This window comes from Sphingobium sp. CR2-8, assembly GCF_035818615.1.
In the GTDB taxonomy this organism is placed as follows: Bacteria; Pseudomonadota; Alphaproteobacteria; order Sphingomonadales; family Sphingomonadaceae; genus Sphingobium.
The window spans coordinates 156,979-272,321 of record NZ_JAYKZY010000001.1 but is presented as its reverse complement, the minus strand read 5'-3'; the positions used below and the strand labels follow the sequence as shown (position 1 = coordinate 272,321).

The 115,343-nt window shown below is 60.4% G+C and carries 103 protein-coding genes, 6 pseudogenes and 2 riboswitches (2 of these 111 only partly in view); of the genes and pseudogenes, 40 read left to right on the top strand and 69 right to left on the bottom strand.

The window, feature by feature from the left end; translation table 11 throughout:
- The 4 genes from U5A82_RS01325 to U5A82_RS01310 all read left to right on the top strand — a co-directional run.
- On the top strand, window positions 1-49 hold the end of the coding sequence (locus U5A82_RS01325) for a TonB-dependent receptor (protein ID WP_326288050.1). Its footprint begins 2,852 nt before the window's first position; the window shows 49 of its 2,901 coding nt (coding positions 2,853-2,901); its start codon lies off the left edge, out of view; it ends in the stop codon at window positions 47-49.
- Window positions 50-104: 55 nt separating this feature from the next.
- Window positions 105-3,536, top strand: a complete 3,432-nt coding sequence (locus U5A82_RS01320; RefSeq protein WP_326288048.1) for a glycosyl hydrolase — start codon at window positions 105-107, stop codon at window positions 3,534-3,536.
- A gap of 52 nt (window positions 3,537-3,588) precedes the next feature.
- Window positions 3,589-5,286, top strand: coding sequence for a sulfatase family protein (locus U5A82_RS01315; RefSeq protein ID WP_326288046.1), 1,698 nt, complete (start codon window positions 3,589-3,591; stop codon window positions 5,284-5,286).
- 250 nt (window positions 5,287-5,536) lie between these two features.
- Window positions 5,537-6,751 carry a chloride channel protein gene (locus U5A82_RS01310; RefSeq protein ID WP_326288044.1) on the top strand — a complete coding sequence of 405 codons (1,215 nt, stop codon included), beginning with the start codon at window positions 5,537-5,539 and terminating at the stop codon, window positions 6,749-6,751.
- A gap of 332 nt (window positions 6,752-7,083) precedes the next feature.
- Here U5A82_RS01310 and tnpC (U5A82_RS01305) read toward each other — a convergent pair whose 3' ends face one another.
- The 6 genes from tnpC (U5A82_RS01305) to tnpA (U5A82_RS01280) form a co-directional block, all read right to left on the bottom strand.
- Window positions 7,084-8,754, bottom strand: a complete 1,671-nt coding sequence (gene tnpC, locus U5A82_RS01305; RefSeq protein ID WP_326288042.1) for an IS66 family transposase — start codon at window positions 8,752-8,754, stop codon at window positions 7,084-7,086.
- A gap of 119 nt (window positions 8,755-8,873) precedes the next feature.
- Complete coding sequence (gene tnpB, locus U5A82_RS01300) at window positions 8,874-9,221, bottom strand: IS66 family insertion sequence element accessory protein TnpB (protein ID WP_043149800.1); 348 nt, start codon at window positions 9,219-9,221, stop codon at window positions 8,874-8,876.
- Window positions 9,218-9,577: an IS66-like element accessory protein TnpA gene (gene tnpA, locus U5A82_RS01295; protein WP_326288038.1), complete on the bottom strand. Its 360-nt coding sequence runs from the start codon at window positions 9,575-9,577 to the stop codon at window positions 9,218-9,220. Before tnpA (U5A82_RS01295) ends, tnpB (U5A82_RS01300) begins: the two co-directional genes overlap by 4 nt.
- A gap of 48 nt (window positions 9,578-9,625) precedes the next feature.
- Window positions 9,626-11,287, bottom strand: a complete 1,662-nt coding sequence (tnpC, locus tag U5A82_RS01290) for an IS66 family transposase (RefSeq protein WP_326288040.1) — start codon at window positions 11,285-11,287, stop codon at window positions 9,626-9,628.
- Between the two features lie 119 nt (window positions 11,288-11,406).
- Window positions 11,407-11,754 (bottom strand): IS66 family insertion sequence element accessory protein TnpB, encoded by a 348-nt coding sequence (tnpB, locus tag U5A82_RS01285; RefSeq protein WP_043149800.1) that lies wholly within the window; start codon window positions 11,752-11,754, stop codon window positions 11,407-11,409.
- On the bottom strand, window positions 11,751-12,110 hold the full coding sequence (tnpA, locus tag U5A82_RS01280; protein WP_326288038.1) for an IS66-like element accessory protein TnpA: 360 nt from the start codon (window positions 12,108-12,110) through the stop codon (window positions 11,751-11,753). Before tnpA (U5A82_RS01280) ends, tnpB (U5A82_RS01285) begins: the two co-directional genes overlap by 4 nt.
- 390 nt (window positions 12,111-12,500) lie before the next feature.
- Between tnpA (U5A82_RS01280) and U5A82_RS01275 the strand changes: the two genes are divergently transcribed.
- From U5A82_RS01275 to U5A82_RS01240, 8 genes and pseudogenes are all read left to right on the top strand, one after another.
- Entirely contained in the window at window positions 12,501-13,523 is a 1,023-nt protein-coding gene (locus U5A82_RS01275) for a Gfo/Idh/MocA family protein (RefSeq protein WP_326288037.1), read from the top strand.
- Between the two features lie 24 nt (window positions 13,524-13,547).
- The gene (locus tag U5A82_RS01270; RefSeq protein WP_326288036.1) at window positions 13,548-14,669 is read left to right on the top strand and encodes a DegT/DnrJ/EryC1/StrS family aminotransferase; all 1,122 of its coding nucleotides are present in this window, start codon (window positions 13,548-13,550) and stop codon (window positions 14,667-14,669) included.
- On the top strand, window positions 14,662-16,323 hold the full coding sequence (locus U5A82_RS01265; protein ID WP_326288035.1) for a glycosyltransferase: 1,662 nt from the start codon (window positions 14,662-14,664) through the stop codon (window positions 16,321-16,323). Before U5A82_RS01270 ends, U5A82_RS01265 begins: the two co-directional genes overlap by 8 nt.
- Window positions 16,313-17,311 carry a GNAT family N-acetyltransferase gene (locus U5A82_RS01260; RefSeq protein WP_326288033.1) on the top strand — a complete coding sequence of 333 codons (999 nt, stop codon included), beginning with the start codon at window positions 16,313-16,315 and terminating at the stop codon, window positions 17,309-17,311. Before U5A82_RS01265 ends, U5A82_RS01260 begins: the two co-directional genes overlap by 11 nt.
- On the top strand, window positions 17,308-18,669 hold the full coding sequence (locus tag U5A82_RS01255) for an NAD(P)-binding protein (protein ID WP_326288032.1): 1,362 nt from the start codon (window positions 17,308-17,310) through the stop codon (window positions 18,667-18,669). The genes U5A82_RS01260 and U5A82_RS01255 overlap by 4 nt, the downstream gene beginning before the upstream one ends.
- Window positions 18,662-19,462, top strand: a complete 801-nt coding sequence (locus U5A82_RS01250) for a class I SAM-dependent methyltransferase (RefSeq protein ID WP_326288030.1) — start codon at window positions 18,662-18,664, stop codon at window positions 19,460-19,462. Before U5A82_RS01255 ends, U5A82_RS01250 begins: the two co-directional genes overlap by 8 nt.
- A gap of 63 nt (window positions 19,463-19,525) precedes the next feature.
- Window positions 19,526-21,763: an O-linked N-acetylglucosamine transferase, SPINDLY family protein gene (locus U5A82_RS01245; protein WP_326288029.1), complete on the top strand. Its 2,238-nt coding sequence runs from the start codon at window positions 19,526-19,528 to the stop codon at window positions 21,761-21,763.
- 124 nt (window positions 21,764-21,887) lie between these two features.
- A pseudogene (locus U5A82_RS01240) lies at window positions 21,888-22,104 on the top strand (helix-turn-helix domain-containing protein); the annotation flags it as partial.
- A gap of 48 nt (window positions 22,105-22,152) precedes the next feature.
- Here U5A82_RS01240 and U5A82_RS01235 read toward each other — a convergent pair.
- Window positions 22,153-22,290: pseudogene (locus U5A82_RS01235) on the bottom strand (Arm DNA-binding domain-containing protein); the annotation flags it as partial.
- A gap of 531 nt (window positions 22,291-22,821) precedes the next feature.
- On the opposite strand from U5A82_RS01235, the gene U5A82_RS01230 reads away from it, so the two are divergent.
- Complete coding sequence (locus U5A82_RS01230) at window positions 22,822-24,021, top strand: IS256 family transposase (protein ID WP_326288027.1); 1,200 nt, start codon at window positions 22,822-22,824, stop codon at window positions 24,019-24,021.
- A gap of 563 nt (window positions 24,022-24,584) precedes the next feature.
- On the opposite strand, the pseudogene U5A82_RS01225 reads toward U5A82_RS01230, so the two are convergent.
- Window positions 24,585-25,110, bottom strand: a pseudogene (locus U5A82_RS01225) (IS256 family transposase); the annotation flags it as partial.
- 148 nt (window positions 25,111-25,258) lie between these two features.
- Window positions 25,259-26,482, bottom strand: coding sequence for a cytochrome P450 (locus U5A82_RS01220; protein ID WP_326288025.1), 1,224 nt, complete (start codon window positions 26,480-26,482; stop codon window positions 25,259-25,261).
- A 226-nt stretch (window positions 26,483-26,708) separates the two neighbouring features.
- Between U5A82_RS01220 and U5A82_RS01215 the strand changes: the two genes are divergently transcribed.
- Complete coding sequence (locus U5A82_RS01215; protein WP_326288024.1) at window positions 26,709-27,314, top strand: TetR/AcrR family transcriptional regulator; 606 nt, start codon at window positions 26,709-26,711, stop codon at window positions 27,312-27,314.
- Window positions 27,315-27,328: 14 nt separating this feature from the next.
- Here U5A82_RS01215 and U5A82_RS01210 read toward each other — a convergent pair whose 3' ends face one another.
- Window positions 27,329-27,910 carry a TetR/AcrR family transcriptional regulator gene (locus U5A82_RS01210; protein WP_326288022.1) on the bottom strand — a complete coding sequence of 194 codons (582 nt, stop codon included), beginning with the start codon at window positions 27,908-27,910 and terminating at the stop codon, window positions 27,329-27,331.
- A gap of 124 nt (window positions 27,911-28,034) precedes the next feature.
- Between U5A82_RS01210 and U5A82_RS01205 the strand changes: the two genes are divergently transcribed.
- Window positions 28,035-29,360: an NtaA/DmoA family FMN-dependent monooxygenase gene (locus U5A82_RS01205; RefSeq protein ID WP_326288020.1), complete on the top strand. Its 1,326-nt coding sequence runs from the start codon at window positions 28,035-28,037 to the stop codon at window positions 29,358-29,360.
- A 481-nt stretch (window positions 29,361-29,841) separates the two neighbouring features.
- Here U5A82_RS01205 and U5A82_RS01195 read toward each other — a convergent pair whose 3' ends face one another.
- Entirely contained in the window at window positions 29,842-30,267 is a 426-nt protein-coding gene (locus tag U5A82_RS01195; RefSeq protein ID WP_326288019.1) for an SRPBCC family protein, read from the bottom strand.
- A complete protein-coding gene (locus tag U5A82_RS01190) occupies window positions 30,264-31,175 on the bottom strand; it encodes a TIGR03619 family F420-dependent LLM class oxidoreductase (RefSeq protein ID WP_326288017.1) in 912 nt (303 codons plus the stop codon). The genes U5A82_RS01195 and U5A82_RS01190 overlap by 4 nt, the downstream gene beginning before the upstream one ends.
- A gap of 353 nt (window positions 31,176-31,528) precedes the next feature.
- Between U5A82_RS01190 and U5A82_RS01185 the strand changes: the two genes are divergently transcribed.
- Window positions 31,529-33,907: a TonB-dependent receptor gene (locus U5A82_RS01185; RefSeq protein ID WP_326288016.1), complete on the top strand. Its 2,379-nt coding sequence runs from the start codon at window positions 31,529-31,531 to the stop codon at window positions 33,905-33,907.
- A 198-nt stretch (window positions 33,908-34,105) separates the two neighbouring features.
- Here the strand turns inward: U5A82_RS01185 and U5A82_RS21655 are convergent, their stop codons facing one another.
- From U5A82_RS21655 to U5A82_RS01160, 5 genes are all read right to left on the bottom strand, one after another.
- Window positions 34,106-34,318, bottom strand: coding sequence for a hypothetical protein (locus U5A82_RS21655; protein WP_442802128.1), 213 nt, complete (start codon window positions 34,316-34,318; stop codon window positions 34,106-34,108).
- A gap of 317 nt (window positions 34,319-34,635) precedes the next feature.
- Window positions 34,636-34,986 carry a Rieske (2Fe-2S) protein gene (locus U5A82_RS01175; protein ID WP_326288014.1) on the bottom strand — a complete coding sequence of 117 codons (351 nt, stop codon included), beginning with the start codon at window positions 34,984-34,986 and terminating at the stop codon, window positions 34,636-34,638.
- Window positions 34,983-35,366 carry a cobalamin B12-binding domain-containing protein gene (locus tag U5A82_RS01170; protein WP_326288013.1) on the bottom strand — a complete coding sequence of 128 codons (384 nt, stop codon included), beginning with the start codon at window positions 35,364-35,366 and terminating at the stop codon, window positions 34,983-34,985. Before U5A82_RS01170 ends, U5A82_RS01175 begins: the two co-directional genes overlap by 4 nt.
- A 23-nt stretch (window positions 35,367-35,389) precedes the next feature.
- Window positions 35,390-37,036 (bottom strand): methylmalonyl-CoA mutase family protein, encoded by a 1,647-nt coding sequence (locus U5A82_RS01165; RefSeq protein ID WP_326288012.1) that lies wholly within the window; start codon window positions 37,034-37,036, stop codon window positions 35,390-35,392.
- A gap of 9 nt (window positions 37,037-37,045) precedes the next feature.
- Complete coding sequence (locus U5A82_RS01160; protein ID WP_326288010.1) at window positions 37,046-38,446, bottom strand: aromatic ring-hydroxylating oxygenase subunit alpha; 1,401 nt, start codon at window positions 38,444-38,446, stop codon at window positions 37,046-37,048.
- A gap of 605 nt (window positions 38,447-39,051) precedes the next feature.
- On the opposite strand from U5A82_RS01160, the gene U5A82_RS01155 reads away from it, so the two are divergent.
- On the top strand, window positions 39,052-39,942 hold the full coding sequence (locus tag U5A82_RS01155) for an SDR family NAD(P)-dependent oxidoreductase (protein WP_326288008.1): 891 nt from the start codon (window positions 39,052-39,054) through the stop codon (window positions 39,940-39,942).
- 96 nt (window positions 39,943-40,038) lie between these two features.
- On the opposite strand, the gene U5A82_RS01150 is transcribed toward U5A82_RS01155, so the two are convergent.
- Together U5A82_RS01150 and U5A82_RS01145 are read right to left on the bottom strand one after the other, a co-directional pair.
- Complete coding sequence (locus U5A82_RS01150) at window positions 40,039-40,527, bottom strand: cupin domain-containing protein (protein ID WP_326288006.1); 489 nt, start codon at window positions 40,525-40,527, stop codon at window positions 40,039-40,041.
- A 15-nt stretch (window positions 40,528-40,542) separates the two neighbouring features.
- A complete protein-coding gene (locus U5A82_RS01145; RefSeq protein WP_326288004.1) occupies window positions 40,543-42,753 on the bottom strand; it encodes a TonB-dependent receptor in 2,211 nt (736 codons plus the stop codon).
- A gap of 167 nt (window positions 42,754-42,920) precedes the next feature.
- Here U5A82_RS01145 and U5A82_RS01140 point away from each other — a divergent pair, with 167 nt between their 5' ends.
- Window positions 42,921-43,934 (top strand): helix-turn-helix domain-containing protein, encoded by a 1,014-nt coding sequence (locus U5A82_RS01140; RefSeq protein WP_326288003.1) that lies wholly within the window; start codon window positions 42,921-42,923, stop codon window positions 43,932-43,934.
- 50 nt (window positions 43,935-43,984) lie between these two features.
- Here the strand turns inward: U5A82_RS01140 and cofC are convergent, their stop codons facing one another.
- The 16 genes from cofC to U5A82_RS01060 form a co-directional block, all read right to left on the bottom strand.
- Window positions 43,985-44,572: a 2-phospho-L-lactate guanylyltransferase gene (cofC, locus tag U5A82_RS01135; RefSeq protein ID WP_326288002.1), complete on the bottom strand. Its 588-nt coding sequence runs from the start codon at window positions 44,570-44,572 to the stop codon at window positions 43,985-43,987.
- Window positions 44,569-45,501: a 2-phospho-L-lactate transferase gene (gene cofD / locus U5A82_RS01130; RefSeq protein ID WP_326288001.1), complete on the bottom strand. Its 933-nt coding sequence runs from the start codon at window positions 45,499-45,501 to the stop codon at window positions 44,569-44,571. The genes cofC and cofD overlap by 4 nt, the downstream gene beginning before the upstream one ends.
- Window positions 45,498-46,256 (bottom strand): coenzyme F420-0:L-glutamate ligase, encoded by a 759-nt coding sequence (cofE, locus tag U5A82_RS01125; RefSeq protein WP_326287999.1) that lies wholly within the window; start codon window positions 46,254-46,256, stop codon window positions 45,498-45,500. The genes cofD and cofE overlap by 4 nt, the downstream gene beginning before the upstream one ends.
- Before the next feature lie 42 nt (window positions 46,257-46,298).
- A complete protein-coding gene (npdG, locus tag U5A82_RS01120) occupies window positions 46,299-46,940 on the bottom strand; it encodes an NADPH-dependent F420 reductase (RefSeq protein ID WP_442802127.1) in 642 nt (213 codons plus the stop codon).
- A 24-nt stretch (window positions 46,941-46,964) separates the two neighbouring features.
- On the bottom strand, window positions 46,965-49,286 hold the full coding sequence (gene cofH, locus U5A82_RS01115) for a 5-amino-6-(D-ribitylamino)uracil--L-tyrosine 4-hydroxyphenyl transferase CofH (protein ID WP_326287996.1): 2,322 nt from the start codon (window positions 49,284-49,286) through the stop codon (window positions 46,965-46,967).
- 25 nt (window positions 49,287-49,311) lie between these two features.
- Window positions 49,312-51,552 (bottom strand): acyl-CoA dehydrogenase family protein, encoded by a 2,241-nt coding sequence (locus tag U5A82_RS01110; protein WP_326287995.1) that lies wholly within the window; start codon window positions 51,550-51,552, stop codon window positions 49,312-49,314.
- Between the two features lie 47 nt (window positions 51,553-51,599).
- On the bottom strand, window positions 51,600-52,352 hold the full coding sequence (locus U5A82_RS01105) for a 2-oxo acid dehydrogenase subunit E2 (protein WP_326287993.1): 753 nt from the start codon (window positions 52,350-52,352) through the stop codon (window positions 51,600-51,602).
- A gap of 2 nt (window positions 52,353-52,354) precedes the next feature.
- Window positions 52,355-52,585 (bottom strand): biotin/lipoyl-containing protein, encoded by a 231-nt coding sequence (locus U5A82_RS01100; protein WP_326287991.1) that lies wholly within the window; start codon window positions 52,583-52,585, stop codon window positions 52,355-52,357.
- Window positions 52,586-53,578, bottom strand: a complete 993-nt coding sequence (locus U5A82_RS01095; protein ID WP_326287989.1) for an alpha-ketoacid dehydrogenase subunit beta — start codon at window positions 53,576-53,578, stop codon at window positions 52,586-52,588.
- An 11-nt stretch (window positions 53,579-53,589) separates the two neighbouring features.
- Window positions 53,590-54,573, bottom strand: a complete 984-nt coding sequence (locus tag U5A82_RS01090; RefSeq protein ID WP_326287987.1) for a thiamine pyrophosphate-dependent dehydrogenase E1 component subunit alpha — start codon at window positions 54,571-54,573, stop codon at window positions 53,590-53,592.
- A 14-nt stretch (window positions 54,574-54,587) separates the two neighbouring features.
- Window positions 54,588-55,703, bottom strand: a complete 1,116-nt coding sequence (locus tag U5A82_RS01085) for an acyl-CoA dehydrogenase family protein (RefSeq protein WP_326288766.1) — start codon at window positions 55,701-55,703, stop codon at window positions 54,588-54,590.
- A 32-nt stretch (window positions 55,704-55,735) separates the two neighbouring features.
- Window positions 55,736-56,932 carry an acetyl-CoA acetyltransferase gene (locus tag U5A82_RS01080; protein WP_326287985.1) on the bottom strand — a complete coding sequence of 399 codons (1,197 nt, stop codon included), beginning with the start codon at window positions 56,930-56,932 and terminating at the stop codon, window positions 55,736-55,738.
- 2 nt (window positions 56,933-56,934) lie between these two features.
- On the bottom strand, window positions 56,935-58,389 hold the full coding sequence (locus tag U5A82_RS01075) for a 3-oxoacyl-[acyl-carrier-protein] synthase III C-terminal domain-containing protein (protein ID WP_326287984.1): 1,455 nt from the start codon (window positions 58,387-58,389) through the stop codon (window positions 56,935-56,937).
- Between the two features lie 59 nt (window positions 58,390-58,448).
- On the bottom strand, window positions 58,449-59,261 hold the full coding sequence (locus U5A82_RS01070) for an enoyl-CoA hydratase/isomerase family protein (RefSeq protein ID WP_326287982.1): 813 nt from the start codon (window positions 59,259-59,261) through the stop codon (window positions 58,449-58,451).
- Window positions 59,262-59,265: 4 nt separating this feature from the next.
- Complete coding sequence (locus U5A82_RS01065; protein ID WP_326287980.1) at window positions 59,266-60,186, bottom strand: SDR family NAD(P)-dependent oxidoreductase; 921 nt, start codon at window positions 60,184-60,186, stop codon at window positions 59,266-59,268.
- A gap of 72 nt (window positions 60,187-60,258) precedes the next feature.
- On the bottom strand, window positions 60,259-61,113 hold the full coding sequence (locus U5A82_RS01060; protein WP_326287978.1) for a MaoC family dehydratase: 855 nt from the start codon (window positions 61,111-61,113) through the stop codon (window positions 60,259-60,261).
- 205 nt (window positions 61,114-61,318) lie between these two features.
- Here U5A82_RS01060 and U5A82_RS01055 point away from each other — a divergent pair, with 205 nt between their 5' ends.
- The 3 genes from U5A82_RS01055 to U5A82_RS01045 all read left to right on the top strand — a co-directional run bounded on the left by U5A82_RS01055 (window position 61,319) and on the right by U5A82_RS01045 (window position 63,104).
- Window positions 61,319-61,948: a PaaI family thioesterase gene (locus U5A82_RS01055; protein WP_326287976.1), complete on the top strand. Its 630-nt coding sequence runs from the start codon at window positions 61,319-61,321 to the stop codon at window positions 61,946-61,948.
- 132 nt (window positions 61,949-62,080) lie between these two features.
- Window positions 62,081-62,353 (top strand): hypothetical protein, encoded by a 273-nt coding sequence (locus tag U5A82_RS01050; RefSeq protein WP_326288812.1) that lies wholly within the window; start codon window positions 62,081-62,083, stop codon window positions 62,351-62,353.
- Entirely contained in the window at window positions 62,262-63,104 is an 843-nt protein-coding gene (locus U5A82_RS01045; RefSeq protein ID WP_326288764.1) for an NADPH-dependent F420 reductase, read from the top strand. The genes U5A82_RS01050 and U5A82_RS01045 overlap by 92 nt, the downstream gene beginning before the upstream one ends.
- A gap of 230 nt (window positions 63,105-63,334) precedes the next feature.
- On the opposite strand, the gene U5A82_RS01040 is transcribed toward U5A82_RS01045, so the two are convergent.
- Both U5A82_RS01040 and U5A82_RS01035 read right to left on the bottom strand, forming a co-directional pair.
- Window positions 63,335-64,123 carry an SDR family oxidoreductase gene (locus U5A82_RS01040; protein ID WP_326287974.1) on the bottom strand — a complete coding sequence of 263 codons (789 nt, stop codon included), beginning with the start codon at window positions 64,121-64,123 and terminating at the stop codon, window positions 63,335-63,337.
- Window positions 64,124-64,307: 184 nt separating this feature from the next.
- Window positions 64,308-65,075, bottom strand: a complete 768-nt coding sequence (locus U5A82_RS01035; RefSeq protein ID WP_326287972.1) for an SDR family NAD(P)-dependent oxidoreductase — start codon at window positions 65,073-65,075, stop codon at window positions 64,308-64,310.
- 94 nt (window positions 65,076-65,169) lie between these two features.
- On the opposite strand from U5A82_RS01035, the gene U5A82_RS01030 reads away from it, so the two are divergent.
- On the top strand, window positions 65,170-65,970 hold the full coding sequence (locus U5A82_RS01030) for an enoyl-CoA hydratase/isomerase family protein (protein ID WP_326287970.1): 801 nt from the start codon (window positions 65,170-65,172) through the stop codon (window positions 65,968-65,970).
- 15 nt (window positions 65,971-65,985) lie between these two features.
- Here the strand turns inward: U5A82_RS01030 and U5A82_RS01025 are convergent, their stop codons facing one another.
- Entirely contained in the window at window positions 65,986-67,224 is a 1,239-nt protein-coding gene (locus tag U5A82_RS01025; RefSeq protein ID WP_326287969.1) for an acetyl-CoA hydrolase/transferase C-terminal domain-containing protein, read from the bottom strand.
- 115 nt (window positions 67,225-67,339) lie between these two features.
- Between U5A82_RS01025 and U5A82_RS01020 the strand changes: the two genes are divergently transcribed.
- Genes U5A82_RS01020 through U5A82_RS01010 form a run of 3 tightly spaced genes read left to right on the top strand, consistent with a single transcriptional unit; the run spans window position 67,340 to window position 69,833 of the window.
- The gene (locus U5A82_RS01020) at window positions 67,340-67,792 is read left to right on the top strand and encodes a MaoC family dehydratase (RefSeq protein ID WP_326287967.1); all 453 of its coding nucleotides are present in this window, start codon (window positions 67,340-67,342) and stop codon (window positions 67,790-67,792) included.
- Window positions 67,789-68,655: an HpcH/HpaI aldolase/citrate lyase family protein gene (locus tag U5A82_RS01015; RefSeq protein ID WP_326287965.1), complete on the top strand. Its 867-nt coding sequence runs from the start codon at window positions 67,789-67,791 to the stop codon at window positions 68,653-68,655. Before U5A82_RS01020 ends, U5A82_RS01015 begins: the two co-directional genes overlap by 4 nt.
- Window positions 68,655-69,833, top strand: coding sequence for an acyl-CoA dehydrogenase family protein (locus U5A82_RS01010; RefSeq protein ID WP_326287963.1), 1,179 nt, complete (start codon window positions 68,655-68,657; stop codon window positions 69,831-69,833). The genes U5A82_RS01015 and U5A82_RS01010 overlap by 1 nt, the downstream gene beginning before the upstream one ends.
- Window positions 69,834-69,909: 76 nt before the next feature.
- Here U5A82_RS01010 and U5A82_RS01005 read toward each other — a convergent pair whose 3' ends face one another.
- Complete coding sequence (locus tag U5A82_RS01005; RefSeq protein WP_326287962.1) at window positions 69,910-70,332, bottom strand: nuclear transport factor 2 family protein; 423 nt, start codon at window positions 70,330-70,332, stop codon at window positions 69,910-69,912.
- A gap of 260 nt (window positions 70,333-70,592) precedes the next feature.
- Between U5A82_RS01005 and U5A82_RS01000 the strand changes: the two genes are divergently transcribed.
- The 4 genes and pseudogenes from U5A82_RS01000 to U5A82_RS21645 all read left to right on the top strand — a co-directional run bounded on the left by U5A82_RS01000 (window position 70,593) and on the right by U5A82_RS21645 (window position 73,239).
- A complete protein-coding gene (locus U5A82_RS01000; protein ID WP_326287961.1) occupies window positions 70,593-71,120 on the top strand; it encodes an SRPBCC family protein in 528 nt (175 codons plus the stop codon).
- Window positions 71,121-71,278: 158 nt separating this feature from the next.
- Window positions 71,279-71,797 (top strand): SRPBCC family protein, encoded by a 519-nt coding sequence (locus U5A82_RS00995; protein ID WP_326287960.1) that lies wholly within the window; start codon window positions 71,279-71,281, stop codon window positions 71,795-71,797.
- 18 nt (window positions 71,798-71,815) lie between these two features.
- Window positions 71,816-72,643, top strand: a pseudogene (locus U5A82_RS21650) (FAD-dependent oxidoreductase); the annotation flags it as partial.
- A 134-nt stretch (window positions 72,644-72,777) separates the two neighbouring features.
- Window positions 72,778-73,239, top strand: a complete 462-nt coding sequence (locus U5A82_RS21645; RefSeq protein ID WP_442802143.1) for an FAD-binding protein — start codon at window positions 72,778-72,780, stop codon at window positions 73,237-73,239.
- A 70-nt stretch (window positions 73,240-73,309) separates the two neighbouring features.
- Here U5A82_RS21645 and U5A82_RS00985 read toward each other — a convergent pair whose 3' ends face one another.
- Window positions 73,310-74,059: an NADPH-dependent F420 reductase gene (locus U5A82_RS00985; RefSeq protein ID WP_326287957.1), complete on the bottom strand. Its 750-nt coding sequence runs from the start codon at window positions 74,057-74,059 to the stop codon at window positions 73,310-73,312.
- 43 nt (window positions 74,060-74,102) lie between these two features.
- Window positions 74,103-74,543: a MarR family winged helix-turn-helix transcriptional regulator gene (locus U5A82_RS00980; protein ID WP_326287955.1), complete on the bottom strand. Its 441-nt coding sequence runs from the start codon at window positions 74,541-74,543 to the stop codon at window positions 74,103-74,105.
- A 140-nt stretch (window positions 74,544-74,683) separates the two neighbouring features.
- On the opposite strand from U5A82_RS00980, the gene U5A82_RS00975 reads away from it, so the two are divergent.
- Together U5A82_RS00975 and U5A82_RS00970 are read left to right on the top strand one after the other, a co-directional pair.
- The gene (locus tag U5A82_RS00975; RefSeq protein ID WP_326287953.1) at window positions 74,684-75,592 is read left to right on the top strand and encodes an LLM class flavin-dependent oxidoreductase; all 909 of its coding nucleotides are present in this window, start codon (window positions 74,684-74,686) and stop codon (window positions 75,590-75,592) included.
- A gap of 178 nt (window positions 75,593-75,770) precedes the next feature.
- Entirely contained in the window at window positions 75,771-76,172 is a 402-nt protein-coding gene (locus U5A82_RS00970) for a putative quinol monooxygenase (protein WP_326287952.1), read from the top strand.
- A gap of 74 nt (window positions 76,173-76,246) precedes the next feature.
- Here the strand turns inward: U5A82_RS00970 and U5A82_RS00965 are convergent, their stop codons facing one another.
- Both U5A82_RS00965 and U5A82_RS00960 read right to left on the bottom strand, forming a co-directional pair.
- Window positions 76,247-77,848 (bottom strand): class I adenylate-forming enzyme family protein, encoded by a 1,602-nt coding sequence (locus U5A82_RS00965; RefSeq protein ID WP_326287950.1) that lies wholly within the window; start codon window positions 77,846-77,848, stop codon window positions 76,247-76,249.
- Between the two features lie 374 nt (window positions 77,849-78,222).
- On the bottom strand, window positions 78,223-78,981 hold the full coding sequence (locus tag U5A82_RS00960) for an SDR family NAD(P)-dependent oxidoreductase (RefSeq protein ID WP_326287948.1): 759 nt from the start codon (window positions 78,979-78,981) through the stop codon (window positions 78,223-78,225).
- 219 nt (window positions 78,982-79,200) lie between these two features.
- On the opposite strand from U5A82_RS00960, the gene U5A82_RS00955 reads away from it, so the two are divergent.
- The 5 genes and pseudogenes from U5A82_RS00955 to U5A82_RS00935 all read left to right on the top strand — a co-directional run bounded on the left by U5A82_RS00955 (window position 79,201) and on the right by U5A82_RS00935 (window position 86,618).
- Window positions 79,201-80,361, top strand: a complete 1,161-nt coding sequence (locus tag U5A82_RS00955; RefSeq protein WP_442802126.1) for an acetyl-CoA C-acetyltransferase — start codon at window positions 79,201-79,203, stop codon at window positions 80,359-80,361.
- Window positions 80,362-80,602: 241 nt separating this feature from the next.
- Window positions 80,603-81,268 (top strand): TetR/AcrR family transcriptional regulator, encoded by a 666-nt coding sequence (locus tag U5A82_RS00950; RefSeq protein WP_326287944.1) that lies wholly within the window; start codon window positions 80,603-80,605, stop codon window positions 81,266-81,268.
- Between the two features lie 758 nt (window positions 81,269-82,026).
- Window positions 82,027-83,601: a Re/Si-specific NAD(P)(+) transhydrogenase subunit alpha gene (locus U5A82_RS00945; RefSeq protein WP_326287942.1), complete on the top strand. Its 1,575-nt coding sequence runs from the start codon at window positions 82,027-82,029 to the stop codon at window positions 83,599-83,601.
- A 13-nt stretch (window positions 83,602-83,614) separates the two neighbouring features.
- Window positions 83,615-85,066 carry an NAD(P)(+) transhydrogenase (Re/Si-specific) subunit beta gene (locus tag U5A82_RS00940; RefSeq protein ID WP_326287941.1) on the top strand — a complete coding sequence of 484 codons (1,452 nt, stop codon included), beginning with the start codon at window positions 83,615-83,617 and terminating at the stop codon, window positions 85,064-85,066.
- Between the two features lie 327 nt (window positions 85,067-85,393).
- A pseudogene (locus U5A82_RS00935) lies at window positions 85,394-86,618 on the top strand (IS256 family transposase).
- A gap of 275 nt (window positions 86,619-86,893) precedes the next feature.
- Here the strand turns inward: U5A82_RS00935 and U5A82_RS00930 are convergent.
- The 10 genes and pseudogenes from U5A82_RS00930 to cbiE form a co-directional block, all read right to left on the bottom strand.
- The gene (locus U5A82_RS00930; RefSeq protein ID WP_326287939.1) at window positions 86,894-88,330 is read right to left on the bottom strand and encodes an IS1182 family transposase; all 1,437 of its coding nucleotides are present in this window, start codon (window positions 88,328-88,330) and stop codon (window positions 86,894-86,896) included.
- A gap of 439 nt (window positions 88,331-88,769) precedes the next feature.
- Window positions 88,770-89,417 (bottom strand): 5,6-dimethylbenzimidazole synthase, encoded by a 648-nt coding sequence (bluB, locus tag U5A82_RS00925; RefSeq protein WP_326288763.1) that lies wholly within the window; start codon window positions 89,415-89,417, stop codon window positions 88,770-88,772.
- Window positions 89,414-89,862: pseudogene (gene cobO, locus U5A82_RS00920) on the bottom strand (cob(I)yrinic acid a,c-diamide adenosyltransferase); the annotation flags it as partial. The gene bluB and the pseudogene cobO, both read right to left, overlap by 4 nt.
- Window positions 89,839-90,033: a cob(I)yrinic acid a,c-diamide adenosyltransferase gene (locus tag U5A82_RS00915; protein WP_326287937.1), complete on the bottom strand. Its 195-nt coding sequence runs from the start codon at window positions 90,031-90,033 to the stop codon at window positions 89,839-89,841. The pseudogene cobO and the gene U5A82_RS00915, both read right to left, overlap by 24 nt.
- A complete protein-coding gene (cobF, locus tag U5A82_RS00910; RefSeq protein WP_326287936.1) occupies window positions 90,023-90,787 on the bottom strand; it encodes a precorrin-6A synthase (deacetylating) in 765 nt (254 codons plus the stop codon). The genes U5A82_RS00915 and cobF overlap by 11 nt, the downstream gene beginning before the upstream one ends.
- Complete coding sequence (cobA, locus tag U5A82_RS00905) at window positions 90,784-91,506, bottom strand: uroporphyrinogen-III C-methyltransferase (RefSeq protein WP_326287935.1); 723 nt, start codon at window positions 91,504-91,506, stop codon at window positions 90,784-90,786. Before cobA ends, cobF begins: the two co-directional genes overlap by 4 nt.
- Window positions 91,503-92,864, bottom strand: a complete 1,362-nt coding sequence (locus U5A82_RS00900) for a cobyrinic acid a,c-diamide synthase CobB (protein WP_326287934.1) — start codon at window positions 92,862-92,864, stop codon at window positions 91,503-91,505. Before U5A82_RS00900 ends, cobA begins: the two co-directional genes overlap by 4 nt.
- Window positions 92,861-93,646 (bottom strand): precorrin-4 C(11)-methyltransferase, encoded by a 786-nt coding sequence (gene cobM, locus U5A82_RS00895; RefSeq protein ID WP_326287932.1) that lies wholly within the window; start codon window positions 93,644-93,646, stop codon window positions 92,861-92,863. Before cobM ends, U5A82_RS00900 begins: the two co-directional genes overlap by 4 nt.
- The gene (locus tag U5A82_RS00890) at window positions 93,643-94,023 is read right to left on the bottom strand and encodes a cobalamin biosynthesis protein (RefSeq protein WP_326287931.1); all 381 of its coding nucleotides are present in this window, start codon (window positions 94,021-94,023) and stop codon (window positions 93,643-93,645) included. Before U5A82_RS00890 ends, cobM begins: the two co-directional genes overlap by 4 nt.
- Window positions 94,020-95,228: a precorrin-6y C5,15-methyltransferase (decarboxylating) subunit CbiE gene (cbiE, locus tag U5A82_RS00885; protein ID WP_326287930.1), complete on the bottom strand. Its 1,209-nt coding sequence runs from the start codon at window positions 95,226-95,228 to the stop codon at window positions 94,020-94,022. Before cbiE ends, U5A82_RS00890 begins: the two co-directional genes overlap by 4 nt.
- Here cbiE and U5A82_RS00880 point away from each other — a divergent pair.
- Window positions 95,227-95,988: a cobalt-precorrin-6A reductase gene (locus U5A82_RS00880; protein WP_326287929.1), complete on the top strand. Its 762-nt coding sequence runs from the start codon at window positions 95,227-95,229 to the stop codon at window positions 95,986-95,988. The genes cbiE and U5A82_RS00880 overlap by 2 nt on opposite strands.
- Here U5A82_RS00880 and cobJ read toward each other — a convergent pair.
- The 11 genes from cobJ to U5A82_RS00825 form a co-directional block, all read right to left on the bottom strand.
- Window positions 95,955-96,713 carry a precorrin-3B C(17)-methyltransferase gene (cobJ, locus tag U5A82_RS00875; RefSeq protein WP_326287928.1) on the bottom strand — a complete coding sequence of 253 codons (759 nt, stop codon included), beginning with the start codon at window positions 96,711-96,713 and terminating at the stop codon, window positions 95,955-95,957. The two genes, U5A82_RS00880 and cobJ, sit on opposite strands and share 34 nt — an antisense overlap.
- On the bottom strand, window positions 96,710-97,438 hold the full coding sequence (cobI, locus tag U5A82_RS00870) for a precorrin-2 C(20)-methyltransferase (protein ID WP_326287926.1): 729 nt from the start codon (window positions 97,436-97,438) through the stop codon (window positions 96,710-96,712). Before cobI ends, cobJ begins: the two co-directional genes overlap by 4 nt.
- The gene (locus U5A82_RS00865) at window positions 97,435-98,064 is read right to left on the bottom strand and encodes a precorrin-8X methylmutase (RefSeq protein WP_326287924.1); all 630 of its coding nucleotides are present in this window, start codon (window positions 98,062-98,064) and stop codon (window positions 97,435-97,437) included. Before U5A82_RS00865 ends, cobI begins: the two co-directional genes overlap by 4 nt.
- Window positions 98,064-99,194: a cobalamin biosynthesis protein CobG gene (locus U5A82_RS00860; RefSeq protein ID WP_326287922.1), complete on the bottom strand. Its 1,131-nt coding sequence runs from the start codon at window positions 99,192-99,194 to the stop codon at window positions 98,064-98,066. The genes U5A82_RS00865 and U5A82_RS00860 overlap by 1 nt, the downstream gene beginning before the upstream one ends.
- The gene (gene cobN / locus U5A82_RS00855) at window positions 99,191-102,475 is read right to left on the bottom strand and encodes a cobaltochelatase subunit CobN (RefSeq protein WP_326287920.1); all 3,285 of its coding nucleotides are present in this window, start codon (window positions 102,473-102,475) and stop codon (window positions 99,191-99,193) included. Before cobN ends, U5A82_RS00860 begins: the two co-directional genes overlap by 4 nt.
- Before the next feature lie 9 nt (window positions 102,476-102,484).
- On the bottom strand, window positions 102,485-103,522 hold the full coding sequence (gene cobW, locus U5A82_RS00850; protein WP_326287918.1) for a cobalamin biosynthesis protein CobW: 1,038 nt from the start codon (window positions 103,520-103,522) through the stop codon (window positions 102,485-102,487).
- Window positions 103,523-103,704: 182 nt separating this feature from the next.
- A riboswitch (cobalamin riboswitch) is annotated at window positions 103,705-103,928 on the bottom strand.
- A gap of 129 nt (window positions 103,929-104,057) precedes the next feature.
- Complete coding sequence (locus U5A82_RS00845; RefSeq protein ID WP_326287916.1) at window positions 104,058-104,426, bottom strand: hypothetical protein; 369 nt, start codon at window positions 104,424-104,426, stop codon at window positions 104,058-104,060.
- Between the two features lie 43 nt (window positions 104,427-104,469).
- Window positions 104,470-105,516, bottom strand: a complete 1,047-nt coding sequence (locus U5A82_RS00840; RefSeq protein ID WP_326287914.1) for a HoxN/HupN/NixA family nickel/cobalt transporter — start codon at window positions 105,514-105,516, stop codon at window positions 104,470-104,472.
- The gene (locus U5A82_RS00835) at window positions 105,513-107,060 is read right to left on the bottom strand and encodes a peptidase (protein WP_326287912.1); all 1,548 of its coding nucleotides are present in this window, start codon (window positions 107,058-107,060) and stop codon (window positions 105,513-105,515) included. Before U5A82_RS00835 ends, U5A82_RS00840 begins: the two co-directional genes overlap by 4 nt.
- Window positions 107,061-107,062: 2 nt before the next feature.
- Complete coding sequence (locus U5A82_RS00830) at window positions 107,063-109,204, bottom strand: TonB-dependent receptor (protein ID WP_326287910.1); 2,142 nt, start codon at window positions 109,202-109,204, stop codon at window positions 107,063-107,065.
- 172 nt (window positions 109,205-109,376) lie between these two features.
- Window positions 109,377-109,611: riboswitch (cobalamin riboswitch) on the bottom strand.
- Window positions 109,612-110,015: 404 nt separating this feature from the next.
- Window positions 110,016-110,513: a hypothetical protein gene (locus tag U5A82_RS00825; RefSeq protein WP_326287908.1), complete on the bottom strand. Its 498-nt coding sequence runs from the start codon at window positions 110,511-110,513 to the stop codon at window positions 110,016-110,018.
- Between the two features lie 62 nt (window positions 110,514-110,575).
- Here U5A82_RS00825 and U5A82_RS00820 point away from each other — a divergent pair, with 62 nt between their 5' ends.
- Both U5A82_RS00820 and U5A82_RS00815 read left to right on the top strand, forming a co-directional pair.
- Window positions 110,576-110,755: a hypothetical protein gene (locus U5A82_RS00820; protein ID WP_326287906.1), complete on the top strand. Its 180-nt coding sequence runs from the start codon at window positions 110,576-110,578 to the stop codon at window positions 110,753-110,755.
- A complete protein-coding gene (locus U5A82_RS00815) occupies window positions 110,752-110,982 on the top strand; it encodes a hypothetical protein (protein ID WP_326287904.1) in 231 nt (76 codons plus the stop codon). The genes U5A82_RS00820 and U5A82_RS00815 overlap by 4 nt, the downstream gene beginning before the upstream one ends.
- Here U5A82_RS00815 and U5A82_RS00810 read toward each other — a convergent pair.
- The gene (locus tag U5A82_RS00810; RefSeq protein WP_326288762.1) at window positions 110,961-111,722 is read right to left on the bottom strand and encodes an imm11 family protein; all 762 of its coding nucleotides are present in this window, start codon (window positions 111,720-111,722) and stop codon (window positions 110,961-110,963) included. The two genes, U5A82_RS00815 and U5A82_RS00810, sit on opposite strands and share 22 nt — an antisense overlap.
- A gap of 168 nt (window positions 111,723-111,890) precedes the next feature.
- The gene (locus U5A82_RS00805; protein ID WP_326287899.1) at window positions 111,891-112,454 is read right to left on the bottom strand and encodes a TetR/AcrR family transcriptional regulator; all 564 of its coding nucleotides are present in this window, start codon (window positions 112,452-112,454) and stop codon (window positions 111,891-111,893) included.
- A gap of 106 nt (window positions 112,455-112,560) precedes the next feature.
- Between U5A82_RS00805 and U5A82_RS00800 the strand changes: the two genes are divergently transcribed.
- On the top strand, window positions 112,561-113,253 hold the full coding sequence (locus U5A82_RS00800; protein WP_326287900.1) for a glutathione S-transferase family protein: 693 nt from the start codon (window positions 112,561-112,563) through the stop codon (window positions 113,251-113,253).
- Window positions 113,254-113,430: 177 nt separating this feature from the next.
- Here the strand turns inward: U5A82_RS00800 and U5A82_RS00795 are convergent, their stop codons facing one another.
- From U5A82_RS00795 to U5A82_RS00785, 3 genes are all read right to left on the bottom strand, one after another.
- The gene (locus U5A82_RS00795; RefSeq protein ID WP_326287903.1) at window positions 113,431-114,147 is read right to left on the bottom strand and encodes a GNAT family N-acetyltransferase; all 717 of its coding nucleotides are present in this window, start codon (window positions 114,145-114,147) and stop codon (window positions 113,431-113,433) included.
- Between the two features lie 141 nt (window positions 114,148-114,288).
- Entirely contained in the window at window positions 114,289-115,011 is a 723-nt protein-coding gene (locus U5A82_RS00790) for a hypothetical protein (RefSeq protein ID WP_326287902.1), read from the bottom strand.
- 18 nt (window positions 115,012-115,029) lie between these two features.
- On the bottom strand, window positions 115,030-115,343 hold the 3' portion of the coding sequence (locus tag U5A82_RS00785) for a glutathione S-transferase family protein (protein ID WP_326287900.1). 379 nt of this gene lie beyond the right edge of the window; only the last 314 of its 693 coding nucleotides appear in the window; its start codon lies off the right edge, out of view — the gene reads right to left on this strand; it ends in the stop codon at window positions 115,030-115,032.

Sequence of the window (115,343 nt, the reverse complement as noted above, 5' to 3'; positions counted from 1 at the left end):
GCTGAACCAGCCTCGCGCTTTTTTCGTCACCCTCGGCGCGAAATTCTGAGCCAGCCTGCCAGACAGGTGACGGCGCTTCGGCTCTGTCACCTGTCGATGGAGATATGATGGATCATTTCTCGACCTTGCATCGCAGGACGCTGCTCAAAGCGACTGCTGGTTTGGGCGCTGCGTTCGCCATGCCTGGCGGTACGCTCGCGGCGCCAGCCGAGGGTGAAGGGATCGAAGCTGGAGCAGGCCCTTGGGTCTATTGGTATTGGCTGGATGCCAACATTACACGCGAAGGCATCATAGCAGATCTCGATGCCATGTATGGCGCGGGCATTGCAGGTGCGATCATCTTCAACATCGGCGGGGTCAGTGAAGCGACGCTGATCGCGCCGCCGGTAGAATCACACAGTCCACAATGGTGGGAGATGGTGCGCCTTGCCACGATGCATGCGCGCGATCGCGGCATAACCATTGGGATGAACATGTGCGATGGATGGGGCACAGCGGGCGGAGCGTGGGTCACACCGGAAAAATCAGCGCAGCAAATCGTGTGGACGGTCAGCCACCTGTCGCACGACGCTGGCGCGACCTCGCTACCTCAGCCATTAGCCCGTGAGAACTACTATCGAGACGTCGCGAGCTTCGCCTTTCCCGTACCGGACGCCTGGCATGACGGCGGTTCCCGTTGCACCGGCGTATTGACAAGTTGGGCCATAGACCAGCCCGATCGCCTTCGTAACACCGGTCAGCCGGATAATGTCATCGACACGCAAGAGGCCGGCTGGATACAATATTCGTTCGATCGTCCTTTCGCGCTCGCTAGCGTTACAATCCGGAGCCAGTCGGTCGCAATCCTGCCCTTTCTCTCGCTGGGCTATAGTACGGCTGCAAACAGCTTGATCGTCCAGGCAAGCGATGATGGTCAATCATTCCATACGGTGCATCGCCTGCGCGCACCGCAACTGGGCTGGCAGGCGAACCTCGTCGAGCTGGACCATGCCATACCGCCCGTTCGCGCACGCTATTTCCGGTTCGTGCATGATCCGCAGAGCGTGCCTGTTTCCAGCGGCCATGATGGCCGTATGGCGGCAAGCCAAACTCTGCAACTGGCGTCGTTGACCCTTTCCGCACAGCCGGTGGTCGATTGCCGTCAAGTGCGATCGGGCGAGGCATGGGGATTTGCCGATCCCATAACGGAAGCGATGCTGCCAAGCCGTCATTGCGTGGCAATTAGCGACATCATTGACATTTCCGATCAAGTCTCGCCTTCCGGTGCTTGCCGCTGGCGCCCGTCTGATAAGAGGCGCTGGATGGTCGTGCGTGTGGGCGCGACGACAAATGGCAAGACCACATCACCCTCTGGACGCATGGGCGGGCTGGAATGTGACAAGTTCGATCCGCAAGCCGTGGCAATGCAGTTCGACCGCTGGTTTGGCGAAGCAATCCGCCGTGTCGGGCCTTCGCTGTCGCCGCAAATCCTCAAAACATTGCACATGGATAGTTGGGAGGGGCGCGGGCAGAATTGGTCTCCGCGCCTGTTAGAGGCTTTTAAGGAAAGACGAGGCTATGATGTAGGCCCGTTGCTGCTTGTTCTGGTCGGCATCCCCGTAAACGATGCCTTGACCGTCGATGGCTTCCTCACGGACTGGCGCAGGACGATCGGTGAACTCTTGCCCGAAAGCTTCTTCGGCACCATTGCGCGCCTGGCGCATCAGCATGATTGTCTGTTTTCCTCGGAACCTGCCAATGCCAGCTTTCCCAGCGATGGCTTGGCGATCTTCCGCGATGTCGACCTGCCATGCGGGGAGTTCTGGCATGCGCGCCATAATAGCGACAAGCCAAGCGACGTCATGGAAGCCGCTTCCGCCGCACAGGTGTATGGCAAGCAGATTGTCGGCGCGGAAGCATGGACCGGTGGGCTCGACTGGAGCGAGCATCCTTTCTCCTTCAAGCGGCAAGGCGACGAGAATTTCTGCCTTGGCGTCAATCGCATGATCCTGCACGTCTGGGCGCATCAGGCATTTCCAGATCGCAAGCCCGGCATAACCTTGTTCGGCCTTGGCGCTTTCTTCAGCCCCTCGCAGACCTGGTGGCCGATGGCGGGCGCATGGATCGGCTATCTGTCGCGTTGCCAGCATTGGCTGCAACAGGGGCGCATGGTCGCCGACCTTTGTTACTTCATGGGTGAAGACATTCCGGCGCGTGCTTATGTGAAGGACAATTTGGAACCAGCGCCGCCGCCCGGTCATGCCTTCACTTCCCTTAACGCGGACGCGCTCTGGACCCTGGCTTCGGTCAAGGACGGGCGGATCATACTGCCCAGCGGCGCTTCCTATGCGATGCTGGTAATACCGCCGGATTTGACCATCAGCCATCGCACTGCGGTGAAGCTGAACCAGCTGGTTGCGGAGGGCGCAACGCTGTTTGGCCCCAAACCGCGGCCACTTTCGAGCTTGCAGGAGCGGACGAAGCTGGAGGAAACGCTTAGGATCATCGACATCTTGTGGCCTGCCTCCAACGCCTCTTCGAGCCAGGTCAAGGTCCATCAAACCGGCGATCTCGCACATATTCTGGGCGACCTGGGTCTAGCACCAGCGATCGAGGGCGTTGTGCCTGAGCTTAGGTGGACGCACAGAATTACCCCTGAGCGTGACGTGTTTTTCCTGTCGAACCAAAGCGACAATAGTTTGGACCTCGATCTGCATTTGCGGACGACCGGAAGACAAATACGCATGATTGATCCGGTCGATGGCAGGGAGCATCTATTGCCCTCGCGACAGGCTCGTTTGGATGGAACGGCGGTACGCCTTTCTCTCGGCCCCGTGGCATCGGTTATCCTCATGGCCGATCATCGCGACACCAGCCCTCTCGTTGCCTCCACGGCGGCAGACATTTCGGCACTTGTGATCAGCCCAGATCGTCAGGGGGCGTTCGTCGATGTGACGGCGTCCGGACATTGGACGCTTTCCACGGGCGGCGGGCGCAGCCATTCCGTGCGCGTTGATGCCTTGCCTCCCCACCATATTCTTGGCGGTCCGTGGGACATCCGCTTCGACAACCAGCCGCGTTCGCACATGAAGCAGGTGACCGCTCTGCGATCCTGGACGCAGGAGACAGATGACGCGATCCGATTTCATTCGGGCACGGCCAGCTATGTGACGTGTTTCAAGCATCGATCATTGAAGGGATTGCGCTGGCTGCTGTCGATTGAGCAATGCGCCAACATCGCTGAGGTCACGGTGAACGGCCGGACGATGGGGACGATGTGGATCCCCGGTCGTCCGCTAGACATCAGCGAGGCGTTGGTCGACGGTCGCAATCGGCTTTCGATTAAAGTCGCCAATAGTTGGCGCAATCGCTTGATCGGCGACCGAAGGGCATCGCAGCCGCAAACCTGGATATTGCAGAACCGGCTCGGGCGTTCAGCGCCCCAATCTTTTACCGGGGACGAGCCGCTGTTACCCGCCGGGTTGATGGGAGAAATCAAGTTGATCCCGGTCGCACGACGAAAACTGGAGGACGCGAACCTCGCTCGACTTCCATGATCGACAGTTTCCCGACTTTGACGACTAGAAGGTATAGCCGATGTCGATGCGCATGACTCGAAAGCATTTTCTGCTCGGCATGACCGGCATGGCGGCAACACTGTCCGGTCAGGCGGCCGTTGCCCGACCGAAAACAGGCAAGCGGCCCAATATCCTGTTCGTGCTGGCGGACGAATGGCGAGCGCAGGCTTTCAACCATCGCGGCGACGTCAATGCCCGCACGCCGGCGTTGGATCGCTTCTGGCAAGAGGCAGTGAGCTTCGATCAGGCGGTAGCGGGCACGCCTGTCTGTTGCCCCGCTCGCGCATCACTGATGACGGGGGACCATGCACTCACGCATGGAGTCTATATCAACGATGTGCCGTTAGTGCCCCGTCATATCACCCTGGGCGAGGCGTTTGCCCAAGCTGGTTATCAAACTGGCTATATTGGCAAGTGGCATCTGCATGGCAGCCCGGAAGGACGTTATGAACGGCGCCTCGAACCCATCCCACCGGATAAGCGCTTCGGTTTCCAATATTGGAAGGCCGCCGAATGCACCCACGACTATAATCATTCAATCTATTATGCGGGCGACGACATCCGTCCGCGCTACTGGCAGGGCTATGATGCGATAGCGCAGACGGACGACGCACTGAATTTTATCGAAGCGCATCATGGCAAGGACGATCCCTATTTCCTTATGTTGTCGTGGGGGCCACCCCATTTTCCCTATTCCGCGCCCGAAGCCTATGACCGCCTCTATCGGGACAAGGATCTGGTCCTTCGCCCCAATGTGCCAGAAGCGGACCGGGCAAAGGCGATCGAGGAACTGCGTGGCTATTACGCCGCTATTGCGGCGTTGGACGACTGTTTCGCGCGGTTGATGCTATCCCTCGACCGTTTGGGCGCTGAGGACACGATCGTCATATTCGCGTCGGACCATGGCGAAATGGCATGGTCACAAGGGCTTGATTATAAGATCTATCCTTGGGAAGAATCCGTACGTGTTCCTTTCATGCTGCGCTATCCGCGCAAATTGGGCACCGGTTCCAAGCATATTGATGTGCCGCTTAATTCACCCGATGTGATGCCCACCTTGCTTGGCCTTGCGGGCGTGCCCGTGCCTGAAGGTTTACAGGGGCATGATTTTTCGCCGTCCCTGCTGGGACATACGGACAAGGCCGCGCCGACCAGTGCCTTTTTGAGCATGCCCGTCCCGATCACGACCGCGCGCACCCATGGGATCGACGCCTATCGAGGGGTGAGGACGGCGCGCCATACCTTTGTGCGATCGTTGCACGGACCTTGGCTGCTCTATGATAATCGCGACGATCCCTATCAGATGCGCAATCGCGTCGATGATCCCGCGATGGCCGCCACACGCAACGCTCTGGAGCGCGATCTGGACAGTTGGCTGACCCGGCTTGGCGATGATTTCCTGCCGCCGAGCGCCTATCTCCAACGCGATGGACTGAGCCATTTTTTCGAAACGCTCATGCCGGTCGGACGTCAGGCCAGCGCGTGGGGCGATTGGGCATCGACCCTTCCCGTGCCGGCGCGTCAAGGTCGTTCCATCGACACTGCCTTGAGGGATCTCCTATCCAATCCGGTGACGGCGGGTATCGTGGCGCGCGTGGCGCCTGGCCTGGTGAACGTAAGTGGTCGGCGAGGAGATATGTCGCCGAGGGCTCTGTCCGTCCTGGCCCCCAATGTGACTTCCCGAGAACAACTTCGGGCGCTGGAGAACGAGTTCGCGCAGCTACGTTAGACTGAGCTTTGGTAACTGGCGGAGTATCTGCCGCGCATCGGTACAGCTATGAAGCGCTCCGGCTTTTCAGGAGGCAGTTTTCATTGGGTGGACATGATGCGATGAAACACCCATGGGATTTTTTGACGCCCATTTATCGCACCAAAGCTGAGTTGTTATTCTTGTGAAGTCGCTGTCCATCTTGCTGCCCCGCCGCTTACGCGTACTCCTTCGTCGTCATGGCCCGGAGGCCTTGATATGGCGGCGGCGCGTGGCCTTCCTGGGTGGCGCAGTGCTGGTTGGACTGGTTGCCTTGCTGTTTGCGGATATCGCGGACAGGGCCAACACGCTTTTTCACGCTGTTTATAATCGATACCGGTGGCTACCGCTCATCGTAACGCCCCTCGGCTTTGCAGGCATTGTTTGGCTGACGAACCGCTTTGCGCCTCTCGCAAGAGGGTCAGGCATTCCACAGGTGATGGCGGCCACGAAAAATCCTGAAGCCGCCTTATCGACGTTCGTTTCAGCGCGTGCTGCTATCGCCAAATTCTTCCTGACAACGACCGCCCTACTGGTTGGCGCGTCGGTGGGACGCGAGGGGCCGACCGTTCAGATCGCTGCAGCGATCATGGGCCGGATGCACCGATTGATGCGCATTCCCATTCGGTCCTCGGTCTATATTGCAGGCGGCGCTGCCGGTGTCGCCGCGGCGTTCAACACGCCTCTTGCTGGCGTCGCCTTTGCTATCGAGGAACTGGCTGCAGCGTATGAGCAGCGCATGACGCTGCTGGTGATGGCTGCAGTCCTGATCGCGGGCATGGTAAGTTTGGGACTTGCCGGCGACTATATCTACTTCGGGGCGATGCGTCAGACGCTTGGCGTATCCCAAGCCATCATAGCCGCGCCGATCGCAGGCGTGGCAGGCGGTGTTGCCGGAGGTCTCTTTTCGCGGCTGATGCTTGCCGCCGGAACGACGTCGATCGCCCCTATGGCTTGGTTACGCGCGCACCCGGTGCTGTTTGCGCTTCTGTGCGGTCTTGTAGTTGCGGTTGTCGGCACCCTGACCGGATTGACTTGGGGGACAGGGTACGAAACTGCGCGAAGCATCGTCGAGGGCGATGCGGCTCCAGCCTGGTTCGGTGCTGCTAAATTTATGACTACGCTCGCCACTGCCGTTTCAGGACTGCCTGGAGGTATCTTCGCGCCCTCGCTGTCGATAGGCGCAGGCATTGGCGACTTGTTGCGCTCCATATTTCCGACCTACCCGCCGGGCACAATCGTTTTGCTGGGCATGGTGGCTTACTTTACAGGTGTCGTCAGAGCGCCGTTAACTGCAGTCATCATCATTTCAGAGACAACCGCAAGCCGAGGGCTTATGATGCCTCTCCTCGGTTCTGCACTTATTGCCGACTTTGCTGCCCAATCCGTTTGCAAGGACAAGCTCTATCACGGGCTTTCTCGCAGATTCCTGCGATCGGCAGAATAGGTTTCACGCAATTGTTGGCGCAGAAGATATCCTTCACCCCGAGCCGTATCTCGGCCCCGATCGATAAGTTCCTCTTTCATAATGTCTATCCTGTCCGCATTCATGGGAAGCGCTCAGCTATCTGATGCTTGAATGCTCGCTGTCAGCTTTCGCAGCGCGTGGTTGGCTTGAATGCAGCCCTGCTCAGGACCGTACGCATCCGATAGCCGCCGCGAGTTGTCGCGGTACCGTGGTTCAGGCGGCGATTTCTTCGGCGGCCTGCTGCTGAGCAGCTTTCCAATGCCAAGGGGTACGCATCCGATAGCCGCCGCGAGTTGTCGCGGTACCGTGGTTCAGGCGGCGATTTCTTCGGCGGCCTGCTGCTGAGCAGCTTTCCAATGCCAAGGGAGGAGTTCGTGAAGGCGGTTCTGTGGGATGTCGGCGATCCGGGCGAGGACGTCGGTGAACCAGGCGAGCGGATCAACGTCGTTGAGCCGAGCCGTGCCGAACAGGCTGAACATCATCGCGGCGCGCTGGCCGCCGCGATCTGAGCCCACAAACAACCAGGCTTTTCTTCCCCGAGCAACGCTGCGCAGTTGGCGTTCCGCGGCGTTGTTCGAGAGGCAGATCCGGCCATCGGCGAGGAATGTGGTGAAGCCCGCCCAGTCGTTCTGAAGGTAGGCGATGGCCTTGGCCACGACATCGTGACGAGAGAGCTTGCTGCGCGTCTCGTGCATCCATGCCTCCAGTTCGGCAACGATCGGAGCGGACAGCTCCTGGCGAACGGCCAGGCGCTCGGCGGAAGGCTTGCCGTTGATGTCGCGCTCGATGGCAAAGAGCCGATCAATGATCTCGAGCGCCTCGGTCGCCAGCGGCGAGATGAGCGGCGCGGTGCCCTTTTTCTTGTTGCGCTTGAGCTGCTGCCGGATGTCGACGAGCTTGAAGAATTCCCGGCGTGCATGAACCCAGCAATTTGCGCGCGTCATGGGCTTATCGGCCCAGCCTTCCTCGAACAGGGCATTGAAGCCGGCATACCTGTCGACCTGGAGAATACCGGTATAGCCGGCCAGGTGGGCGCGCGGATGCTCGCCCCTGCGATCGCTGGAGTAGTAGCACAGCGCCACTGGCGGCGCCGGGCCGCCGAACGGGCGATCGTCGCGCACATAGTCCCATATCCGCGCCACGCTGGTTTTCAGTTTGGCCAGAAGTGGAACGGTGGTGTCGTCGGCATGCAGGCGGTCAGCGGCGAGCCCATGAGCCTCCAGCAGCAGGAACAGGGGTTTCACCGCCACGCAGATCGCGCCGATCTGATCCGCGAGCGTCGAGAGGCTCAAGGGGATGCCTTCGGCCTCGAGCCGATCACGCTGGCTATTGAGGGGCTGGTGCAGACCGTACTTCTGGAAGGCCAGGTTTGCCAGGAAGTGCGGCCCGAACATCCCGCGCGGCGTCACGTGGAAGGGTGCCGGTGGGTGGCTGATCTTCTCGCACTTACGGCATGAGACCTTTTCCCGGACCGTCTGGATCACCTTGTGGCGGGCGGGAACTCTCTCGAGCGTTTCGGTGATCGCCGGGGGCAGATGGCTCAGATCGTCCGAGCCGCAGCACGGGCAAAGTTCTGGCGCCGGGATAACGACCTTCTCGCGCGGCACGTCGGCCGGGAAGTCGCGGCGGGTGGAACGCTTGCGGGTGAACGCTGCCACCGTGCTGGTCTTGTCGGCTGCAATTTGGCCAAGCAGTTCGGCCTCGCTGGCATTGGCCTCGAGTTCCTCGAAGGTGAGTTCGAGCTGACCCAGCAGACGCCGGCTGCGCTCGGAACTCGCGCCGTATTTGTCGCGGCGCATCGTCTCGTTCATCAGTTCGAGGTGGGCGTTGCGGGCCAGCAGATCAGCGTTGATCGCCCAAACTTTCGCGACCTCGGCCTCGGCTACGAACAGCTTTACCTGGGCCTGCTCGGCCCGCTCCCGAACGACGGCAACCTCAGCGCGAAGCTGGACGAGCTCGTCGGATGGGTCGCTTTCGGCCATGCTCTTTTATAGCACGAACTTGCCGAAAACCCCAGGATTTAAGCCAGTTTTCCAGCACATTTTGCCCGCCAAAGTACCCGGACAGGTGCGCTTTTTCTCACCTTGATTGACGCCGGGGATCAGCCAACCTGTGTCGGGCGCCAGGTCTCCTGAGGGTTACGCCAGTCTATGCCCTCGAGCAGGCAAGCCATCGCTGAAGCCGAGATCGCGACCGTCCCGTCCTTTGCGGCGGGCCACACAAAACGCCCTTTTTCCAGACGTTTTGCGTATAAGGACATCCCGAGGCCGTCATGCCACAGAATTTTGCAAAGCGACCCGCTCCGGCCCCGGAAGACATAAAGGTCACCAGCATGGACGTCCTTGTTCAGCGACTGCTGAACCTGCAAGGCCAGCGACCTCATTCCCCGGCGCATGTCTGTATGCCCTAGCGCGAGCCAGACCTTACCGCCGCTCGGGACCGGGATCATCGGATCAGCGCCTTCAGAACAGCAGCAGCCACATCCGGCGGCGCCGAGGCGAAGATGTTCACGCGTCGCCCGCCAGGCAAATCCACCACAACAGCTGGCGCAGATGACAACTGGTTGCCGTCTGCCTCGTCAAGCACGACAGCTTCGACGAAGCCGACCTCCGCCGGCGACGCAGCGGCCTGCACTTCAGCTTTGCGGCGCCAAGTGTAAACCAACGCCGTCGACACATCATACTGCCGGGCTATCCGTGCCACGCAGGCACCCGGTGAGAATGCCTCGGACAGAATCTTCGCCCGCTCGTCCTCACGCCAGCGTCGCCGACGCTCAGGCCCGCCGAAAACCGTGATCTGACCCACAAAACCGCTCCTACGACCGCTCTCAAGAGCGAACTTAAGAGCGGTCCATCACGCCCGGGGGAAGGCGACTCTCAACGGAGGCGTACGCCAAGGGAGGAGTTCGTGAAGGCGGTTCTGTGGGATGTCGGCGATCCGGGCGAGGACGTCGGTGAACCAGGCGAGCGGATCAACGTCGTTGAGCCGAGCCGTGCCGAACAGGCTGAACATCATCGCGGCGCGCTGGCCGCCGCGATCTGAGCCCACAAACAACCAGGCTTTTCTTCCCCGAGCAACGCTGCGCAGTTGGCGTTCCGCGGCGTTGTTCGAGAGGCAGATCCGGCCATCGGCGAGGAATGTGGTGAAGCCCGCCCAGTCGTTCTGAAGGTAGGCGATGGCCTTGGCCACGACATCGTGACGAGAGAGCTTGCTGCGCGTCTCGTGCATCCATGCCTCCAGTTCGGCAACGATCGGAGCGGACAGCTCCTGGCGAACGGCCAGGCGCTCGGCGGAAGGCTTGCCGTTGATGTCGCGCTCGATGGCAAAGAGCCGATCAATGATCTCGAGCGCCTCGGTCGCCAGCGGCGAGATGAGCGGCGCGGTGCCCTTTTTCTTGTTGCGCTTGAGCTGCTGCCGGATGTCGACGAGCTTGAAGAATTCCCGGCGTGCATGAACCCAGCAATTTGCGCGCGTCATGGGCTTATCGGCCCAGCCTTCCTCGAACAGGGCATTGAAGCCGGCATACCTGTCGACCTGGAGAATACCGGTATAGCCGGCCAGGTGGGCGCGCGGATGCTCGCCCCTGCGATCGCTGGAGTAGTAGCACAGCGCCACTGGCGGCGCCGGGCCGCCGAACGGGCGATCGTCGCGCACATAGTCCCATATCCGCGCCACGCTGGTTTTCAGTTTGGCCAGAAGTGGAACGGTGGTGTCGTCGGCATGCAGGCGGTCAGCGGCGAGCCCATGAGCCTCCAGCAGCAGGAACAGGGGTTTCACCGCCACGCAGATCGCGCCGATCTGATCCGCGAGCGTCGAGAGGCTCAAGGGGATGCCTTCGGCCTCGAGCCGATCACGCTGGCTATTGAGGGGCTGGTGCAGACCGTACTTCTGGAAGGCCAGGTTTGCCAGGAAGTGCGGCCCGAACATCCCGCGCGGCGTCACGTGGAAGGGTGCCGGTGGGTGGCTGATCTTCTCGCACTTACGGCATGAGACCTTTTCCCGGACCGTCTGGATCACCTTGTGGCGGGCGGGAACTCTCTCGAGCGTTTCGGTGATCGCCGGGGGCAGATGGCTCAGATCGTCCGAGCCGCAGCACGGGCAAAGTTCTGGCGCCGGGATAACGACCTTCTCGCGCGGCACGTCGGCCGGGAAGTCGCGGCGGGTGGAACGCTTGCGGGTGAACGCTGCCACCGTGCTGGTCTTGTCGGCTGCAATTTGGCCAAGCAGTTCGGCCTCGCTGGCATTGGCCTCGAGTTCCTCGAAGGTGAGTTCGAGCTGACCCAGCAGACGCCGGCTGCGCTCGGAACTCGCGCCGTATTTGTCGCGGCGCATCGTCTCGTTCATCAGTTCGAGGTGGGCGTTGCGGGCCAGCAGATCAGCGTTGATCGCCCAAACTTTCGCGACCTCGGCCTCGGCTACGAACAGCTTTACCTGGGCCTGCTCGGCCCGCTCCCGAACGACGGCAACCTCAGCGCGAAGCTGGACGAGCTCGTCGGATGGGTCGCTTTCGGCCATGCTCTTTTATAGCACGAACTTGCCGAAAACCCCAGGATTTAAGCCAGTTTTCCAGCACATTTTGCCCGCCAAAGTACCCGGACAGGTGCGCTTTTTCTCACCTTGATTGACGCCGGGGATCAGCCAACCTGTGTCGGGCGCCAGGTCTCCTGAGGGTTACGCCAGTCTATGCCCTCGAGCAGGCAAGCCATCGCTGAAGCCGAGATCGCGACCGTCCCGTCCTTTGCGGCGGGCCACACAAAACGCCCTTTTTCCAGACGTTTTGCGTATAAGGACATCCCGAGGCCGTCATGCCACAGAATTTTGCAAAGCGACCCGCTCCGGCCCCGGAAGACATAAAGGTCACCAGCATGGACGTCCTTGTTCAGCGACTGCTGAACCTGCAAGGCCAGCGACCTCATTCCCCGGCGCATGTCTGTATGCCCTAGCGCGAGCCAGACCTTACCGCCGCTCGGGACCGGGATCATCGGATCAGCGCCTTCAGAACAGCAGCAGCCACATCCGGCGGCGCCGAGGCGAAGATGTTCACGCGTCGCCCGCCAGGCAAATCCACCACAACAGCTGGCGCAGATGACAACTGGTTGCCGTCTGCCTCGTCAAGCACGACAGCTTCGACGAAGCCGACCTCCGCCGGCGACGCAGCGGCCTGCACTTCAGCTTTGCGGCGCCAAGTGTAAACCAACGCCGTCGACACATCATACTGCCGGGCTATCCGTGCCACGCAGGCACCCGGTGAGAATGCCTCGGACAGAATCTTCGCCCGCTCGTCCTCACGCCAGCGTCGCCGACGCTCAGGCCCGCCGAAAACCGTGATCTGACCCACAAAACCGCTCCTACGACCGCTCTCAAGAGCGAACTTAAGAGCGGTCCATCACGCCCGGGGGAAGGCGACTCTCAACGGAGGCGTACTCAGGACCGGAGCTTGGCGCTTGAGCACGTGGCGCAAGCACCCGGCTATTCCGATTCGCCGACGCTCAATCGTGCCTTCAAGACCTGGACCGGATTGCCACCATGTCGCTTTGTCAGCGGCATTTATCGGTAGGGCCATGTCAACACACACGGGTTACGCCTTTGAGGCCGATGTCCGCCGTTCCGGCGTTTCCTTGCCTCAGTCGTTCCCCAATAAACCATTTATTAACCATGGACGTCGACATTGCGCTATTGGGGTCGACAGGCTGTGGCGATCGCAGGGGTGAAGGAATCTATGCTCAACGTGGCTTTGTTCGGAATGGGATATTGGGGTCGGAACATATTCCGCGTCCTGTCGAACAATCCGCATCTGGCACTCAAAGCCGTGGTCGACTTGCGGCCGGGGCTGCGCGATGAACTGGCGCTGTCGCATCCGAAACTGGCGGTGCATAATGATCCGGCGGCAGTGATGGCCGATCCCGCGATCGATGTCATAGTGATCGCGACACCAGTCGCGTCGCACTATAGCATAGCGCGCTCGGCGCTGGACGCGGGCAAACATGTGATGATGGAAAAACCGATGTGCGGGTCGGTAGATGAGGCCGCCGACCTGATCGCCCGCGCGGAGAAGCGCGGACTGACGCTTATGGTCGATCATACCTTCCTGTTCCATCCCGCCGTGATGCAATTGGGGCAGCTGGTCCATGGCGGCGCACTGGGCCGCATCTCCTATTTCGACAGTCAGCGTGTCAATCTCGGCCTGTTTCAGCCGGATGTGAACGTCGTGTGGGATCTCGCCCCCCATGACCTGTCGATCATCACCTATCTATTTGGCTGCGAGCCGATCGATGTCGAGGCATCGGGCTATCGGCATTTCGGACATGGATCGGCGGACATCGCCTATCTGACGCTGCATTATCCCGGCAATCTCATCGCCCATTTGAACTTGAGCTGGATGTCGCCGGTGAAGGTCCGGCGCATCGCCATCGGTGGCAGTGAGCAAATGGTGGTGTGGGACGACCTTAATCGCGACGAGCCGATCAAGATCTACGACAGCGGCATCGCCTTCCAGCCGCAGCATGAGCGCGGCGATCTGCTGCCCAGCTATCGCATCGGCTCCGTCACCTCGCCCCGCGTCGCCGGACCGGAACCGCTGGTCGCGGTGGTCGAGCATTTCCGCCGCGTCATCCTGGGCCAGGAGCGGTGCCGGACCGACGGGCATTTCGGCCTGTCGATCGTGAAGACATTGGAGATGGCGCAGGCCCGGCTCGACGCCAGCCTGCGACGAGTGGATGCCATCGTCGCGCCGGTCAAGAAGATCGCCTGATCCGGCGTTCGGGAGTTGGACATCATGCCATCAGCCACGGTGCCTTTCATGGACCTGTCCCCCCAATGGGACCGCATCCGCGACGCCGTGATGCCGGACATGGAGCGCCTTTTCGCCGCTAGCGCCTTTTGCCTGGGTGACTGGGTTTCGGATTTCGAAGCGAGGATCGGCGACTATCTGGGCGCTGCCCATGCCGTCGCCGTCAGCAGCGGCAGCGCGGCGCTGCACCTGGCGGTGGTCGCCGGTGGGATCGGCAGGGGCGACAAGGTTTTGGTTCCTTCCAACACCTTCGTCGGCACCGTCTGGGGCCTGATCTATGCGGGCGCGGTGCCGATTTTCTGTGATGTCGAGTCCGCAACCGGGACCATCGACATGGCCGACACGGCGCTGCGGATGGAAGAGGGCGTGCGGGCGATCATCCCCGTGCATCTCTATGGCCAGCCCGCCGACATGGACGCGGTCGCATCCTTCGCGCGCGAGCATGACCTGATGGTGATCGAAGATGCTGCGCAGGCGATTGGCGCGCGCCATGGCGGCCGAGCCGTTGGCACAATTGGTCGCATGGGATGCTTCAGTTTCTATCCGGGCAAGAATCTGGGCGGCGCGGGCGAAGGCGGCTTGATCATCACTGACGATGCGGAGGATGCGGCCTTACTCCGCGCCTTGCGCGATCATGGCCAAAGCCAGCGCTATGTTCACGATCGGGTCGGCTTCAACTATCGCATGGATGGCATCCAGGGGCTGGTGCTGGGGCACAAGCTGCCGCTACTGGATGAATGGACCGATCAGCGGCGGATGCTGGCGGCGCGCTATCAGCTCGCTTTCGCGGGCCTCCCGCTCAATCTGCCCACCGTCGTCCATTACGACCATGTCTTCCATCTCTATGTCGTGCGAAGCGAAACAAGCGAGGCGCTGCGCGCGCATCTGGCGGACAACGGCATCGCTACCGGGCGGCATTATCCCATTCCCCTGCACCGTCAGCCTTGTTTCGCCGATCTGCCCACGCCCATACGCGGCTTCCCGGTGACCGAAGATTTCGCGGCCAATGGCATCAGCCTGCCGCTCTTTGCCGGGATGACCATCGATCAACAGGACCGCGTGATCAACGCGGTCACCGCGTTTTTTCAGAAGGATCCCTATGGCTGACCCTCGCCCTCGCCGCCGTGCCTTGTGCGTGCGCCCGCAGGTGAACGCCGATGCCGCGCCCTTCCTGCGCGCCATTTCCGACGAATGGGTCCATGCGCTTGCTCTGCATTGCGACGTCAGTACGATCGAAGGGGATTTCGATTTCGAAGAAGTCTGCGGCCGGGTTCGGCCCGATTTCGTCATCTACGACGCCGTGCACTGGGTCCGACCCATCCGTACGCGCGTAAAGAATGCCCTTGCCTATCCGCACATCCCGCGCGCCTTCTTCTTCAATTGCGATCCCCATGATCCGGCGCGGCCGCATATCCTGCGGGCGCTGGCCGACTATGGCGCGGACACGGTATTCTGCGGGATCGAACATTTGCAGCAGATGCCGGAACTCGCCCGCTATGATTGCTTCGTCATCCCGCTGTTTATCGACGACACCGTCTTCCGCGACCATCAACTGGAAAAAACGATTCCGGTCAGCATATTCGGCGGTCATCTTTACCCGTCCTTCTATCCCTGGCGGGCGAAGATCACCGAGGAAATGCCGCATCACATTCCGACGCTGATCTACCCGCATCCGGGCTATGCTGCGGGCACCGTCAACCCGTTCGAGGCGCGGGATGAGAAATATGCGCGACTGCTGTCCGCGTCGCACTATGCCATCGCCGACACCACCCGGCTGGACTATGTCGTGCGCAAGCATCTGGAGATACCGGCGGCCGGCGCAGTGCTGGTCGCGCCCGATTCCGAGACGGTGAAGGCCCTCGGTTTCGTGGATATGGAAAATTGCCTGCTGGGGGAGGGGCCGGACCTGTACCAGCGGATGAAGGACGTATCGGCCGACCCCGCGCATTATGAGCGCATCCGCAAGGCTGGGCACGATCTGGTTCACGGGCGCTATACGCGGGCGCACTGGACGCATATCCTCGATTGGTTCGAATGCCGCGCGACCTGCGCCGCCGATGAGGTGCCGCAGCAGACCGAGCGGTTCGGCCGCTTCCGCAAGGTGTCTGCGGCGGGCTGCGGGTCGTCCATCGCGGACCTGACGATCCCGCACACGCCGATGTCGGCGATATTGGAAGACGCGACGGTCGCCATCCTGACCGACGGGGACCGGTCCGGCGCGCAGCGGCGGTTGGCGCAGTCGCTTGAATGGATCGGCCATATCGCCGAGCCGCGCTTCCTGAGCGGCGTGATTGCGATGCTGGACGGCGACCTGGATGAAGCGGCGCGCCTCATAAGCTGGCGCGCGGGCGTAGAGGTCGGCGGCACGCCAGCCGCACCCCTCTACAGCTTCGGGTTGATGGACCCGTGTGAGCTGGCCTGGATGCTGCTGATCTGCGGTATCCGCAACGATCAGCCGATGTGCGCGGCGTTGCTGGAACTGGTGCCGGAAACACCCCATGTCGCCGTTCGGCGCGCGCTCTGGCTGCTGTCGGGATCCCCGCATGACGTGCATTTCGGGGAAGAAGGGCTGATGGAGGCGCGGTCAGGCGACTGGCCGTCGATCCACTGGCTGGGACAGGAAAGCTTTCCCGACTGGCTGCGCCTGACTGCGCGCATGCTTCACGCGAACGGACAGGAAGGTCCGGCTGGCCATCTATCGGCTATTGCGGGCGCGTTCGACGAGGAGCAGCCGGACGAGGCCATGGGTCATGTCGCATAGCATCGCACTCCACGACGCGCGGCATGATGCGCTGTGGGATGATCTGATCGGACGGAGCAACGGCGGAACGGTGATGCATAGCCGCCGGTTCCTGGCCTATCACGGCGACCGTTTTCAGGATGAAAGCCTGTGCGTCTGGCGAGAAGCCGACGTTCGGCTGCAAGCCGTGCTACCCCTCGCCCGCTCGCCCGTCGAGGCGGACGTGGCCGTGTCGCATCCTGGCAGTACATTCGGCGGGCTGATTGAGGACCGGATCGATCCCGCCACTCGCGCCGGCCTGCTTTCAGATATTGCGCGGCTGCTCCTTGACCGGGGCTATCGCCGGATGATCTACAAAAGCGTGCCGGCGATCTTCGGCGGCCAGTTTGACGAGAGCGACCTTCGCCTCTTGATGCGCGTCGGCACGGTGCGGCGCAGCGACCTTTGGAACTTCGTGCGGCTGGAGCAGGATCATCGCATGTCGCCCAAGCGGCGGGCGTCCATCACGGCGGCGGCGCGCAAGGGCGTGGCCGTGCGGCAAACAGAAAGCGAGGCGGACTGGATCGCTTTCCATAACCTGTTGTCGGCCAATCTGGCGTCACGGCATGATGCCGTGCCCGTGCACAGCCTGGCCGACATGCTGTCGCTGCGCGATCGGATCGTGGGGGAAAATGCGCTGTGGCTGGCTATCGGGCCAGACGGGGACATGATCGCCGGAACATGGTACATCGCCTATAATCATCGCGCCGTGCACACCCAATATATCGCGTCCAACGAACGGGGCCGGGCCATGGGCGCGGTGGATTATCTGCTGAGCGCCGTGATGGAGCAGGCGAAGGCCGACGGATGCAGAGTATTTTCGTTCGGTATCAACAGTTTGTCGGATGGTTATGGGGTCAATACTGGCTTGCTGAAACAGAAATTGCGGTTCGGCGCGGGCGTCTGCGTGCACTGGCATTTTGACGTGGATCTCGCCCTGCTCGCACGCGTGGACGCGGGTTTCGCATGACGGCGCTCGCCATCATCGGCGGCGGTATCGCGGGCCTTGTCGGCGCGGCGCTGGCCCATGCGCGCGGGCGGGATGTGGCCGTGATCGAAGCGAGCAAGGGCGTCGGCGGCCTGTGGCACTCGACCAAGGTAGAGTTGGGTGGCTACTCCTTTATACTGGACGCGGGCTTGCGGTTGCCGGTGGCGACCGGCGATGCGCGGCTGGACGGGTTGCTCTTCCATCGTCCGGACTTTGCCTTCGACTGGTCCCATTTGGATGGTTGGCCCCGTGAAGGGGCCATCACCGCTGGTCGCTTCAATCCGGAAAATTCCTGCCTGGACGCCACTATGCTGGGCGAGGCGCTACACGGCGTGATTGCAGAGATGCGCGGGGCGAGGCAAGGGGACGAGGCTCCTGCATCCGCGCTGGATTATGCTGTTGGCCACTATGGTCCGACCTTGGCTCATGGCCTGATCCAGGACGCCGTGCACGGTCTGTTTGGCAGGGCATTGGCTGAATTAGACGCAAAGGCGGTGCAGTGGTTCGTGCCGCGACGGATCATCCTGGGCGACAGTGCGGCGACTGCCGCACTGCTGGAGGATCCCGCCCTGTCCGGCCGGGTCGCCCATGCGCGTCATGCCGACCTGCCTGCAGGGGCCAACCGCCCCTTCCTGCGACCAAGCGCAGGCGGCATATCGACATGGATCGATGCCCTGCATGCCAGCCTGGCACACGCGGGTGTGCGCTTCATTCTGGAAGATGGACTGGACCGGATCGTTGCCGACCATGGCCGAGTCCGCGCGATCATCCTGCGGTCCGGCGAGCGACTGGACATCGACCAACTGCTCTGCACGACGGCCCCCTCGCGCATCGCGGAGGCGGTGGGACTGGCGGTGCCCCCTTCGCCGCTATTTCGCCAGTTGCGCATATCGCATGTCCTGATCGACGGTGCGCCCGGCCATCAGGCAAGCTATTGCCTGAACTTCAACCGCGACGCCCGTTTCTTCCGCGCGATCTTCCACCGCCATCCGGGCGAACTGCCTTTAGGCCTGCACGTCGTCAGCTTCGAACATCTGGTCGCAGATGGCGATCGGCGCGATCTGGCGGCGGCGGAGGCCGTCGCCGAATGCGCAAGCGCAGGGGCCTTGCCAGTGGACGCGCGGATCATCGATGAGAGCAGCACCGACTATCGAAACAGCGTGCCGGTCGCGACCCTTGGCGACAGTCGCGCGGCTGCGAAACTCCGCGAGACGCTGTGCTCCTTTACCAACCTGCATTTTGCCGGACGCTCTGCGGGCGGGGCGCCGTTCCTGGACCAGATCATCCGCGAAATCGACCGGACCCTCGACGCCATGGCGGGAGCCTATACCCATGACTGACGCCGCTACCACCGCCGCCAAGCTGATGGGCGCGGACGATTATGCCGAAACCTATCTTATCGACATGGATTTCGAGCGGCACCTGATCACTGCGCGACAGGACCGGTGCCTTGAATTCCTGGCCGCATGCCAGCCCGCAACGCTGCTGGAAGTGGGATGCGGCCCCGACCTGCTGATCGATCGCCTGGATCTTGCGGCTTCGTCCATCGTGCAGTGGATGGTCGTTGAGCCGTCCTTCTATGCCGACAAAATCGCGGAAAGGATGGCCGATTGTCCGAACTTAAGGCTGACCCGCGGTTATCTGGAGGATCGGGTGGACGCGCTGCGTGCGGTCGCGCCGGATCGTTATGATGCGGTCCTTCTGTCCGGCCTATTGCATGAGACGGCCAATCCGCAGGCGATGCTGAGCGCCGCCCATGCGCTGCTCGCACCGGAGGGGCATCTGTTCGTCAGCGTCCCCAATGCTCTGTCCTTCCATCGCCTGCTGGGAGTCGAGATGGGCCTGCTGCGTAGCCCCGCAGGCCTGTCCGACCGCAACGTCAAACTCGGCCAACCCCTGGTCTTCGACCGGCTGATACTGGAGGACATGGTCGAGAAGGCAGGCTTCGAGGATCTGCATTTTTCGGGCTATATGTTCAAGCCCTTTGCGAACGACCAGATGGCGCAGGTGATCAATATGATCGGCGACGATATGGTCGGCGGGCTGAACCGACTGGGCGCCGCTTTCCCCGAGCATGCCGCCGAGATCGCGGTCGTCGCGCGAAAGCGGCCGACCGCGCCAAGACAATCTTAACCATCTTTTATCGGTCGGCCCCTTAGTCTGATGTCGAGCGATGCATCAGGGATTGATCGAGCGATGGGATTAGAGGCGGCCTTTTCCAGGGCAAGGAACGCGGAAAAGCGCGGCGATATCGAGGAGGCGCGGCGCCTGCTGTCGGAGGTGCTGGCGAAATTTCCCGGCAACCGTCGCGCGGCCGACGGTCTGGCGCGATTGGAAACCGGGGCGGGAGCGGACGACGCCAGCGCGCTGCAGACCGGCGTCGCCGCTGCAGGCGCGGCCTATGCCCAGGGCGATTTCATGCAGGCGGTCCGGCTGACCGAAGCGTTGCTGCAACGCTTCCCCCATGTCGCGGCGCTGCACGGTATCGCCGGGTCGGCCTGGCTCGCTCTCGACGATCCCCAGCGCGCTGAACAAGCGTTCCGCACGGCGCTGTCGGCCCATGCCGCCGATGCCATCAACCAGAGCAACCTCGGCATCGCACTGCGGCGGCAGGGCAAGCTGGCGGAAGCCGAACGCTGTTATCGCGAGGCGATCAGGCTCCGGCCCGGTTATGCCGAAGCGCACTACAACCTCGCAAATCTGCTCAACGATCAGGGGCGGGAGGATGACGCCGTCACGCATCTGGAAAAGGCGCTCGCAGCCAAGCCCGACTATGCCAGCGCTCTCTACAATCTTGGCAACATCCATCGCGAGCGACGCAACCATGCCGCTGCGATCGATTGCTACCGCCGCGCGCTGGCGATCCGGCCGGGCCATGGCGATGCCTGGAATAACTTGGGATCGGTGGAACTGGACCGAGGTGACAGGGATGCCGCGATCGCTGCTTTCCGCTCGGCTGCGATGGCGGACGCCCAGGATAGCAAAGCGCTGATCAATCTGGGCAGCGCACTGTCGATCGTCGGCGCGCTCGACGAGGCGCATGCAGCCTTCGGACGCGCGCTGGAAATCCGGCCTGGCGACACCTTTCTTCAGGCCCAGCAACTCTACCTCGAAGCGCATCTTGTCGACTGGTCCCGGCGTGACGCGTTCGCTGCTTTGGCGGTGCCCCAGGCGCCCGGTTGCGAGCCGATCCCGCCCTTTATCGCCTTGACGTTCGAGGATGATCCCGCCAAGCATCTGGCGCGCGCTCAGGTGGCCGTGGAAGCGGCGGCGTACCCGCACGGTAGCGCTATTGCCGCGCCAATGCGCACCGACGGCAAGATCCGCATCGGCTATTTTTCGGCCGACTTTCACGATCATGCCACGATGCACCTGCTCGGCGGCCTGCTTCGCGCCCACGATCGTGAGCGTTTCGAAATCCGCGCCTACAGCTTCGGAGAGGACGACGGCGCAGGCGCGCGTCGAAAGATCATGGCGCATCTCGACGGCTTCTTCGACATCCGGTCGATGACCGATGCGGAGGCGGTCGATCTGGTCCGGACCCACCAATTGGACATCGCCATCGACCTCAAGGGCCATACGCGCTATGCGCGGCCCGCACTATTTGCCGCACGCATGGCGCCGGTACAGATCGGCTATCTCGGTTACCCCGGCTCGATCGGCGGCAATTTCCTGGACTATATCATCGCCGACGCGGTCGTGATCCCCCCGGGCGACGAACGCCACTATAGCGAGCAAGTCATTCGGCTGCCGGGCAGCTACCAGCCCAACGACGATCAGCGCGCGATCGGCGCCTGTTCGGACGATCGCACTGCGATGGGCCTTCCGGCGGAAGGCTTCGTTTTCTGTTCCTTCAACCAGAACTGGAAGATCGGGCCCGACGAATATGAAATATGGATGCGCTTGCTCGCGCAGGTCGAGGGCAGCGTGCTCTGGCTGATCCGATCCAACCCGTGGGTCGAGACCCGGTTGCGGCAGGAAGCGGCGGCGCGTGGCGTTGATCCGGCCCGGCTGGTCTTCGCCGAAAAGCTGCCTCATACCGACCATCTGGCCCGCCACTACCATGCCGACCTTTTCCTCGACAGCTTCGCCGTGAACGCACATACAACTGCCAGCGACGCGTTATGGGCAGGCCTGCCGGTATTGACGGTGGCGGGGCGGCAGTTCGCCGCACGGGTCGGCGCCAGCCTCTTGACAGCGATCGGCCTTCCCGAGTTGATCGCACTGGACAAGGCAGACTATGAGCGCATCGCGATCGCGCTGGCGCACGACCAGGCAAAGCTGGCGACGATCAAGGCGCGCCTCGCGGCCAACCGCCTGACGGCGTCGTTGTTCGATACGGTCGGCTATGCCCGCAAGATCGAAATGGCCTATCTCGCCGCCCATCGCCGATCGCTGAAAGGTCTGTCACCGGCATCGATCACAATCGGATAGCCTTGAGGCAAACCTCAGTGCTTACCACATGGCTTATACCCGCCTTCAGTGATGCTGACTTACGAGGGGGATTCCCAAGGCGCTGAATTTCTGAATCTATGGCTTCCTGTTGGAGGTCATGGCCATGGGTGCAGCGATTGGTTTGCGGGACGACTTTGACGCGTTGAGCCTGAGGCGACTGGCGCGTGCGACAAGGAGCGCGAAGCAGGGGCCGACGGCTGCTGGCATTGGCGGAAATTTATGATGGCGCAAGCCGCAGCGATGCTGCGCGCATCGGCGGAGTGACGTTGCAGATCGTGCGCGACTGGGTGGTACGGTTCAATGCCCAAGGTCCGGACGGATGCGAGAGTAACGTCAGGGTAGCGTCCGAACGAAAGCAGTTTCTCCTTGCCGTCGAACCGATGTTTTATGCGCCAAAGGCGCGAACCTGTTGGGCGGACAAGCAGATAAAGACATTGGTCATCTGCCAACTTATAATCCTTCGAACGCTTCGTGGCGTAACGAACCTCGAGTTCCTTGAGCGCCATGGGGGTATCTCCGACTGAGCGCCGACCATTACCCCAGAAAATACCCCCAAATGCAAATCGACGTCCTGGCATTTGCCGCGATCCGATGATCCGCGTTGCTATCTCAGGAAACGGCGCAAATCCGCTAGAAAAGGCATAAAAAACCGCTCCGGGATGATCCGAAACGGTTTGATACTGATCTGTTTGGTTGCGGGAGAGCGCTTCGGCCTCAAACTACATTTTTTCAGGAGTTAATGAGGCGGCCGCGATGGCTTCAAATCCAAACGAGAAACCGTTCGTGGAAGAGGCATATTATGGCCTCTCTCGCTGTATCATTTCAGTCAAACGCAAAGCCCGAGGGCGCCCTAGAAAAGGAGTCTGATGGTTTTTTGGGTCGTGCCCCTGGTGGTGGTGTAGGTTTTGAGGGTTAGCGAAGCTGACCGGACGCGCGCTCATCGATAAAGCGCTGTAGCGGCCGGTCAGTTTCGCGGGTGGTCACCGGCGAACTTCGGATAAGTTGGAGTTGCGAAGCTCAACTTACGGAGACCACCGATGACCTCTGACAAGATGGACCTGCACGCCCTGGTTGGGAAGACAGCCGACGGCGATTTTCTACGCGACATGATCGGCTTTGCCGCGCAGCGGCTGATGGAACTGGAGGTGGGCAGTGTGACCGGCGCTGCCTATGGTGAGAAAGATCCTGAGCGCTTGGCACAGCGCAACGGCTATCGGGATCGGGACTGGGAGACGCGAGCAGGCACGGTCGAGCTGCGGATCCCCAAGCTGCGCAAGGGAACATATTTTCCCGGGTTCCTGGAGCCCCGTCGCTTGGCGGAGAAAGCGCTGACGGCCGTCATTCAGGAAGCCTATATGCAAGGCATTTCAACCCGCTCGGTCGATGATTTGGTGAAGGCCATGGGGATGAGCGGTATCTCAAAGAGCCAGGTTAGCCGGCTGTGCGTGGAGATCGATGAACGCGTGAAGGCTTTTCTCGATCGTCCGATTGAAGGCGACTGGCCCTACCTGTGGATGGACGCGACCTATATCAAAGTGCGGCGGGCCGGTCGCATTGTCTCGGTCGCCGTCATCATCGCCGTCGGCGTCAACAGCGATGGCCGGCGCGAAGTGCTCGGCATGGCGATCGGTCATTCCGAAGCTGAGGTCTTCTGGACCGATTTTCTACGCAGCCTTGCCCGTCGCGGTCTGCGCGGCGTGAAGCTGGTGATCTCCGATTCCCATGAAGGCATAAAAGCTTCCGTCGCCAAAGTGTTCAGCGCCACCTGGCAGCGATGCCGGGTTCATTTCATGCGCAATGCGCTGGCCCATGCCGGCAAGAGCGGGCGCCGGGTCGTGTCGGCATTCATCGCCACCGCTTTCGCCCAGGAAACTCCAGAGGCCGCAAAGGCCCAATGGCGTAGCGTCGCCGATCAATTGCGCCCTACCGTGCCAAAACTCGCTGCCTTGATGGACAGCGCCGAGGAGGATGTGCTGGCCTACATGACCTTCCCAGCCCAACATCGCACAAAGTTGCACAGCAACAATCCGATCGAGCGGCTAAATGGCGAGATCAAGCGGCGCACCGATGTTGTCGGTATCTTCCCCAACGAAGAGGCAATCACCCGCCTTGTTGGTGCTATCCTCTTGGAACAGAATGATGAATGGGCCGTGCAGCGATGCCGTTACATGACGCTTGAGAGCGTCTCAGGTTTAAGCGATAATCCCATCATCACGTTGCCTGCCATGGCAGCTTGATCAGCCCGGCTTAGCCGGAGGTCGCTGTGACTACCGCAGGCGAACCTACACCACGCCTTGGGGCACGATCGTTTTTTGAATGTAGGGCTAAAGCCGCAACCTAGCTGGTTCGGATCCCCCCGCAGCCCCTAAAAGCTATTACTAAGTGCCTGATTTACGAGAGATTCTCAGTTTGCTTTTTGTCTCTACCCCAAAATCTACCCCACTAGCAGGCGCGCGGGGATGATCTGGAATCTTTCTCCTTAAAATTCAACATTTTAAAACTGAAACCTCACTTACCTCCTCCCCTTTTCGTATCAATACGGCTGGGTTGCCAGTTACGTAGGCATTTCAGAGGTCTGTTCTAACTATGTTCGCAGGCACATTTCAACACCTTACTGTGGATCGGCGTCGAAGCTGATCCCCGGCTAAAGTCGGCACAACTATTTGAAAACGTTCTGAAAGGTGGGAGGCTGATGGGGTCCCAATGAGCGCCTATCGGGACCCCGCCTCTCGTTATTTTTCGTTGCAATACAGTGGTATGAATGAAATTGGACCAGGTCCTGCTTCGGCACCGATCCACAGTCAACGACGGCGAGCATGATGTCCTCGACGCCGCTATTGCGCAGCTCGTTCATGACGCGGAGTCAGAACCTCACGCCTTTATTCTGCTCCAGCCATAGCTCCAGGACTACCTTGGTGCCGTTAGTCATAACGCCAGGGCGAGATGGATCGCCTTCTTGCGGACCATGCCTTCGTCGCGGATCCTGACCCGGATCGCATCAAAGAAAACCAGCGGATCAGCTGGGTCGAGCAGCCGTTGCTGCCAGGCTGCGGCTTCTTTCAGCACCGCATCAGTTATCGTGCTGATCATGTCGGGCGAGGCATCAATGACATATAGATTGCGCAGATGGCCCGTGATCTCTCGCGTGTCATGCCGCCGCGCGCATACATCGAGATGATCTTGTCATTGAAGCCTGGTAAGCGACGCTGATACTTAGCAATCAGCTGCGGATCGAAACTGTCGGCCCGATCACGTGGCACCTCGATCTCGATCCGCCCACTGTCGGTCGTCACCGTCTTGCGACCATAGCCATTGCGGTTGTTACCGATCGAGAATCTCGTTCGGTATCGAGGGTTTTTCCGTCGTGGCATAATGGGTCTCCTTGTTGCCCATTATGCCTCGCCGCACACGAAAATCCTGAAAGTCCCCGGCTCCTCGCTTTATAGCTTCGCAACAAACCGTCACTCTGCGCCGTTAGCGTCGATCGAACGACATCCAGAGTTCCTGCAATCCATAAGGGGTATATCCTTCCAGTGGTCGGCAACTGGCGTCGCCACGGCTGAACCGGAAATTAGTGAGCCGTTGCGTCAATGCCTGGAACGCCAGACGCAGCTCTCCCCTCGCAAGCTGGTTGCCGATGCACAGGTGGATGCCCGCGCCAAACGCCAAATGGCTATTGGCATTTTTCCGCTCCAGATCCACGTCGCTCGGGCAGCCGAACTGGGCAGGATCGCGGTTGGCCGCCCCAAAACGCATCTCCACGATGGAACCCGCAGGGATCGTCATGTCGCCAAACACGACATCCGCCAGCGCGGTACGCCACAGGCATTGCAGAGGCGTTGCGGTCCGTAGCGTCTCTTCGACAAGCGCCTTGGCAAGTGAAAAGTCGGCGTGGATCGATGCTGCAAGTTCAGGGCGCTCGATCATCAGCCGCATGCCCGACGCCAATGTCGTGGTGGTCGTCTCGTTCCCGGCGACCAGAATCTGGAAAACGATGCTGTGCAATTCACGATCGTTCAGCCGTCGGCCGTCTGTTTCCAGATTCACCAGCCGACTGATCAGCATGTCGTCTGGCTTGGTGCGGACGCGCTCTATCTCGATCGCCATATATTGCTGTAGTTCGATCAGAACTTGCGCAAGCTCGAGCTGACGTTCGGGTGTCAGCGGACCCGTCGTTTCCACCGCGACGTTCGACCAATGTTTGAACATGACGCGATCCTCGCGTCGAACGCCCAACTGATCGGCGATGACGAACATCGGCAAGGGAATGGCGAACGCTTCCAGAAAGTCGATTTCCTCCCGGTCGCTGAGGCTATCGAGCAATTCATCGATCATCTCGATGATGACGGGCTCCAGCCCCTTCACCTTGGCAGGGGTAAAAACCTTATCGACCAGAGTGCGGTAGGTGCGATGTTCCGGCTGGTCGTTGGAAACCAAAGTATCCATTGGGAGCCATCCGTGTTTTTCGAACAGCGCATTGGCTTCCGGCGTCCAGCGGTCGCCCAGAAAGGGGGTCTTGTTGCTCAGGACTGACGGACTCAGCAACGCCTTGCGGACATCATCATAGCGCGTGAGGACATAGTGCCCCGTTTGCGGATCGTGAAAGACCGGCTGTTCGTCGCGCAGCCTATCGTAAAACGGAAATGGACATTTTTGAATGTCCGGGTCCGCAAAGCTCGGCAGCGACGTCGATGTCATGGTCTTTCCCTCTCCTGGCCACTGGCTCTTCAGGCCTTTTCGCCGCTAATCCGCGGACGCCCATGCTATCATACTGCCTTCCTGCGCCGCGCAAGTCAATAAATAGTGTGAGCGATCACTCTATTTTTAATAGAGTTCATTGATGACTGAAATTCGGTAAGCCCTCCTATTTTCTCCTCATGTCAGAAGGCAGCGCATCAAGGTGGCTATCGCAGGATCAGAAGCAGTGACGCTGCGACGGGCAGAACGGCACAAGCGTCGTCGGACGCAAATTCTGGATGCTGCTCGCGCCTGCGTGCGCCTCGACGGATTTCACGCAGCAAGCATGAGCCGGATATGCGCCGAAGCATCGATGAGTGTCGGCCACGTCTATAAATATTTCGAGACGAAAGAGGCCATCATGATCGCGCTGGTCGAGCGCGATTTTGAAGAATTCATGGAGCATGTCACACGGTTGCGCGGTCAAGATACCTTGGACGCAGATCAGGTCATCAATGAATTTCTCAACGATATTCTGTGGCTGCTGGATTATGATCGTGCGGCGCTCAGCCTGGAAATTCTGGCAGAAGCTGCGCGCAACCCGAAATTCGCAGCGCTCGTCGCTCGCGTAGACCGCCAGTTTCGCGAGGAGGCCCGCAAATTTGTGGCGCCACTGCTGGAAGGACTCGCCGAGGACGAGATCGATGTTCGGACCGAGATGCTCCTGGTGATTACGCGCGCCTTTGCAATCCATGTTGGCACGCATCCCACCAGAGATCCGAAATTCGTCTCAGGATGTGAACTGGTGCTGCGGAGCATCCTGTTACCGCCGGCACCGGCTACGCCTGTTTAGATGGACTTTTCCGCCTAACCGGGCTGACGCCATCCGGTCTTCAGCATTTCACGCAGGATATGGCGCGTGTTTGCGTCCGCCGCGCTTGTGCCGCCAGCCCATGCAACCGCCAGCGCGCCGAGGAAAATGTCGCGTCCGGTCAATCCTGGACGGACAGTGCCACCTGTCTGTGCGGCGCTCAATATCCTGTTGGTCGTGTCGATCACGTTGCTGCAAGTCGGACTGAGCGGCGAATTCGTACGCGACCAGCCTTGGCGCAGCGGCTCGGACAGGCCGTCATACACCAGCATCCAGTCTCCCAGAGCGTCCATCCACCGCTCCAATATCCGGTCCGGGCGAGTCTCCTGGGCCTCGATCATGGTACGCTGGCGTTCCAGATCGTCATGATGTGCGTCGAGCAAAGCCGCGAGCAAGGCGTCCTTGTTCGGGAAATGGCGGTAAAGCGTTCCGGGACCGACGCCCGCCTGGGTGGCAATAGCGTCCATCGACACATCGACGCCGGCGCTCGTAAAGGCCGCACGCGCTACGTCCAGAATGTGCGACCTGTTATGTTGTGCATCCTTGCGAATGCGACGAGCAGTGGAAGTGCGAGGCATGACGATCCTGTGCCCTTGAATAACGGAGATCATCTCCATATCTGATCCTTAACGGAGACTATCTCCATATATCTATGCCTTGCACCGCTGAACGGCAAGGGCGCGCATAGTGGCAACGAGGACCATGATGACGAGACAGATGATTATCGGCATGCATTTCGGGAACGGATATGGCTCCCAACCCGGCGCATGGCGCATGCCGGGCGTCGATCCCACCAGCTATACCAGTTTCGACAATCAGGTCCGCTACGCACAAGCCGCCGAGCGTGGCAAGTTCCAATTCCTGTTCGTGCCCGATTTCCCGGCGTTGAAGGGCGATATAGAAACCGAAGCACCGCAGATCACCATCGACCCGATGATGACGCTCGCGGCTGTCGCCTGCGGAACCGAAAGGATCGGAATGGTCGCTACCGGCTCCACCACCTTCAACGAACCCTATAATCTGGCTCGCCAGTTCAAAGCGCTCGACCTGATGAGCCACGGCCGGGCGGGATGGAATGCAGTGCCGACCAGCGATCCCGCCATCGCGGCAAATTACGGACGGAACGTGCCGCCGCGCGACGAGAAATATCAACGGCTTCATGAATCTGTCCAGATCGTTCAGGCGCTGTGGGGCAGTTGGGAAAAGGACGCCTGGTTGCATGACGCTGCGTCGGGACGGTTTGCAGACCCGGCAAAGATTCGGCCGATCAATTTGCGGGGACGATATGTCGGCGCCAGCGGCCCGCTGCCGCTGCCCCCGTCCGAGCAGGGCCAGCCGGTGATCTTTCAGGCAGGCGGTGGGGATCAGGGGCTGGAGGTGGCCAGCCGCTACGCCAGCGGGGTGATCGGCGCGACTTACACGATCGATGAGGCACGCGCCCAACGCACCGCTCTCCGCAACGCTGCCGAACGTGTCGGCCGCGACCCGGATGAGGTCAAATTCTTCCCCGGCCTGATGACCACGATCGCGCCCGACAGACGTGCCGGGCTGGATCGGCGGATCGCGGTCAGTGGACATACATTCCCTCAGCGGGTCGGATATCTGGGGCAGATGCTGGGCTTGCGGCTCGACGGGCACCAACTGGACGAACCGCTGTCGCAGGCACAACTCGCTGCAGGCCGGGCATCGCCTTACGATCCCCGCTCCGACCATGCGCTGAAGATAGCGCGCGAAGGATGGAGCCTGCGCGATGTTCTGGCGCATGGCGTGATCGACTATCATCCCGTGATCGCTGGTCCCGCGCAGGAGGCTGCCGATCATATGCAAGCATGGTTTGAGGCGGAGGCGGCCGATGGCTTCTGGCTATCGCCTGACGTCTACGAAGATGGGATCGATGCATTCGTCGACGGCGTGGTACCCATCCTTCAGGAACGCGGCCTGTTCCATCTCGACTATGAAGGCACGACCCTGCGTCACCATCTGGGCGCGCCAGATCAATATGGCCTTGATCCGCGTATCGCAGGCTGAACTCAACTCTCGTGAACACGCTGCTGGAGGCTGCACCAGCGAACCTTTCGACTTATTCACGCCTTGATGATCCGCGTGGCTGGCAGCATCGGTCGACCGATGCTGTTGATCATGCAAACGGCAGCCTACGTAATAGCGCGACAATGTCATGGTCGAGCATCTATCGCGTTAGGTGAAGTGCGAGGAAGTCTACCTTCACGCCTACGAGTTGGTCAGCGAAGCACACAGTTCGATTGGCCGATATCTAGGCTTCTGCAATGCCCGGAGACCTCGTTCGAGCCTTGGCGGGCGTACGCCTGACAAACCTACTTTGACAACCTGTCGCTAGCCGTGCCAGCGTGAATTGGCTGTGACTTGAGGGGCAGTTTGAACAATCAGCCCGCAGACGCCCCACTTATCAAACGTCAAAGGCTGTTCAGACGAACCGGGTCACTTCTATGCGCACCCCAGGCCGGATCGCGCGTGCCAGTTCCATCGCGCTCTAAGCGACCGAAGACTTGAGGGCGTCCCGCAAATGCTCGATACGAGTCGGGTAATATTGCGTGAGATAGGCATCGATCTGGGCAGCGTCCGGTCGCCCCTGATCTACGCCCGAGGTCCAGTTGATCGCCGTCTGGCCATCACCGCGCTCCGACAGGGAGATCGCCCCGCTAAGGCCAATGGAGGACGGCTTGTCGCTATCGACAATGGCGTAGTGCAGGATATGGTGATCATGATCCAGACGGACGAGCCTTTCGGCGGCCCAGGAATTGGCGAAATACACGGTACGAACTGCCCCTTCGCCTTCGCCAATGGTTTCGCAGCGCTCGACCAGAGGATGCCATCGCGCGAGATTTCCAAAATCTGAAATCAAAGCCCAAATGTCGGCCACGGGGGCATCGATTACGGCATCGATCGAAATCGTCATGAAATTGCTCCTTCATAAAGCAGATGTGCGAGCGCATCGGCGATTTTCGCAATCGCCGCCTTTACTGCGTCCGGGCGTCGGCAATTCAACGCAAAGATCATATCGGTCGCGCCAGCGGATCGGTAGATGTCAACCACCTGCCGCAAGGTGTCGACGCGATCCACATCGATCGCCGCTTTCAATTCGCCTTCGGTCATTCCCTCTCCTTCGAAGGTGATGTTAATTCGCATACTGGCGGCTATTTCCTGAGGATCGCGGCCGATGGCGATCGCCTGGGCGACAATCTCTCCTTTCATCGACTGAAATTCGTCGGGCGTCACAGCAACCGCCTGCCATCCGCGTCCGACCCGAGCCGTCCGGCGCAAGGCGGCCGCACTGATGCCACCGATCCATATCGGGATCATGGCTCCAAACGGTTTGGGCGACGTATGAACATCCTCGAACATCCAATTCCGTCCTGCATGTGTCGCCGACCCGGTCGACCAAAGGGCCTGGATGATGTCGATGGCCTCGTCCGTCAGCGCCCCTCGCTCCTTCCACGCAATTCCGACCGCAGCGAATTCTTCGGGTACATTGCCGATACCAGCGCCCAGAATGGCGCGCCCTTTTGAAAGATGATCCAAGGTCGCGAAATATTTGGCGACAAAGAAGGGGCTATGAAAAGGCAGGACCAGAACCGATGTGCCAAGCTGGACCCGGGTTGTTCTGACCGCCAGGGCTGACAGGATCGACAAGGCGCTGTAATAGGGCGCATCACCAATACGATCACGCACATAGCTGACATTAGTCAGGTGTTCCGACGTCCAAAGCGCATGAAATCCGCGCGTATCGGCAAGGATGCCAATCTCGATCAATTCGCCGACATCGGCGATACCCCAATTATTGGGGAGGGACAGGCCTATCCTCAAAATCCGACGTCCACGATTCCGACTGTCCCGATCCGCCAACGGATCGCAGCACTCGTGTAATCATGGTTGTACGCCAGGGTGCAAGTTGCAGACGGGCAATACAGCATCCTCACCATCCTCATTCTAGTTCTTTCATACTATCTCCAACCGTTTCGACGTCAAGCGTGCCTTTCGGAGGGCGCGCGCGGCGTTGGCGACCTTGCAGACCCGCACGTCCTGTTGACATAAATAGTATTTGAGTACTATATATTGGAAATAAGATTCTAAGTTCTAATGGGAGAGAGATCGTGTCGGCATTTTGCAAACCTAGGGCAGCCCTTTGCTCGGCGAGCTTGGGCGCGTTAATCATAGGAATGTACACCAGCCCTGCGCTGGCTCAGATCGAGGGTTCAACAGCTCCCGCCCAGGAATCAGCACAATCGGATGCGCGCTCGATGGGCGGTCTTCAGGACATTGTCGTCACTGCACGCAAGAAAACGGAATCCTTGATCGACGTCCCCGTAGCGGTGTCTGCGCTGGGTGCAGCGGACATTGCAAAATATAACACTACGAACTTCACACGGCTCGCAGAAATGGTGCCGCAGGTGACGATCCAGTCCACTGGCGGCGGCGGGTCGGGCGCCGTTCTGACCATCCGCGGCATCGGTTCGTCATCACAGGATACAGGTCTTGCCTCGACCGTCAGCGTGAATATTGACGGTACGCAGATAAGCCGCGGCCGCATCATTACGGCTGGCTTCTTCGATCTGGAGCAAGTCGAGGTGCTGAAGGGGCCACAGGCGCTGTTCTTCGGCAAGAACAGCCCGGCCGGCGTGATTTCGGTCTCCAGTGCAGGCGCAACGAAGGAACTGAAGGGCTTTGTGAGAGCCGGCTACGAATTCAAGGCAAATCAGCGCTATGTGGAAGGTGCTATTTCCGGGCCGATTTCCGATACGCTGGGCTTCAGGGTTGCCGGTCGCGCCAGCAAGATGGATGGCTGGATGAGAGTAGGCGGGCAGGTCTTCACCCTTCCGACCGATCCGCTCTTCCCCCACGCGCCGGTTCCCTATTCGCGCTCCCCTGGGCAACGCGAATATCTGGGACGCGTGACGCTAGACTGGGCGCCAACGGACGAATTTCGCGCCGTGCTCAAGGTTTTTGCGACGGATTCCAAGGATCGCACCGGGACGAATTCTACGACCGAGATCAAATGCGCCAATCCGCTGGGCAAACCTGTAGCGTTTGATTTCGCTACGGGTTCTCCCCTGATCGACGCGTCCGGCGACTGCAAGGTGGACGGTCGACGTCAGACAGCTTCGTTCAATCCACAGCGCGCCGCAGCCTTCCCTAATGCGCGTGATGGCAATCCCTATAATGATTTCTGGGCCGTACTGGCGTCGCTCAACGCAAGCTATGAGGGCGACAGCTTCAGCATCACGTCAGTCACCAGCTTCTATAAGTTCAAGAACAAGTTCTTCGACAATGTGCAGTTCGGGTCGCAGGGCAACTTCTGGGCGTATAATGCCTCTGCCAGCCGCGACTTCGCTCAGGAGCTGCGCATTCAAACAAGCTTCGACGGGCCGATAAACCTCATGGCAGGCGGCTTTTTCGAAAGCGAAAGCTTTCCGTTCAACCAGAATGTCAGCCTTGTTTCGCTTGGCCTTGATCCAGCAACCGGACGGTTTGATAATTTTAGCGGCGGTTGGGACAGCAGTTCCAAAACCTATTCCGGCTTTGGTCAGGTTACGTTCGACATCCTGGACAATCTACAACTGGCAGGCGGCGCGCGGTACACCTATCAATCGTACAAGACCATCGGCGGCAACGACTATGTTCAGGCCGCGTTTGGGGCCTTCGGCTTCTCTCGCGCGCAAGGCGACCTGATAGCCGGCAAGTCCAGCGACGATAACATCTCGCCAGAGGCGACGCTGACATGGCATCCCAACGGCAATACGACGCTTTATGCGGCCTATAAGACTGGCTTCAAGTCCGGCGGCTATGCGCAGGCCAACTTGGTCGTGCCGTCCTTTACTGAGAACACCATTCGCTTTGCGCCGGAAAAGGTGAAGGGGTTCGAGATTGGGGCCAAAGGCGAATTCTTCAATCGCAAGCTGCGGCTGACGGCGGCGGCCTATCGCTACACATTCGACAATCTTCAGGTTCAGACGTTCGATGCACCCACGGTGTCGAACCAGATCCGCAATGCCGCATCGGCACGGACGACCGGCGTCGAACTCGAGGCGATCTATCAGGTCGATGCAGATTTGCAGCTCCACGGATCGGCCGCCTATAATGAGGCGAAGTTTCAGAGTTTCCCCGATGCGCCATGTTATGCTGGTCAGACTGTGGCACAAGGTTGTGTGCCGGTGGGCACGGCATCTACCCAAAGTCTGACCGATCGCCGCCTGGCGCGCGCGCCGAAGGTCAATCTGAGCGGCGGGTTCACCTATGATACAGGCCTGACCAACACGGTGAGGATCGGTTTTACAGGTGATGTTCGCTATACAAGCAACTATAACGCAAGCGAAACACTCAACCCCGTTGGTCGGCAGAATGGCTTTGCCCTGTTGAACACCAGCGTTCGTTTGCATGATGCGGATGATAAGTGGGAATTGGCGTTGATTGCCCAGAATCTTACGAACAACTATTATATCAGCAACGCGATCGATCAACCGCTGGCGCCTCCCGGCCAGATCGTTGGCGCTGTGGCGCGGCCTCGCGAAGTCACCCTGCAGGGAACGTTCAGATTCTAAGAAATTGAAGGGATCTGGCGCTGATTGCGCCAGATCCCTTCAGCTTGAGCTTCATATCTGTGATGAGTTGAGTGTCGCTCCTATCATCCGGCGGGATATTCCGATGGGATAACGCTTTTTGAAAGGCGGAACTGGAGCTCGGAATGGCGGTGAGGCGTTTTTGGCAAGAGCGGGAGCAAGCTCTGTCGTGGTCCACGGCTAGACTCGTTGGTCAATAAAGACGAGCGCCGTCACCAACTTTTCGAACGGCGCGAAGGCAGATGCGTTGCCGCACAGGCCTTTTATGCGCCTGCCCTCGGTCGTGCGGGCAAATTCATCGTCATAAAAAGCCGTCGACCAAATAGCGCCCATATCTCGCCAGTGGAGGGAGACGGCGACATGCCATCGTCCTTGCGTCGTATCGCAGTTCACTTCGATATAGGGGTTGCCCAGCAGGCGTTAGGAATAATAATGGAGCGTGCCGTCGTCGAACCGCTCATTTGATCGCAGACGATCCTATTAACGGAGGCGCACCCGTCGCAACGATGTGAAAACGTCGTCGGTGAAAAGCGCGTTGATCTCACCGCCTGTATGGGGCTTTTCCGGCTGCTGTTGGCCAGTTCTGTGTAACGCGTCTTTCAGGCGCTTTATGTCTTTCATGTCTTCAAGGCGGCTCAGCCTCGCGGCACTTGCGACCCATACTTCGATCTCCTTTTGGTTTCCGTGCTTTAGCCATTCCTTCGGTGAATTCAGATGTCCTGAGCAATGAACGGGCCTAGGTTTCTGGTCGCGCCGGGCTGAACTTCAATGCGTCCTTGGCGCACCCGCGTGGAAAAACACCGCAGCGGATCGACGGCCGGTCCGGTAACGACTTTGCCAGAGCATATATCGAAACGCGCGCCATGCTTCCGGCAGACGATTGTCGTGCCGATCTGTCGCCCCCCCTCCAGAGGAAAGTCAAGATGGGTGCAGCGATTCTCCAACGCGTAAGCGTCCGCGTTGATGCGGAATACCAGTATAGAGGTGCCGTCGATCAGAAAGGCGCGATGTTTGCCGTTGGGAATGTCATCAACCGCGCAGACATCGACATAATCCTTCATAGACTTGACACACCTGCATTCTGTACAAAAAGAATGATGTCCTGCGTCTTAGACCCTGCGCCAAACACGCCCGCCACACCCATCTCCTTGAGTTCTTCGACGTCATCCGGATGGATGATTCCGCCCAGAATTACGGGGACGTGCCCTACCCCTTTCGCCTTCATCGCCTCGATCAACTGACGCGTATATTCGACATAGGCCGCAGACGAAAAACTGATGCCCACGACATCGGACTTCCGCTCCGCAACGGCCGCCGCCATTCCCTCCACGCTATTATGCTCGCCGATATAATCGACCTCTATGCCGCCTGCTTCGTTCAGCAGGCGCGCCAGTGTGCGTATGCCCTTGGAATGGACATCCGTGCCCAACATCCCAAGCATGCAGCGGACTGTGTTCGGCTTGTTCATGTGTAACTCAACGGTGCTTGAAGGTGACCATAAGGGTCGAAAGGATGACCATAGGCCACGCGAACGGTTCCCCATATCTCACCAATGCTGGCGTCGGCAATGAACGCGTCGATCATGGCCTGCATCGGATTATTGCCGTCGCGAACGACAGTGTGCACTTTGTTCAACGCAGTAGACCATAGGCCCTGATCGCGCTGCTGCTTGAGTTCTGAAAAACGACGGATGTGGGCATAGGTATTCGTGCGGTCGAACTTGAACCGCGTGGGTGACGGCTCGTCTTCCGGCACAAACCGGTTGACGCCAACCATGATACGCTCGCCGCTGTCCATTTCACGCTGCAATTCGAAATTGAAATCGTCCATCATCTGCTCGATCTGGCCGCTGGCGATCGCTTCGATAAGGCCGACTTTTTCGATCCGCGTCAGCATGGCAATCGCCTCCGCCTCTACTTGATCGGTGAGCGCTTCGACATAATAGCTGCCGCCAAACGGGTCGGCCACGCGGGCCGCGCCGACTTCGTTGGCCAGAATTTGCTGCTGTCGCGTGGCAAGTTCCCTTGCCTCGTGCGTTGGCACGCATACCGGTTCGTCGAATGTGCAGGCCTCGAGCGATTGAACCCCGCCGCACAACGCCGCCAGCCCTTGAATAGCGGTACGGGTAAGGTTGTTCAACGGCTGCTTGTAGACCAGTGATTTGCCCGACGTGTGGCAGGCGATGCGAAGCCGCTGGGCGCGCACATCCTGCGATCCGAAACGTTCTTTCATTGTCCGCGCCCAATAGCGGCGCAGCGCACGAAACTTCGCAACCTCCTCAAAAAAGTCGATGTCGGATGTCGAGACCCACGCCAGGCTGGGCGCAACCTGATCCACGGTCAGGCCGCGCTCGATCAGATCTTCCATCGTCTTGTTGATCATGGCCATGCCCAGCGCTATTTCTCCCGCCGGTGAAAGACCGCGCTCGCGTAGATCATAGGCCTGCGGCATGCCCAGCGCCCATTTCGGGCTGTTACGAACGCTGAACTCAATCTCATCCACAGCGATGCGATGCCCGAATTCGGCGGGCACGAGATGCTTACCCCAACCGCACAGCGTTTGCTGCAACATATCCGGCATATTGGAGCCTTGCAGGGTGGAGAGCGGCTGCCCGCGCTTTGCATGGACTGATGCGATGAGCGGATAAGCCATTGCACCCCAGTGCCAGGCGGTATCCACTTTTGCGAGATCGACGCCGTCCAGAAGCCTTTCGGCATCGCGCAACGTTGGGAGCGAACAGCCCTCCAGCCCCACTTCCGGCGCGAAAGCAGGGTGATCTGCATCCACGCTCTGGGTCGTCAGCGGATCTGGCACGATACTGACGCCGGTTCCGCCCGACGCCAGCACCATTTCGAGGCCCTGCCTGGTGTCTTCCGGCGAACCGTAACCGACGATATTGCGCAACGTCCACATGCGGCTGCGGTACATTTGCGGATATGCGCCCCGGGTGAAGGGGAAGCTGCCGGGATCACCCAGATTCTTCGTATAGGCCTCATCCCGTTCTTTGGGGAAATAGGCAGGTTCGGTTTCCAGCCCGCTCCAGGTCTTGGTCCGGGACAGCTTGATCTCGACGTTTTCGACGCTCTCGAAGAGGTTTGCGTTTTCGCTCATCTGGCGCGCTCAGCCTCTGCCAATCAGACGATCGAGCTCTGCCAGATAATGCCGTATGCGATTTTCCGATTCCGACAGGACATAGCCGTCGAATGCCACCGACTCGATGCCTTTCTGCACCTCCGGAACGCGCACGGCGTCTTGCGCGAGGACGGAGCCAAATTCCTCTGGCGTTTGGGGTACGATCTTTTCAGGTCGGATCGACCCGTCCCAGCCGGGCGGCGACACGGCTTCCGGGCCAAACTGTCCCGGGTCCATGACCATATCCTGCGAGCCGCCCACCGGCAGGCAGAGAGAAATAGCGCGATAGTAGCTTTTGCGCGGTTCGGTTTCGTGCGGACGGAAAATCTGGATCAGTAAGGCGTCGCTGAACACGTTGATCGTCACGTTGGGGAATATGAAATAATTCCAGTCATCGTTGATCTGATCATCGGTCAGATCATCGAAATGATCGTGGCCGTGCCGCTTAGCCCACGTACGTCGTGTCTGGGCAAAAGCCTTGTTATATTCATGGCCTTCCAAATGTGTGAAATCATCGGGATTGCCGCCGTAGAACTGAAGGAAAGCCTTCATGCCTTCAGGGACAGTCGCCCGATCCTCGAACCGCACCGGCACACTGCCGATCGGGATGACCATACGGCTGTTTCCGTTGCCATAGAGATCATACTGGCATCCCAGCGTCTCCGTAAAGCTCGCCAGTTGCGGGTGCACGTCGTCCGCGTGGTAGAATTCAATGAACGCGTCGAGCGCGACCTTCCAGTTCGCATTCCAGCAGGTTTCTATATCGCGAATGACCTTGTATTTATCGAACGGATAAGGCGCGAGGTGGCGCGGGATGACGTCCAACTGCTCCAGGAGCGGCTTGGCATTCGGATCCATGTTGATAAAGACCAGACTGTTCCAGACGCTGCAGCGAACCGCCTTGAGGCCTGGCCGATGGGCGATCGCTTCCTTTCGGAAGATCATCTCATCGCGAATTTCGACATTCTTGCCGTCCAGGCCGAATTTCCAACCGTGAAAATCGCAGGTGAAGATGCATGCCCCCTCGTTCGCATCGCTTCCAACGCTGCCGAAGTCGTCATGAACGATGCGGTTGCCACGGTGCGGGCAGACATTGAAATAGGCCGAGATGCCGTCATCGCCTTCCGCATTCCGAACAATGATGAAGGACTCGTTGCCATAATCGGCCTTGAACCAGTCTCCTACCTCTGCGATATCATGGCTGATGCCGACGAAGAGCCAACTCTTCGTCCACATCCTGTCCCATTCAAGGTCTGCTTCATCTTTACTGTAGAAGCGCTTGGGATCGACGCGGGCGGTGCCATGATCGATATAGGGAGCCTTCTCGCCGGGACTGCCAGGCTCGGCGTCAGGGTAGGTGACGAAACCCCTCTGGAAGTCGTAATCCATGGCATCCTCATCATTTATAAAAACAGTATGTAGGACCTAATACGTCCTTCGCTGCAACGCAATCCGTTTTCATGGCTTGCAGCTTCATCATCAATGCCCTGACCGACCTTCACCCAGCCCGATTTGCGAGACTGCCGATCTTCCAGGTGCCACTTTGCCTCCATCTTCAAGCCATGCCTAACATAAAATGATTGCTCGGCGGGTGGGCCATCCGAGCCGCGCGCGCAGCCAGCCTGCCTCGCTCCTCCATTTATACCAGCGCCATATTCTGCGCAGCCTGTTATTGCCACCGAGCACTCTGAGCCGACGACTTATCATAATGTACGACGCACCGCCTGCCCGTGCTTCCTCGGCAGATTTTTTGAGCACAAGAGCCGGGCAGCACGCCTGCTTTCTCCAAAAAAAATGCGGCCTGCTGGCGTCAATGCCCTTTCACTTCACACAATGAAAGATGTAGTATATAGTATCTACAGATCTATCAGATGTGCTATGGTCAGCCTGTTCAGGCGACGGAAGTTGCGGCGCGTGTTTTCGATGTCACGAGGCGACAGCGATCGCAACAAATCTAATGCCCCGCTGCCCGGGCTTCAGGAAGAGGAAAAACAATGTCAGAAAAATCGTTGCAGACAGGCACCATTCTCGTTCTGGGCGCGTCGGGCGGCGTTGGCCAGTGCCTGACACGACAATTGCTGGACGCTGGCTATACCGTGCTGGGTTCAGCCCTAGACGACACCGACCTTGAAGCGATGAGGAGTAAAGACTTTGGTGCGGCAGATTTGTTCGTGGCCGATTTTTCTTCCGCGGATGTCGGCATATCTCAACTCAAAGACGCACTTCGCCGCAGCGACCGACCGCTCACGGCGGTCATAAGCTGCGTAGGCGTGAATCCGTCCGGGCCATTGGAGACAACGCCGATCGAGATGTTTCGCCGCACGGTCGAGATCAACACCGTCTCCAATCTCGCAGTCTATCAGGCCACTCTCGGGCAGATCAGGGAAAGCAAAGGGCGCTTTATCTTTGTAGGCTCGATGTCGGGCAAGGTCGCGTTCCCGTTGCTTGGCTATTACACGGCCTCAAAATATGCTCTGGAAGGGCTGGCCGACACCATGCGGCTTGAGGCGGGCCAATGGGGCATCCCCGTTTCGCTGATCCAACCCGGTGCGATCGCAACGGGCATGGTGCATGGCTTTGCAGCCCAGCTCGATCGTGGATTTGACCAGCTCGATGATCAGGGCAAACGCAACTACGGTCACTATTACGCCCAGCAGAAGGCGTTTTCGCAGAATGCCCATGCCCTTGCAATCGCGCCGGATGCGGTGGCAGAAACCATCATCCAGGCGTTGGAAGCAGATGTTCCGGCTGCCCGCTATCCTGTGGGTAACGCAGTCGATCTACTGGAACGTCGGCGGGTGTCGACGGATATGGAGATAGATACGCTGTTCAATCAGTTGCTTCCGGGGAGCCGCGTCATGTCGCAATCGACTGACCCAGCCTGAACATGGTCGATTTGCCGACCCGCCGGAACGCTGTGCCACGCGTCCCGGCGGGTTTAATTGACGGGATAGTCCGTGCGGCGCGACCGGACAGCGGGTTCAATTCAACAATGACGCGAAGTCCAGTTCGGCATAGGCTTTTGGCGTTATGCGTTCACATGCCTTGAAAAGCCGCGTTCGGAGCAATGTGGTGCTGCCGTCGGGATGATGATCCTCCAGCAGCTTGTCATTACCCCTGCCGCCGATCAGCGTGGTCAAAAGAATGGCTCCCCTTTCCCGTGTCACGGGTTGGTGAACCTCGACCGTGGTTTCGAACGCGATGTCGCCCTTCTGAAAGCTCAGATCGTCATAGAACCATTCCCCTTCCAGCGTGTAGGCGGTAGCGGTGCAATGATGGGCATGGACCGGCGTCACGGTATGGGGCGGCATTTTGAAGTTCAGGATGACGATATTATTGTCTTCGTCCACTTGCAGCACACGGAACTGCGTGTTCGGAATCAGCGCATAGGGAAGCCATGGGATGTCGTCGGTGGCTATCCGCTGCACAGGCTCTTCGTCTGCGTGGGCTAAAGTCGTGGAAGCGTTCATGATCTTGCTCCTTTTTTAGAAACGATAGGCCAGGGAGCCGCCGAAAGTCCGTGGCGATCCCGCTGATCCTGCGACGCCAAAGGCGGATGTCGGCAGGTCGAGATAATAGCGCGCGCGCGTCAGATTGTTGACGAAGAGGCGCGCCTCCAGCCCCGCCTGCTCATTTTCGAATGCCAAGCCCAGAGTGACGAAATGATAGGCCTTCTGGTGGCTGAGGCCCAGCGGACCACCTGCGCCCGGCAGCAGATCATAAGCACTTGTATAGCGGTCGTTGACGGTAAAATTGCCCGCCCATTCATCGGTGATCGGGAATTGATAGTTCGCCCCCATCGAGAAGGACAACTCTGGCGCGCGCGGTATGCGGGTGCCGGACAGATCGGCCACCCCGCTGACCAGCCCCGGACGACCGCTGGGCGCGGGGCAACCGGAATAGGTGGGCGATGGCGCAGATGCGGGGCAATAGATGACGGCCCCGGTATAATTGCGGAAGCGCGCCCGTTCGATCAGTCCGCCGGCATGCACGGACAGTCTCTGAGTCAACCGCAAGGATGTATTGAGTTCTAGCCCGTAGATGCGTGCGCTGGCGGCATTCTGCGCCCCGATCCCGCCGGTCGAGGCATTCACATAGCTGACCTGAATATCCTTATAGTCATAATAGAAGCCCGCGACCGACATATTGAGCCGCCCCTGGAGACCATTGGCCTTGAGGCCAAGTTCATAGCTGGTGAGCGATTCCGGGCGCAACGCATCGAGCGGCGTGAAGGCGGGACTGTTATAGCCGCCACTCTTGGCGCCCTTGCCATAGCTCGCATAGACCGTACTCGTGGCAGTTTCGCGCGAGATGACGATGCGGGGCGTGAAATTGCGAAACGTAATCTGCTGATCTACCCGTGGCACCGCGCCAAAAGCGATCACGCTGCCAGGATTGTTGATGGCCCGCAATTTCTTGGTGTCGATATTGTAGCGGCCGCCCACCGTCAGCTTGAGCGATTCCGACAGTTTGATATAGGCTTCGGCATAAGGAGAGATGGACACCAGTTTCACGCGACTCGTGCCGCCTGCATCCTGCAACGGTCCAAAGGCATCGCCAAATACCCGGATCAGCAGGCTGTCCTTGTCAAGCTCTCCGCTAAGGCCCGCGATGAAGTTGAACGGGCTGTCGAAATGTGTTCGCACATAGGCATCCTGCGTCAGGGTGGTGCCATATTCCTCAGCCCGGCTATTATAGAGGTCGGCCCGTGCGAAGTCCTGATCCACGAAGATCGCGTAGTTGAAGTGCCTGATCCCCGTCACGCTGATGACATCGAAACCATCACCTTCATATTTGAGGCTCAGGGTGCCGGCGATATAGTTGATGTCCGTCTTGCGCGTTTTCGTCTGATCCACCTTGTAGAAATCTGTCGGCGGAGTCGTACCATAGATGGCGCACGACAGGCACAGCGGCGCGTTCACCAGGGTGCGACGTGCCAGCGGGTCGTTGATTTCGTTATGATATTCGACCGACGCGATTGCGGTCAGGCGGCTGCCGGGCGTCCATTTGAATTTCGCCCGCACCGTGCCCGATTTGAACCCGCTCAACCGTTCGCCGTTGGCGACGTTGCGGGTATAGCCCGATAGCTGCGTATATTTTCCGGCCACCCGAAACGCCAGATCATCGCTAAGCGGCATGTTTAGTATGGCCTCGCCACCAAGTCGGCCGAAATTGCCAGCTTCGGCTGCAACCTTGCCCTCGAAGCGCTGAGCCGGATCATTGGTGTTGACCAACACGACTCCGCCGGTCGCATTACGGCCGTAAAGCGACCCCTGCGGTCCGTTCAGGACTTCGATACTCTTGAGATCCACGACATCGACGGATGCGCCCACCTGTCGCTGAAGATACACGCCGTCAACATAGGTGCCGATGCTCGATTCAAGGCCCGCATAGGCCGAGTTGGAACCGATGCCGCGAATATAGACCTGCGCTGAACCGCCGCTGTCATTGTACACTACCGACGGCAGAAGAACTTGGGCATCGCGCACGCTCTGAACGTTCAGTCGCGCGAGGTCGGCGGCATCGACCGAAATGGCAGCGACGGGGGCGCGATCGAGCCTTTGGCCGGCCTTGGTAGCGGTGACGACGATGTCATCGACGGACGATGATTGTTGCGGCGCCACCGCCGATCCTTCCTGCGCCATCGCCGGCACTATACCCAGCGCGATCAGGCTCACCCCCCAGATTTGCTTCAACGTATCTCTCCCCTAGTGTTGTCGACAGCCGATAGACTTTGGCCTTTATGATCCTTACAATGCCACTTGGGTGCGGCGCGCAGCAACTTTACAAGTGCGGCTCGAGACGCCAAAAACAGTGCGCCAAGTGCCAAAGGGTGCGCGCCAGTGCAGGAGAGGAAACAGCGATGATGGTCGCGCCCACCAAGTTGCGAGGCGATCTCCTCAGTCTTGCCGAACTGGGTTTTGATCCTGACGCCTGCCTTAAGGATTTTGGCCTCAGTTTTGAGGCAATATTGGCGCAGCGTCCTGTGTCGCACAACATGATGTCGGGCATATATGGCATCGTTGCCGCGATTGCTCCGGACGATTTCGCCATTTCCTGCGGGCAGCAGATCAAGCTGCAATATCTGGGACTTCTAGGATATCGCCTAAGCAATTGTGCCACGATCGGGGATCTTCTGTCGGACTGGGCCGAGTTTTGCGGCCAGATAGGCTATCCGTTGAGCGCCGCGCTGGAAACATCGCAAGACGCGTGGCGGATGACCTTTGCCCCTCGTTATCCGCTGATGCCAGAAGCGGAAAATTTCTGCGTCACATCAACCTTGGCCGGCTTTACGCAATCGGTGTTCAACCTTAGCGGGCATAGGCTCCGGCTGCGACGGATCGGCTTTACCAGTCCCAAGCCCGACCGGATGGAAGCCTATGCGCAACTGGAAGCCGACGAACTGTTGTTCAACTGCGCCGTGCCTTTCGTGGAAGGCGACCGCCGGGATCTTGAACGGCAAAATCCAACGGCGGACGCCAATCTTCTGAAGATTTGCGATGAACTGTGCCGCCAAGCCTGGGACGGCGCGAGCGGATCGCTGGCCAGCCGCCTTGGGACGCTGCTGCGTTCAGAAGGGCCGTTGGACCTTGCGCGGGCGAGCGAACTGCTGGGTATGAGCGCCCGGTCCCTCCAACGTCATCTGGCTACGGAAGGGAGCGGGTTTCACGAAATACTGGATGAATATCGCCACATGAAAGCATTGCTGCTGCTGCGTCAGGGGAAGCGCGGCAAGATGATCGCCAATCTGCTCGGCTTCGATGACGACAGCAGTTTTCGCCGTTCCTTCAAGCGCTGGACCGGACAGTCAGTGTCCGAATGGCGTCGGCAGCCGGCAAGCGGGATTTTTCAGGCAGGAACCTTAGCACATGCGTGATCAGGCCAGCACCGTTGAGCAAGGCGCCATGCAAGGCGCATGGTCCTCTTTCAATCCGTCGTCCAGCCACTGATATGGGGGTTGTGGCGACAGGCCTGATGATAGTCATCGGGCGTGTCCATATCGAGCGCCAGGCCAGTGCGCCTGACGATACCGGCCCTTCCTCGTCCGGCTTCGACGTGCCACACGAAACTGTCGGGACCAAACCCAAAGGCAAATCCCGTCGGATCGTTCAGAGCGATTGCGTTCGTGCCGGTGCCGATATGATCCGGGGCGATAGCCATCGACGTTTGGCCCGCAACGTCGAGCAGGTCGGCAATGTCCTGCGGCTTAAGTAAAGGAAGGTCGGCATGGATGATTAGCAAGCGCCTTATCGACGGACTCCTCGTAAGGGAGCCCAGTTCCGTATTGAGGCCCTGCCCCCTGTCGTTGATGAGGCGACCGTCCCATCCAGAAGGACGCATGTCTGACAACACCGCGATCTCCCGCACAGCATAGCAGCTTGCCAGAACCGCGATCGTATGCTCAAGCATGGCATAGCTCAGCCGATCGCGCTGCTTGGGAGAGAAGAGCCCTGCGAGGCGAGTCTTTCGCGCAGCGCTCCCTTTGAACGGAATGACCGCGGTCCAGCCTGTCACCGCAGAGCTTGCGCCAAAGCCAACGTCGCTTGCGCGACCCGCGCCCGATCATCCAGGCTGTTCATCATTATATCAGCAGACGCCGACACGATCCCGGCAACGCCAAGGTCATCGCCCGAATTGATCAACAGACCGTCGATCAACCCTTCATAATGTTCTGCGATCGTAACCAACGAGACCGGAAGGCCAAGTTCGGCCATCAGCTTTACGGTCGGTCCTTTGACAGCTTTCCCGCCGATGATCGGCGAAACCGCAACTACCGGCGCCACGCTGTTTTCGAGGGCGTCCCTTATCCCTGGAACAGACAGGATCGGATCGATGCTGAGATAAGGATTGGATGGCGCGATCACGATGGCACTGGTTGCAGGATCGATGATTGCCTCCAGCAGACCCGGCGCTGCCTTGGCCGTCTGCACGCCTTCGAAGCGGATGGCGCTGACTTGCGGTATACAGCGACGTTCGACAAAATAGCGCTGAAACGCCAGATCGCCCTCATCGGTCGTCACGATGGTGGAGACGGGATCATCGCTCATCGGCAGGACGGACACGTCGACGCCCCAGGCCGCGGCGAACCCGGCGGTCACCGCGCTCAAAGACTGCCCCGCTCGCAATTGGCCTGTCCGCAGGATGTGAAGCGCAAGATCGCCATCGCCAAGCTGGAACCAGTCCTCACCCCCCAGTGACCGCAACGCCGCCATGAAGTTCCAGCTTTCGTCCTCCCGGCCCCAGCCTTTTTCCTGGTCTGCCTTCGACGCCAAGGTATAGAGAAGCGTGTCGATATCAGGCGATATATTCAGGCCCAGATGGTCGAAATCGTCCCCTGTGTTGACGATTGCTGTAATCTGGCCGGCTGGTATGACCTGACACAGACCCAGAACCAGCTTGGCACCGCCGACGCCGCCGGTCAGCACGACGATCTTGTCCGTCATCGGAACAGGTCCTCCGTCATCGGGCGGACGATCGCGGATGCGGGCCTGGGTTGTTCGGTCCAGTGCAGGCCGCGGACAAGGGCCGCAGGAACGCCTTCTGACCCTTCGCCCATCGCCAGTCCGGCCGCCGTTGCCACCATATCGGCAAGCGCGATCTGCGTCACTTCCAGAACCCGTCCGTCCCGGTCGATCTCGCCCCTCTTGTCCTGGAGCGCCGGCAAGCCGCTTGCACCCAAGGCGACGCAGACGACGCCCATGCGCCAGGGCCGCCCAAAGCTGTCCGAGATGACGACAGCAGGCGCATGACCGAAGTGTTGTTTCAGCCCAAGCCTGATGCCCTCGGCCGATCCGTCCGCATCTTCGGGCAGCAGCAGCGCATAGTCACCCTGCCGACCGCCAATGTTGGAGCGATCGATGCCGGCGTTAGCCATGACATGGCCGCTTCTGTGCTGGGTGATCAGCACATGGGGAACCGCACGCAGCACTGCGCGCGATTCCGCCAGGACGAGTTCGACAAGCCGCGCATCCTTGCGCGTGATTTCAGCGAGGCGCAGCGCCTCTGGCCCAGGGGTGACATGGGTCAGATCAACGAACCGATCTTCAGCCTTCGAAACGATCTTCTGCGTGACGACCAAAATGTCGCCTTCGCGAAAAGGCGCTAAGCCGTGCGCTTCTATACTGTCTGCCAGTATCTCATCGAGAGCGGCTTGGGGCGCAATCTCGCCGATCCCCTTTAGTGGGCAGATTTCTATCATTCGTAATGCCAGTTCGGTTCATCGGAAGCGTATCGACCCGGCTTATTCCAAAACGCCGGTCAAGCGAATACCTGCTTCGCCAGGGCCGTAAGTTTTATTGATGAAGATCAATACGGACGTCAGCGCTTCAGCAGCCGCGGAATTGCCAAGCGCGCCGGCATGGAAGGCCCGCAAGCCCATGAGGTCCGCTAGTTCGACCACCTGCTCACGCGAGGCCTTGTCATCGCCAAACACCAGCACGTCGCAATTGATCGCATCGTCGGTTGCAAGTTTGTGGGCCGCGACGTTATGAAATGCGGATACGACGTTCACGCCTTCTCCCAATTGTGCCTGCGCGCGCTGCGCTGCGCTGCCTTCAGGAGGCAGTTGCACGCGCATTACTTTGGGCGGCACCAGTGGCACAGTGGTATCCACGACAATCTTGCCGGCACAATGGGCCGCGATGTCGGCGAGCGTCCCTGTCTGCGCTGCGAAAGGCACGGCAACGATAATGAGGTCAGCTTCCTGCGCCGCGTCCACGTTCGTCCTGCCGACCAGCCCAAAGCCCAGCTCAGCAGCCGCGTTCTGCGCGCTTTCCAGCGAGCGAGAGCCGATCAGGACGGTGCGGCCAGCCTTCGCCAGCCGGCGCGCAATCGCAGCACCCAATTTACCGGTTCCGCCGATGACGGCGATCGTTCCTGCCATATCAATCATCCTTTTAAACCAAAGCTATTCTGCAGCTTCTAACGCCTGGTGTGCAACTCGCTCATATAATGTCGTCCGCTGCATCGCATGTCGGCCCGATTCCCGCGCGAGCGCATGCATCTGATCGGGATCGCACAATTGTCCGTTCAGGCCACCGGCTGCACGCGTGATCAATTCATCCATCAGCGTACCACCCAGATCATTGACGCCTGCGCGCAATGCGGCCGCAACCCCGGTCGGCCCCAACTTCACCCAGCTTACCTGGATGTTGGATATTACAGGGTGCAGGACGAGCCGGGAGACGGCGTACATCAAGATGGTTTCGCGAAAACTGGGCCCCGAGCGCGAGAGGCCCTTACGCCAGATTGGCGCTTCCATATGGACAAAAGGCAGCGGGACGAATTCTGTGAAGCCGCCAGTTTCGACCTGAAGATCACGGATCTTCAGCAGATGTCGCGCCCAATGCTCATATCCTTCGACATGCCCGAACATCATGGTGGCAGTCGACCGAAGCCCGACCCGGTGCGCCGTGCGCATGACGTCGAGCCATTGGGCGCTGTTCAACTTGTCCGGGCAGATGATCGCGCGGATATCATCGTCCAGTATCTCTGCGGCCGTACCGGGCAGTGTAGACAGACCCGCGTCACGCAGACGGATGAGATAGGCTTCAAGGCCCATTCCAAGGGTCGTGGCGCCGTGCATGACCTCCAGTGGCGAAAAGGCATGGATATGGATATTTGGCGCAGCCTCGCGCACGGCGTGAAGAACCGAAAGATAGGTATGCCCATCATAGTCGGGATGAATCCCGCCCTGCAGGCAAACCTCCGTAGCGCCTCTGTCCCCTGCTTCTGCCGCGCGGCGCCCCACCTCCGCAAGATCAAGCCGGTAGGCGGGGCCGCGCATCGCCTTCGTACTGCCCTTGGAAAAGGCGCAGAAGCCGCATTTGTAAAGGCAGATATTGGTATAATTGATGTTACGGTTGACGACATAGGTCACCGCGTCCCCCGACATGTCCTGGCGCACGGCGTCGGCCGCTTTGGCAAGCAGCAGCAGATCAGAACCGTCCGCCCGGAACAGCCTGACGATATCATCTTCACTCAACCGTTCACCAGCGCGAGCGCGGCCAATCAGCGTTTCGATCACCCCCGTATCAACCGTGCGGGTGCCACCCACCAGCGCAGGCGCGCTATCGCCCGTGCCCGCGTGCCACCCGTCGGTTACGGGAAAACCCCGTCCATCGATCGAGCGACGTATGATTTTGGCAATGGCAGGCTCTGCCCAGCGGTCGGCATCCTGCGCATAGGCGGGGCCGATCGCCAGTCGCTCCCGTAAAACGCGCCCGGCATCCAGGGTTGCCTTTTCCAGCAGCGCCAGATGCGGCCAGGGTGCTTCGGGGTTTACATGGTCCGGCGTCACTGGGGACACCCCGCCCCAATCATTCACACCGGCCTTCAACAATGCGGCCAACTCTTCGGGTGCATGAAGATTGGGCGGGGCCTGAATGACCATGTCGGGACCCAGGATCAAGCGGGCGACAGCGACGGTCCACAGATGCTCGTCCAGCGTCGGCTCGGGATGATCGACCATCTTCGTACCGGGCTTGGCCCGGAAATTCTGAATGATGACCTCCTGGATATGACCATGGCGCCGGTGCAGGTCCCGGATGGCGACTAGCGCATCGATCCGCTCATCGCGCGTTTCGCCGATCCCGATGAGCAGACCCGTGGTGAACGGAATGCCGGCCCGTCCAGCCGCCTCTATCGATTCCAGCCGGCGCGCGGGCCATTTGTCGGGCGAACCATAATGCGGACCGCCCTTCGCCGACAGCCGTTCCGACACCGTTTCCAGCATAAGGCCCATAGAGGCTGAAACCCCGCGCAGCGCCGCGTAATCGGCCTCGTCCATCAGGCCGGCATTGATATGCGGCAGCAGCCCGGTTTCGTCGAGAACAGCGCGCGCCATCTCCTCGACATAGGACAGGGTGCTGGCATGGCCAAGCAGCCCCAGCGCTTCACGCGCGGCTCCATAACGCGCCTCCGGCCGGTCGCCGAGCGTGAACAGGGCCTCGCGACAGCCCGCAGCTACCCCGGCCCTGGCAATCGCGAGCACGGCGTCCCGCGACATATAGGCACTGCCGACCTCACTTGGTGTCGATGCGAAGGTGCAATAGTGGCAGACGTCACGGCACAGCTTGGTCAGCGGAATGAAGACCTTGCGCGAATAAGTCACGACCGGACCGAAACCGGCGATCGTCAGATGTTCGGATCGCGCCAGCAACGTGGCGAGCGGCCCGTTGGCCAGCGCGCGCACATCCTGTTCGGGCAGTTCATCATACACGCTTGGCATTCCACTATCCTTAAGATCAGCGCAGTCAGCTGGCGAAAAGCGTCTTTGCGATGAGAGTGCGCTGAATCTCGTTCGTCCCGCCGAAAATGGACCAGCATCGACCATAGAGATACTGATGGCCCATGAAACTGGCGCGCTGGGCCGCACTAAATTGTCCAAGGGGTGCCATATGCAGATCGTGGGGATCATGGGCGCCGCCCAGCGGCCCTTCGATTTCCAGCGCCAGTTCGGACAATTGCTGGAGGATCTCGGTACTGCGGATCTTGAGAACCGACGCTTCGGGTCCGTCGCGCGACGCGCCCTGCGCCCATTGGAAAATATAGTCCTGCTCCATGGCGCATAGCGTGAGTAGCGCAATCTCCGCGCCGGCCAGCTTTTCGGCCAGACGGTCCCGCGATGGCGATGGCGTCACATCGGACAGCATCGCCTTGATATTCTTCAGCAGGCGCAGTTTGGGTCCAGTATCGGCAATCGCGACGCGCTCGTGCGACAGCAGGAACTTGGCAATGGTCCATCCCTGGCCTTCCTCGCCCACGAGATTGTCGACCGGAACCCGGACGTTATCGAGGAAAAGCTGGTTCGTATGATGCTGACCGTCGATGGTCACGATGGGCCTCACCTCGATGCCCGGACTGTTCATATCGATCAGTAGCATGGAAATCCCGCGCTGGGCCTTCACGTCGCGATCCGTACGGACAAGGCAGTGCATCATGTCGGCCCAGTGCGCCTCGGTCGTCCACATCTTCGTGCCATTGACGACATAATGGTCCCCATCGCGCACCGCGCTGGTTTTCAGGGACGCAAGGTCGGACCCGGAGTTGGGCTCCGAATAGCCCTGGCACCACCAGGTATCGCTCGACAATATGCCGGGCAGATATTTTTCACACTGCTCCTGCGTGCCGAATTCCTGCAACACAGGACCGATCATGTTGACCCCGTAGGGAATGATCATCGGCGCGTTGTTGAGCGAAGACTCCTGAAGAAAAATCAGCTGCTGGTCGATCGTCCAGCCAGCCCCGCCATGTTCGACCGGCCAGCCGGCTGCGAACCAGCCTTTGTCGTGCAGGATCTTCTGCCAGCGGACATAATCCTCCTTGTGGATTTCAAGACCTAGCGCGCCCTTGCTGGCGATATCCGCAGGAAGGTGGGTGCGAACGAAATCACGGACTTCGGCGCGGAAAGCAGTTTCCTGGACGACACTGACGCCCAGACCAGCGTAGCGCGCACGGTGCAGGTCCGCGCTTCCCAGTTCAGCCCGGATGGCGGCCAGGCGGCGCATATAATGGCTGACGTCCAGTTCATCGCTGACACCCATGCCGCCATGCATCTGCACCGCCTCATGGCCGATCTTGCGCCCAGCCTCGTCGACCAGGGCCTTTGCGGCGGACGCCAGGGCGGACCTGTCCGATCGGCTGGCATCGAACGCGTTGATCGCCAGTTCGGTTAGGACCCGTGCCTCCTCGGCGGTCGCATGCATGTCCGCCGCACGATGCTGCAACGCCTGGAAGGTGGCGAGGGGAACCCCGAATTGCTTGCGCGTGCCGAGATAGGCGTAGGTCGCCGCGTTTAGGGCGACCATGATCCCCGTCGCTTCGGCCGCCAACGCGATCACGCCCCGCTCGATCGCTTCGACGATCCCGTCGGGGCCGCATATGCGACGTGCCGCGACGTTCGTCAGTTCGATGGTAGCCGCTGACGCGCCGTCGATCATGCGGAAGCTGTCGATAACCAGCCCCTCCGCCTTGGCATCGACGAGGAAAGCTCCCGCTTCGCCGTCCAGCGTCGCAGTGACAACAAACTGGTGGGCCAGATCGGCATGACGGACGGCCAACTTGCGTCCGGTCAGGCAAAAGCCATCGGCGACAGCCACGGCCTTGCTGCCCGGAAGCGCGAAGGGATCATAACCTTCCTCATGCGCGAACGCCGTGATCGCTTCGCCCGCTATCAGCCCGGACAGATCCTCGCCCGCACAATGCAGTATCGCGCCACACAGCGCGCTGGCCAGCACCGGTTCAACGACAAGTTTCCGTCCGACTTCTTCCATGACCACCGCGATGTCGCGCATACTGCCGCCAAAGCCGCCCGCCTCTTCCACAACGGTCGCGCCAAGAATGCCCTGCTCGGCAAGGTGCGGCCAGAGCGCCAGCCGATCCGGCTCTTCTGCCGAAAGCCGCCGTCGCCGCTCCTCGAAATCATTTTCGACATCGAGAAGCCTGCCCAGCATGTCGCCGAACATCTGCTGCGTTTCTGTTCTTGCGAACGTCATTTTTAATCAGCCTTTTTATCAGACTTTGTGTACCCGCGCCTCATCCGTCACCCGAACAGCGTTCCATCGGCGAATATGCCGCCGATCGCCCGGACAAACCGCGCAGCATCCGCGCCGTTGATAACGCGATGATCATAACTCAGAGAAAGCGGCAGCATTTTTCGCCAAACAACATTACCGTCATCGCCAGGGGCTGGCCGAAGCTGAATAGCGGTCGCTCCCAGGATCGCGACGTCGGGAGCATTGATGATAGGCGTGAACGCCGTACCTCCGATATGTCCGAGCGACGTCAGCGACATCGAACTGCCCGCCATCTCCGCCATCGACAGGCCTTTGGTCCGCGCCTTTTCCGCGATCGCCGATATGGCGATGGCGATATCGGCTAGGGTCATCGTGTCAACGTCCCTCAAGACCGGCACGAACAAACCGGCGGGCGTATCGACCGCCACACCGATGTTCACATATTTCTTGAGGATGATCGACAAACCGTCATCGCTGAGCGACGCGTTGAACTGCGGGAAGTCAGCCAAAACCTGGCCAAGCGCCCGGACCAGCAAGGCAACCGGGCTGATCTTCGCGCCCGGATTTGCACGGTTCCAGTCCGTGCGCCTGGTTTCGGCCTCGGTCACATCGACTTCATCATGATGCGTGACATGCGGTATGGCCAACCAGTTGCGGCCCAGAAACTTCCCCGTCAGTTTCTGGATGGGGGTGAGCTTCCTCACCTCCACTTCCCCGAATTCGGAGAAATCGGCGACCGGCCAGGCCGGGAGCGATGCTATCAAGCTCTCAAGGCTCATGATTACTCGATCACGCCCAAGACCGTGCCCACATCATAGGTTTCGCCGGGCTGCATGATGATGCGCAAAGTCCCTGACGCTGGTGCTTCGACCTCGTTGGTCGATTTGTCACTCTCCAACGAGAAGAGAGGCTCGCCCTCAACGGCCTGCCCCCCATCGGGCACCAGCCATTCAGACAATTGGCCTTCGCTCATCGAAAAGCCCAGTTTGGGAAGCAGAATTTCGGTGGCCATCTAAATATCCCTTTCAGTCAAGAGTGCGCGAACCGCTGCTTCGATGCCCGCTGTAGAAGGAACAAAGGCGGTTTCGAGCGGCTTTGAGTAGGGCACCGGCGCAAATGCGCCGCCCAGACGCCTGACCGGCGCTTTCAACGCGCCGAAGAAATGATCGCTCAGATCGGCAGCGATCTCGGCACCGACGCCAAACTCCTTCACGGCCTCATGGACGATCAGAGCGCGTCCGGTCTTTTGCACCGAAGCGTAAACCGTTTCCTTGTCCCATGGCGCGATAGTCCGCAAATCGACGACCTCGACGGAGACGCCGCTGTCGGCAAGCGCCGCGGCGGCGGCCATCGCGGGTGCAACCATCGTCGCATAGGTGACGATCGTCAGATCGCTTCCCTCCTGCACGACCTTGGCCTGGCCGAGCGGGATGACTTCCTTGGTGAAAGGGCTGCTGTTCCAATAGGTAGGCAGATTCTCGATGAAGATGACCGGGTCGTCATCCTCGATCGCACTGCGCAGCAAGCCGTAGGCGTCGGTGGGATTGGATGGCGCCACCACCTTGATGCCGGGCGTATGGGCGAACCAGGCCTCCAGATAATCGCTGTGCTGGCCGCCGTTCGACATGCCCGCACCCGTCATCGTGCGGATGACGATGGGGACATGAGTCTGCCCACCCGACATGAAGCGCAACTTGGCGGCATGATTGATGATCATGTCCATCGCGATGGTCGTGAAGTTCATCAGCATGATCTCGGCGACGACCCGATGCCCCCGCAGCGAAGCCCCGATCGCCGTACCGATGATCGCCTGTTCCGAAATCGGGGTCGACTTGACCCGATCGTCGCCGAACGCCGTCGAAAGGCCTTTGGTCGCGCCGGCCACGCCCCCCTCTTCCCGATCGGCAACATCCTCGCCCAGGACAAGGAGCGTGGAATCAGCAGCCAGCGCATCGTAAAGCGCCAGATTGACGGCCGAAATATTGTTCATGGTATCTGTCGTCATCATCTGATCCTTCAGGCCAGCTCATGGGCGAAGACGTCGCGCTTCAATTCAGAAACGTCGGGCCATTCGGCATCGAATGCCGCTTTTACCGCCTCTTCGATGCGGGCCTTGATGTCCGCATCGATCGCGTCGAGCGCTTCCTCGCTCGCCGCGTCGTCGACCAGAACCCGCTTGCGCAAGGTGACGAACGGGTCATTCTGCTTTGCCGACGCCATTTCATCCTTGGGAATATAGCCCGCAGCATCGCCGATCAGATGGCCGTTGAAGCGGAAGGTCAGCGCCTCGATCAGCGTAGGCCCCTCGCCTGCCCGCGCACGATCGACTGCGATCTTTGCTGCGCCATACATCTCGTCTACGTCGTTGCCGTTGACCGTCACGCCCGCCATGCCATAGCCAGCGGCCCGCTTCGACAATTGATCGACAGCCGTCGAATTGGCGAAGCTGGTATGTTCTGCATAGCGATTATTCTGGCAGATGAAGATCACCGGCAGCTTCCACAAGGACGCCAGGTTCAGCGATTCATGAAACGCGCCGATATTGGCGGCGCCATCGCCAAAATTGGCGACGGCTACATGCCCCTTGCCCTCAAGTTTGGCGGACCAGCCAAGGCCTGTGGCGATCGGCATCGATGATCCCACGACACCTGTCGTCACCATGCAGCCACTCTCCGGGTGGGTCAGGTGCATCGTCCCGCCCTTGCCCTTGCAACTACCGGTGATGCGACCGGCCAGTTCAGCCCATAGCGGACCAAGCGGAAAGCCTTTCGCCAGCATGTCATGTGTGCCGCGATAAATGGTGCAGATCGTATCGCCGTCGTTGAGATTGACCGAGAGCGCCGAAGGAATGATTTCCTGACCAGCAGGAGAATAATAAGGCGTCATCAGCAGGCCAGCCTTCATCGCCTTGATGACGCGCATGTCATTATAGCGAATGAGTGCAGCCTTCTTGTAGATTTCGAGGAGCGTGCCCGCGTCCAACACTGGTAGGTTTGACATCCTGTCCTCCTGGATTATCTTTTGTTCGCAAACAGATCGCGGCCGATGATCTGCTTCATCACTTCAGCAGCACCGCCAGCGATGCGCGCAATCCGCGCGTCGATAAATGCGCGCGCGATGGGATATTCGGTCATGTATCCATAGCCGCCGAAAAATTGCAGGCATTCATTGACCACCTTGTTGTGGAGATCGGTAACGAGCAATTTGGCTTTGGCAGCATCGACCGGGCTTAGTTCGCCCTTGAGATGGCTTTCGATACACCAGTCGGTGAACACCCGTAAGGCTGTGGTTTCCGCAGACAATTGCGCAAGCACGAATTGCGTATTCTGGAAATCGGCGATCGTGTGCCCAAACGCCTTGCGCTCGGCGGTGTAGTCCACCGTCCACTGGATCGCTGCCTCGCAGACACAAATGCTGCGGATGGCTTGGGTAAGCCGCTCCTGCGACAATTTGGTCATCAGCATCGCAAAGCCGCGCCCCTCGTCGCCCAGACGGTTGGCGACAGGCACGCGCATATCGCCAAAGAACAGCTCGGACGTGTCCTGCGCCTTCAGGCCGATCTTTTCCAGATTGCGCCCGCGTTCAAAACCTTCATTGTCGGCCGGCGACAGGACGATGCTGACGCCCTTTGCGCCCGCTTCAGGATCGGTCTTGCACGCCACCAGTGCAAAATCGCAATTCTGGCCGTTAGAGATATAGGTTTTCTGACCGTTGATCAGATAGTCGTCACCGTCGCGGACGGCGCGGGTGCGGATGGCCTTGAGGTCGCTTCCGGCGTTGGGTTCGGTCATCGCCACAGCGCCAATCGCCTCGCCCGTCACCATCTTCGGCAGCCAGGTCTGCTTGAGTTCTTCTGATCCCCAGGCAAGAATATAAGGCGCGACCATTTCGGAATGGACCATGAAGCCCGGACCGGACATGCCGGCCTTTGCAAGCTCTTCGATCACGACGACATTATAAAGCCAGTCGGCGCCGATCCCGCCGTAATTTTCGGGGATGTCGCAGCACAGCAGACCCGCCTCGCCCGCCTTGAGCCATACGTCGCGGGGGACGCGCTGCTGCTTTTCCCACGCATCGTGGAAAGGCACCATTTCTGTCTCCACGAAGCTGCGTACAGTATCGCGGAACATCTCATGGTCGGACGAAAATAACGTGCGCTTCATCAGGCAAGACCCAGGATAGAAATACAGGCAATGCCCTGATAGGGAACACCGCCCAGATTATGCGTCAGGCCCATGGAAGGCGAGGAAATTTGCCTTTCGCCGGTCCGGCCAAGAAGCTGGCTATAGACCTCATAGGCCATCCGAAGGCCGGTCGCACCGATCGGATGGCCAAAGCATTTGAGCCCGCCATCGATCTGGCATGGCACCTGCCCATCGGCATCGTAAAAGCCATCGAGGATGTCGTTGACCGCCTTGCCTTCTTTAGAAATGAACAGGTCCTCCATCGTCACCAGCTCAGTGATCGAAAAACAGTCATGCACCTCTATCAAATTTAACTGGGTGCGCGGATCGGTGATCCCCGCTTCCTTGTAGGCGCGGGTCGCGGCACTGCGCGTATTGCGCACATGGCTGCCGTCCCATGTGTTCATCTGCGATTCGATGCCGGAACTGATCGCCAGCTGGATCGCCTTGACCGTCACCAGCTCCTTCTTGCCGAGAGCACGCGCGATTTCCGGCGTCGTGACAATTGCGCAGGCTGCGCCATCAGACACGCCGCAGCAATCGAACAGGCCGAGTGGTTCCGAAATCATCGGCGCATTGATGATCGTCTCCATCGGCACGGCCTTACGTAAATGCGCCTTGGGACTGCTCACCCCATTCTGGTGGCTCTTCCACGAGACATGCGCCATGCCCCGCTTCAAATCCTCCTTCGACATGCCATGTTTGGCGCGATAGCCCGCCGCGAGTTGAGCAAATCCGGCCGGCGACGAACCCATGGGCATCCACATGTCATTGAAAGTACCCTTGAATGGGATGGGCAGTCCACCATAACCCGTGTCCTTGAGCTTTTCCGCTCCAATGGCGACGGCAATGTCGACCGCGCCCGACGCGACTGCGTAAGCCGCCCCGCGCAAAGCCTCCGTCCCGGTCGCGCACATATTCTCGACACGCGTAAAAGGAATGCCGTCGAGCCGGAGCGCCGTTGAAGCCGGAATAGGCGAGTTGCCGACATTCACATTGTCCAAGGCGCTGCCATACCAGCCAGCCTCTATCTGCGAACGCTCGATCCCGGCATCGGCCAGCGCCTCGTCAAAGGCTTCGCGCATGAGGGCCGAGGAATCTGTATCCCAACGTTCGCCGAACTGCGCACAACCCATGCCCAGGATCGCTACCTTGTCCTTGATGCCTGTCGCCATGATTATGCTCCCACCACGCCAGCGGGCGCAGCTTTCCAGAAATAGCGGTTGAAGCCGCGAGCGCGGTCGCGCTCCTTGATCCGATAGGTCAGCTTGAGTGGCGTGCCGACTTCCAGCCCGTCAGGCCCGACATCGACCACCTCCATCAATATCCGCGCGCCATTGTCGAATTGCACGAAACCGACATAGAGCGGCGGAGCAGGATGAAAGGACAGCCAGTCGGCAGTGTAGGTGAACACCTGCGACGGCTCGTCGACGAGCGAATAGTCTTCAAACTGGCTCGCAGGCGCGTTGCAGTCCGGGTTGACGCAATATTCTAGCCGGGGAAACTGGATCGTGGCGCATGTGCCGCATTTGCCCGCGATGAGCGCGTCGATTTGACTACCCGAGCGATATTGCTCCGTCAGCGCCGTCTTCGCCACCTTTTCCGACCGCATACCCCATTCCAGGTCGATACCGTCATAGAAGGAGAGCATGCGCAAATAGCTGTCCGTCGCGATGCCATTGGCGATCGCGCCACTCACACCGTTGCGCGGCTGCGCGTTGCCAATGGCGGCGGTGACCTCGAACACGAGCGCATCGGCGCCTTGACCGAACCCCACGAGCAGAATCCTGTCGCCCGCAGTTGCCGTTTCCAGCACATGAGCCAGCATGAGCAGGGCGTGGGCAGTGCCCGCATATCCAACGCATTCTGCCAAGCCGTCAGCCGGCTTCCCCGCGAAACCGATCTTCTTGGCCACCGCGTCGGCGGCACCGCGCTGGAGCGACGGCATGACGAAATGCGTCAGGTCATTCTCGGCGATGCCGGCTTTCGACAGCGCCTGAGCGATGGCCTGCGGGGCAAGCTTGGCATAGCCTTCGTCACGAACCCAGCGTTCTTCCCAGAAATAGTCATAGCGTTCGCGCGCCGCGCGGAAGTGATCGACAAACGGGGCTGTCACGCTAGCCGCGCCCAGCAACCTTGCGACCACATCGTCTCCCGTCCCCAGCAGGAACGCGGCGGCCCCCGCGCCATAGCTTAGCTCCTGGGTGCTGGCTGGCTTTGCAACCGGTGCGTCGCTGGCAATGAACAACGCCTCTTCGCCCACTTTCAAAGCTTGCAGCAGCCCGGACGTACCGGCGCGCTGCGAATAGCCTGCATCATTGCTGGCGATGGCGGTAGGCAGGTCGAGCGCGCTCGCCACAAGCGCCGCATGCTGAAGGTCGGCATAAGGCAGGCTTGTCGATGCCAGATACACCGCCTCGATCGCGTCGGAGGGCCGCCCGTTGAAACAGTCCCGGCCCGCTTCGACCGCCATGGTGACGGCGTCCTCGTCCCAGCTGGCAAAGGCGCGCGCGCCTTTCGCCTGCCCCCGCAGATTTGGCGCCATCCATCTATGCGCGTCCGCGATGAGCGACCGGTCGATCCGCAGACGCGGCACATAGCCGCCAAACCGTTTAATGCCAAAGTCTGCCATCGAAACTCCACTCGCATGTTTAGCAGCCTGTCGGTCTTCCGCGTCGGCCTGCGTGATAGTCATGTGCTCGACGCAGACGGAAAGCTGGCTGGTCGCTTTTCGATGAAGGCGCGAACGCCCTCCTCGAAATCGGCGGTGCCCACGGCCTCAACGATAGCGTCGCGTTCCGCATTGAGCTGTGCGGAAACCGACTGCTGGCCCGAAGTCGCAAGCAGAGCCTTGGCCTGCCGAACCGCTCCGACCGGGGCACGTGAGAACCACTTGGCCTGCGCTTGTCCTTCCGCTGCCAAATCGGCCGACGCGACAATGCGTGAGGCCAAGCCAAGCCGAAACGCTTCATCCGCACCCACACGCGCTGCGGTGAGGATCAACTCTGCGGCCCGTCTGTCACCAACCACGCGAGGCAACAGCAGACTGACGCCACCATCAGGCGGCAGACCCACTCGCTGATGCGAGAATAGGAAGGTCACCGTTTCATCAGCAATCAGATAATCCGCGCCCAGTGCAAACATCAGCCCCGCGCCCGCTACCGCGCCCTGGCAAACGGCGACGATCGGAACCTTGATCGACAGATAGGCTTCGACCATGCTTCGCACGGCATCCAGTCGCGAGGCAAAGTCGGCACGGCGGGCCTCCACCGGCTGCTCGATGGCGCGCGCGAAACTCCGCACGTCGCCACCGGCCGAAAAATGCGCGCCCTCCCCCCGCACCAGCACAACCCGAACGGTCGGATCGCTTGATATGGAGGAGAACAGCCCAGCCAACAGGGGCACAGCGTCCTGCGGAATGGCGTTGCCATGAGCAGGCCGATTGAAGCTCAGCGTCAGAACGCCGCCGGACCGGTCTACCAGATAGGGTGCATCGTCACCCATCGGGTCAGAAAGGGTCCCAGGTGAAGACATGCGATGAAATGTCGAGCGGATAGAAGCTCGGCTTCATCGCAGGCAGCACATGGCTCACGATAGTCTCCGGCGTCCAGCCGTCAGACGTCTGCGCGGTACGGATCGGACGCGGCTGGCTGAACAGAATCGTCTCGTTCATACGCGAGGAGAAGATTTGCCCGCTGACATCAACCGCGCCGTCGCTCAGCAATCCCACCGCCAGAGGCGCGATCTTGTCGGGCGTCATGCGCTTGGCGATTTCCAGCCGCCTGCGGTTCGCCTCGTCATTGGCCGGGATCGTGCCAACCATGCGCGTGAAAGCGAAGGGTGCGATACAGTTCGACCGGACATTAAATCGCTGCATGTCGATCGCGATCGCCTTCGACAGGCCAGCCACACCGAGCTTGGCGGCCGCGTAATTTGCCTGACCCATGTTGCCGATAAGGCCGCTCGTGGAAGTCATATGGACAAACGCGCCACTTCCCTGTTCCTTGAAATAGGGTGCCGCCGCGCGCGACACATAGAAATAGCCGTCGAGATTGACCGCGCGCACCAAATCCCAATCATCCTTCGCCATCTTGTGGAATATGACGTCGCGCAGGATGCCGGCATTGTTCACGACCGCGTCGATCCTGCCGAAAGCCTTGATCGCGTCCTGAATGATCTGTTCAGCGGATTCCCAGGTTGCGATGGAATGAAAGCTGGGCGCAGCAATGCCGCCCGCAGCCGTGATCTCGTCCGCGACCCGCTGAGCTGGCATGGAGTCCGCGCCGCCGCCGTCCGCCGCGCCGCCAAGATCGTTCACGAGCACGCTTGCGCCGCTTGCCGCAGCTAGCTTGGCGATCTCCGCTCCCACGCCGTTGCCGGCACCCGTCACGATGACGACCTTGCCCGCGAGAATTCCCGACTGAGTCATGTTCTTCCCATCCTTTTCCAAGGCCATATCAACTACAGCGTCCGCAATTAGTGTCAATATACTAATTGTGCCTCAGGCTTCAATCGTCGCGCTTCCCCGGTCGAGGACAATGAGGTCGCGTTCGACCGAACGGCACCGGAAACGAACGCCATTCCCATCGAGAAAAAATTCCACGCGGATCGTTTCGCCGGGGAAAACCGGCTTGCTGAAACGCACTTCCATGGCGCGAAGACGCGCCGGATCCCCATCGCACAGGCGGCTGATGATTGCGCGCGTCGCCAGCCCCATGGTGCATAGCCCGTGAAGGATGGGCCGGTCGAACCCCGCCTTGCGCGCGACCGCCGGGCTGGCATGGATGGGATTGAGATCACCGCTCAAGCGATAGATCAGTGCGATCTGCGGCAGTGTGGGAATGTCCACCACCTCGTCAGGGTCGCCGTCCGGGATCGGCGCCAGTCCGGGACCGATATCGCCGAACCCGCCTTGCCCGCCATCACCGCGAAGGAACAATGTCTGCGTAACGGTCGCGAAAACAACATCACCATCCCTGTCGAACAGGCGTTTCTGCATTTTCATGATGGCGCCCTTGTCGGCGCCTTTGTCCTCGATACTGAGGATCGAATAGTCGCCACGCATCCGGCCTTCGGCGGGAATGGTGGAGTGGATTTCGAAGGCCTGCTCTGCATGCAGGACCTTGACCCAGTCAATCTCCAGTTCCGGTCGATCTATCCAAAAGCCGGGATGCGCGATCGTGTTGCACATCGCCGGCACGGCCTTGAGGCCTTTCTCATATACAAACGCCAGCTGGGTTTCATCCGTGGGATCGCCGCCGTAACCCAGGCCCAGCGCATAGAGAATGGTTTCCGAGGCTGTGTAATCATGATCCTTATCGTCGAGCTTGAAACGCTGTAAAATGTCGAGATTCACGATTCCTGGCTCCCCTGGCGCGTTTAATGTTGACTTGCCTTAGACCATCTAGGATTTAGGAACAAGATGTTCAGCCGCGGTTGGCTGGCGGGCATGGAAGAATGCCGTGAAGGCTTAATGCGCGTCGGTTCGTGTTCAGGTCTTCCGCGTGCTGAATTTATGTGGCGCCGGGACGTGGCCCCTATTCTAGGAACTGGATTAAGGCATGAGCGAAATTATCGGTGATAGCGAGATAGAAACGCGTGCCTCGCAGCACGGGTTGACGGCTCGAATTGAGCTTGCCCAGGCCATAAGGACATTGCTGGACGATTTTTCCTGCTCGATGGCCGATGATGCGGTGTTCGATGAAGCCGCCGCAAATATCCGAGACACCTCGACATTGCTTGCCCAGCAACCCAGCCGACCAGCCCATGTGCGCTATATCGAAGGCGCCTTAACCGGATTGGACGCCCTGAGCGAGCTTGGTCCTTTCACTGGCAGGCTTCATCCCTTGCCTCCGGCCTTCAGGCTGGTCCTGAATGGCGACCGGGCGGAAGCGTACGCCACCTACAGTCATGCCCACCAAGGCGCTCCCGGATTGCTTCAAGGCGGGTTCATCGCTGCCACGTTCGACGAATTGCTGGCCATAGTCCAGACCGGCGTCATCCGAATGACTGCCGATCTTCAGATCGCCTATCGAGCGCCGACCCCGCTTTACAAGGAACTACGTTATACGACTTGGCTAGACAGGGTCGATGGGCGCAAAGCCTATACCAAGGGTACGTTGCACGATGGTGATCGCCTTTGCGCAGAGGCTACCGGCCTGTTCGTGGAACCCCGCACACGGCCATTCTAATGAAGCGGACAGCGATCAAGCCGCCAATAATGTCGGGCAGTGAGAGGAAGAGTGAATGTCGTCGCATAGAAACTGCTCTCGCAATTTGCGCCTCAGCTTTCCGACCCAGCCTGTCTATATGATAGAAGGGATATGACGCGGCTCGACCCGACAAAAGGCGACATGGTGAGCCGACGGATCGAACTGTCGGCGTGGTTGTCAACCGTTCGCAACATCGAGACTTATGTACCCGGCATCATTGTCATCTGTCGTCGCCAAAGCGATCCGAACCGCAGGAAGAACTGGGCCTGGACAGGTTTTCCCATCGGCTCGTATCGCTCGACCTGGACATTTAGCAAATCGATTTCATCCCCAGACGCAGGCAAGTGCCTTTTCACGATGTCGCGCGAGAAACCTGCACTATAATAAGGAGTATATACATATGAAAATCGGAATTATCGGGGCGGGAAATATCGGCACCAGCCTGGTCCGCAAGCTCGCCAAAGCGGGCCACGCCGTCAAGGTCGCCAACTCCAAAGGGGTCGATTCATTGCGCGATCTGGCCCAGGAGACCGGCGCGGACGCAGTCGAGAAGAATGATGCAGTCAAGGATGTCGACGCAATCATTCTTTCCATCCCCTTCCTTGCTTATGAGGAACTGACAAGGCTGCTCGATGGCGTTCCGTCCGACGTCGTCGTGATCGACACGTCGAACTACTACCCTTTCCGCGACGGCGTGATCGATGGTGTCGATAGTGAGGCGCCCGAAAGCGTCTGGGTCAGCGAACGGATCGGTCGGCCGGTCGTGAAGGCATGGAACGCGGCATTGGCGACGACACTCGCTGATCGCGGCAAGCCGAAAGGTGCTGAGGGTCGGATCGCATTGCCGGTGTCAGGTGACGATGCAGCGGCAAAGTCGGTCGCTATGCAGTTGGTGGAGGACACTGGGTTCGACGCCCTGGACGCCGGCTCACTGGCCAATTCTTGGCGGCAACAGCCTGGAACGCCAGCCTATTGCACCGAACTGACGCGCGACGCACTCAAACAGGCGCTCGCCGCTGCCGACAAGAAACGAGCACCAGAAAATCGAGAAACGCTGATCAAGGGCTTTATCGAGCGTTACGGCCAGCTGACCCACGACGATACAGTTGCAGCCAATCGCGCCGGGACGGCCTGAATGATGGTGGCGGCCAACGCGTAAGCGGCATAGCCCGCACATGCCGCAAAAAGGCAGTTCAGGTTCCCGCCCTGTCGGGGACCTGAACGCCACAGAGGTTGGGCGACATTCATGACAACCCGGTTATACCGCAAGATCGAACGGTCCACGGATCATGTTGCGCGTTTTTATGATGTTGCCTAAAAAACTGCGTTTCTGAAGAACAGCTGCCTTAAATCATCCCCGCTTGATCAGAATGTCGCGTTCGTGACGCCGCCGTCGACCACGAGGCTTTGCCCCGTTATATAGTTGGACTGTTGGCTACAGAACATCGCCGCGATGGCGCCGAAGTCGATCTCCGACCCAAAACGTCCGACTGGAATGCCAATTGTCTTGATAGCCTCCTCCAACTCCGCTTCCAGGCTGATCCCATTTTCCTCTGCCCGCTTGCCATAGATTTCACGAATTCCGTCGGTGTCGTGCATGGCAGGCAGAAGTGAATTTATCGTCACGCCATGAGGGGCAATCACCCTTGCGACGGCCACGGTATAGTTGACCAGCGCAGCCCGCGGCGCGCCGGACAAGATGCGCCAGGGATGTGGGAACTTCACCGCCGCAGTAGCTATATTGAGAATACGCCCCCATCCACGCTCGCACATGCCATCTACGACTGTGCGAATGAACTCGACAGGCGAGATGAAGGTCATATCCAGATTGGCGCGCCAGTCCGCGTCCGAAATATCCCGGAAACTTTCGATATAAGGCGGGGGCGAACAGGTGCCGACGAAAATATCCGGTTGAGGACAGGCCCGCAATATGCGCTCGCGGCCCTCCACCGTCGCGTGATCCGCCACGATCGCCTGCACATGCGCTCCCGTCGCGCTGCGGATTGTTTCACATGCTATTTGCAGCCGCGCCTCGTTGCGTGCGGAAATGAAAAGATTAACCCCCTCCCCGCCCAATGCCATGGCCGTGCCAAAGCCCAGTCCCGCACTACCCCCGTTGATGATGGCGTTACGTCCGCGAATTCCCAGATCCATCGTCTCTCTCTTTCCCGTTTGGAAACAATCGTTTCGATCGTTTCCACATCCACACACCGATTGTAGCCGCCGCCATCTCGGCGTGGGCAGCTGACCTCAAGCCGAACCGGATTTCCACCGCCACATTCGTTGCTGTCGCCGGCCATTCCACGGCTTTTCGTCATAAGCGGCGTCAGGAGCAGTGCTAAAGTTGCAGTCCACCATCGACGGCGAGCGACTGTCCCGTAATATATTTTCCCTTGTCCGAGAGCAGGAAGGCGACGGCATCGGCAACGTCTTTGGCTGTACCGAATTTCTTCATCGGCAACATCTTGCGCAAGCCGTCCACCCAATCTTCGATACCGGGCTTTGCGATCAGTTCATGGCCCAGGCCAGCGTCGATGAACCCGGGCGCAACGCAATTGGACCGGATGCCAAACCGCCCCTCTTCCAGAGCGATACCCCGGAACAGCATTTCGATCGCCGCCTTGGGCGCTGCTGAACAAATGTCGCGCAGGGGTACTTTTTCAACCGCAGCCGTGATGATCGCCACCAAAGCGCCGCCGCCCCCCGCTTTCAGATAAGGCAGCGTGGCCCATACGAGATTGAAGGCCGCCTGCACGTCATTGTCGAAAACCTGCTTCCACTCGGTCGGCGAGATGGTGCTGAGGAACTTCATCGGAATATGGGGACCGGCGGCGTAAACGACGGAATGGACCTGACCGAAACGCTCGGCCGCCGCGTCGACAAACGCCTTCATGGCATCGGCATCGGTATGATCGACGGACATGGCCAGCGCATCGCGACCTGCAGCCTCGACCTTGGCGACGACCGCATCGGCAGCCTCCCTGCGCGAGCGGAAGGTGAAGGCGACGTTCGCTCCGGCGATCGCCAACTCCTCGCAAATCGCCGATCCGATCCCTCCACTGCCGCCAGCGACGATCGCCACGCCGCCCGTAAACGCCTTCTCCATTTATCGCCCTTCTTTTCCTCTTGTCGGTGCTCCCCTGATGGTGCACCTCGTCCGCATCAGAATTAGTTTGCATATACTATACTGAGGAAATCAAATGCCCAACCCCGAAATTATCATTTCCAAAAGTGAGGGCGTGATCCACGTCGCTCTCAACCGCCCCGACAAATTCAACGCGATCAGCATGGAAATGCTGGAGGGGCTGCGCGACGCGACCGCTCAATTGCGGGACCGGGACGACCTGCGGGTCATGCTGGTGACCGCCAACGGCAAATATTTCTCGGCCGGCATCGATCTGAACAGCGGGCTGGCGCCGGATGCGTCAATCACCAGTCCAAGTGCTTTTCGGCGTTGGTACCGGCAGGGTGCGGGGAGCCTGCACGGTCTTGGCGACGAATGGGAAGCCATCGAAAAGCCGATCGTCGTGGCCGTCCATGGCCCGTGCCTGGGCGGCGCGCTCGAACTGTCGCTATGCGCCGACTTCCGTCTGGCTGGTCCCGATGCGCGTTTCGGCCTGCCCGAAATCGCTCTGGGCGCATTACCTGGATCGGGTGGAACCAGCCGTCTTGTGCGCTTAGCTGGTCCGCATTGGGCGCGTTGGCTGGTGCTTGCCAATCGTCAGATTGACGCAGAACGCGCGCTGTCGATCGGAATCGTCCATGACATTTTGAGCCAGGAGGCGTTCGGGGACGAGGCGCTCGCCTTCTGCCAGTCCTTGATCGCGCTACCGCCGGAGGCCTTTGGCGCAGGCAAGCTCGCCATCGAACTGGCCGCGGATCTGGAACGCGGGCAAGGGCGCAATGTCGAAAGACTGGTCGTCAGCGGATTGTTTCAGGGCGCCGAACTGCATGACCTAATGCGCGCAATGCAGGAAAAGCTGGCCGCCAAAAAGCGCTGACGCCCATCGTCGGCGTCAAAGCTTTGCGAAAAAGCTCTGCCATTGCGCGGTGAGTTCTGCGCGGTGGTCGGGCGCGGCGACGGCGATCAACGCCGCGGCCCGCGCTTCATGGGTGGCGCCGCGCAGGTCGGCCCGGCCAAATTCCGTCACCACTATATCGACATCCATCCTGCCGAGCGACACAGGACCCGCCCCCGCATTGGGCGCGACAATCCGGCTTACCGCTCCCTTCGCAGCGGTGGCCGCAAGCGCCACGATCCGAATGCCTCCCGCCAGCTTGGCGCCCCGCGCGAAATCACTTGCGCCGCCGGGGCCCGACATCAAGCCTTTCGGTCCGACTTCGGCATAGGCCTGGCCAAACAGGTCCACTTCCGTCGCCGAATTGACGGCAATGAAATCGCGAATAGCGCCGATGGCCGATCCATCATGCGTGAGCGCCACCGGCGCAAAACGATAAGCCGGGCCGGCGATCGCCTGGTAAAGTCGCTCCGAACCGATTGCGACGCCGGCCGTGACCGCGACGCCGGGAGCAAGCGCGCCTGCGTCTTCCAGATCGACAACCCCATCCCCGATCAGACCCGAATGCACCCGCAGATTGCGCCGCCCGGTCAGGGCGCGAAACAGAGCGCCAGGCACTTTGCCCAGGCCGGTTTGCAGGGTCGCGCCATCGGGCACGAGCGGCGCGATATGACCGGCGATGGCGTCCGCGACGGGATCGCTCCCACCGTCCGGCATCGACAGAAGCGGCTGGGGCAATTCGACAATCGCCGTGACGCTTGCCAAGGGAATAGCCGCCTGCCCGCGCGTACGCGGCATCAATGGATTGATATGCGCCAAGCGCACGGGCACGGATGGCCAGAGTTCCGCCATGAAGTCGACGGTCGGGCCAAAACTGCACATGCCCTGCTCGTCAGGCGGTGAGAGCATCATTAACGCGGCGTCGGGCGGCGTGTTGATGAGGCGCTGCCGGATATCGGCATAGCAAAGCGGGAAAAACGTGACAGTGGCCCCCGCCGCCTTGAGTTCTGGCGTCAGGAAGAAGGTTTCCGTCCGGCATGACGGATTGGCAAGATAGGTCCGGCGATTGAGCCCCGGAACGAAAATCCCGGTGAAAGTCATCGCGCCTAGCGCCGCCCCGGCGCGATCCAGAGCATCAGCGAGCAACACCAACTCGACCGAACAGCCAGACACCATTGTTCGCCCCCCGGACGGCAGCATCGCGACCAGCGCGTCGACATCTGTTCTGATCGGCATATCGGGCAAGGTCCTTGGCGCGGTCGCGGACGGACCTGCAATTGGAATATTTACAAGCGGGCCGGTTGCTGTCAATGAGCATCTAGTATGTAGTGCCTAGAGGATAGCTGGCAGCATGGTGGGTTTGTACTTCGATCAGTTCACGGTGGGCCAGACATTTCGGCATGAGATCCGTAGGACGGTGACGGACATGGACAATATGCTGTTCTCGTCCCTCACCTATAATCCCGCGCCCATTCACATCGATCACGCCTATGCGGCAGGAACCGAATTTGGCAGGCCGCTGATGAATTCCATCTTCACGCTGGGCCTCGTGATCGGTTTGTCCGTTCAGGATACGACGTTCGGCACGACAGTCGGCAATCTGGGGATGAGCGAAACGAAGTTTCCCGCGCCCGTTTTCGCAGGCGACACGATCCGCGCCGAAACCCGCGTCCACGCGCTGCGTGAGAGCGCATCGCGACCCGGTCAGGGCATCGTAACATTGGAACATATCGGCTTCAACCAGCGCGATGAAATGATCTGCTCGACCAAACGAAACGCACTCATGATGGGAAGCCCGGCATGAGATTGCGGTCCATGCTGTTCGTGCCCGGCGACAGTGAACGGAAGTTCGCCAAAGGATCGTCGGCGGGCGCTGATGCACTGATCCTGGACTTGGAGGACGCGGTTGTGCCATCCATGAAGGATGCGGCGCGCGCGCATGTGTCGTCTCTGCTGGATGATCGCGCCGAACGGTCCTGGCGCTTCTTCGTGCGGGTCAATCCGTTCGATACCGGCATGACGTTGGATGATATGGCAGCGGTCGTGAAGCCCGGGCTGGACGGGTTGCTGATTCCCAAGGCGAACTCCGCGCAGGACCTTGTTCGGATCGGCGCGGAACTGGATCGACTGGAAAACAAGGCGGGCATGGCCGCGGGAACGGTCCAACTGGCCGTCGTCGCGACGGAAACCGCGCAGGCCATGTTCAATCTTGGCAGCTATGTCCCCGCCCATCCACGCCTGGTCGCGATGACATGGGGCGCGGAAGATCTGGCGGCGGCCATCGGTGCGACCGACAACAAGGAAGAGGATGGTAGCTGGACTTTTCCCTATCAGGTTGCACGCGCGCAGTGCCTGTTTGCGGCGACTGCTGCGGACGCCCTGCCCATCGACACGCTATACGCTGATTTCCGCGACCCGCAGGGATTAGCGAAAGACTGTGCCCGCGCCCGTCGTGATGGTTTCGTCGGTCGGGTCGCCATTCACCCCGACCAGGTCGGGATCATCAACCGCGCTTTTTCCCCCACGCCTGAACAGGTCGCCCATGCCCAGGCGATCGTCGATGCCTTTGCCGCTTCCCCCGATGCCGGCACGCTCGGCATCAATGGAAAAATGTACGACATCCCTCATCTTAAGGCCGCGCGCCGCACGCTGGCAGGAGCAGTATAATGTCCTCACCCCGCCCCCTCCCCACGGAAGAAGAACGCGATGTCATCCGTGAAGGCGTGCGCGCCGTCGTCACACGATTCGATGATGAATATTGGCTCGCGCGCGACGAAGACGGCGTCTTTCCGTTCGAGTTTCACAAGGCGATGGCGGACGGCGGTTGGCTGGGAATCACCATGCCGGAGGAATTTGGAGGGGCCGGCCTTGGCGTCACCGAAGCAGCGGTCATGATGAACGAGGTGGCCAACCATGGCGGCGGGATGACGGCCGCGTCGGCCATTCACGTCAACCTGTTTGGCCCCCACCCCATCGTCGTGAAAGGAACGCCTGAGCAGAAGGCGCGCTGGGTCCCGCGGCTGTTATCAGGCGAGGATCAGGTGGCTTTCGGCGTCACCGAGCCGGACGCCGGACTCAATACGACGCGGATCAAGACTTTTGCGGAAAAGGTGCCAGGCGGCTATGTCGTTCATGGTCAGAAAGTCTGGACGTCGACCGCGCAGGTGGCCAACAAGATCCTGCTGCTGACGCGCACGACCCGGTTCGAGGACTGCGCCCGACCGACCGATGGCATCACCATCTTCTACACTGATCTGGACCGGGCGAAGATCGACGTCCACAAAATCCCGAAAATGGGCCGCAAGGCGGTCGATTCCAACGCGATCTTCATCGATGGCCTGTTCATCCCGGAGGAAGACCGGATCGGTGAGGAAGGCAAAGGCTTTTCCTATCTGCTGCATAGCCTGAACCCGGAACGGATTCTGCTCGCGGCTGAAGCCATCGGACTGGGGCAGGACGCACTGCGCCGCGCATCGAAATACGCCCGCGAACGCATCGTGTTCGACCGCCCCATCGGACAGAACCAGGGCATTCAGCATCCACTTGCCGAACGCTGGATGTATCTTGAAAGCGCGTGGCATATGACCATGCGCGGCGCGGAACTCTATGATAGCGGCATGCCCTGCGGCGCTGAGGCCAACAGCGCCAAGTTCCTGGGTGCCCGCGCGGGCCATGACGCCTGCTGGCAAGCCGTGGCGACGCATGGCGGCTTTGGATATGCAAAGGAGTATCATGTCGAGCGGCTGTACAGGGAAGTGGCCATCGCCCGCATTGCGCCGATCACCGAACAGTTGATCATGTGCTTTATCGCGGAAAAGGTGCTGGACCTGCCGAAAAGCTACTGATCTGTGGCCCGGTTTTGACGGGTAAAGCGAAGGAGCGCCTATAGCATTGAGTTGCGCCGCTCCCTCTTCGCATAGATTATGACAGCGCAATTGTCTGAGGTGGAAACAGAGGTAAGATGGTCCGGCGGTCAAAGCGCCAGCCGGCTTCGGTCCTGACATAGCCATCTTCGTAGCGGATATAGTAGCGGGCGTGGCCATGATCGCGTGTTTTCGCCTCCACCAGCGCAAAAACGCTGCCTGACGCCCGGTCGGCGCTCCAATCCAGGATCACATGATTTATCATCAGATGGACGACATTCAGCACATCGGCCTGTAACTGCGCGCCGTAAGCGGCGATAGCATCACGGCCATGATAGGCTTCCATCCCTAAAGCCCTTTCGTCCAGGACGCCTGACGGGATGAACAGATCGGCCCACGCGTCGATATGCCAAAGGTCGAGATGATAGGGGTATCGGTTGACCAACTCCTGCAGCGCGAACCTGTCATCACAACCCAGCATTTTATCTCCTTCCCTACCACAGCCTGATCAAATGCGGTCTGTTACCAGCCGCTCTTGCGCCATAGCCGCGGGGCCATGTCCGAGCTCGCGATCCAGCATCGATCGGGGAACGGCCTGTCGCACTCCACCCTTGACAGCGACCGTTAGAGGAATAACATAGTATCCTAATACTAAATATGTCAATTTCAGGATGACTGCCGAGGCACGAGGATCGGTTCGTGCCTGATTCTATCAATGAACGGACGTCGAAGGAGCAGGTAATGCCGAAATACCAGAGAGGGCATGCGGAGTATCGCGGGATCGTCGACGCGCCGCTCGATGATGTCTGGGAATTGCTGACCGACTGGGCGAACTTTGAACGCTGGTGGATCAAGCCGGAAGATGGAGGGCGACCAGGCCCGAACATCGCCAGCGTCGAACTGCTGGGCGAGCCGGACTCGGTGCCGCGCACCCGCATCGTTCGACATGTCACCGGATCGACCGTCGATGAAAAGCTGTGGCTTCAGGACGATGAGACGAAACGTATCGTCTACGACATGGTTTTCCGGCCCAATCCGGGTGGCGCAGAACTGCGCAACGAGTTCAGAAATTATCTCGCGACCACAACGCTCGATACTTTGCCGACCGGCGAAACGCTGATGACGTTCAAATCAGAATTTGACGTCGTCGAAGGCGCCGATCTGAATTTGATGATATCGCTGATCGAAAGGACCTATTCGGACGCTATTACGAAAGGCTTCCGTCGATATTTCGCCCGACATCAGAAAGCGGAAGCCGTGTTGGCCTGACCCTCCAGCAAGGCGGCGAGGCCTTGCGCTCAAGGGGAACGACCCGCGGGTTTAAGCCGATGCAGCGTGCCGCTCTTGGGGCATGTCGCTTGGCAGAACCTATGATTGTGCAACAAAGCTGAGGCATTCCGTATGCGCTCAAGCAGATTGAAGCGAGGATGATCGTGATCATTGTTCAACGTGGAACCGGCCTCAGGGAAGGCGTCATCAATGCCGACGCCGAAACCGTATGGGCGCTTTTGACCGACTGGGGCACCATGGACTGGTGGGGAAACGAACTGCAAGAGGCCGGAATGAAGGTCAGCAGATGTTTTCTGGAAGGCATTGAAGGCACTGTTCCCCGAACCAAGGTGATCGAACGCGCCAATAGCGACGATGCGGGCCTGCCGCATACCAACCGTGAAACCCTGATCCATGAAGATCCGATAGCGCGCCAACTCTTCTACAACGGCACCGATAATTTCGTTGAAGGCGTTCGCAACTATATCGCGACCTGGGCCTTCGATCCCCTGCCTGATGGCAAGACCAAGATGCATATTTCATCGGTGTTCGACGTCGTCGAACCAGGCGATGTCAACGCTGTGCGCGACATCGTGGAAGCGGTGTACGAAATGATATTCAAGGGCATCAACGGATATTTCGCATCTCGGAATGTCACAGCCGAAACGCCCGCCTGATATACTAAGGAAATTCGAATGTCGGTTGATTATGACGTTGTCGTCATCGGCGGGGGTGGTGCCGGATTGTCGGCCGCCTATCACGCCGCCAAGAACGGTGCTTCGGTTATGCTGGTCGAAGCGGGACCCGCACTTGGCGGCGCGACCGCACTTGCCGGCGGCGTGGTGTATGCCGCGGGAACCAGCGTCCAGCGCGCTGCTGGCATCGCAGATTCCGCCGACGACATGTTCCAATATATGATGACGCTCAATCAATGGTCGATCAAACCGGCACTGGCCAAGCGACTGTCGGAAGGCGGGGCCTATATTATCGATTGGTTGATCGATCTGGGCAATGAATTTCCGCCCGACCTGGTCATCGAATCGGGTGTTGGCGGTCGCCCTCGCGGTCATCAATCGGTCGAAGCCGGCTTTGGCATCGCCAGGTCGCTGATCAATGCGATCGGCGCACTCGGGGTCGAGGTGGCGCTCGGTTCCCGCGTGTCGGAGCTGCTGATCGAAAATGACAGGGTGGTCGGTATCCGTTCCGGAGACATCGATCTGCGCGCCAATGCAGTCATCATTACTACCGGTGGATTTGCCAACAATCCCGAAATGGTCAAGCGGCTATGGCCGACGGCTGCCGCACATGGCGGCCGACTGACCTCCTTCTATGCAGAAGCGCCTTATAATGTGGGCGACGGCATTCTTCTTGCCGAAAGGGCGGGCGCAAACATTACGGGTATCGATAACGGGCTGCTGGTCATGTCGCCCAATTTCAAGCCGGATATGTCCTACGCCCTTCCTGAATGGGCGATGGTGGTCAACCGGGACGGCAAGCGCTTCGTTCCCGAAGACGCATCTTATGCCGTCTGCGGCTATCTGGTAAATGAGCAGCCAGAGATGCGATGCTTCGCGATCTTCGATGAAGATGCCTTGTTGGAAGCATGTGCCGACGACAGCGTCTTCAAAGTGTATATCAATGATCCTGGCAATGACAGTTGGCGTATCGATGTGATCCGCGATCAGGTTGCCAAGGGTCGGGTCAAAACGGCCGACACGATCGCGGAGCTGGCGAAGCGATCGGACATCGATCCCATCAATCTGGAACTGTCCGTCAATCGGTACAACGACCTTATGGACCGGGGGAAGATGTCGATTTCTTCAAAACCACCCCTAAATATCTGCCTATCCGAACCGGCCCCTTTTATGCCGTCGAAATCCGCGCCACCGCCATGGTGTCATGCCATGCCGGGATTGAGATCGATCCCGATGGCCATGCGCTCGATGGCCATGGCCGCGTGGTGCAGGGACTATATGCTGGGGGCGAAGTTCTTGGCTGTACGCTGGGAAGGCGCTATATCGGCGGAGGTATAGGCATCGCCAATGCGCTGATCTTCGGCCGTATCGCGGGGGAAACGGCAGCGGCAGAAAGCGCGATGGTGCGTCAACTCGTCAGCTAACGCCCGAAGGTTGAACAACAACGCGACGGGGTATTGATACCGCTTACCCGCCGGGCAAGCGGTATCATAATCACATGAAAAGCGCGCGGTTGAGGCGTACCGCAAACTCCGCGTCCGGATCGCGGGCCCCCGTGCCGGTCATACGTTCCACCACTGCGGCAAAGCTGAGGTCGCGACGCTTGGGCAGCCGGTCGACCTGCGCCGCAGCGAGCGCGGCTGGCATCTCTTCACGCGTGAGGTCGGTGCAATAGCAGGGCGCACCTGGCTGCTGTCGCCAGGATTCCGCCAAAGTCCCTGCATAGACAGCGTCGAAACCACTTTGTTCGACGAGCGCCATGCCTACGCTTCGTCCCTTTTCATCGTCGGCGGAAACAGGAATGGCCAGACGATCCGGATCGCCAGCAGGCTTGGCTTTCTTTGCGAAAGAATCCGACCCGATGGCGTTCCACGCCTTGACCACGGGTCGCCCGAGTTGCTCTGCCACCCACAGGCTTTCTACCTGCCCCGCGTCGATAGCGTCCATGCCGCTGTCACGAACCGGATAATAGTTCGACGTGTCGATCACGACCACATCGGCAGGTAACGCCGCAAACAAGGGCGCTACGTCGGGAATACGCAATAACGGTATCGACAGGATCACCACGTCGACGTCCTCCAGCGCTTGGGCTGCCTCCACCGCGCGCGCGCCATTATCCAAAATTTCAGCTTCGATCGTTTGGGGGCCGCGAGAATTTGCTACCTTTACATCATTCCCTGCCGCGCTGAGCGTTAGCACAAGTGTCTTGCCGATATGTCCGGTGCCCAGAATGCCAATATTCATCGTCGTCCTCTCCTCACTCATGATTTTGGTACCGCTGTGCCGATTATCTCGCCGGATGTGCGAGCACTTCCAGCAATCCACGCAACGCACCTAGTGACTCATCATCCAGGTCGCAGGCGGACTGAATTTTGCCGGTGATCCCGACAATGTCATTTTCCAACGAACGGCCGTAAGGGGTCAGCGACACTAGAACGCGGCGTTCGTCGCTCGGATCGCGCTGGCGGGTCACTATACCCGCCCCATCCAGCCGCTTGAGCAAGGGGGTGATGGTGCCTGTATCCATGTCAAGCCGATCGCCGAGCTTTCCCACAGAGACAGGAGATACTTCCAGCAGCGACAGCATGACCAGATATTGCGGAAATGTCAGGCCCAGCGGTGTCAGAAACGGCTTGTGCATACGCGCCATTCGATTGGCAGCACCATATAGAGCGAACGACAATTGCGTACCAAGAGACATTCTCGCGCGAACCATCACCTTGTCCACTATTATCTTGTGCGCTACTGATTGCGGGGGTTGGTGTCAAGCGCAGGACGCGGCCGGGCGAAACATGACGCTTGCTCCACTGGTTGTTCATCCTGCACATATCGTATATGGGTCCTATATTCTATATAAGAGGAGATATCATGCCTGAAGTTGGCCTCACCCTTGATCGAACGACGCATATGCTACCGGCTGCGGCGCTGACGGATCTGGCTCTGAAGATCGAACGGCTCGGCTTTGAGAGCGTCTGGCTGCTCGATTCGTTCGGACGCGACCCATATATGACATGCGCCTACATGCTGTCGAAGACATCGACGCTGAAAGTGGCCACGGGCGTTGCGACGGCCTACAGCCGCGACGCGATGGGCGCGCAGCAGACGCGAGAGGCGCTGTCGGAATTCTATCCGGGCCGGTTCCTCATGGGTATCGGAGCCTCCAATCCCATTGTCATCGCAAAGCGCAAGGGCGAATGGGTCGCCCCGCTGCCCAAGATGACATCCTATCTGGAAGATATGGCGGAGGCTCAGCTCATCAGCCCGACGCCCGAGCAGATGGCGCCAGTCATCCTCGCCGCGCATGCGCCCGGATTGCAAAAACTCGCCGTCAAACATGCGCAGGGGATGGTGACGTGGATGATGCCCGCCCCTGTCATCGCCGAGGCAAGAGACAGGGTGGGACCGGATTTTAGCATCACAGCACAGATCCTCTGCGTGCTGAACACCGACGCCGATGCGGCCCGCGCCATCGCGCGCACCTATCTCGCCATGTATATCGCCCTACCCTATTATCAGGCGGCGTTCGAGAAATCGGGTTTCGAGGAAGCTGACTGGATGAATGGTGGCAGCGACGCTCTGATCGATGCCCTGACCGCTTGGGGCGACAATGCCGCCATATCGGCGCGCGTGGAGGAGTTCGGAAACGCCGGGGCCGACCGCGTCGTGCTTAATGTGGTTCGGGAAGACCAAACGCAGCGAACAAACGGAAAACCGCCTGTCATCATAGGTGACTGGGTCGGGATCGAGGGCTTAGCTGATATCCTTCCAAAGAGTTAGGACTTCGTCACAGCATGGACGAGACGATGCCCCTTCTGGCTCGCACTTGGCGAGCAGAAGGTTCGGCAAACGCGGGCCTGCGGTTAAACTGGGGCGACCATGCTGCATCCCCGCCCCTTTCGGACCGCATCTGCAGGAGCCGATAAGGATATTAGCACATTCGATAGGAGAAAGAGCGATGACTGAAGAATCCCCATTTACCCGTGACCGCAATCTGTTTTCCGTGCGTTGGAAGGTCGATCCAGCACGCCGAGAAGAGTTTCTGAGACTTTTTGATAGGGTGTGCGAGGAGGCCAAGCCCTTTTACTACCGCGGTTGCGTATTTGCTTTCCAGGGTTGGGCGCGTGATCCGAACGAATTCGTCGTCTTCGCGTCATGGGACGAAGATGTCGCGATGGAATTGCGCGGCGTTCCCGAGTTTCAGGAATATAACCGCAAAATGCTCGATTGCTGCTCCGAGCCGGTTATCATGGAACAGTTTAGCGGCATGAATCTGGACCGCAGCATTTTTGACGGCTTTCCACAGGGGAAATCGGCCGTGCACAAATTTGGCGACAAGAACGCATTTGTCGTTCGCTGAAGGCGAACAGTCGGCGCCGTTTGCTTCTGCGCGACGGCGCCGACGTCACATCTGCCCCTTTCAATCCCGCCCGCTCAGCCGTTCTTCTGTTCGTCGGCTGTCATGAAAATATCCACCAGCGCGAATTTCTGAATTTTCCCGGATGCCGTACGGGGAAACTCGCTCACCACTTGCCATAGTTTGGGAACCTTGTGCCGGGCGATCCGGTCGAGCAGAAACGCCCGCGCCTCTTCGACTTCGATCGTCGCGCCTGCATGGCATTTGATGGCGACCGCGACCTCTTCACCCCAACGCGCATGTGGAACGCCGATGACGGCGCATTCGGCGACGCCGGGATAATCGCCCAACCGGTCCTCAATTTCGCGCGGATAGATATTCTCGCCGCCGCGAATGATCATCTCCTTGAGCCGTCCGGTGACGCGAACATAGCCAAGGTCGTCCCGCGTGCCCAGGTCGCCCGTGCGCAAGAAGCCTTCATCGTCGAACGCGGCGGCGGTGGCAGCGGGATTGTCGAAATAGCCGCGTGTCATATAAGGACTATGGATGCGGATTTCACCGATCTGGCCGAAGCCGAGCGTGGCCCCGGTGGTCACGTCGGAAATCTTCAGTTCGGTGTAAGGATAAGGCTTTCCGACGGTGCCCGCTATGACTTCGACCGGGTCGCCGCGCAGCGACTTGCACATCACGCCACCCGCTTCGGTCTGGCCGAACATGATCTGCACATCCGCATCAAAGCGGTCTCCCAAGCGGCGCACGAACTCAGGCGATACCGTGGTGCCGCCAGTCTGGATGACTTCGATCGACGACAGGTTGGTCTTGTCGAAATCAGGATGCTCCATCATGGCGATCGCCATCGTGGGAACGCACGGCAGCCAGGCGATGCGCTCCTTTTCGATCAGGCTCAACACCTCTCCGGCTTCGAAGGCGCGCAATATGACGTGGGTGCCCAGCCGGGAGATACACCCCAAAATGGTGCTCACCGACCCGCCGATGTGAAAGAATGGCAAAGCACCCAGCCACGCAAGGCCGTCGTCCATGAGGTAAAGTTCCGAGCCGAGCAAAGCATTGTTCACGATGCCCCGGTGATGCAGTTTGACTCCCTTGGGCAAGCCAGTGGTGCCGGATGTATAGAGGATGAGGGCCGTATCATCCGGCGTGACGATGACATCGACATCCCCTTCCGGCGCACTGGCGATGTGGTCCTGCCAATCGCTTGTCAGCAATATTGAGTGCAAATGGGGGAGCGAGGGCCGAACGTCTCCGATCGCGCCGATCAAGGAGAAACCGCGATACTCCGTATCTGCGATAAGGCCCACAGCTTGGCTCTGTCGCAACAGCGCCTCAACTTCAGCGAGGCGCAGCGCCGGATTGAGGGTAACCAGCACGATGCCAGCCTGCGCGGCTGCCATCTGATATAGGATCCACGGCGCGCTGTTGGCGCCCCAAATCGCAACATGGTCCCTTGGTCGGAATTGGGTGAGCAGAAATTGCGCGATCCGCAATGAATCCGTTTGCAATTGCTTATAGGTCCAGATGAGGTCCCCATCCTTTATGGCAATCTGCTCAGCCGCATTATCGGCGGCGTAGCCCAGAAGCTGCCCGACAGTCCAATCCTGGATCCCCTTCTCGTCTTGGACCAAAGAATGTACCCCTGCCATCTGATTTCCTCGTTCCACGATCGGCTACAACGCCCACGTACTTCCTATATAGATACTATATCCTATCACAATCACTGCAACTGGCAACTGGGAGCCGTTCTATTTGCGTGCAATTTGCGGGACAATGCCGCGAAATGAGCTCGCCTGTCGTTACCTTGGATGGTCCAGGACATATGGCGGGTCGGCGCAGGCGCAAAGCAGGACGATCTCATCGGACTGATAGCTACTCATTCAGACCAATGATCATCTGTCCTGGCATATCAACGGGCGGCGGGGATAAGGCGCTCCACCCAGCCATCGGTTTCCAGCCTCCAATTGCGTCAGCGCATGTACAAGCCAGTATGAATACCAACTGCCCGCGCGCGTCCCCGAGATATATCTTTTCGCCATTCTCACTTCGACCGCCAGCCACCATCCACTCGCAAGGTCGTGCCCGTAATGAAACTGGCGGCGTCTGACGCAAGAAAGAGAACGGGCTCGGCGATCTCCTCTGGTTCTGCGAACCGTCCCATCGGCGTAACGGATTTAACGAAATCGTCGACCTCCGACGAACCGCCCATTACATCGAAAATGTTGGTACGCACACCCCCCGGCGCTACCGCATTGACCCGAATGCCACGTTGCGCGACTTCGCAGGCAAGTTGGTTGACCAGGCCGGCTACCCCATATTTCGACGCTGTGTAGGCTACTCCGCCAGCCATCCCGCCCATGCTGGCAACCGATGAGGTGAGGACAATATTGCCCTTGGTGGGCATCAGATGCGCGATTGCCCCCCGTGCGCCATAGAAACTGCCGGAAAGATTTACAGCGATGTTACGGTGCCACAATTCGTCCGACATGGTCTCGCACGGCATTCCGGCGTCGATGACAGCTGCATTGCCGAAATAGACATCCAACCTCCCGAATGAACATATCGCCGAATCAAACATCGCATCGACTTCTGCGCGAACACTGACGTCGAACTGACCGGCTTCTGCCTCACCACCCGCCTTCCGGATGAGGTCGACAGTTTCATGCGCCCTGTCGCCAATGATATCGACCACCAGCACGTTCGCCCCTTCGCGAGCGAAGGCCGATGCCGTTGCCCTGCCAATGCCCGACCCGGCTCCTGTCACGATGACGGCCTTGCCTTTGAAGCGTCGATTAGACATGATCATGATCCATTTCTCACCCTCCCCCTTTCCGTATTTTACTATATGGCACGCATGCGCCGCCCCAAGAATAACCCGAATCCAAAAACTAGTATACAGGGCCTATCAACTATTTTCTTTACGGGCAATTCTCAAGGCGATAAGCGTTGCCCTTGAAAAAGAGATGTCGCCTGCCCCTCATGATGGCGCGCCTCTATCACTTCGGCGAAGGAAATGAAGATGCACGCCTATATAGTATCGGCAGTGAGAACCGCTGGTGGGAAGCGCAATGGGCGCCTATCGGGCCGCCACCCCGTCGAACTCGCCGCCGAAGTTTTGAACGCAGTTGTCGCGCGGGCCGGCGTCCCGCCCGAAGTTATCGATGACGTCATAATGGGATGCGTCACCCAATATGGCGAGCAGTCCCGCCAGATTGCCCGGTTTGCGGTACTCGCGTCGAATCTGCCGCAGTCCGTCCCCTCAGTCACTATCGATCGGCAGTGCGGCTCGTCGCAACAGGCGATGCAGTTCGCTGCGCAGGCGGTTTTGTCAGGAACGCAGGATGTCGTGATCGCCGCAGGCGTCGAAAGTATGAGCCGCGTGCCGCTTGGTTCGGCAACCAACAGCGCGCAGGGTGCCACGCCGATGGTGCAAGCGATCCGCGATCGCTATGGCGTCAACGACTTCAGTCAGTTCGCGGGCGCGGAGATGATCGCGAAGAAATGGGGCTTCACGCGTGACGATCTCGACGCTTTTGGTGTCGAAAGCCATCGCAGAGCGATTGCTGCAACGAACTCCGGGGCGTTCCAGGCCGAGATAGTGCCCATCACGATCACATTGCCGGATGGTACGCAGGACGTCCATGTCAAAGATGAAGGCATCCGATGGGACGTGTCGCCCGAAGGCATGGCAGGCGTAAAAACTGTGGTCGCTGGCGGCCTTATTACCGCCGCCACATCGTCCCAGATCACCGATGGGGCGGCCGCAGTTGTGATCGTTTCGGAAAAGGCCCTGAAGGAATATGGCCTGACACCTATAGCCAGAATTGCCAGTTTCACGGTCACCGCCGGCGATCCGGTCATCATGCTGGAAGAACCCTTATACGCCACGGACAAGGCGTTGAAACGTGCGGGTATGGCGATAGCCGATATCGATCTATTCGAAGTGAACGAGGCTTTCGCTCCTGTTCCCCTTGCCTGGCTGAAATATACGGGCGTCGACCCCTTGAAGATGAACGTCAATGGGGGGGCAATTGCGCTTGGCCATCCCGTCGGTGCTTCAGGCGCCAAACTGATGGCGACGCTCGTACACAGCTTACGCGCCAAGGGACTTAAATATGGCCTCCAGATCATGTGCGAAGGGGGTGGGCAAGCCAATGTCACCATTGTCGAAGCGCTATAGAATGTCGACGGGCGGTCGACACATGCTTCCAAGTTCAAAACCATCCGGGAAATTCAGAGAGTGCTGAGTGGTTAAGTGACCGGATGCGTGCTTATTCCCTGTAATCTCGTCGATTTAAGCCGCCCGAATCTTACCCGGATTGCGAGCGTCCAGCCCTTCAGTCGGATGCAGCGAGGTTGACGGGTCAATCCTAGATGATAAAGTCATGATCTAGGAACTAGACGCTAAGGGAATATCGACTTTGGGTGACGAATCTACTCCAGACCGTATTCTGTCAACGGCGCTGAAGCTTTTTAATAGCAGTGGTGTGGATCGTGTTCCGATATATAAAATCGCGTCTAGCTTAAGTATCAGTCCTGGCAATCTGACATATCATTTTGCAAAAAAGCAGGATATAATTTACGCTCTGATAGACCGGCTGGAGCATGATGCAACCGATGTGTTATCCAGCCCGCGCAATCCCAGCGCCAAACATCTCGCAGAATATATCGTCAATTTGTTCAGCCTCATGTGGCGGTATCATTTTTTCTTCGAATCGTTGACCTACTTCACCGCCACAGATCCTCATTTGGCGGAAAGCTATCATCGCATTATGACCACGGCCATCACGGGGTCTATCCAGCGCATTAAAGATGCTATTAGTTGCGGAGACATTGCCCCCCTTATCTCCCCTAATAGCCCGCAGATTCTGGGAGAGAATATGTGGGCGGTCTGGGTCAACCGCCTTGGTGCCGCACGGTCCGGCTTTAACGAACAACGTGATGGGATTGATGCTATATATGATTGCTGCATTCATCACATGAGTCTAATCCAGCCTTATGCTAGCGAAACTTATATTTTTCGCCTGCATAATGCTATTAAAGAAATGTTGAATATTGACCAGCGTCCAAAAATAATGAATAGCTAAATTTATCATATAAATAACTTAGCCTGGCGGTTATATACTCAATATTTTGCGATTAACGCTGGTGGATAACGGAAGACTATCGCCCATATCTCGCATTAAGTAAAGTGCCTGCTTGAAGACCTTGCGATCGGATTTGCGTCGAGTTGGATTGGCGAAGAAGCTTTCGGTTACGGGCGCGAGGGCATGTTCGTCCTTTACCAAAACAGTGATTTCAATCGAATCATACTCGAATTCTGTCGATGCCCCAATGTAGCCACCCTTCCGAAGCCCCTGACAGCGTCCTGGCGTTCGATGATATATACATTCCATTGATCATACGCTTCAGGACATCCTTTGGCGGACTGTTATACCAAGATGAATTGATAGGAACCTATAGCCAGTTGTTCCCCAGCGAAGGCCGGGGGCCAGTCCCGCGCTCAGAACTGGACCCGGCCTTCGCCGGAGAAATGCCTTATGGGTCAGCATCATCGCATTCTGATATTAGAATAACCACCAGCTGCTTAGATTAAATATCTTTTAATTATTTCAAATCCCACATAACTCTGGCCGCAATTTTTCACAATAATTATAAAATTCTGGAATATATTTAGCACCGATCACTATTTATAAATTCTATTAATTTATATATTTGGTCTATAAATCGCTGCCTTACGAACCGCCTTACATTTGCATTTCTATAATATGGGCCGACAGGCTCTGATTAGCCATTTGGTATTCGGTACAATGAAATTCGCGTTAGAAAAGGTGAGGAAGGCAATTTGAGAATTGGCGCCCCAAAAGAAATTGTCCAAGGCGAAGCGCGCGTCGCGCTGACGCCCGATAGCGCTCTACAATTGCAGAAGCTGGGCCATATATGCCTTGTCGAGAGCGGCGCAGGCAAGGCGGCCGGCTTCGACGATGACAGCTATCGCGCTGCCGGCGTGACGGTTGTTCCAACCGCGGGCGAACTATGGTCCGCTGCGGATGTGATCGTAAAGGTGCGTCCACCCGAAGCAGAGGAGGCTACCCGGCTCCAACAGGGCAAGTCCCTCATTTCCTTTTTCTATCCTGGACAGCGCGGCGAAGAATTGGCTGCGGTCAGCGCGACCGGCGCCAATGTGCTGGCGATGGACATGGTGCCGCGCATCTCGCGCGCGCAAAAGATGGATGCGCTGTCCTCGATGGCGAACATCACGGGCTATCGCGCCGTGATCGAGGCGGGCGCCAATTTCGGCCGCTTCTTCACAGGCCAGGTGACCGCAGCGGGCAAGGTGCCCCCGGCCCGTGTTCTGGTGATTGGCGCCGGCGTCGCGGGGCTGGCCGCGATCGGCGCGGCCACATCGCTCGGCGCGATCACGCTGGCCTTCGACGTGCGGCCCGAAGTCGCCGAACAGATCGAATCGATGGGCGCGCAATTCGTCTATCTCGATTTTTCGGAAGAACAGCAGGATGGCGCGGCGACCGGTGGCTATGCCGCCCCGTCCAGCCCCGAATTTCGCGCGGCACAACTCAAGAAGTTCCGCGAGTTGGCGCCCAATGTCGATATCGTCATTTCCACCGCGCTCATTCCGGGGCGCGACGCCCCCGTCCTGTGGACGAAGGACATGGTCGAGGCCATGCGCCCGGGATCGGTCATCGTCGATCTGGCGGCCGAACGCGGCGGTAACTGCGAGTTGACGGTGGCGGATCAGAAGATCGTGTCCCCCAACGGCGTCACCATCATCGGCTATACCGACTTCCCCAGCCGGATGGCGGCACAGTCGAGTTCGCTTTACGCCAGCAATATCCGCCACATGCTGTTCGACCTGACGCCGGGCAAGGATGGCGTGATCGTCCATAATATGGAGGATGACGTGATCCGCGGCGCGACCATCGCCTTTGAAGGTGCGGTCAGCTTTCCGCCGCCGCCGCCCAAGATCAAGGCGATCGCCGCCCAGAAGCCCAAACCCAAGGCGGAGGAACTGACCCCCGAACAGAAACGGGCGAAGGACGTCGCCGCCTTCAAGGCGCAGACCCGTTCGCAGGTCACGACTTTGATCGTCGCCGCGATCGTATTGATCGCCGTCGGCGCCGTGGCGCCCGCCAGCTTCATGGGCCATTTCACGGTCTTCGTGCTGGCCTGTTTCGTCGGTTTCCAGGTAATCTGGAATGTCAGCCATTCTCTGCATACGCCGCTGATGGCGGTGACGAATGCGATTTCGGGGATCGTCGTTGTGGGCGCCATGCTTCAGGTCGGATCGTCCAGCACGATCGTGCTGGTTCTGGCGACGATCTCGATCCTGATCGCGTCGATCAATATCGTTGGCGGCTTCCTGGTCACGCGCCGGATGCTGGCCATGTTCCAGCGGTCCTAAGGGGGTAGATTTCATGTTCGATACCGGTGTGGTGTCCGCAGCCTATCTCTGTGCCGCGGTCCTTTTCATTCTGTCGCTGGGCGGCCTTTCCAACCAGGAAAGCGCCAAGCGCGCCGTTTGGTACGGCATTACCGGCATGGCCCTGGCCGTGTTGGCCACCCTCTTTGGCCCCGGCGCGGCCAATCTGCCGATCGTGGTCGGCACCTTCGCCGTCGCCGCCGTCATCGGCTGGATCGTCGCGATGCGGGTGCAGATGACCGAAATGCCCCAGCTTGTCGCTGCGTTGCACAGCTTCGTGGGGCTGGCGGCCGTATTCATCGGCTTCAACGCGCATTTCGAACTGGAAACGGTGAACGCGCTCGATCCTGCCGCCCGCGAAGCGCTGACCGGCTTTGCCGGCCTGCTCGCGCACAAGACGCCGGTGGAAATCAACATCCTCAAGGTCGAGGAATTTCTGGGCATCTTCATCGGTGCGGTCACCTTCACCGGGTCGATCGTCGCCTTCGGCAAGCTTGCGGGCAAGCTGGACGGCAAGGCGAAGAAACTGCCCGGCGGCCATGTCCTCAACGCCTCGGCGCTGCTGGCCTCGCTGGTGCTGCTGGTGATGTATGTCGGCAATATCGGCGTGGAGGGCCGCGAACTGACCGTCCTGCTCGCCATGGCGGCGCTGGCGCTGTTCATCGGCTTCCACCTCGTCATGGGGATTGGCGGCGCGGACATGCCCGTCGTCGTCTCGATGCTCAACAGCTATTCCGGCTGGGCGGCGGCCGCGATCGGCTTCACCCTGGGCAACGATCTGCTGATCGTCACCGGCGCGCTGGTCGGCTCGTCGGGCGCGATCCTGAGCTATATCATGTGCAAGGCGATGAACCGTTCCTTCGTGTCGGTGATCCTGGGCGGCTTCGGTGGCACGACTGGCCCGGCGGCGGAGATCGAAGGCGAGCAGGTCGCGATCGACGCGGACGGCGTGGCGTCGGCGCTCAACGATGCGGACAGCGTCATCATCGTACCGGGCTATGGCATGGCGGTGGCGCAGGCGCAGCAGAGCGTCAGCGAACTGACCCGCAAGCTGCGGGCCGCTGGCAAGACTGTTCGCTTCGCCATCCACCCCGTCGCAGGCCGCTTGCCGGGGCACATGAACGTGTTGCTGGCCGAAGCGAAGGTGCCCTACGACATCGTGCTGGAAATGGACGAGATCAACGACGACTTCCCTTCGACCGACGTCGTGATCGTCATCGGGTCGAACGACATCGTCAATCCGGCCGCGCAGGATGATCCGAACTCGCCGATCGCTGGCATGCCTGTGCTGGAAGTGTGGAAGGCCAAGCAGGTCTTCGTGTCGAAGCGGGGGCAGGGCACCGGCTATTCCGGCATCGAAAACCCGCTTTTCTACAAGGACAATACGCGGATGTTCTACGGCGACGCCAAGGTCGCAGTGGACAGTCTATTGGGCAAATTGAGCTGAACAAAGAAAGTGGAAAAGATAACGACACGTCTTGTTATATTCATTTTCTATCATCCTTTCTTGACAGTTGTCATCACGTCGGTCCGGAAACTGGCCGCCGTAAATTTTCAGACCACGTAAAGCACTACTTTGGCAGAAGTGTAATTTTAGAACCCGCTAATGCGGGAGATGCATAGGTATTGGCTGGAATGGCCTGCTGATGAGAGGTTTCGACGGAAACGGAAAGGATCGTGTCCCACGAGGTGGTGTAGCTGGGGTCTGAGGTGGTCACCGTGATTTTCGGATAGGTTTGGGTTGCGAAGCTCGAACCTGACGGAAGGAACCACGATGACCGACCCTATGATGCACTTACGTTCGCTGGTGGAGAAGACCCCGGATGCTGATATTTTGCGCCACATGATCGCGTTTGCGGCCGAGCGGTTGATGGAGATGGAAGTCGGCAACTTGACCGGCGCTGGCTACGGCGAGAAGTCGTCTACCCGGCTTGTCCAGCGCAATGGCCATCGTGAGCGCGACTGACAAACTCGCGCCGGAACAGTAGAGTTGCGCATCCCCAAGCTACGCAAGGGCAGTTACTTCCCCGGTTTTCTGGAGCCACGCCGAATGGCCGAGCGGGCGCTGACGGCAGTGATCCAGTAAGCCTACATCCAGGGGATATCGACCCGCTCGGTCGACGATCTGTTCAAGGCACTGGGTATGGATGGCATCTCCAAAAGCTAGAGCCTGCCCCCGCGAAGGCGGGGGTCAGCCGACTGTGCGAAGAACTCCACGAGCGCGTTCACGCCTTCCTGGATCGCCCGATCGAGGGCGACTGGCCGTATCTCTGGATCGATGCGAACTATGTGAAGGTCCGCCAGAACGGGCGGATCGTCTCGGTTTCAGTGATCGTCGCGGTGGGTGTAAACAGCGACGGTCGCCGCGAAGTTCTCGGCATGGACATCGGCCCTTCGGAAGCAGAACCCTTCTGGACAGCCTTCCTGCGCAAGCTGACGCGCCGGGGTCTGCGCGGCGTGAAGCTGGTCATCTCCGACGCACACGAAGGCATCAAGGCGGCCGTCTCCAAGCTGCTGTGTGCCACCTGGCAGTGCTGCCGCGTCCACTTCAAGCGCAATGCCCTGGCCCATGCCGGCAAGAGTGGCTGGCGCATCGTCTCCGCGTTTATCGCCACCGCCTTCGCCCAGGAAACGCCCGAAGCTGCAAGCCAGCAATGGCGTTGCGTGGCCGATCAGGTGCGACCCAAACTGCCCAAACTGGCACCTTGATGGACGATGCCGAACCCGATGTGCTGGCCTACATGACCTTCCCCCGGGAGCATCGCGCCAAGCTGCACAGCACGAATCCCATTGAGCGGCTCAATGGCGAGATCAAGCGCAGGACCGAGGTGGTCGGCATCTTCCCGAACGAAGCCGCGATCACCCGCCTCGTTGGCGCCATCCTCATGGAACAGTCCGACGAATGGGCCGTCCAGCGCGCACGCTACATGACACTTGATACAATGGCACCGCTCAGCGACAATCCCATCATCATGCTGTCGGCAGTGCCGGGCACATGATCGGCTCAGACTGACGCCGAAAATCACGGTGACCACCTCAGACCCCAGCTACACCACCTCGTGGGACACGATCGACGGAAAGCCGACTATTATTGCCGGAAAACACATCAGTCCGTCCGAAAACTCAGCGGCATGTCGTGTGGCGGAGAGCCGAAGAGCGCTGGGCTCTTGAGATGCTGGTTTTTCGGCGTGGAAGGCTTGGAGACGGTCTGGATCGGCCATATCGGGACGTATGACGCGCTGCGGCGTCGAGAACGGTGAAGGGCGCGCCCATTTCAGGCCCTCACGGCGCGTAGCAGGGCCGGAATACCGAGGATGTTGATGGCCCGCCTGAGATTGTAGGCGAGCGCTGTCAAGCTGAACTCGGCATTGACGTTAGCGAGCCCCCGCATGAGGAAGGCACCCTGGTTCATCCACTGTTTTATGGTGCCAAAGGGATGCTCAACCGTCTCGCGTCGCCGGTCGATGATGTCGGGCCGGACAGCAAGCCGTTCCGCCATGCGCTCGAGCACGGCTTCGCCTTCCCAGCGGTCGATGGTCCGCCGTACACCTGACGCGCATTGAGGTTTGAGAGCACAGTCCCGGCACGCCCGCGCATTCCCGTAACGGACGTTCACATGCCCGTTCTTTTGTGAACGCGTATAGGGATCGAGGCGCTGGTCGCCAGGGCAGATGTAGCAATCCTCCTCGGCGTAGTACCGAAACTCGCTCTTCGCGAAATAGCCCTCATTGATGCCGGGGCCGCGTTGTGGGCGCATGACATAGGGCATGACGCCGACATCCTCGCAGGCGGCGATATCTTCGCCTTTATAATAGCCCTTGTCGGCAACGGCATCGATCTGCTCGACACCCAGTATCTCGCGTGCGGCGCTGGCCGTCTGCGCCAGAAAGCCCAGATCGCTGCCGGAGTTGGTGACATATTGTTCGACGATGAGCTTGTGCCGGTCATCGACCGCGACCTGCGCATTATAGCCCACGCCGACCTTGGGACTGGTCGCCATCCCGCGTGCGTCGGGATCGGTAAGCGACAACTGGCTTTCTCCACTTGCGACAAGATCGGCCAGCATCGCACGGTGCAGTTCACGCCGCTCCCGCATTCGTGCGATCTTCGCTTCCAGCGCCGCTACACGGCGGGCGGCGCCCTCTGCCTCGGTTTCGGCGCGATCGGCGAGGTCGAGACGGGCCAGATACTCCTCGATCCGCTCGTCTGCGAGCTTGATCCATCCGGCCAGCTTCTGGCGGGTGAAGTTGCGCTTGCGGCTGTTCACCGCCTTGAGCCGCGTGCCGTCCACCGCCACCAGTTCACTCCCGAACAGATCGAGGCGGCGGCACAGCAGCACGAAGGATCGGAAGAGCGGCTTGAACGCCGCGCGGTTCGTCCTGCGGAAATCCGCGATCGTACGGAAATCGGGACGTAGCCCGCCGAGTAGCCAGATCACCTCAAGGTTGCGCGCCGTCTCGGCCGCCAGGCACCGGCTTGACCGCACGCGATTGAGATAACCATAAAGATAAAGCTTCAGCAGATCGGCGGGGTCATAGCCGGGGCGCCCTGTGGGCTTGGGCAGCGAGCGGTCAAAGCCAAGCTCGCCAAGATCCAGATCATCGACGAACGCAGCGATAAAGCGCACCGGGTTGTTCGCCCCGACATAGTCGTCAACCGACGCCGGCAGCAGTAGCATCTGATCGCGCGAATGTCCTTCGATGTAGCCCATGCCCGATCATACCGCACACGCAACCATACGGGAATCCGCTCCGCAGTTTTCGGACGGACTGACATAGCGGGCGGCGGCTATCGCCTGTTTGTAGAGCATAGGACCAAGAATGGCTACCACCGGCGAGAGCAGCATGGCTCCCAGCGGTCAACTGGCGTTGGGAAGGACAACCGTTGGAGTGCGCAGCGTGCACTCCAACGGGCATGCCACGCCTATGAAGGACTGATTGTCTCCCTCATAAGAAGCCGTTCAAGGATGGTCGCAAAGTACGGGGGCGCCTCTTCCATCGGGTAGTGGCCGGAATTGGGAATAGTCTCCACGGTCAGGTCGTTAAACCAATCTCGGAACATGGGGGCCACGGTTGCTTTATCCAGACCCGGATCTTGACCCCCCATCCTCCACCGGTATCAGCATGATGTCGTTGTCTTTCTATTGGAAATCATCGTTCGAACACCCGGTCGCTCCACGGCTCACGCGGCTGCCATCCACGCCTTTCCAGTTCGGGAGCGTCGGAAACATGCGCCGGATAACCGATGCACAGCAGCGCGATCAGCGACCAAGTGGCGGGAACGTCGAGCAGACCATGGATGGCCGGTGGATCAACAATCGACACCCAGCCAAGGCCAAGCCCGCGCAGCCGCGCTGCCAGCCACAGATTGTGGATCGCCAGCACGCAGGAATATCGCAGCATTTCGGACATGGTGGCAATGCCAAGGCCGTGTCCCGCCTCGGGCTGTTCGTCACAGAACACCGCGATCACCTCGGGCGCCTCGCGCAGTCCGTGCAGCTTGAGCGACAGGTAGTGATCGTACCGTGCCTGCCCGGCATATCGCTCCGCCGCATGGGCGCTTTGCCCGTCGGCATGAACGGCCAGCGCCTCCCGTGTGTCCGGCGACCGCACGCGCACAAAGCGCCACGGCTGGGCATTGCCGACCGACGGCGCTAGCGCGGCGCAGGCCAGCAGCGCACACATGTCCTCGTCCGCCACGGCGCGACGGTCGAAATGTCGCACGTCGCGCCGCCAGCGCAGCAATTGCGTGAATTGCTTCGCAAATTCCTTGTCGAACAGAGGCGGGGCGTCGCTCAGAACTCAATCCCCGCTTGCGCCTTCACGCCCGAACGGAACGGGTGCTTGACCATGGTCATCTCGGTGACAAGGTCAGCCACCTCGATCAGCGCGTCGGGGGCATTGCGGCCGGTAACGATCACATGCTTCATCACGTCGCGCGCGGTCAACACCGCAACCACTTCATCGACCGGCAGATAGTCATACCGCAGCACGATGTTCAGCTCGTCGGCCAGCACCATGTGATCGCTGGGGTCGGTAATCATGCGCTTGACCTCGTCCAAACCGGCGCGGGCCGCCGCGATGTCGCGCGTGCGGTCCTGCGTGTCCCACGTGAAGCCCTCACCCATCGGCTTGAATTCGACTGGGTCGGGAAAGGCGTCGAACACGGTCTTTTCACCGGTCGTCATCGCCCCCTTGACGAACTGGACCACACCCACTTTCATCCGTGACCGATGGCGCGAACCATCATGCCCAGCGCCGCGCTGGTCTTGCCCTTGCCGGTGTGGACAATCAGCAGGCCCTGTTTACGGGTCTTGCTGGCCATGACCTTGGCCTGCGCGCTCTGCTTCTTGCGCATCTTTTCGGCGTGGCGAGCATCGTCGCCCAACGCTTCCACTTTGCTATCAGTTTCCATCAATGTGTTCCTTTCGCATGAGATAGACATCCATGATCCAGCCATGGCGCTCGCGCAGTTCAGCCCGGCGCGTGACTATCCGAGGAGCGGCTTCAGCAAGCGCCCCCTGTTCCAGCGCTTCATGCGCCATACCCAGATAGGCGCCCCACCAGATGGTAATGCCCTGCGGCTCCAACACCTCGAAGGCAGCGCCACTGTCGAGCATGACGACGATCGTGTCCGCCCCGTCGGGCCAGCCGTAGCTGCGTAGCCTACGCCCGGTGGTGATCGTCACCGCTCCCGCAAGGGAATTGAGCGGAATGGCATGCGCGGCAGTCAGCAGCTGGATGCTGGTGATGCCGGGCACAACGCTCACATGCATCGCAAGGCCGCCAGCTCTGAGCTTTTCGGCAATTCGCAAAGTGCTGTCATACAGCGACGGATCGCCCCAGACGAGCAGCGCCAACCGTCCGCCCCCAGGCAAATGCAGGGCAATCCCGGCGCGCCATGCCGCGCCGATAGCGTCGTGCCAATTGTCCACCGCACGCGCATAATCGCCACCTGCATCGCGAACGGGCATGTCAAATTCGACAATATGCACAGGGCGGGTCAACACCTGCCCACAAATGGCTAGACGCAGATCGACCAGATCGGACTTGGCGCTGCCCTTGCGCGGAAGCAGGATCAGATCGGCGTTGTTCATCACCTGCACGGCCTGCGCAGTCAGGTGATCGGGATTGCCCGTGCCGATGCCGATGAGAGCAAGCTCGATCATGCTTCCTCCAGCAATGGGCCGTAAAGGATCAGGGCCGGGGCGCTTCCCCCGCCCTCAGCCAGCACGCCAGCCAACCCGGCAACCGAGCTGCGCGTGAGACGCTGGTCGGCGCGGCCGACATTCTCGGCCAACAACGCAGACGTTTGCGCAGGCAGCCCCGCAGCGATCAGCCCTGCGGCCAGTTCCGGGAAAGTCCGCTTGGGCATAAATACGATGGTTGTCGCTGCGGCATCGGCCAGAGCTGCCATGTTGAGATCATGCGGCAGGGTGCCTGTGGAGCCATGCCCGGTGATGAACTGGACTCGCCGGGAAAGTCCTCGCCTTGTCAGGGGAATGCCTGCAGCGGCAGCAGCCGCACTGGCGGAACTGACGCCAGGGATTATTTCGAACTTCACCCCAGCAAGCCGCAAGGCTTCTATCTCTTCCTCAAGACGGCCAAAAATCCCCGCGTCGCCGGATTTAAGCCGCACCACATGGCCGCCCCGGTTTGCATGTTCCACCAATAGCCGGTTTACGTCGGTCTGGTTGGGCGATGGCCGCCCGGCCCGTTTGCCGACATCGACCTGTATGGCGCCGGGGCGAACACGCTCGAGAATGGGACCGGCGGCCAGATCATCGAACAGCACGACATTGGCCGCCTTCAAGCGCGCCAGCGCCTTGAGCGTGAGCAGTTCGGGATCGCCAGGCCCGGCCCCCACAAAGGAAACAAAACCAGTCATGACACGTCCAGGGATTTCATTGGCGCGATCATGTGGAAATAGGTGCCGGTCACATGGCCGCGATGTGATCCGGCTTCGGCCACCGCTGCGCCTTCGGCATCGGTCACCCGGGCCAGCGGTGGGTCGCTCTGTTCGACAATGGTTGAATAGTGAAACTCGTGCCCGCGCATCCTGGTCCCGGCGACCAGGCCCGATACCGGCACCAGCAGTTCGGCATGGCGATAGCCAAGGTGCATCTTGCGCTGAGCATTGCTGGTGACCAGCCCGAGCAGCCCGGCCATCCGGTGCCGCTTGCCGCTCTTGTCGATCAACCCCTGACCCAGCACCATATAGCCACCGCATTCTCCGTGGACGGGCCGCGTTTGTGCATGGTGGCGCAGGCCGGACAGGAATGTCGCGGCAGCAGCGATCGTCCCGGCGTGCAGTTCGGGATAGCCGCCGGGCAGCCAGACCAGATCCGCGCCACGGTCAGGTTCTTCATTGGCCAGCGGCGAAAACGGCAGGATCTCCGCCCCGGCGCGCCGCCATCCTTCGAGCAAATGCGGATAGACAAAGGAAAAGGCGGCATCGCGCGCCATGGCGATGCGCTGAGCCGGAGGAGCAGGTAGCTTCCCGCCGCACCCCTGCGGCGTGGCCGCGCTCGCGTTAGCCGCCTGTCGAATGGCGTCAAGATCGACATGGGCGTGCAGGAACGTCGCAAACTCGGCAATCGCGCGATCAAGGTCGGGATGCTCCACCGCCTGAACCAGCCCAAGATGGCGTTCGGGCAGGGTCAGGTCGCCGCGCCTTGGCAAGGCGCCCAGCACGGGGATACCCACCGCCTCCATCCCCTTGCGCACCAGCCGTTCGTGGCGCGGACTGGCCACGCGGTTGAGGATCACCCCGGCAAATGGCAGTCCCGGATCAAGGCTTTTGAAGCCCAGCGCGGTGGCGGCGGCGGACTGCGCCTGCCCCGACACATCCAGAACCAGTACGATCGGCCAGCCCATGCGGCGCGCCATGTCGGCGCTGGCGCCATTGCCTGACGCACCCCTGCTGGCAACGCCGTCAAACAGCCCCATCGATCCTTCGGCCAGCACCATGTCCGCACCCGCCGCCTGCCCCGCGATGACAGCGATCAGATCGTCCTCCATCGCCCAGCTATCGAGATTGAACGACGGCCTACCACTGGCCGCGCGGTGAAACGCGGGGTCGATATAGTCTGGGCCGCTCTTGAACGGCTGCACCACCAGCCCGTCTTCGGTCAGGGCGCGCAGCAGGCCCAGCATCACTGTGGTCTTGCCGGTGCCCGAAGCGGGGGCGGCGATCATCAGGCCCGGCACAGGCGTCAATCCCGGAACAAGCAGACACGCGCTCATTCGGCCGCACCGGCAAAGCGTGACGTGGCATCCTGCGGCCGAAAGCGGCGGTCATAGCCGGGCGCGTAAAGGCTGCTTTCGGTAAAATCCTGTGCGCCCAGCACCTGCCCGACCAGAATCAGGGCGGTGCGCTCGATACTGCCCGCCACAGCCTGTTCAATGGTGGCAAGTGTGGCGCGCACGATCCGCTGATCGGGCCAGCTGGCGCGCCAGACCACCGCAACGGGGCAATCCGCGCCATAGGCAGGCGTCAGGTCGGCCACCACTTGCGCCAGATTGTGGACCGAAAGGTGAATGGCCAGCGTCGCGCCGGTCACGGCAAAGTTGACCAGGCTTTCGTCAGGCGGCATCGTGCTGGCGCGGCCCGGTGTGCGGGTCAGCACCAGCGATTGGGCCAGTGCGGGCAGGGTCAGCTCTGCCTCCAGCGCAGCGGCGGCGGCGGCAAATGCCGGGACACCGGGCGTCACGGTAAACGGAATGTCCATCGCGCGTAGGCGGCGCAATTGCTCGCCCATCGCCGACCACACTGACAGGTCGCCCGAATGCAGCCGCGCCACATCGTGCCCTTCGGCGTGGGCGGCGGCGATCTCGGCCATGATCTGGTCCAGTTCCAGTGGCGCGGTGTTTACGATCCGGGCGCCCGGCGGGCAATGATCGAGCAAGGCCACCGGGATCAGCGACCCGGCATAAAGGCACACCGGGCTGCCCGCGATCAGGTCGCGTCCGCGCAAGGTCAAAAGGTCGGGCGCGCCGGGACCGGCGCCGATGAAGTGGACGGTCATGTCGGGATTCCCTGAAGGTTGACACTGGCAGCAATGGCGCAAGTCGCCATGCGATCGGGGGAGATGTGGCGCGGCCCCAGCAGGTGTGCGCCTGCACCTGCGGCGGCCATCGCCGATGCCTCTGCCACGCTGCCGACGTTGCGGGCGGTCTGGCTGGCGATGGAGCGCGTGGGGGTGGAAACAGCGGCCAATGCATCGGCAGCGACGCCCAACAGCGGCAGGCCCAGCGCTTTGGCCAGCGGAAGCAGCGCCGCCAGCTTGTCCTGCGCCGTGGCCAGATGCGTCACGGGGGGATGCCCCTGCTGCGCCAGCGCGAATGCCGCGCGCAGCGACGGCTTCGCTGCGCCCGACCGAAAGCCGAACCCGGCGACAATCACAACGTCACACTCCATTGCACCACCGGATAGCGCGCCCGCCACCCGTGCCGGTTGCCAAGCGGCGCGGCATCGGCCAGCTCGATTCGCAGCAAACTGCCGCGCGTTTGGCCATGCCACCGCGTCAGTAGCGCTTCTGATTCCAACGTCACCGCATTGGCCACCAGCCGCGTTCTGGCGGGCAACCGCGCCCACAGCGTGTCCAGCAGTGCCTCCGACAATCCACCGCCAATGAACACTGCATCGGGCAATGGCCCCGGTGGCAAGGTATCCGGCGCCGTCCCGACGACCACTTTCAGCCGGTCAACGCCCAGCGCGGCGGCGTTGGCCCGCGCCCGATCGGCGCGCACCAGATCCGCCTCTATCGCGCAGGCCCGGTTGGCCGGGTGGGCCAGCAGCCATTCGATCCCGATCGATCCCGATCCCGCGCCAATGTCCCACAGCAGTTCACCCGCACGCGGGGCCAGCGCCGACAGGGTCAGCGCGCGCACCGGACGCTTGGTGATCTGCCCGTCGGACGCGAACCAGTGATCCGGGCGGCCCGCCGTCAATGGCAAGGGGTCACCGTGCCCGGCACAGTCGATGCCGACCGCAACCGGATGGGTGATGTCGGCGAACGACAGCGCGTCCGCCGTCACTTGGCGCACCCGTTCGCGCGGACCGCCCAGCGCTTCCAGCACATGCAGCACCGATGGGCCAAAGCCCTGCCCGGTCAGATAGCCCGCGAGCGCGGCCACCGCGTCGCCATCGCGCAACAGTGCCAGGATGCGTTGTCGCGGCGCTAGGTGGGGTGTAAGTCGCTCTAAGGGCGCGGCGTGCAGGCCAAGGCAGGCCACATCCTGAAGTGGCCAGCCCAATCGTGCGGCGGCCAGCGTGAAGGTTGAGGGCGCGGCAATCGCTACCCATTCGCCCTGATCGAGATGTCGGGATACGCTGCTCCCCGCGCCGAACCAGAACGGATCGCCGGACGCCAGCATCACCACCCGCCGCCCGCGATGGGCCAGCAAGCGCACGATTCCGTCGCTAAACGGCACTGGCCATTCGATCGCGGTACAGGTAATCGCGGGCAGCAGCGCCAGATGCCGCGCCGGTCCCATGACCACTTCGGCCTGCGCCAGCGCCGCCTGGCTCGCAGCGGAAAGGCCGTCCGGCCCGACCTCGCCGACGCCGATGATCGTCAACCACGTTAGAGGAGCGGACTTAACCATGCCCAATGTCCTCCTGCTGGGCGGCACGACCGAGGCCAGCGCGCTCGCCCGATTGCTTGCGGCGCAAGGCATTGCGGCAACGCTCAGCTATGCCGGACGGACGGAAAACCCCCGCGCTCAGCCGGTTCCGGTGCGGGTTGGCGGGTTCGGCGGGGTGGCCGGGCTGACCGATTATCTGCGCGACCATAGCGTGACCCATCTGGTGGACGCGACTTACCCCTTTGCCGCGACGATGAGCGGCCATACGGCGGAAGCCGCCCGGCGGGCGGGGGTGGCCCATATCGCGCTGACCCGCCGCGCGTGGGAGCCGGTTGCCGGGGACTGCTGGACCCGCGTTGCCGATATCGACGGCGCGGTCACCGCGCTGACCGGACAGGCCCGCAGAGTCATGCTGGCGCTGGGGCGGATGCATGTCGAAGCCTTCGCCGCCCAGCCTCAGCACCACTATCTGCTGCGCTTCGTGGACGCGCCGGAGCGGCCGCCGGGCCTGCCCCATCATACCCTGATCGTTGATCGCGGGCCATTCACTGCCGCCGGTGACAGCGCATTGATGCAGGCCCACACCATCGATCTGGTGGTGTGCAAAAACGCGGGCGGCAGTGGCGCCGAGGCCAAGCTGATCGCCGCGCGGGCGCTGGGCCTGCCGGTCCTGATGATCGACCGTCCCGCCGTTCCGGGCCGGGTAGAGGTCTATCGCCCAGAGGATGTGCTGGTGTGGCTGGGTCATTACGCCGAATCCAAGGCCGAGCGGGGGGTGTAGAGGATCGGCCCGATTGGGCGTTCGATGATCCGCGTAAGGCTCGATCCGACGATCACCATCGTGCGCATATCGGCCATGTCCGCGCGGGCCTGACCCAGCGGTACGATCCGCAAATGCTCGTCGGGCGTCGATACGGCGCGGGCGAACAGGATCGGGCGATCCGGCCCGCACACCGCGCGCAGCAATCCCAGCACGCGTTCGAAACCTTCGGGCCGGGCTTTCGACCGCGGGTTGTAGAACGCCATGGCAAAGTCAGCCTCCGCTGCCAGCCGCAGCCGCTTTTCGATCAATGGCCACGGCTTGAGATTGTCCGACAGGTTGATCGCGCAAAAATCGTGCCCCAGCGGCGCCCCCGCCCGTGCGCTGGCGGCCAGCATCGCCGTGATGCCCGGCAACACCTGGATAACGAGATCGCGCCAGAGGTCCGGACCAGCCTCCAGCGCCTCGAACACGGCTGCAGCCATGGCGAACACGCCGGGATCGCCAGAGGACACCACCACCACGCGTCGCCCCTGCGCCGCGAGGTCCAGCGCCTGGGCCGCGCGATCCAGTTCCACCCGGTTGTCGGAGGGGTGCAGCGTCAGCCCCTCACGCGGGGCGATGCGCGCCACATAGGGGATATAGCCGATAACATCGCTCGCCCCGGCTAGAGCGGCGGTGACTTCGGGGGTCATTAGCGCCTCGTCACCCGGTCCCAGACCGGCGATGGATAGCCAGCCGCTCATGGACGGCGCCCTTGGCCATGAATTAGGAGGATCGAGAAATAGGGTGTGACGCTGGTCGCCTCAATCAACCGCGTGACACGCTGGCCGGGTATGGCGGCGTGTTCGACCAGCCAGGCCGCGTCCTCACGCCCCGCCGCTGCCACCGCACGGCGCAATTTGGGCAGGTTGCGCCCGATCTTCATCACCACCAGCGCATCGGTATCGCGGATGCGCCGCGCCAGTTCGTCCTCGGGCAGGGTCGCCATCGCAATGGTCAGCACGTCATCGCCCCAGGTGATGGGAATGTCGGTCGCGTTCCAAGCCCCGGCCATGCCGGTGATGCCCGGCACCACCGCCACCGGGACGACGCCCGCCAACCGGCCATGAAGATGCATGAACGAGCCATAGAAAAACGGATCACCCTCGCACAGCACGACCACGTCCACGCCCGCCTGCGCCAGCGCGCCCAAGCGGGCGGTGCATTCGGCATAGAAGGTTGAGAGACAGTCGTTGTAGCGGGGGTCGGACAGCGGAATTTCGGTCGTCACCGGATATTCCATCGGGATTTCGATCACGTCGGCGCGCAACATGCCCTCGACAATCCGCCGCGCCTGTCCCGGTCGCCCGGCCTTGCGGAAATAGGCGACATGGCGCGCCCCGCGCACCAGCCGGTCGGCGCGCACGCTCAACAGATCGGGCGAGCCGGGACCAAGCCCGACGCCATGGATGGTTCCCGTGATGCTCATTCGGCGCGGCTTGCCAAAGCGTTGATTGCCGCGACCGTGATCGCGCTGCCGCCCAGCCGTCCCGCGACGATGCAGCACGGCACTGGCAGTGCGTCCCACAGTGCGGCCTTGGATTCGGCCGCGCCGACAAAACCCACCGGGCAGCCGATGATCGCCGCCGGGCGCGGGCAATCTGGGTCTTCCAGCATGTTCAGCAGATGAAACAGCGCGGTCGGCGCATTGCCGATGGCCACCACCGCACCCGCCAGATGCGGCCGCCACAGTTCCAGCGCGGCGGCGGAACGGGTGTTGCCCATCGCCCGCGCCATGTCAGCAACTGGCGGCGCATTGAGCGTGCAGACGATCGGATTGCTGGCCGACAGGCGCGCGCGGGTGATCCCTTCGGATACCATCCGCGCATCGCACAACACCGGCGCGCCGGCTGCCAGCGCGGCGCTGGCCGCTTGTGCAAAGCCGGGCGAGAAGCGGATATGCGCGGCGAGGTCCACCATCCCGGCGGCGTGGATCATGCGCACCGCCACTGGTTCTTCGTCCGCCGAAAAGTGCGCCAGATCGGCTTCGAGGCGGATCGTGGCGAAGGACTGGCGATAAATGAACGCGCCATCGGTTTCATAGATATGGGGCATCAAGCGGTTCCAAAATGGGCAAGAATGTCGGCCGGGCCAAGCGCGGAGCGAACCGCAGACCCTCCGGCGCGCGCGTTAAGGGAAAGATCGAACAGGCCATCCCGGCCGGTCAGCGTGACATCGGCGGGACGCGGGTGGGCGCAGCCCTTGGCACAGCCCGAAACATGCAGCCGTCCGGTGACATGCGGGGCAAGGCGGCGGGCAAGATCGCGGGTTTCAACCGTGGCCTGGGGGCAGCAGGGCGCGCCCGGGCAGGCATCGACATGCAGCAGCGGATCGGCAGGATCGCTGAGCAGACCCGCGGTATTCACGGCGGGCGCGCCTTCCACCAACAGCACGCGCCATGGTGTGATCCGCACCGCTGCGGCTGATGATGATTTCATCGCCCCGGTCAGTATCCGCGCCTCTATCCGGCCGAATGGCAGGCCATAAGCCTCGCCCAGATCATGGACGCCGGGCACGATGCGAGCGGCCGACGGCGCGGGCACAATGTCACCGCAGGCCCATTCGGGCAGGGGAACCGTGTGCCGCGCCATGCGCCCGGCTTCAGCGCCCCCACTGGCGGCAAACCAGTGGGCGAGCGCGATCAGCGTGTCCACTTCCTGACCTGCGGCAACCGTCACACCGGTGGCGCGACCATCGGCGCGCAGGATCAGGTGGCCATCGCCGCCGCGCTCGATGCGGAAATCGCCCGCATCGCCACCGAGAATACATGTCTGACCGGCGTCGATGACAAAACCCGCCTTGCCCGGCAGATCGGGCAGTTCATCCAGCCGGTTTAGCAACGCCCCCGCAATCCGCTGGTTGTCATCCCCCGCCCGCCAATCCGGCGCGATCAGGACATTTCGCCGCTGTTCGATCATGGGGTCACCGTCCACCAGATCCAGCGCCTGCAAGCGGTCGAGCAGCACCTGCCAACCGCTTTCGCGCACCCCGCGAAGCTGGAGATTGGCGCGAGCGGTCACGTCGATCAGGGCATTGCCGTGCGCGCTGGCGGCCTCGCACAGGCCCAGCACTTGTGTGCGGGTCAGGCGGCCAAGCCGGGGCTTTACCCGCATCAGCAGCCCGTCGCCCGCCATCATCGGGTGCCATGAATTGGGGCACCAGCCTTTCACCTCAGGGCTGGTCATGTCCAGCCCTCGAAACCGGGCAGGCTGGCGAGAATGGAATTGCGCCGGGTCTGCCACAGCCCGGCGGCATGGAGCGCGGCAAAGCGGGCTTCCATCGCCGCCAGCGCGCCGGGGTTTTCGCGATCGAGGAAGGCGCGAACATCGACACGTCCCAGCGTCGCATCGTGATACAAGTCGAACAGATGCGGCGGCACGCTGCCCGAAAGATGGGCAAAGGCAGCCATATGGTCCAGCGTTGCGGCCAGTTCCGCGCCTCCGCGAAACCCGTGCCGCATCATGCCTGCAACGTAGCCGGGATGCGCGGCACGGGCACGGACCACGCGGGCGATCTCTTCGGTCTGGGTGCGCGCGGCCGGATGCAGCGGGTCGCGATTGTCGAGGTGATAGAGCGCCGCCGTGCCGCCCATCAGCGCCTTGGCAGCGGCAAAGCCCGCCTCATGCGCGGCATAGTCGGCGGCCAGCAACAGATCGCTTTCGGGCAAGTCTTGAAGATGGACAAAGGCGTCGGCCCCCTCCACGCGCTGACGCAGACCATCTGGATCGGGGATGGCTCCGATTGCATCAAAGGTCGCGTCGAACGCATGGTCCGATGCCGCCAGCCAAGCCTCTCCCGCCGTGCGCCGGGCCGCAGCAGTATAGACCTCGGCCGCATCGCCAAGGCCAATTCCATAGCTGCCGGGCGCCGGACCATAGACGCGCGGGGCCGCCGCCTGCCCCGCAAACGGGTTCCAGTCCGCCGGTTCGTCCCGCAAACACAGGGCGCGCACCGCCTGTCCGAACAGCATCGGCAGCGTCGGGAAAGCATCGCGGAACAGGCCGGAAACGCGCAGGGTCACGTCGATGCGAGGCCGGTCGAGCAGCGCCAGCGGCAGGATCTCGACACCCGTCACCCGTTCGGATGTCATGTCCCACAGCGGTTTTGCGCCCAGCAGGTGCAGCGCCATGGCGAATTCCTCGCCCGCCGTGCGCATCGTGGCCGATCCCCACAGGTCGACCACCAGCCCGCGCGGATAATCGCCATGATCCTGCAAATGCCGCCGGATCAGTTCTTCGGCCAGTGTTACGCCCTGGGCATGGGCGGCGCGCGACGGCACCGCGCGGGGGTCTATCGCATAGAGGTTGCGCCCGGTTGGCAGCACATCGCTGCGCTCGCGGAAGGGGGAGCCGGACGGACCGGCAGGAACGCGCCGTCCGTCCATTGCGCCCAGCAATCCTGCCCGTTCGGCCGCCCCCTGATCGCCACGCCCGAACACGTGCAGCCCGTCTCCGAACTGGCTTTCCTTCACGTCGCAAACAAAGCGATCGATCCGGGTGATCGCCTCGACTAGCGTAGCCGCGCCATCGAGCCCCAGTTCCGCCTCCAGCCCCAGCACTCGCGCTTCCTCGCGGATGGTCTGTTGCAAACGGTCGCGGCGGGCGGGGTCCAGCCCGTCGGCATTGGAGAATTCATCTAGCAGCGCCTCGATCCGGGCCAGCCCCGCCCCGCTTTCGCTTTGCACCAGGGGCGGCGGGACATGCCCGATGGTGACGGCGCCGATGCGCCGCTTGGCCTGCGCGGCTTCGCCCGGATCGTTGACGATGAAGGGATAGATCACCGGTGTCGCGCCGGTCAGCGCCTCGGGCCAGCAGGCGTCGGACAAGGCCACCGATTTGCCCGGCAACCATTCCAGCGTGCCATGCGCGCCGATATGAACCAGCGCGTCCACGCCCCGTTCGCGCAGCCACAGATAGAACGCGACATAGCTATGGCGCGGGCAGCGGGACAGATCGTGATAGTCCCCGTCGCGATGGGCGCGCTCGCCCCGTTCGGGCTGCAACGCGACCAGCGCATTGCCGACAGACAGCGCGGCAAATTGAAAGGCGCCATCGACCACGGCCACATCGGTCTCCGGCTCGCCCCACGTGGCGTAAAGCTGCGCGCGCAAGGCTTCGGGCAGCGCCGCCAATGCCTTGCGATATTCGGTCAGCGACGTGCGCAGATGCTCGCTGGCAAGGCGCACGGACAGATCGGTCCGGGCATCTGTGAGATATCCCGCTTCGGAAAAATCGGACAATATCGCCTCGGCAGAGGCGAGCGCATCCAGCCCAACGGCGTGGGCCATCTGGTATGCCTTGCCGGGATAAGTCGACAGGATCAGGGCGACGCGCCGGTCGCCCACCGGACTTTGCGCAAGTGCGACCCAGCCCGCCACCCGCGCGGCAATCGCCTCGATCCGGTCGGGATCGGCGCGATGAATGGTGCGGGCAAAGCCTAGTGCGGGATCGCGCGCACCCGCTTCCTTGAAGCTGGCGACCCCGGCAAAGACCCGGCCATCAATCTCGGGCAAGACCACGTGCATGGCGAGGTCTGCAGGGGACAGCCCACGCGAAGTCGCTGCCCAGCCGGCGCGGCCCGATGTGGCCAGCGCCAGTTGGAACACGGGAACACCCGCGCCATCGAGCGGGGTATCGCCATCCTGGCCGCGCGCGGAAAAGGCGGTGGCGTTGATAATTGCCGCCGGGCCAAGGCCGCACACCCAGCGGTCCACCTGATCGCGCACTTGCGGAGCCTTCAGCGAGGGGACGAAAATCGACAGCGCGTCAAAGCCGTGCCGGTCGAACGCGGCATGGAGGGCGGCAAACGGGTCCAGATCGTGCGCGGTCAGGTACGAACGATAGAACACGATCAGGACCAGCGGCCGGGCTGGATCGCGCGCAAAGGATTCGGGATCGACCACGCCCAGATCGGGATGCCACCCACCCGCCATCGGCAGCGGCTGGCATGTTTGGGCAGGGGCGTCGATAAGCCCTGCCAGCCGCGACAGAGCGACCAGCGCGGCCTGTGCCGCCTCCATGCCGCCTGCGTCGCACCATTGCGCAAGGTCGCGCAGCGCGGGCACTGGTACGGTCGAAGCCGCATCCAGCCGCGCGTCCTCAAAACCGTCGCCGGGCAGCACGGCCAGCGCGATGCCGCGCGACCGGGCGAGCGCCTCGACCTGTTGCAGTCCATAGCGCCAATAGGGCGTTCCGCCAATCAGCCGGATTAGGACCGCCTTTGCGCCCGACAGCGTCCGTTCGACATAAGTATCGACCGACAATGGATGGATCAGCGCGGCCAGATTGGCGAGTTGCAGCGAAGGAAACGCTGCGTCGGCCGTGCGGGCATGGTGCCACGCTGCCGCGAACGCCCCAAGGTCGCTGTCCGAAAAGGACAGCACCACCAGATCCGCAGGCTCTTGCCCCAGATCCTGCGGGACGGCGGTTTCCTCCATCCCATGGGTTTCGCGGAAGATGACGTGCATGGCCTGCGCCTACGCCAGCAGCACTGCGCGAATGGCCTCGGCATCGACATGATCGTGTTCGGCAATGGCGACCAGTGTGGTGCGGCGCGGCTCATCCGGGCGCCATGGGCGATCGTACTGGTAGCGCACCCGCGCGCCCACCGCCTGCACCAACAGCCGCATCGGCTTGCCCGCCACGGCAGCATAGCCCTTTACGCGCAGGATATGGTGATCGCGCGCCAGCGTCTCGATCCGCGTGACCAGCGGCGCCGGATCGGCGATCTCGCCCCATTCGACCACGGTGCTGTCAAAATCATCATGCTCGTGGTCGTCCTCACCATCGTGGTGCGACGGGCGCGCGGCGATGTCGGCCTCAGCGGCGGCATCAAGGCCAAGAATTACGCACGGATCGACCACGCCTTCGGTCAGTTCGATCACCGGCACCGCGCGGCTGATCTCCGCCGCGATGATCGCGCGCGCGGAGGCAACGCCTTCGGGTCCAGCCAGGTCGACCTTGGTCAGGAGGATCATGTCGGCGCAGGCAAGCTGATCCTCGAACACTTCTGACAGCGGCGTCTCGTGATCGATGCTCGGATCTGCGGCGCGCTGCGCGTCGAGCGCGGCCACATCGGGCGCAAACCGTCCCGCTGCAACCGCCTCGGCATCGGCCAGCGCCAGCACGCCGTCCACGGTGATACGGCTGCGGATCGCGGGCCAGTCGAACGCCTTGAGCAGCGGCTTGGGCAGGGCGAGGCCAGACGTCTCGATCAGGATGTGATCCGGGCGCGGATCGAGCGCCAGCAGCTTTTCCACCGTCGGGATGAAATCGTCCGCCACGGTGCAGCAGATGCAACCATTGGCCAACTCGACGATATTTTCCGCCGGGCAATCGGGAATGGCGCAGGATTCCAGAATTTGGCCATCCACGCCCAGCGAGCCGAATTCGTTTACCACCACGGCCAGCCTGCGGCCGCCGGCATGGCGGATCAGGTGGCTGATGAGCGTGGTCTTCCCGGCGCCCAGAAAGCCCGTGATGATCGTGACCGGCACCTTTGACAGTTCGGGCATGGTAACTTCTCCGCGCGCCAGAGCGAGACACGGCGAGGCTTGCCGGACAAGTCCGGTCGGCGCGCGACGACGGGCGGGCGCGACAAAGCACCCGTTACCACGCAACCCGTGCAGCCCCAGCCACACAGCTTCGTCGCTCAGACGGAGAGTTACCGTGCCGTGACCATACCCTGGATCAGGCAAGAGCGACCGGTGCGCCGGCAGGTCTCCTGGCTCGCGGGTCACAGCTTGATGCACGCCTTCCCAGACTTGCGCCAAGCGCGGTCCAGTGGCTGCTCCTGAATTCAGGAGCATGTGCATCGCGCTATCCGCTTACAGTTGCAGGGACAGCCACGGATTTGGAAGAAAGCTTCCGCACCGCATTCCCGATTAAGCCCTTGCGGGCACCGGCGCGATCATCGAAGGGCGAGTTGCCTCGTTCCTTCACCGCACACCCTAGACGAAAACAGATGCCAAGCCAATTGACGTTGTTGCCTCATCCGTTTCGCACCACCGCCTTATCTCGGTTGGGATGTCTGCCAGACGCTCGATCCCATCACAACGATAGGTCCAGACCGTTATCTCGGTTATCCGTTTTTCTGATTCTGGGAGCGCCTGACCGGGGCAATCGGCCATCCTTGGCCCACCGGAACCGCCCGCGAGACGTAATCCCGAGAATATCCTCAACCCGTCGTTGGCTGAGAGGTTTGCACGTTATCTGGAAAAGTCGCTCCCTTATGCCGTGGGCGAGATCTTCAGCGGCCTGCCTCAAATCCTGAGCAAAGACACGGCTTCGGCCGGATTTCGCGAAAATTTCTGTAGAACGCGCCATCAGCATTCGGATCACTGCGTCCCGCTCGCCGCGATATACGCGAAGCCCGAGCGGCATAAGGACATCGAGATCGATCGAGACGGTGAAGGACATGCCGTCGCGCCTGAGTATGACGCAACAATCCACCCGTTGACGGTCAGGCAACGACTGTGACCTCGATCTCGTCCAAGCGTTTCCAGCGGTAGATCGCAAAGCTGGCGAGCCAGCACAGCACGAACAGTCCGATGATGGCGAAGCCGAGGCTGTTGAAATTCTCGCCCAGTTTGGCGGCAAGGCTCCAGGGCCACCCCTTCAGATCAAGTTTGTCACCTATCAGGGCCAGCGTCTCGATCCCGCCGATGACAATGGCCACGATGGCCGAGATCAGGGTGATGGTGATGTTGTAATAGAGCTTGCGGATCGGCTTTACGAAAGCCCATTCATAAGCGCCCAGCATCACCACGCCGTCCGCCGTATCGATCAGAGCCATACCGACCGCGAACAGCGCGGGCAGCACCAGTATCGTGCCGATCGACAGGCCATTGACCGCCTGGCTGGCCGACATGCCCAGAATGGCGACTTCGGTTGCAGTATCGAACCCCAGCCCGAACAGAAAACCCAGCGGGGCCATATGCCAACTTTTGTTCACGAGACGGAACATCGGCCTGAACAACCGCGAGAGCAGGCCGCGACCACCCAGCAGCAGGTCCAGATCGTCGTCAGCATAGTGGCCGCCCGCGCGAACATGGCCAAACGTCCGCCAGACCGAGCGAAGGATGACCAGATTCATGCCCGCGATGGTGAACAGGAAAATCGCGGAAATTACGGTCGCGACCACGCTGCCGATTTCCTTGAAGACACCGAACCCCGACAGCGCGCTGGCCGTCACAGCGATGGTGATAGATGCAATCGCAATGATGCCGGAATGCCCGATCGCAAACCAGAAACCGACCGAAACCGGGCGCTGACCATCTTGCATCAATTTGCGCGTCACATTGTCGATGGCCGCAATATGATCGGCATCGACCGCGTGACGCAGGCCAAGTCCCCACGCTAGCACGGCGGTGCCCAGCATCAGGGGCTGCGCATGAAACAGGCTATAGGCCCAGATCCACACGGCAATGTTGGCGGCAATCAACCCCGTAAACAAAGCGCCGATCCGGCGGCGCAAGGATAGGGACGCCGATGCGACAGATGCGATCATGACGGACTCCGTGAACGAAGGAAAAATGGGCGGCGTGAGCGCCGCCGCCGGATACGCCGCAAGTCGCGGCCAAGTTTGCGCAGGCCCATCCACGCCCCGGTGCCGCAGACCAGCGTGACCGCCGCCAGCAAGGGCAGGATAAGGATGTAGCGCAGCGAACCTTGGCGCAGGCCGGGCAGGTCAAAGCTGTGCGGCGCGTTCCACAGCCAGCGTCCGGCGCGTCCCCTGCCATCGACTGCACGCAGCAAAGTGCCCGATGCCCCGTCAATATAAAGACGCGTGGTCTGCGGATCGGCCAGCACCGCACGCCACACCGGCAATCGCACCGGCTGCTTGTGGGCATAGTAATAGCTGTCGCCCGCAGGCAGCAGATCAAGCGAGGCGACGCGCGGGCCGTTCCGCAATGCTGCCGCCACATCCGCCTGCGTCAGGGGCGCTAGCCTGCCCGCACTGTCGATCCGCACCCTGCGCCCATCGGCGGCAATGGCCACCAACGCCAGTTTCCCGCCGAGTGGGGCGCTTTCCACCCGGACCGTATCGCTGGGGAACTGGCTGGCCAGCGCGGTTCGCATGTCGGCCCAGAGCATCGATCCGGCCAGACGCTGACGTTCGATCAGTCCGGCCTCACTGTCGAACAGCCCCCATGGGCTCATCGAGAACAACCCGCTGCCGACCCACGTCAGCGTGAGCAGGCCAAACACCAGCCCGGCCATATGATGCCCCCACCACAGCCCGCGATAGGGCGAGCCGAACGCTCCGTCCTTGCCGCGTCGCAAGCGGCTGATCCCGATCCAGATTCCGGTGACGGTCAGGAAGCAACCGGTCAGCGAAGTCCAGATGACCACCTGGCTCCACGCCGCCGGGTTCTGGCGCAGCACCGTCGGGTAAAGCCAGTGCGGCACCGCGCCCAGCCAGCCCCAGAACCGCTCAAACCGTGTGGTCTGCTGCACGATTTCGCCAGTCAGGCCCGCGATATAGGCCGTCGATCCTGCGGCATCGGCATAGTCGACCCGGTACAGCGGGCGGTTGGCGCGAAAGGCTTGAACGGTCCATTGATCGACTGAAATCGGTGTGATCGCGGTTACTGCTCCGGCAATGCCGACGTTTCGCCCGAATTCCGCCCCGACCTTGCCAAGGTCTTTACGGGACAGCAGCGCCAAGGGCGACCCGGACGCAAGGTCATAGTTCTGCGGTGAGGCGCGCATCTGCCAGATCGCGCGCGCATCGCTTTTTTTGGGGACCACCCGCAGCACCGGCCTGCCCGCGACCATCTCAAGCCGGGCCGAAGCCAGTCTGGCATCAGGTGCCAGCCCAATTCGGGCCAGACTGCCACCGGTCGGCAAGTGCAAGGGAGACAAGCCCCGCAGTTGCTCGGTCGGCAGCAGCCGTGGATAATCGACGAAAAGCATCACGAACCCGGTGAGGCACCATAGCGTCATCACCGTACCGATGATGACGCCCATCCAGCGATGCATGAGGAGCAGCGCCCGCAACAGCCGCCCCCGCCTGCGCGCCACCACCACAGGTTGCGTGCCGTCATGCACGGTCAGAACCGCGCGCTGATCGACACATCAATCGAGCGTGGTCGCCCGATTAGCCACTGCTCGTCATTATAGGTGGTGGTCGCGTAATCCTTGTCGAACAGATTATAGGCCCGCAGGTTTGCCGCGACATTCTTCGTCACCGCAAACGAAATGCTCCCATCCACCACCGCGTAGCCAGGCACCCGGAATTGATTGGCGTTGTCGGAGTAAGTCTTGCCGACATAACGCAGGCCAAGGCGTGTCTGGAGACGTCCAGTCACATTGTAACGCAGCCAGAGATTAGCTGTGGCTTCGGGCACATTGGGCGGAGTTTTACCGTTGAACGACGTGCCACCGCTCAGGAACTCGTCGAAACGCGCGGCGAGGATCGTCCCGTTGGCATCGATCCCGAAGCCCCCGGGAAGATCCAGCGTCAGCGAGGCCTCCAGCCCTTTCGCCGAACGTTGCCCTACTTGGTCCTGCCTTGGTGGGAGGCTGCCCGGAACCGTGACAAGCAGGTTCTTCTTGACGATCCGGTAGGCCACGAAACTCGCCAATCCGCGTCCGCCAAGGAAGCTGGCCTTGATGCCGGCCTCGATCTGATCGCCCGTGCTGTTCTTGAACGCGGCCTGCCCGATGGAGAAGGTGATCAACGAACCGAGCGGATCGACCGCCGTCGCATACTGACCGTAAAGCGATAGTGCAGGGCTCGGTTGGTAGACCGCTCCTACCCGCCAGGTGACATTGTGCAGCGTCTTGTCGAGTCGCAACGTCTCGGTCGCCACGCCGACGGTATCATAGCTGTTGACGTAGCGTTTGATGTTGGCGTGGTCGTAGTTGATCCCGACCGACAGCGACAATTGATCGCTGAGTGTCAGGCGGTCTTCCGCGAAGAAGGAATATTGCCGCGTCCGGGTGCGATATTGGGGTCGCACACCGAACGTGTTGTAATAGAGGCCCGGGTCAAACACGAACGGATCGACCGGATCGGCGAAACCGGCAGGTGCCGGATCGGAATCGAAATCGTTCGCGTGCCTGAAACTGATTGCGTTGACGTCGAAGCCAACCAGCAACTCGTTTGTCAGGCCACCCCATTCGCTGCGGATCGTGACGTCGCCCTGATTGCCGACCTGGGTCTGACGATGGTCGATGCCGAACAAGTCGAACCGGTCGATCCTCCCCGTGACGCCGTTCCAGAAATAGCTCTCCAGATTGCGCCACTTGCGATCGGTGGTCAGCCGGTAGGCGGTGTTGCGGACGCTGATGTCGGCGCTAGGCACCCATTCTATCTTAAGGGTGGTCCGGTTGTCCTTGAAGCGCATCAGCGCGTCGGTGACGTTGTAGTTTCGGCGCTTGTTGCGATCATTGATTCTGCCATTGATCAGCGGCGTACCGAAATAGGGCATCGGCTCCTGGTCGCTGTAATCGTCGGACAGGGTGATGGTCAGCCTATCGCTGGGGCGTAGCTGCACCGAGCCGGATATGGCCAGCCCCTTCGAATTCCCGCGATCGACCCAGCCGTCCGACTGTGTACGGCTGATGTCGAAATGATAGGCGATCAGCTCGTTGACCGGCCCACCAACGCTGGCCGCGATGCGCCAGCTATCTTGGGAACCGTAACCGGCTTCCGCTTCGAACTCGGTGCGGTCAGTATTCGGCTTCTTCGAAATGACGTTGACGGCGCCCCCGATCGCACCCTGGCCGTAAAGGACCGATGCAGGGCCGCGCAGCACCTCTATTCGCTCCACTGTCCAGGGATCGGTTGGAAAAGTCACCGTTCCCGCACCGGGATAGAGGCGAACACCGTCATAGAGTTGCATGACGGATCCGGGTCCGCTAAAGCCCCGTGCGGCAAGACCAGTGCCTCCGTTGCCCGGATTGGCCACCGAACTTATGCCCGTCGCCCGCGTTACCGCATCAATGATCGAGATATCCCCGCGCGCGCGGATAACGTCGCCCGACAGCGTCTCGACACTGGCCGGCGTCTCGAGGATGGTCAGACCGAGACGACTTCCCGTTTGCGTAGGAACATTAGCATCGTCGGTGCGAGTGCCCAGCACGAGGATATCGGACTTGTCGGCTCCCTCTGATGCATCTTCGGCATGGGCAAAGGCAGGCAAAAGGAGCGCGGCGAGCGCGGTGCTGGAAAGAATAGTCTTGATCACAAATCGTCCTCTGGCGTCTTGCGACGTGGCCGGGGCAAACCCGCGCGAACGGGCGACACGCGCGGCGGTCGAACGCCATGGGCGACCAACGCACGTCTCCGATGCGGCCCCCGCCGCTCGTTCGTCGCTCAGACGGAGTTCACCGTGCCGCGGCCATCCTCTGGACCAAGGCAAGAGCGACCAGACGCCGGCAGGTCTCCTGGCTCGCGGGTCACAGCTTGATGCACGCCTTCCCAAACCTCGCATGATTTAGCGTCCGGCCCAGTGGCTGCCCCTTCAAAGAGAGACTATGTGCATCGCGCTATCCGCTTACAGTTGCAGAGACAGCCGCGGATTTGGAAGGAAACCCTCCGCACCGCATTCCCGATTAAGCCCCTTTCGGGGACACCGGCGCGATCAATGAAAGCGGATGTAGCCCCGCTTTCAAAGCTTCGCATAGTGGAACAGCCTATCAATGCCAAGCCTGTCACAGGGCGCTATCAAAATTGGGGCAGTTTGCTGGGAGCGTCCGCTTCAGTTCGCGGCAACAAGGTTGACCAATCCGGCAACTTCGAAATCAACATCTCGATAATGACATCGTGTCTCGGAATGAGCCGCTCGAAATGAAACGCGTTCGCGCCTTCTTATCCGATACCGCGCGCTTATAGAAAGCCCGTCTGAGCTTCAGCCTGATCGCCCTCATGTCCATGGTCACGAGCATTACGCTAGCTCTCAAGAGGCAATGACAGCTGATAGCCTATTCGATCCTAGTCAAAAAAACGCGCCGTTGCCGACGCGATGATTTCTCTCGGACGTTCGATTTCCAGCCCACCTAGCAGACAACTAGGATTTCGGCGTGCCAACCATCGGGCTTCATGTGGGCGACGTAGTTGGTCAGCCAGTCAAAACCCAGGCGAGGTAGAACAGCGTCACTGGCGCGCGCGGCCCTAGGCAAATCGATCTCGACCGACAGCCTCGGCTTGGCCGTGAGCCCCGGCGGCACGCCGTCGTAAGTCAGCGCATCTCTGAGCGGGCCGCAGTTGGCCGCTTCGAACCCGGCGCGCGTCTGAACGATCACGCTGCCTGCGGGACCGGAGCGGACGACGGCAGGCTCCTCGCGAACCTCGCCATTCTTGGGATACCGCCGCCGCAGAACGACGGGTCGGCCGAGCGCGCGAGCATAGAGGCTGCCCGGCGACAGCAATTCGGCGTCGAGGTTCTTCTCGCGCGCGCCGCCCGGCAGACCGAGCAAGATCGCACTCTCGAGCAACATGCCACCGGCGACGCCTTCGGAGCGGATGACGGCCTTACCCGCCGGAAGGTCGATCATCCGGCGCTCCGTGATCAGCGCGTATCCAGACAAACCTCAAGGCGATCTCAGCCAACCGCACCGTGATCATCATCGCGCACCGGCTGTCGGCCGTCCGGCAATGCGACAATCTGATTTCCTTGGAAGCCGGGCGGATCGTCGAGCGCGCTTCCCACGAGGAACTCCTGCGCAACAACGGCCGCTATGCCGATCTCCACCGGCGCCAGAGCGGCGGCGGCGTCGCGCAAGGTAACACGGCATGAGCGGATGGCGCCATCACTGGGACGTGCTGAAGGAAGCGCTAAGGGCCGACCGCGAGCGGCCCAAAATCTTTGTACCTTCCCGTGAATCCGATTTCCTCCCCGCCGCGCTCGAAGTCACCGAACGTCAGGCCGGGTCAAGGACTGGAGCATGCGCCCTCCTGTCGGCAAACATGGCGGACGGCGGCTATCGCCTGATTTCCGATATTCAGGTTTCCATCATGCGATAGGAATCGGGAACGCGAATGCCAGACTTCTCAATCTCTGCCCGCAACGCATCCGAAAAGCACAGCAAAATGTTAGTGAAACTCCGCTCCCGCCACAAATTCGCATTTCCAAAATTTTCTGCTGAAAGGGCTAGTCCAGAAATGCCTCTATTCAATTCTTTATAAGAATAAGTATTCGGATACTCTGGACCGTAGCCGCTCCACGAATCCCCCTGACTGTTCTCTGGCAAAAAGCTGTCAATAAATTGACCGATGACCATTGTGTAATATTGTCCGGGATAAATTTGACCGCGCGGCATGCGAATCTCAATCGGGAAAAACTGATGGATTCCGGGTTCAAGTCGCTCGATTATTTCTTTCAGGGCCTCATCCACTGCCACGATACCATCGTTCAACTCGATCAATGACCCGAGTGTTTGATAGCTCTTTTCGGCTGCAAAAGATCGCGGTGCCTCGTGGGGTTCAACCGGCCTGAAAGGCGGATAGTCCGGACTCCCCGGCCTCACCGTTCCCCGCTCTCTCGTAAATTTTCCGACAACAAAAGTGCCGTAGTTTCCGGCTCCATAACCGACGTGATTGTCGCCATAGTCGAACAGCCTCCGCTGCTCGTCAGGAATCTGCGCCAAGTAGTGAAGGCGAAGACGCTCGCTCCATCGACCATCCCGCGCCTTGGCGTCGAACTCAAAATCTCCGTCCGGCCAAAATTCACCGAAGTTGGAAGGTAAACTCATTCCCCAAACCATCACGCTGCCTCCTGCGCGCCGAAAAGGCTCGCAAAATCTCCGATATCTGAAAACTGATACTGGCAAGGCGTTAAGGTCTGCCTGTCATTGAACCGCCTGACGCCAAACACACGGCGGGCGACATGGCGGCAACCGCCTGATTTTCGATCATGGGCTGTGGCGGGCACGTTATTCCGGCAGGAGGCCAGCGGTGCGGTAAATATTGATTACCGAATCGTAGACCGAAATGTCTGCCCGGCTTCTTGATAGAAGTTGTGCGCCGACGATCGCCGCGAATATTGCACGTGCTTTCTGCTCGTTTACTTTGGAAGCAGCAAGCGCCGCAGCGGCCAGTTGTCTGCTCAGCCACGCGATGTTGACGTCGGCAAAAGCCTGAACCTCCTTCTTTATCGGTGCTGGCAGATCATCATACTCAGCGGCCATAAAGCTTCCAAGGCACATCCTGTTATCATTCTCCAGTGCCTTGCGAAACATATTGGGGTAGCGGCGCAGACTTTCGAGCGGGTCCTGCGTCTGGTCGGACAGCACGTCCAAAGCAGCGGCTGCGTCCTCCCAATAACGCCTTGCCACTGCAGCACCAAGTTCCGCTTTGGCCGGAAAATAATAGTGGATGCTGGCCGCCTTAATGCCGACCTCCGCTGCCAAATCGCGAAAGTTTAGCCCGCCATACCCATGTGCCTGAGCAGTTCGCCGTGCAGCATCCAGGATCAGTTCTCTTGTATTTACGGTCATCTGATATCCATGCGTTGGCTCGCCTATCAAATGACAGATAGGGCGTTGAAGTTCATCGGAGCCCCTGATAGCACATCTATCAATTGGCAGACAGATAGGATGAATTATGAAAATCTATGATCGTGAAGCTGCGCCACACCCAGCGCGCATTCGTATCGTGCTTGCCGAAAAGGGGCTGGACGAGCAGGTAGAGTTTGTCAGTATCGATCTTATCGCCGCAGAGCAGAAGCAGCCTGAGTTCCTGGCCATGAATCCGATCGGAAAAATCCCGGTTCTGGAGCTTGAAGACGGCACGATCATTTCTGAATCGACGGCTATCACGGAATATCTCGACAATCTGGATGGCAATCCGATCCTGACTGGCAAGACCCCGCGTGAAAAGGGCCTGATCCACATGATGCAGCGCCGTGCAGAGATGATGCTGATCGATGCCGTCGACGATTATTTCCATTATGGAACGCCTGGCCTTGGCGCAGCGCTGCGGCCATGGCGGATGCCTGACTGGAGCGGAGCGAAGGAATGGGGGCAGCGGCGGGGCGGATATGCCGTGGCTAATCTGCCGTACTTCAACGATATTTTGGCAAAACAAGCGTTCCTGGCGGGGGACGAGTTCTCGATGTCAGACATCACATTGTTCGCAGGCCTGATGTTTGCTGATCTCGTGGGTTTGCCGGTGGCTTCGGAACTTACCGCACTTCATAACTGGCGCGACAAGGTGTCCAACCGCCCCGCAGTGAAAAACCGCAGCGGGCAGACAATGCATCCGGAGGATTTGGCGCGTCACAGTGGCGCGGCGTAGCATTCTCGACCTATCTTTTTGCGACTGCTGGCGCGACCGGCGGCAATCACATGGCGCGCGGCATGGCGGCTATCGCCTGATTGTCGGGCGTTGGGGGCTGTACATAGGTTTTCTGGTACACTCCGCTAAGATGTTCGCATTCCCGAAAGCGAGCATCAATCAGGAGGTGCGCGCGCCTTAGAAGCGTTTTTGAAGAAACAGTCGCTTCTGGCCGATGGGATGATCCTTCAGTTCGCCAAACACTTCGAAGCCCAGCTTTTCATAAAAGCCGCGTGCCTGGAACTCATAGGTATCAAGCCACAGACCAATGCAGTCGTTTGCACGCGCAATGCTCTCGGCTTCGTTCATCAACCTCTTGCCATAGCTCCCGCCTCTGTGCTCTTCGGGGACGGCCAGAAGCTCCACGAACAACCAATCATAGGAGCATTTACCCCATAAGCCGCCGATGTGAACGCCATGCTCGTCCGTCAGCAATATCGCAACCGACCGCATATGCGGGTCGCCACCGTGGGCGATATTGTAGGCACGAAGCGGTGCAGCGATCGCTTCACGGTCGGCATCGGACGGGTTGTCAGGAATTGTGATACTGAGTGTCATACGGATGGCGTAACTAAACCTAATTCCAAATTGAAGTCCTTCCGTAAACCAACGAGGAGCGGAGAAGCTCGCTCGCCGATCAAACTGACGGCGACAGACGATTTTTGCTTTCGCGAGTCCTGTTTGGGTTTGGATTTCCTCCATGATCGGAGCGGACTGGAACCAGATCACACTGCCACCAGTCCTGTGCCGCCAATCACATGAAACGCGCCGGTCCATGCTGGCGGTCGCGGCCAGGTGCCAGATCAGCGCCGATGCTCCCTGACGGAAAACCCGGCCACCGGCGTTGTCGGACACTTTCTCAATCCGACAGTGATTTTCGGACATTCCACGGGATCACAGGACCGCGCAATTCCGTGCGCGCCGGATTTTCGGCGGAACCGCGTGACGGCTGCCTGAGATTCATGTGATTGCCGACACCCATTAATGTGCGTGTGTTCATGGCTTAATGGGATTGGGATCGCGCCCGAAATCATTCCGCGCTGTATTGTAGGGGGTTTTATATAGCGTGGGCCACTTCTCCCGATATCGCTCCCAATCGGGATGATAGCTTTGCAGCAGCCAGCGCCGATAGATTTCGGCGGCCTCTAACCGATCCGGGCCAGATTCTATTCCAGCATCCTCGGCCGCCATGTCCTGAATCTGCGGAATTGCTTCAAGCGGTATGAAAAGGCGTAGGACGCGCGCTCGGAAACCGGGGTCTCCATCACTTGACCACTTTGGAGAAACGCCCACGGCCGTCAATCTGGCGATCGAAGTCAGAAAGACGGGGTTTGCTTCCAACATGGATCGGCGGGTATCGGCCTTGGCGTTCATGACAGCGATTTCCTCCGACGTTGCACCACCCGACGCGCCGGAAAGCGAAATATCCTCCCAAAGCTGCATATCCTGATTACGCGGATCACGTTTTGTAAGTGTCGTCATGAAACCATTGAGCAGCCACAGCGGCGACACCCGCTTAAGAAAACCGCAGAGAAAATCTTCATCCTCTCGATTGTCCGAATGCTCCGCCATGTCACCCCACACCATACAGCCCAGCGAACTCGCTTCCGGCGCAATAACGGAATTTTCCTTAAGAAACGGGCGACGTGCGCGAAAATCAGGCGATAGCCGCCATGCCGCGCGCCATGTGATTGCCGCCGGTCGCGCCAGCAGTCGCAAAAAGATAGGTCGAGAATGCTACGCCGCGCCACTGTGACGCGCCAAATCCTCCGGATGCATTGTCTGCCCGCTGCGGTTTTTCACTGCGGGGCGGTTGGACACCTTGTCGCGCCAGTTATGAAGTGCGGTAAGTTCCGAAGCCACCGGCAAACCCACGAGATCAGCAAACATCAGGCCTGCGAACAATGTGATGTCTGACATCGAGAACTCGTCCCCCGCCAGGAACGCTTGTTTTGCCAAAATATCGTTGAAGTACGGCAGATTAGCCACGGCATATCCGCCCCGCCGCTGCCCCCATTCCTTCGCTCCGCTCCAGTCAGGCATCCGCCATG

Coding starts and splice junctions, on each gene's coding strand:
- cbiE (WP_326287930.1), bottom strand. CDS start 95,228: ATGGTTAAGTCCGCTCCTCTAACGTGGTTGACGATCATCGGCGTCGGC.
- U5A82_RS01080 (WP_326287985.1), bottom strand. CDS start 56,932: ATGGCGACAGGCATCAAGGACAAGGTAGCGATCCTGGGCATGGGTTGT.
- U5A82_RS00880 (WP_326287929.1), top strand. CDS start 95,227: ATGCCCAATGTCCTCCTGCTGGGCGGCACGACCGAGGCCAGCGCGCTC.
- U5A82_RS00845 (WP_326287916.1), bottom strand. CDS start 104,426: ATGTCCTTCACCGTCTCGATCGATCTCGATGTCCTTATGCCGCTCGGG.
- cobF (WP_326287936.1), bottom strand. CDS start 90,787: ATGATCGAGCTTGCTCTCATCGGCATCGGCACGGGCAATCCCGATCAC.
- cobA (WP_326287935.1), bottom strand. CDS start 91,506: ATGACTGGTTTTGTTTCCTTTGTGGGGGCCGGGCCTGGCGATCCCGAA.
- U5A82_RS01095 (WP_326287989.1), bottom strand. CDS start 53,578: ATGACGACAGATACCATGAACAATATTTCGGCCGTCAATCTGGCGCTT.
- cobW (WP_326287918.1), bottom strand. CDS start 103,522: ATGCCCGAACTGTCAAAGGTGCCGGTCACGATCATCACGGGCTTTCTG.
- U5A82_RS00815 (WP_326287904.1), top strand. CDS start 110,752: ATGAGCGGATGGCGCCATCACTGGGACGTGCTGAAGGAAGCGCTAAGG.
- U5A82_RS01185 (WP_326288016.1), top strand. CDS start 31,529: ATGTACACCAGCCCTGCGCTGGCTCAGATCGAGGGTTCAACAGCTCCC.
- U5A82_RS01085 (WP_326288766.1), bottom strand. CDS start 55,703: ATGTTCCGCGATACTGTACGCAGCTTCGTGGAGACAGAAATGGTGCCT.
- tnpB (WP_043149800.1), bottom strand. CDS start 11,754: ATGATCCCGGTCCCGAGCGGCGGTAAGGTCTGGCTCGCGCTAGGGCAT.
- U5A82_RS01220 (WP_326288025.1), bottom strand. CDS start 26,482: ATGACATCGACGTCGCTGCCGAGCTTTGCGGACCCGGACATTCAAAAA.
- U5A82_RS01315 (WP_326288046.1), top strand. CDS start 3,589: ATGACTCGAAAGCATTTTCTGCTCGGCATGACCGGCATGGCGGCAACA.
- U5A82_RS01035 (WP_326287972.1), bottom strand. CDS start 65,075: ATGGAGAAGGCGTTTACGGGCGGCGTGGCGATCGTCGCTGGCGGCAGT.
- U5A82_RS00915 (WP_326287937.1), bottom strand. CDS start 90,033: ATGGAAACTGATAGCAAAGTGGAAGCGTTGGGCGACGATGCTCGCCAC.
- U5A82_RS00840 (WP_326287914.1), bottom strand. CDS start 105,516: ATGATCGCATCTGTCGCATCGGCGTCCCTATCCTTGCGCCGCCGGATC.
- cofE (WP_326287999.1), bottom strand. CDS start 46,256: ATGATAGAAATCTGCCCACTAAAGGGGATCGGCGAGATTGCGCCCCAA.
- U5A82_RS01025 (WP_326287969.1), bottom strand. CDS start 67,224: ATGCCGATCAGAACAGATGTCGACGCGCTGGTCGCGATGCTGCCGTCC.
- U5A82_RS00825 (WP_326287908.1), bottom strand. CDS start 110,513: ATGATCGACCTTCCGGCGGGTAAGGCCGTCATCCGCTCCGAAGGCGTC.
- U5A82_RS00940 (WP_326287941.1), top strand. CDS start 83,615: ATGTTCGATACCGGTGTGGTGTCCGCAGCCTATCTCTGTGCCGCGGTC.
- cofD (WP_326288001.1), bottom strand. CDS start 45,501: ATGACGGACAAGATCGTCGTGCTGACCGGCGGCGTCGGCGGTGCCAAG.
- U5A82_RS01100 (WP_326287991.1), bottom strand. CDS start 52,585: ATGGCCACCGAAATTCTGCTTCCCAAACTGGGCTTTTCGATGAGCGAA.
- U5A82_RS01165 (WP_326288012.1), bottom strand. CDS start 37,036: ATGAGCGAAAACGCAAACCTCTTCGAGAGCGTCGAAAACGTCGAGATC.
- U5A82_RS01150 (WP_326288006.1), bottom strand. CDS start 40,527: ATGAACGCTTCCACGACTTTAGCCCACGCAGACGAAGAGCCTGTGCAG.
- U5A82_RS01090 (WP_326287987.1), bottom strand. CDS start 54,573: ATGTCAAACCTACCAGTGTTGGACGCGGGCACGCTCCTCGAAATCTAC.
- U5A82_RS01105 (WP_326287993.1), bottom strand. CDS start 52,352: ATGAGCCTTGAGAGCTTGATAGCATCGCTCCCGGCCTGGCCGGTCGCC.
- cofH (WP_326287996.1), bottom strand. CDS start 49,286: ATGCCAAGCGTGTATGATGAACTGCCCGAACAGGATGTGCGCGCGCTG.
- U5A82_RS00865 (WP_326287924.1), bottom strand. CDS start 98,064: ATGCCCCATATCTATGAAACCGATGGCGCGTTCATTTATCGCCAGTCC.
- U5A82_RS01050 (WP_326288812.1), top strand. CDS start 62,081: ATGACGCGGCTCGACCCGACAAAAGGCGACATGGTGAGCCGACGGATC.
- npdG (WP_442802127.1), bottom strand. CDS start 46,940: ATGGCAGGAACGATCGCCGTCATCGGCGGAACCGGTAAATTGGGTGCT.
- U5A82_RS00955 (WP_442802126.1), top strand. CDS start 79,201: ATGCACGCCTATATAGTATCGGCAGTGAGAACCGCTGGTGGGAAGCGC.
- U5A82_RS01075 (WP_326287984.1), bottom strand. CDS start 58,389: ATGGCAGACTTTGGCATTAAACGGTTTGGCGGCTATGTGCCGCGTCTG.
- tnpC (WP_326288042.1), bottom strand. CDS start 8,754: ATGGCCGAAAGCGACCCATCCGACGAGCTCGTCCAGCTTCGCGCTGAG.
- U5A82_RS01000 (WP_326287961.1), top strand. CDS start 70,593: ATGCCGAAATACCAGAGAGGGCATGCGGAGTATCGCGGGATCGTCGAC.
- U5A82_RS01270 (WP_326288036.1), top strand. CDS start 13,548: ATGCCATCAGCCACGGTGCCTTTCATGGACCTGTCCCCCCAATGGGAC.
- U5A82_RS01320 (WP_326288048.1), top strand. CDS start 105: ATGATGGATCATTTCTCGACCTTGCATCGCAGGACGCTGCTCAAAGCG.
- U5A82_RS01110 (WP_326287995.1), bottom strand. CDS start 51,552: ATGACGTTCGCAAGAACAGAAACGCAGCAGATGTTCGGCGACATGCTG.
- U5A82_RS01040 (WP_326287974.1), bottom strand. CDS start 64,123: ATGGATCTGGGAATTCGCGGACGTAACGCCATCATCAACGGGGGTAGT.
- U5A82_RS01055 (WP_326287976.1), top strand. CDS start 61,319: ATGAGCGAAATTATCGGTGATAGCGAGATAGAAACGCGTGCCTCGCAG.
- U5A82_RS01140 (WP_326288003.1), top strand. CDS start 42,921: ATGATGGTCGCGCCCACCAAGTTGCGAGGCGATCTCCTCAGTCTTGCC.
- U5A82_RS00930 (WP_326287939.1), bottom strand. CDS start 88,330: ATGGGCTACATCGAAGGACATTCGCGCGATCAGATGCTACTGCTGCCG.
- tnpC (WP_326288040.1), bottom strand. CDS start 11,287: ATGGCCGAAAGCGACCCATCCGACGAGCTCGTCCAGCTTCGCGCTGAG.
- U5A82_RS01010 (WP_326287963.1), top strand. CDS start 68,655: ATGTCCTCACCCCGCCCCCTCCCCACGGAAGAAGAACGCGATGTCATC.
- U5A82_RS01245 (WP_326288029.1), top strand. CDS start 19,526: ATGGGATTAGAGGCGGCCTTTTCCAGGGCAAGGAACGCGGAAAAGCGC.
- U5A82_RS01250 (WP_326288030.1), top strand. CDS start 18,662: ATGACTGACGCCGCTACCACCGCCGCCAAGCTGATGGGCGCGGACGAT.
- cobI (WP_326287926.1), bottom strand. CDS start 97,438: ATGAGCATCACGGGAACCATCCATGGCGTCGGGCTTGGTCCCGGCTCG.
- U5A82_RS01205 (WP_326288020.1), top strand. CDS start 28,035: ATGATGACGAGACAGATGATTATCGGCATGCATTTCGGGAACGGATAT.
- U5A82_RS01020 (WP_326287967.1), top strand. CDS start 67,340: ATGGTGGGTTTGTACTTCGATCAGTTCACGGTGGGCCAGACATTTCGG.
- U5A82_RS01015 (WP_326287965.1), top strand. CDS start 67,789: ATGAGATTGCGGTCCATGCTGTTCGTGCCCGGCGACAGTGAACGGAAG.
- U5A82_RS01155 (WP_326288008.1), top strand. CDS start 39,052: ATGTCAGAAAAATCGTTGCAGACAGGCACCATTCTCGTTCTGGGCGCG.
- cobN (WP_326287920.1), bottom strand. CDS start 102,475: ATGCACGTCATCTTCCGCGAAACCCATGGGATGGAGGAAACCGCCGTC.
- U5A82_RS00900 (WP_326287934.1), bottom strand. CDS start 92,864: ATGAGCGCGTGTCTGCTTGTTCCGGGATTGACGCCTGTGCCGGGCCTG.
- U5A82_RS01230 (WP_326288027.1), top strand. CDS start 22,822: ATGACCTCTGACAAGATGGACCTGCACGCCCTGGTTGGGAAGACAGCC.
- U5A82_RS01260 (WP_326288033.1), top strand. CDS start 16,313: ATGTCGCATAGCATCGCACTCCACGACGCGCGGCATGATGCGCTGTGG.
- U5A82_RS00970 (WP_326287952.1), top strand. CDS start 75,771: ATGACTGAAGAATCCCCATTTACCCGTGACCGCAATCTGTTTTCCGTG.
- U5A82_RS00975 (WP_326287953.1), top strand. CDS start 74,684: ATGCCTGAAGTTGGCCTCACCCTTGATCGAACGACGCATATGCTACCG.
- U5A82_RS01170 (WP_326288013.1), bottom strand. CDS start 35,366: ATGCTTGGGATGTTGGGCACGGATGTCCATTCCAAGGGCATACGCACA.
- U5A82_RS01210 (WP_326288022.1), bottom strand. CDS start 27,910: ATGCCTCGCACTTCCACTGCTCGTCGCATTCGCAAGGATGCACAACAT.
- U5A82_RS00810 (WP_326288762.1), bottom strand. CDS start 111,722: ATGGTTTGGGGAATGAGTTTACCTTCCAACTTCGGTGAATTTTGGCCG.
- U5A82_RS00960 (WP_326287948.1), bottom strand. CDS start 78,981: ATGTCTAATCGACGCTTCAAAGGCAAGGCCGTCATCGTGACAGGAGCC.
- U5A82_RS01070 (WP_326287982.1), bottom strand. CDS start 59,261: ATGGGTGACGATGCACCCTATCTGGTAGACCGGTCCGGCGGCGTTCTG.
- U5A82_RS01030 (WP_326287970.1), top strand. CDS start 65,170: ATGCCCAACCCCGAAATTATCATTTCCAAAAGTGAGGGCGTGATCCAC.
- U5A82_RS00985 (WP_326287957.1), bottom strand. CDS start 74,059: ATGAATATTGGCATTCTGGGCACCGGACATATCGGCAAGACACTTGTG.
- U5A82_RS00995 (WP_326287960.1), top strand. CDS start 71,279: ATGATCGTGATCATTGTTCAACGTGGAACCGGCCTCAGGGAAGGCGTC.
- U5A82_RS01255 (WP_326288032.1), top strand. CDS start 17,308: ATGACGGCGCTCGCCATCATCGGCGGCGGTATCGCGGGCCTTGTCGGC.
- U5A82_RS00805 (WP_326287899.1), bottom strand. CDS start 112,454: ATGACCGTAAATACAAGAGAACTGATCCTGGATGCTGCACGGCGAACT.
- U5A82_RS01175 (WP_326288014.1), bottom strand. CDS start 34,986: ATGAAGGATTATGTCGATGTCTGCGCGGTTGATGACATTCCCAACGGC.
- U5A82_RS00800 (WP_326287900.1), top strand. CDS start 112,561: ATGAAAATCTATGATCGTGAAGCTGCGCCACACCCAGCGCGCATTCGT.
- cobJ (WP_326287928.1), bottom strand. CDS start 96,713: ATGAGCGGCTGGCTATCCATCGCCGGTCTGGGACCGGGTGACGAGGCG.
- U5A82_RS01005 (WP_326287962.1), bottom strand. CDS start 70,332: ATGCTGGGTTGTGATGACAGGTTCGCGCTGCAGGAGTTGGTCAACCGA.
- U5A82_RS01160 (WP_326288010.1), bottom strand. CDS start 38,446: ATGGATTACGACTTCCAGAGGGGTTTCGTCACCTACCCTGACGCCGAG.
- tnpB (WP_043149800.1), bottom strand. CDS start 9,221: ATGATCCCGGTCCCGAGCGGCGGTAAGGTCTGGCTCGCGCTAGGGCAT.
- U5A82_RS00860 (WP_326287922.1), bottom strand. CDS start 99,194: ATGACCAGCCCTGAGGTGAAAGGCTGGTGCCCCAATTCATGGCACCCG.
- U5A82_RS01265 (WP_326288035.1), top strand. CDS start 14,662: ATGGCTGACCCTCGCCCTCGCCGCCGTGCCTTGTGCGTGCGCCCGCAG.
- U5A82_RS01195 (WP_326288019.1), bottom strand. CDS start 30,267: ATGACGATTTCGATCGATGCCGTAATCGATGCCCCCGTGGCCGACATT.
- cobM (WP_326287932.1), bottom strand. CDS start 93,646: ATGACCGTCCACTTCATCGGCGCCGGTCCCGGCGCGCCCGACCTTTTG.
- U5A82_RS01065 (WP_326287980.1), bottom strand. CDS start 60,186: ATGACTCAGTCGGGAATTCTCGCGGGCAAGGTCGTCATCGTGACGGGT.